The sequence below is a fragment of the Flavobacterium sp. IB48 genome (genome assembly GCF_016405855.1).
Classification (GTDB): Bacteria; Bacteroidota; Bacteroidia; order Flavobacteriales; family Flavobacteriaceae; genus Flavobacterium; species Flavobacterium ginsengisoli.
This window is the reverse complement of the sequence record NZ_JAEFCA010000004.1, coordinates 499774-615116: the sequence shown is the minus strand read 5'-3', so window position 1 is coordinate 615116 and position 115343 is coordinate 499774. Positions and strand designations below refer to the sequence as shown.

The window sequence follows — 115343 nt, the reverse complement described above, 5'->3', positions numbered from 1 at the left end:
TCTCTCTCATGATGATTGTAAATTTTAAACGCCAAAATTCAACAAATCAATATTAAAAAGCAACATTTTATCACAATAATTAAGATTTCTTTAAAAGCGGTTTAACTATTCCAAATTGCTTTTCAGATCAAAATATACAGCTACCTCCCATTTTTAAGGTCTTTTTGAGTTAAACACCAATCATTTGCATGGACTAAATCCCAAAAAAAAGCTATCCAAAATATATCAAAACATCAATTTAGCATATTCAATTTTAACAAATACTCAATATTGATTTATAGAGATTTGAATTATTAAAATATTCGTAAAAAAGCCTTTTAAGTTTTTAACTCATATAAAAAGCTGTACTTTTGAAAAATCAAAAATGAAAAGTAACAGCATAAAATATCAATCTACAATTATTACAGCTCAAACAGGAGTTGCAATTGCTGCTACCATTATTACTACTACAACAACTACTACCCCTTAGGGGTATACATTTTTACATATAATCCTAGGTTACCTATACTTTTTTCTTGAAAGAAGAGAGTTATTGGATACATAAAAAACATTTACAAAAAAAATAGTCGCAGTTTTCAGTTTCAGTTCACAGTCGATAATCTTTGAACCTTTGTCACTCAAAATCTTTGCACCTTATTAAAAAATATCACTAAAATGAAAGTATTAAAATTTGGCGGAACTTCGGTTGCCAATGCTCAAAATATAAAACTCGTTCTCGACATTGTAAACCAAAAAGCAAAACAGGATCAACTCGTTGTAGTAGTTTCTGCTCTTAGTAAAGTAACTGATTTACTGCAATTGGCGGCGGCAAAAGCAGCGGCAAACGATGAAAGCTTTAGAGAAGTTGTTGCTGAAATTGAGAAAAAGCACCTTGACACACTAAAAGAACTGATTCCGGTAAGCGAACAAAGTAGTCTTTTAAGCCATGTAAAAAGAATCATCAATCATTTAGAAACTTTACTAGACGGATGTTTCTTACTTGGCGAATTATCTCCTAGAACTGCCGATACTATTTTAAGTTTCGGTGAATTGCTTTCTTCATTTATCATCGCTAAAGCCTATGAGCAAATCAGTAAAGATGCGGTTTACAAAGACAGCCGAGAATTAATTAAAACAGATAATAACTTCGGAAAAGCAGCCGTTAACTTCGAAGTTTCAAATAAATTGATTCAGGAATATTTTGGTTCGAATGAAGCGAGAATCAATATCCTACCTGGATTTATTGCACAGACTCTTGACGGAATCACTTCGACTTTAGGACGTGGTGGATCTGATTATACTGCAGCCATTATCGCTGGAGCAATCAATGCGGAACAATTGGAAATCTGGACTGACGTAAACGGAATGTTTACTGCAAACCCGAAAATTGTAAAACAAGCACAGCCAATTGCCACTATCTCTTATCAAGAAGCAATGGAATTGTCGCACTTTGGTGCAAAAGTGTTGTATCCGCCAACAATTCAGCCAGTTTTAAGAAAAAACATTCCAATTTTAATCAAAAATACTTTTGAGCCTGAAGCTGAAGGAACTTTAATTTCAAATCAGATTTCATCAAAAGATACAGTTGTAAAAGGAATCAGCCATATCGATCATATTTCGCTTTTAACGCTTGAAGGCCCAGGAATGATTGGAGTTGCGGGTTCTTCTAGACGTTTGTTTGAAGTATTATCTCAAGAAAAAATCAACGTTATTTTTATTACACAGGCTTCTTCTGAGCATTCAATTTGTATCGGAATCTTAAATTCTGATGCTGATAATGCCGAAGCAGCGATTAACAGCGCTTTTGAAATCGAAATTTCTCAGAACAAAATCGATCCTTGTTATGTAGAAAAAGATCTTTGCATTATTGCTCTTGTGGGTGAAAACATGAAAAACCACCAAGGTTTAAGCGGTAGAATGTTCAGCACTTTAGGAAAAAACAACGTAAACATTCGTGCCATTGCGCAAGGTGCTTCTGAAAGAAATATCTCGACTGTAATTAACGAAAGAGATGTTAAAAAAGCACTGAATACTTTACACGAAAACTTCTTTGAAGAAAACACAAAACAGCTGAACTTATTTGTAATGGGAGTTGGAAATGTGGGCGAGAAATTCATCGAGCAAATTCACAACCAAAGAAAGTTCTTAAAAGATAATTTAAAGATCAACGTTCGCGTAATTGCTTTGTCAAACTCAAGAAAAATGGTATTTGACGAAGACGGAATTTCTTTAAAAAACTGGGATGCCACTTTAAACGAAGGCGAACCAGCAAGCATTGAAGAATTTATCAAAAAGGCAAAAGAGCTGAATTTACGCAATAGTATTTTTGTAGACATCACTGCAAACGCGACAGTTTCTGAAGCTTACGAGAAATTCTTAAAAGAAAGTATTGCGGTTGTAACTTGTAATAAAATTGCTTGTTCTTCTGCTTACGACAACTATAAAAAACTAAAAAGCTTATCTCGCCAATACAATGCTCCTTTCTTGTTTGAAACGAATGTTGGCGCGGGATTGCCAATTATCGATACAGTAAAAAATCTGATTGCATCTGGCGATAAAGTGCACAAAATACAAGCGGTTTTATCTGGAAGTTTGAACTTTATTTTCAACAATTTTGACGAAAACAATTCTTTCCACGATGTGGTAAAAGAAGCTGGAGTTCAAGGATTCACAGAACCAGATCCAAAAATTGACTTAAGCGGAATCGACGTAGCGCGTAAAATCCTAATCCTAATTCGCGAAAGCGGTTATGAAATGGATATAGACGCCATTGCAAACGAATCGTTCCTGCCAGCAGAATGTTTAGCAACAACGAACAACGAAGATTTCTTCGCATCGTTAATCAAACACGCTGCTCATTTTGAAGATATTTATAAAGAAGCTTTAGCCAAAGATTCAAGATTGAAATACGTGGCGCAATTCGAAAATGGAAAAGCAAGCGTAGGTCTACAATTCATTCCAAAAGATCATCCTTTCTACAATTTAGAAGGAAAAGACAATATCGTGCTTTTCTACACAGATCGTTACGTAGATCAGCCTTTATTGATCAAAGGAGCTGGAGCTGGAGCAGCAGTAACAGCATCAGGAATTTTTGCAGACGTTATTCGTATAGGAAATATTTAAAGGTGCTAAGGTTCTAAGATGCTAAGGTTCTGAGTTTTTTTTTTAAACTAATCTTAGCCTCTTAGAATCTCGAAACCTTAGAAACTAAAAATAAAAAGTTGCTACAGAAACCTTAGAATCTTAGCATCTTAGAACCTCAGAACCTTAAAAATGGAAATTAAACTATTTTGCCCAGCAACTATTGCCAACCTCTCATGCGGATTTGACGTACTTGGACTTTGCTTAGACAATGCGGGCGATGAAATGATTGTTCGAAAAGTCGATCAAAAAGGAGTTCGAATCACTAAAATTGTCGGTGCCGATTTGCCTTTGGAAACCGAGAAAAACGTTTCTGGAGTTGCGGCTTTGGCAATGTTAGAAACTTTGGACGAACTAGATTTTGGATTTGAAATCGAAATTTATAAAAACATAAAAGCTGGAAGCGGAATCGGAAGCAGTGCTGCAAGTTCTGCCGGAGCGGTTTTCGGAATTAATGAATTATTGGGAAGACCGTATTCTCGTAAAGATTTAGTTCAGTTTGCGATGCAGGGCGAGAAATTAGCCAGCGGAAACGCGCATGCCGACAACGTTGCTCCTGCTCTTTTAGGCGGATTTACTTTGGTAAGAAGCTACGCGCCGCTTGATATTATCAGAATTGATAGTCCAGAAGAATTATACGCAACTGTGGTTCACCCGCAAATTGAGTTGAAAACTTCTGATGCGCGTTCGGTTTTAAAACAAAACGTTTCCTTAAAAAGCGCCATTATGCAATGGGGAAATGTTGGCGGACTGGTTGCAGGTCTTTACACCAAAGATTACGAATTAATCGGACGTTCGCTTCATGACGAAATCGTTGAGCCTTTAAGAAGTGTTTTAATTCCAGGTTTCGATCAAATCAAACAAACGGCTTATGAAAACGGCGCTTTAGGTTCTGGAATTTCAGGTTCTGGCCCATCAATTTTCGCTTTAAGCAGAGGAAAAGAAACCGCTGACCAAATCGCAAAAGCCATGAGTGACGTTTACGAAAAAATGAATTTACCGTATGAAATTCACGTTTCAAAGATAAATCCTGATGGTGTCCGCATTTTGTAAAATGTGAGATGTATTAAGTAAGAAGAATTAAATATTAAAAGTTATACATAACGTTTGTCAGGCTGAGCGGAGTCGAAGCCCACACAAAGTATGGCACGCAAAGTATAACCGCACAGTTTGTCATTTCGACGGAGGAGACCCGAGCGTTAGCGAACAGGCGAAGCAAATCTTCAAGAGAAGCTCGACAAAGATTGGAATAACGTTGCGGAGTTACTTGCGAAGATTTCTCCTTACGTCGAAATGACAAAAATGCTTAAAAATAACTATTGAATAAAAAATATAACCACAAAGCTTTGCGAACTCTGCGTTTACAAAAGAAACCAATTCCTTGCGTGCTTTGCGGTTAAATAAAAAACAACCAATGAAATACTACAGTTTAAACCATAATGCCCCAAAAGTTTCTTTTCAAGAAGCTGTTATACAAGGATTAGCAACTGACAAAGGATTATATTTCCCAGAAAGCATCACACCGCTTGATCCTTCATTTTTTGATAAAATCGAAAGTTTAAGTCACGAAGAAATTGCGTATGAAGCAATTAAACAATTTGTTGGCGACGAAATCCCAGCTTCAACACTAAAAGAAATCATTGCCGAAACTTTAGTTTTTGATTTCCCAGTTGTGAAAGTCGAAAACGGAATCTATTCGTTAGAATTATTTCATGGGCCAACAATGGCTTTTAAAGACGTTGGAGCGCGTTTTATGTCACGTTGTTTGGGCTATTTCAATAAAGACAAAAAAGACGCTAAAAACACGGTTTTAGTAGCTACTTCTGGAGATACAGGTGGAGCCGTTGCAAGCGGATTTCTTGGCGTTGACGGCGTTGATGTTGTCATTTTATATCCGTCAGGAAAAGTGAGCGATATTCAGGAAAAACAATTGACTACTTTAGGGCAAAACATAAAAGCTCTGGAAGTTGACGGCGTTTTTGACGATTGTCAGGATATGGTGAAAAAAGCGTTTTTAGATGAAACTCTAGCGCATAAAAACCTGACTTCTGCAAACTCGATTAATATTGCGCGCTGGTTACCGCAAATGTTTTATTTCTTCTTTGCTTACAAAGCATTGAAAAGCCAAAACAAACCTTTGGTTTTCTCTTGCCCAAGCGGAAACTTCGGGAATATCTGCGCGGGAATTATGGCGAAGAAATTAGGTTTGCCAATTGAACATTTCGTTGCTTCGACAAACGTAAACGACACGGTGCCAAGATTCTTAGAAAACGGAAAATACGACCCAAAACCTTCTAAAGCAACAATTTCTAACGCAATGGACGTTGGAAACCCAAGCAACTTTATTAGAATTCAGGAATTGTACAACAATGACTTGAAAGCTTTCGAAAAAGACTTTTCTTCTTATAGTTATACTGACGAAGAAACGCTAGAAGCGCTAAAGAAAATCTACAAAACAGATGGTTATATCGCAGAACCGCACGGCGCTGTTGGTTATTTAGGTTTGAAAAAAGAGCTTGAAAAACACCCTAACGCTATTGGTATTTTCTTAGAAACAGCACATCCTATTAAATTCTTAGATGTTGTTGAACCTGCTTTAGGAATTACACTTCCTATTCCTGCTCAAATTGAGAGTGTTATTAATGAGGAGAAAGTTAGCGTGAAGATTAAGAGCTATGAGGAGTTGAAGGGGTTCTTGGGGTAAAAAAAATATATTTCACAAAATTATAGACCACAGATTACACTCATTTTATTAGTGAGATTTGTGGTTTTTTTATGGGAAATTTTAACTATTTTTAAATCAAAAACTCAACAAAATAATTTATTATAAATGGGAACATTTGATATTGCTCAAATTTGTCTAAACGGACACGTAATTACAGAGATGGCTGGTGGTCATCCAGAATACAGAAAAGAATTTTGTATCGATTGCGGTGAAAAAACTATAATGAGTTGTCAGAACTGCAATACAAATATTAGAGGTTATCATAATATACCTGGCGTAATTGGTTTTTTTGACTACCACAAGCCTAAGTATTGTGAAAAGTGTGGGCATCCTTTTCCTTGGACTTCTCTACAATTAGAATCCGCCAAAGAACTTATTGATCTGACTGAAAATTTAAATTTTGATGAAAAAATTGAATTGAAATCAAGTATTGACGATTTGATTAAAGATGGTCCCAAAACAGTTGTAGCCCAAGCAAAGTATAAAAAATACATTGGCAAAGCAGGTATTGAAATTGGTAAAGGAATTAAAGATATTTTAGTTGACGTTGTAAGCGAAACTGTTAAAAAAGCAATATGGGGTCAATAAAACCATAACAAATAGCTAAACAATGAATTAAAAAAATAGACTTAATGAAAAGTTCGTTTTGTATTTGGGATAATCTGAAAAACCTAAAAACATGTTTTGGTCTTATCCAAAACACAATATAGTACAAAACGTTATCTTAATTTCCTAGTAAAGTAAAGAAACTAAAGCAATTTTATAATCAAATCAAAAAAATGATATTTAGAAATGAATTTTTTATAGCGTTAAATAATTGGCAAAATGGTTGGGGAGAAAACCAAGAAACAAGGGAGCAACTTGCAATTTCTCTAAAAGCAGAATGCAATATTTTAGACAAAAAATATAAAATAGTTAAAACCAATTGTTATAGAAAGAGATTTCTACATAAAGGAGAATTAATAGACATCATTTATAATAATTCAAAAGAAGAAGGAGTTACAAGTTGGACCACAGATATACGATATGCTGAATTTTTCAAAGGTAAATATAGAATTAATGCAGTCACTGCCGCAATTTTCGAACACTTTCCAGAACAAAATGAAGTCATTTTAAATATTAATGAACTATGGCAATGTAATGATTTTGTTTCTCAATTAGAAGAATATAAAGTACATAGCCCCGAAAATTGTAACGCAATTTATAATTTTAAAGACATTCAAGGAGAAGTAATTTTAGAAGTGCCATTACGTGGAAGTGAGATATGTATATTAAGTGGAATCTCAAGTCCATTTGATGATATTTGTAATAGTATAAACATCCCTGAAGATGAAAGACCAAAAGTTTTTAAGGAACTTATTGATACGGGAGCTTTTATTGAGGAAGTGACTTTTATCAGAGATGAAGCCGCTAGAAATGCAATAAGAAATACTATTATTAAGTTTAATGAATTGTTACAAAGTGTAAGGTAAAAACAGGAACTACCGCTAAAAGTTACTACAACGGGTTTGAGCAATTAGCTTTTTGTGTGGGGTGATTTGCAAATCCAAAAAAGAGCTTAATTTAGTTTCAAATTCGCTTTAGTAGTGGATCATTTAGTACAAGGCTAAACGACGAGATTCATCAACAATTAATAGAAAAACAATGGAATGCACTACTGTAAATATAATTTTTCAAATAATAAGTGCTATTGGCTCACTAGCAACTTTTGGAGCATTTGTTTTTCTATTTCGTAGGGACAAGGACAAACAAGTACAAATAGATAAATTGGCTGGTATAGCAACTATTTTGGAAGCTCAAAACGAAACCATGAAAATTCAAAATGACTTAATTGCTCAACAAGTCGACATTTTCAGAAATACTGGTATATTAAAAGGAAATGACGAGGAAGCAATAGCACAACTAAGAGAAATTGAAGAAAAGAAATTGAAATTAAGCGTAAAACCAAATTTATGGTTAAACGGCGCAGGCTATTCGGGTCATGATGGTGAGCTTAAAATCGACTTAAATAATAAAGGAGAAGATGCAAAACTTTTAGAATTCAATCTTACTTCTGATGATATTATATTACATAGTTTATCATTACCTTGGGACTTAGAAAAGGGAAAAAGACGATATATCTTTGGCAGACAGAAAGGAGGCAAACATATTAAGGATTGTGAATATGAAGTAGATGTAATTTATCAAGACAAACTTGATAACAAATACTTAAGTAAAATAAAAGGAATTGGTGCAAATGCAAAAATTATTGAAACAAAAGAAATAGAATAAAAGCCCCCGCTAGCGTGAGCGTCTCCCTCGTGAACACAAAGAAATTCAAAAACCAATTGGAACGGACACGAGCGGGACGCTCGCGCTAGCAAGGGGTTATAATAAAAAAAGAAAAATCAGTAATTTCTAATATAATAATATCTAGCATAGGAAAATGAGTAAAAAGAAAACAAAAAAAATAAACCAAAAACAATTACTAAATTTATTATTAGCAGTATCATTCGTAATTATACTATTAAATGATTTTTTTTTAAGTGAAACCTCTGAAATTGTACCATTTGGTGATGAATTAGGTTCTGTTTTATCTAATTTGAGTCTCGCATATATTTCAAGTTTTATTTTTTATTGTGTTGTTGTTGTCTTAAAAGAGAAAAGGGATAAAAAAAATATCTACTTCACTGTTTACGAATGGACAAACCAACTTATTGGAAGAGCCTATAGTGTATATCATTATGTAATTATACCATCTGGCGTAAACCAAGCAGATTATGACAAGAAATTAATAACTAAAGAGCAATTTACAGCACTTTGCAATTTAGGAAATCCCAATGCAATTGCTGAGAATATTTTTTTAGGAACACATATAAATCCCCAACCAGCAACTTATGGCCAATTAATTTATAATAATTCAGTTTCTAATGTTGATGCGCTGACTAAAAAAATTTTTAATTATATGCCTTTTTTAGACACAGAGTTTGTTAAACTCATAAATAAACTTCACAGCTCCACATTTTTTTTAGTTGCTCCGACATTTCTTTACCAATCAAACAATACAGACTTCAGTGTTTATGCAGATAACATGTTTGAATTCTTAGAGTTTGTTAGAGAACTTGATAATTATAACTCTACAATAAATAAAAAATTAATAGACGATTAACTTCCCAACTAGACAAGTAAGGCAAGAATAAAAAAGAGACCTCATTCAAAGGTCTCTTTTCAATTTAATATATCTTCAAAAAACATTTATTTCCCGTTCAATAATTTCTCCAAATACTCCACTTTATCTTTTTCAGCTTGCACCAAACGTTCGTAAAGTTCAACAACTTTATCTAAAGGATTAAAAGTACAATTGCAATTGTAAACTGCACTTTGATCCTGAAAAGTATTTCCAATAATATTAAAAACTGCTTCTTCCGAAAAGTTTTTAATTGCTTCAACAGAAACGTCAAGAGCTTTTGCAACCTCAATTAATCTTTGCTCGTCAACCGTTTCGCTGTTTTCAATATTCGAAACCATTTGCTGACTTATGCCTAAAGCCAATGCCAGTGCATCCTGCTTCATATCTTTAAGCTCTCTTATACGGCTTATATTTCTGCCGATATGTTTTGGTTTTGTTGCTGTACTCATAATTCAAAGATATTTAAAATTCTTAAACAAAAATAAATTCGTGTAAAAAACAAAGTTGTTTTTGTAAGATACGCTTTTCAATTATATATTTGAACACAGATTAAACAGATTTGCTTTTTCAAAAACGCGGATTTACACGGTTTGCAATTTTAAAATCCGTATTAATCCGCGTCTTCGTGATAACGAATCCATTAAATCTGCGCTCTATTAAAGAGATTAGGCTAAAGCCATTTTTCTTATTTAATTTTGTTTCTCTAGGTAAAGCTAGAGCCAATTCAAATTTTCCTCTCGCTAGCGCGAGCATCCAACTTATTAACACAAAGAAATTCAAAAGCCAATCAAAATGAAAAAAAATGTTTATTATGTTTTAGTGCTATTTACAATAAGTTTTTCGAGTATTGCTCAACATTCTTTAAATAGAATTTGGATAACCGATAGTATTTTGCCCGTTCCTGAATCGGTATTATTAGATAAAACAGATCAGATTTTATATACCTCTTTAATGGATGGTTCACCAGCTGAGCGTGACGGAAAAGGAAGCATAGGAAAATTAACTGTCGATGGAAAAATCATTAATCTAAATTGGATATCAGGTTTAAATGCTCCAAAAGGAATGGCAAAGTTCAAGAATAAGTTATTTGTAGCCGACCTAACAGAAATTGTAATTATAGATATCAAACAACAAAAAATACTCAAAAAAATAACCGTTGATGGTTCCAAAATATTAAACGATGTAACTGTAGATAAAAAAGGAGTTGTTTATGTGTCTGACCCAAAAGTGGGTAAGATTTTCAAATTAGAAAATGAGATTGCAACTGTTTACTTAGAAAACCTAAACAAACCAAATGGCCTAAAAGCTATCGATACCGATTTGTATTTTTTAGACAGTGGATCATTATACAAAACGGATTCTAAAAAGAATAAACAGCTTTTGGCAGAAGGCATGGATGAAAATACAGATGGAATTGAGCCAATAACAGACAATTCGTTTATTGTGAGCTGCTGGACTGGAGTTATTTATTATGTAAATAAAGATGGCTCAAAAGAAATCCTTTCAGATACCAGAAAAGAAGAATATTACACAGCCGATATAGGACTCGACAAGGAGAAAAAAATAGTCTATGTCCCTTCTCTTTTCAAGAAAACCATAGCAGCATATTCGCTTAAATAAAACAATAATAAAAGGCTGTATTTCCTTTTTAAATTATCAATTTTAGAAGCCCAATGAATAATTGAACATGTTTATGACTAATAAACTTTAAAATATTACAAAAAAACTAAATTTTCAATTGCCTCTAGCTTTAGCTGGAGGTTTACTTTTTGAACAAGCTTCGGCTTTAGCCAAAAAACTCAAAAGATTAGGCTAAAGCCATTTTCTAATGTAATTTTGCTTCTCCAGCTAAAGCTGGAGGCAATTCAAATATTTTTCCATTTAAAACTGGAAACCATTTATATTCATAATACGATTAGCTTAACATGATTACAAAAGCAACAATAGAAGACATTCCAGCATTAACAACCTTAATCAACTCAGCATACAGAGGCGAAACTTCTAAAAAAGGCTGGACAACCGAAGCACATTTACTAGAAGGAAAAAGAACCGACGAACAGGAAATGACAGAAATCTTTCTGGATCCAAAAAATACGATTCTGAAATTTACAGAGAATAACAAAATTATCGGTTCGGTTTTATTGGTTGAAAAAGGACATCAATTGTATTTAGGAATGCTAACCGTTTCGCCAGAACTTCAAAACAGCGGAATCGGGAAAAAACTTTTGGCAGAAGCCGAAAATCATGCAAAATCTTTGGGATTATCGAGTATTATTATGACGGTTATTTCGGTTCGTGAAGAGCTTGTCGCGTGGTACAAACGTCATGGTTATGTAGATACAGGAAAACGTGAAGCTTTTCCTGAAAGCGAAATTCATACGACAGTTTCTGCTGAACCTTTGGAGTTTATTTATTTGGAGAAAAGTATTTAAGTTTTTTTGCCGCGAAGGCGCGAAGACACGAAGTTTTTTAATCTCGCAGAGCCGCAAAGTTTTTTCGATAAAGCTCTCCATACAGTTTGTCTTCCTGAGCGGAGTCGAAGGACCGCCAAGCTATTCAGCAAAGTTTTTCTTCTTTGTCGAGCTACTTATGATCCTTCGACTTCGCTCAGGAGGACAAAAAAAGAGAATAAAATTATTAAAATATTCAATAAATGCACATACAGCTTTTCTCTAAAAAAAACACGAAACCCTCTATTTGGAATGGCGGATTGACATATGAATATATGATCTATCCAAAAACCGCAATTTATGCCCATAGAGATTTCGCATTTAGAATAAGCAGTGCTACAATTGAAGAAGTACCTTCAGAGTTTACCAAATTTAAAGGCTATCATCGATACTTAGTTATGCTTGATAACGACTTAGATGTTGAGGTAAACAAAGAAAAAAAGGAATATGGGAAGTATGAAATCATGGAATTTAATTCGAATGATAAGGTAACTTCTTTCACCAAAGGCTCTGATTTTAATTGGATGGTTTCTGAGAAAATATCCCGCCATAAACTGGAAATAGCAAATCGCAATCAGAATTGTAATGCTGAAATAATTATTTTGTTTTCTTTAGAGATGACAGCTATTACAATTAATGAAAAGCCATATTATTTAGAAACCAATGATTTATTGGTCATTGAGAATCACGAAAAGGAAAATGTGATACTTCATTTTTCTAACGAATGCCTGTTTGGGATGTTGAATTTTTAATCAAGTTTTTTGCCACGAAAGCGCGAAGACTCGAAGTTTTTATATAAAGTTCCCATGCAGTTTGTCATTTCGACGAAGGAGAAATCTTCGCAAGTGGCTCCGCAAAGTATTTCGCCAATCTTTGTAGAGCTTCTCGCGAAGATTTCTCCTTCGTCGAAATGACAAAAATGAGATTAGTGCATTAATCTCTATAAAATCTGCGTGAAATAAAAACTTAGAATCTCAGAATCTTAGCACCTTAGCATCTCCTTTTTATCTTCGATAAAAACTCGTGCGAAACACCCAAATACGAAGATAAATTCTTATTGTTTATCGAACTCACTTTTTGTGGATAACGTTCTTTAAAATCCAAATAACGTTGTTTTGATGTTTTATGAAGAACATCCAGAAGTCTTTGCTGAATGGCAACATTGGCACGCTCAATCATGAGGACGTGAAACTTAATGAGTTTTGGAATAACGGCAAACAAATACGCTTTTTGCATTTTATTGATGACCACTACTTCGCTGTCTTCAATGGCTTTAATGTTGTACGTGGTCGGCTTTTGATGGTAAAAACTTTCCAGATCGCAAATCCATTCGTTTTCGAAAGAGAAGAAAATTACGGTTTCTGTTCCATTTTCATTTACAATGTAGGTTTTGAATGATCCTTTTAAAATAAATCCTTCGTAACTGCTGTTTGAATTCTGGATTTGCAGAAATTGATTCTTTTTGAGTTTGATAATCTCTGCTTTCGAAACAATTATGTCCCATTCTTCATCTGTGAGCGGAATTTTCCTTTCAATGTTTTTTCTTAGTAGGTTGTACATTTTTGTGGTTTTTGTTTAAGGAATAAGTTTGTTTATCGATTCATCATTAATTAGGGGCTTAACCAATGTAATCGATTACGTAAAAATAAGCTATTTATGCATTTTTGTAAATTTACAAGTGTTAAAAAAATACATTTCGTAGATTTTTTTGTAAAAGTTTGAACTTGTTCAACTTTTTTCCTACAAATAATATTGAGTTTTGCGTTGTCAAACTTTTATAAATAACCAAACTTAATTATGAACTTAAAATCAAAACTTTCAATGTTCGCAGCAGCATTGATTCTCGGATTTACGGCATGTAATTCTGAAGAAATCGCTTCAAACACAGAAGCAAGTATTCAACCAACAAACGAAACAGCGATTGATGCTTCAGCAACCAATACTACGGCTAAAGTTGGAAATTGCGCTGAGGTTCCAGGATGGGCTTCACAAAATGGTGGAACAACTGGTGGCGGGTCTTCTGCCGAAACTACAGTTACCACTTACGCTCAGCTGAAATCGGCGATTGAAAACACTTCTGTAAAAGTGATTAAAGTTTCTGGAACAATTACCATTACTACTAGATTGTCTTTTCAAGATCAAACCGGGAAAACAATTTATGGTGCTAGTGGTGCAAAATTGGTTTCAACGAATCAAACTAAAGACGGTTCTGGAATCATTAACATTAAAAGATGTAAAAACATCATTATTAGAAACTTGATTTTTGAAGGTCCAGGTGCTTACGATACAGATGGTTGGGATAATGCAATTTTAGATGACTGCCAAAACGTTTGGGTAGACCATTGCGAATTTAGAGACGGTGTTGACGGAAACTTCGACATCAAAAACAAATCAGATTATATTTCTGTTACATACACTAAATTCCACTATCTAAAAGCGCCAAAAGCCGGAGGTTCTGGCGGAACTGATGATCACCGTTTCTCTAACTTAATTGGTTCTAGCGATGGTGCAACTGCCGACCGCGGTAAATTAAGAATCACTTTTGCAAGATGCTGGTGGGCTCCTGGATGTAAAGAAAGAATGCCTAGAGTTCGTTTTGGACAAGTGCATATTGTAAACAGTTTCTTTAATAGCACTGTAAGCAATAAATGTATTGCAGCAGGATTTGAAGCAAATATTCGCGTAGAAAGCAATGTTTTTGAAGGGGTAAAAAATCCAATCGATTTAATGACGGGTTATACTGCTGTTACAGCTACTGATAACGTATTTACAAGTGTAACGGGAACTCAGGCTGGAAGCGGTACTGCTTTTACTCCGCCATACTCTATCGTAAAATTGGCTAAAACTGCGGTTAAAGCTGATATTTCTGCTAATGCAGGACCTACTTTAGGAGGTAATGTTTGCGGTTCTTTTTAATTGAATTAGAATAAATAGTAAGTTAGTTTTTAGTTAGAACCACGGATTGCAGTAAATGCAGTTCGTGGTTTTTTATTTTTTATTTTGCCACGAAGACGCAAAGGCGCAAAGTTTTTCATTTCATATAGTATACCCAAAATTGTCATTTCGACGAAGGAGAAATCTTCTTGAGAAGCTCGACAAAGATTGGCGATATACTTTGTGGAGTTACTTGTGAAGATTTCTCCTTCGTCGAAATGACAAAGTGTATGGAAACTTTATCAAAAAACTTTGCGCCTCTGCTCCCGATAGCTATCGGGGTTGCGAGATTTTTTTACGGAATATCAGACGCACTGCTATGTGCCTCAACAAAAAAACTTAGAATCTTAGCATCTTAGAACCTTAGCTACTTTTTAAAGCACCAACTCTTCAAACAATCTCTGAATCGTTTTCTCCAAATCCTGGCTAAAACCTGGATGAGGTCTCGAGGTTTGAATTGCTGAACTTCTAATGGCTGTTAACCATCTAAAACGTTCCGGAATTTCAAATTCGGCGATTGGACCGCCGTCTTTGGCTCCTTTGGCGATTTTTTCTAATGAAGTTAAATTACATTCTAACTGTTCGATGTCGAAATCGGCAGAAAGGGTTTGTATTTTTTCTTTATTTAAATGAAAAAGAACCTTTATAAATTTGGCTTTTTTGCAAAACAAAATGATTCCGATATTCAGGAATTCTTCGCGCTCTACCCTTGGCACAACACGAATCACAGCATATTCGTATAAGTGATTATCTTGCATTTTGCGCCTGATTTACAAATATTTCTGAATTCTCTAATCTTGTCTTTAAAAACTGCAAATAAACATTTCGCAATCCTTCTGGAGTTTCGTCTGCATCTTCCCACTGCAACCAGTCTAGCGGAATCGTATTGACAATTTCTTCTAAAATTTCTGGCGTAAGAATCGCTTTAAACTCAGTATCAACTTCTTTTAACATTGAAGCCTGAGGCAGTAAAACGTGATCTTTAATTAACGCAAACGGACTTTTAGCATGTTGTTCCCAATTGCTCCAAGAATGATGAAAGTACAAACACGCACCATGATCAATCAGCCATAATTCTTTATGCCAAATCAACATATTGGTGTTTCTGAAAGTTCTGTCGACATTGGTTATATAAGCATCTAGCCAAACAATTTGTGATGCTAATTTAGCATCGACAGTTGTTACAACTGGATCAAAAGTAATTGCGCCAGATAAAAAGTGAAGTGCTAAGTTTAAGCCCTGACTTCCTTGCAGTAAATCTTGGATTTCTTCGTCGCCTTCTGTTCTTCCGAAAGCTTCGTCGAGATTTGCGAATACTAATTCTGGCAATTGCAATTTTAAAGCTTTTGCGATTTGTCCGCCAACTAATTCAGCGATTAGAGCTTTTACGCCGTGTCCGGCTCCTCTAAATTTTAATACGTATTTAAAATCGTCATCGGCTTCTGCTAATGCGGGTAAAGAACCGCCTTCGCGCAGTGGCGTGATATAACGCATGACGTTTACTGTTCTAAGATCGAAGTTTTTCATGTTACAAACTTACAATTTTTGATTTTAGATTGTAGAGGGTGGATTTTAGATTTTTTATTGTGGTGAGATTTTTAACGCAGAGAACACAAAGTTTTTTCGCAAAGTTCACGAAAGTTTTTTTTTGAGTTTGCTTTGCTTTTTTTAAGTTCACAAAGCATTATTCTCATTTTTTTTGCACTCTTAACTGGATGTTATTTATTCTACAATAAAATCTTTTCGAGCTCAAAAAAAGCAAAGCATTCTTTAGAAACTCAGCGAACTTTGCGAAAAAACTTTGCGCTCTCTGCGTTAAAATTACTTTTCTAAACTCAAAAAAGCTTTCCCTAAATACTTAATAATTGTAGAAGCTGTAAAAGACTCATAACCTGTTTTTGGCAAAGCTAAATCGGCTGTTAATCCGTGGAGGTAAACACCCATTTTGGAAGCATATTTGGGTTCGTAACCTTGTGCTAAAAGACTTGTGAGAATTCCGGTTAAGACATCTCCGCTTCCTGCGGTTGCGAGTGCGGCGTTTCCGCTTGTGTTTTCGTATACTGAAGTTCTATTGATAATGTATGTTGGTGCGCCTTTCATGACCACAATGACTTTATATTTTTCTGAAAAAGCGATTGTTTTCTGGAATTTCTCGGCTTCTGAATTCCACTTTCCTATCAAACGTTCTAATTCTTTTGGATGAGGTGTTAGAATTGTGTCTTCTGGAACCAATTCTAGCCATGATAAGTTTTCTGAGATAATATTTAATGCATCTGCATCGATAACTAAAGGCGCTTTATTTATTCGCAGAAATTCAAATAAAGCTTTTTGTGTTCCCAGCTCCTTTCCTATTCCTGGACCTATTCCAACGGCTTGCGGAATTAGCAGTAAATGAATGTTGGTAATAAAATTGGTATTTTCGTCGGTTACGGTCATGACTTCTGGAATAGAGATTTGAAGGATTTGATAACCGCACTTTGGTATAAAAGTCGTTACGAGTCCGCAGCCAGATTTTAGACAAGATTTTGAAGCTAAAACTCCTGCTCCTATTTTGCCATAACTTCCGGCAATAATCACCGCATGACCTTGTGTTCCTTTATGAGTTTTAGGATTTATAGGTTTGTATAATTTTAGAATTTCTTCTTTTGTAATTAAATACGATGATTTCATCTAGACGATTTTATACAATAAAATTACATAAAAAATTGAAATCAAAACTCGTCTTTTGAAACTGATAGTCCTAGCCCTGATAGTAGCGGCATCCTTTTTGTTTTTTCTTTAAAAACAAAAAGATATAGCGGATAGCAGGAAATAGCTCCAAATTATTGCGAAATTTATAATTTAAGGTATTCGAAATCGATATTTTTTGAATAGATTTGCAAAACAATTTTATAAAACAACACAATGAAAAATACTGCGCTTACGCACATACATGAAGGTTTAGGAGCGAAAATGCTTCCTTTTGCTGGTTATAATATGCCTATTACTTATGAAGGGGTTAATGCTGAACACGAAACAGTTCGTAACGGCGTGGGAGTTTTTGACGTTTCGCACATGGGTGAATTTTTGTTAACGGGTCCAAATGCTTTGGCTCTGATTCAAAAAGTGACTTCAAATGATGCTTCTACTTTGACAATTGGAAGAGCGCAATATTCTTGTCTTCCAAATAACGAAGGCGGAATTGTTGACGATTTGATTATTTATAAAATGAAAGAAGAAGAGTATTTACTAGTTGTAAATGCTTCGAATATTGAAAAAGACTGGAACTGGATTTCATCTCACAATGATTTAGGAGTTGACATGAAGAATCTTTCTGATGAATATTCTTTACTAGCGATTCAAGGACCAAAAGCAGTTGAAGCTATGCAGTCTTTGACTTCTGTTGATTTGTCAGCGATTACATATTATCATTTTGAAGTAGCTGATTTTGCTGGATTTAGTGACGTAATTATTTCTGCTACTGGTTATACTGGTTCTGGCGGATTTGAAATCTACTGCAAAAATGCAGATGCTGAAGCAATCTGGAATAAAGTTTTTGAAGCAGGAGCTTCTTTTGGCATTAAGCCGATTGGTCTTGCTGCGCGCGATACTTTACGTTTAGAAATGGGATTCTGCCTTTACGGAAATGATATCAACGATACTACTTCTCCTCTTGAAGCTGGTTTAGGATGGATTACAAAATTTACTAAAGATTTTACGAATTCTGAAGCGCTTAAAAAGCAAAAAGAAGCTGGTGTTGCAAGAAAATTAGTTGCTTTTGAAATGCAGGAGCGTGCGGTACCAAGACACGATTATGAAATTGTTGATGGTTCTGGAGCGGTAATCGGAATTGTAACTTCTGGAACAATGTCTCCTTCTATGAATAAAGGAATTGGTTTAGGCTACGTTACAACTGCTAATAGCGCAGTTGACAGCGATATTTTTATTAGAATTAGAAAAAATGATGTTCCTGCTAAAGTGGTAAAATTGCCATTCTATAAGAAATAATTTTTATCGAAATAAATTAAAAAATGCGTTACCAATGTAACGCATTTTTTGTTTGTATAAAAGACTGTTTTAGCCAATGTTCTTCTACTGTTTGTTCGTTTAACGGTTAAATACTTTTAGTTGTCGATATTTCGAAAAAAATACTACAATTTGTAAAAAAATTAGTGTAACTTTAATGATGAACCATGAATTTCATTTATGAAAAAAATTTCACTACTCCTTTTTTTGCTAACATCAACTATATCCATTGGTCAGAACAGCGCAGAAACTTGTGAAATATTAAACAAAATAAATGCGCTCATTCAAGCGGAACATTTAAGACCTAAACCTGTTGATGACAGCCTCTCTGTGTTTGTTTTTGACAATCTTATTAACGAACTGGATCCTTCTCGCAATATTTTTTATAAGAGTGAATACGACGAATTGGCTCAAAAATATCGCTACAATCTTGACGATTTAATCTTAAAAAACGATTGCAGTTTTCTTACTGATATAAAAGCTACTTACATAAATGGTCTTATACGCACTAAGAAAGTTTTAGAAAAAATTCAGACCATGCCAATTGATTATTCTAAAAAAGATACGATACGTTTTTATAAAAAATCTTTTGCTTTTTATTTAAAGAAAGAAGACTTAGAAAAGGTTTGGATAAAAAAACTGCGTTATCAAATCTTAGACGATATTGCTGAAACAAGTGATAATCTGGATTCTTTAAGAACCAATTTCAAATCGATTGAACAAATTTCTAAAAATCAAATTCTTACAAATGAAATTTGCCGTTTTAGCACCCTAATAGAATCTAATACCAAACAGGAAGAAAAACTATATAATTTCTTCTGCACATACTTTGATCCGCATACGGCTTATTTTAGCGATGATTCTAAAACAAGTTTTGTTGCTTCCTTATCAAAAGAACATTTGTCGCTTGGAATGACAGTAAACCTCAACGAGAAAAACGAAATCATTATTGATGAGGTAGATCCAAACGGTCCTGCGTATCAAACTGGGCAGATAAAAAAAGGCGATCAGATTATTTCTATTTCCAACCAAAAAGAAACGCTTCAGGTTTCTTGTGCTTCATTAGAATCTATTTCTTCAATGATTTTATCAGAAAACAACAAACAGATTACGCTTACTTTAAAACGCAATTCTGGTAAAAGTTTTGATGTTTATATTGAAAAGAAAATGATGAAAGATGAAGAAAATTCTGTTTTTAGTTTCATCATTGGCAAAGACAGCAAAATTGGATATGTTAAAATTCCAAGCTTTTATGCTGACCTTGATGGCACTAGCAGAAAAGGATGTGCAGATGATGTTGCTCGCGAAGTTATAAAACTGCAAAGAGACGACATAAAAGGACTCGTTATTGATCTTATCGATAATGGCGGCGGTTCTATGGAGGAAGCCATAAAACTTGCTGGAATGTTTGTAGATTATGGTCCGCTTTCGATAGTCGTTGACAACAAAAAAGAGAAATCTGTAATTAATGATCCTTTTAAAGGTGTTATTTACAGAGGACCAATTGTAGTGCTGGTTAATAGTAACACGGCTTCAGCAAGCGAATTCTTTTCTTCTATTATGCAAGATTATAATCGAGCTCTTTTGTTAGGAAGCTCTACGCTCGGAAAGGCTACAATGCAGACTATTCTTCCGCTTGACGAGGAAAAAAATACCGATTTCTTAAAAATTACTATTAATAAGTTTTACAGAATTACAGGTAAAAGCCACCAATACATAGGCGTAAAACCAGATGTTGTGCTTCCTGAATTTTACGAAGACATCTACCAAAAAGAAAGTGATTTTCCGACCGCTATGAAAAACGATAGTATCGAGCCTTTCTTAAAATACAAAACTTACGTAAAGCGAAATCTAATAGATAAAATTGCAAAAAACAGCGCGCAGAGATTATCTGATAATTACTTTTTTAACAATATCAAAAAGATCAATATTAAAATAGATCAGCTTGTAAATGCTCCAAAATCTGAAATTCCGTTGACATTGGATGCGGTTTTTACACAAAAAAAGACATTAGGTGCACTTTGGACAGAGATCAATACTTTTAATGACGAAAATAATCCGCTTGATGTTTACAATTCTAGTGTTAATCAGTTTCTTTTAGGCGCTTATCCAAATGATAAAACGATTAATCAAGATCAAATGGATAACCTTAAAATAAATCCATACCTTAACGAAGCTGTAAATATCATTAACGAATTTAACGGAGGCATGAAATAGTTTTTTTTTTAGATTCTAAGATACTAAGCTGCTAAGGTTCTAAGTTTTTTTACTGCAATCCCGATTGCTATTGTTTATGCGGGATTCACAAAGTTTTTTATATAAAGCTTTGCGTTTTGCAAACCTCACTTTAAAAATAATGTCTTTGCGCATTTTGCGGTTACATTCTACTTAAGCCATTCAACTTGAAATCTGAAACTTGAATCTTAAAAAATCTCAAAAACATTCTATAAAAAAGAATTGTTTTGTTTTTGTAAAAATTTGGAAAACCTTATTTTTGCATCACAAAACTAAAAATTAGAAATGGGAAGAGCGTTCGAATTTAGAAAAGGAAGAAAAATGAAACGTTGGTCTGCAATGGCCAAAACATTTACCAGAATTGGTAAAGATATCGTAATGGCTGTTAAAGAAGGTGGACCAAACCCAGATGCCAATTCTAGATTAAGAGCCGTTATACAAAATGCGAAAGCTGCAAACATGCCTAAAGACAATGTTGAGCGCGCTATTAAAAATGCAAGTAATAAAGACACTGCTAACTATAAAGAAATTTTGTTTGAAGGATACGCTCCTCACGGAATTGCAATCTTAATTGAAACTGCTTCTGATAACAATAACAGAACTGTTGCTAACATTCGTAGTTATTTCAACAAATGCAACGGTACTATGGGAACTCAAGGTTCTGTTGAGTTTATGTTTGACCACACTTGCAACTTCAGAATTGCAAAAGAAGGTATCGATGCTGAAGAGTTAGAATTAGAATTAATTGATTTTGGTGCTGAGGAAGTTTTTGAAGACGAAGACGGAATCTTAATCTATGCTCCTTTTGGAAGTTTTGGTGCTTTACAAAAAGAATTAGAAAACAGAGGTCTTGAAATTTTATCTTCTGGTTTTGAGCGTATTCCGCAAATCACTAAAGAATTAACTGAAGCTCAAATCGCTGACGTTGAGAAATTAATCGAAAAAATAGAAGAAGATGATGACGTAATGAACGTTTATCATACAATGAAAGAAGAATAGTCTTTCTATAAAATATATTTTAAAGCTCTGGATTTTTCGGAGCTTTTTTTTTACCATAAACACAAATTCTAAGAAATAATGAATTCTTATTTTAGCAAATTTCAGAATGGAATATTCGCTGTCGTAAAATTAGATGGCAAACTATCTCTTTATTTTGGAGAAAACTCATGGTGGCTTTTAGACGATTGGGAAAATGACATTCTTAATGATAATTATTTTCAAGAAATAGAATCTTTAAAAATTGAATTTGAAACTATACATAATGCATTTAAAACTGAATATTCCGATTTAGACAAATGCACTTATCTTCCTAGTTTGTATATCGACTTTGATCATAAGGAACTTTATAATAACTTTTTTGACCAAGCTTTAGAAAATAGAATTATTGAAGGCTGGAAAGGTATTTTTATAGAAAATCAGAATCAATTTTTAGAAATGATTCCTGAAAATTGCAGGTACTGGAAAATATAAAAATTGGAGTTTTTAAAACTTTTTTGTTTCAATTTATTTTGGTTTTAGTTTCAAATAAAAAATTATATTTGCTAATATCAGATGTAAAACCATTTAAATCTTCATTATGCAATCATCAAAATTTATGAAATTTGCTGTAATAGCGCTTGTAATCTTATTTATTGTCATTAGTGTTATTAGCTAAAAAAATATAAGTCTTTTGGTTTTCAAAAGACTTTTTTATTTAAACAAATTCTCTAAATGAAACTAATAGAAAACTTCTATTGCATACAATCTGTAAATTTCGCCGACGATACTGAAGGAATAAGTTCAATCAAAACAGAGTTAGTAAGACCTTCTATAAAATTATTAGATGTAGAATATTCTGAAAAAAAGACCTCTACAAAAAATTTAGTTGCTAAATCATGTGGAGCTTCTGATGAAGATTTTACTTTAGATGAATTATTGTTTTTATCAAAAACATACGGATTCGAAATTGAAGAAGACGATAATTTAAAAGGATATTATAAAAGCGTTTTAAAAATTCATAAACTATATGACTGCCCTGGCTATATCACTTTAATGGAACTAGACGGAAAAGAATATTTAAAGATTGAATTCCTTCGTTGGCAATTTGACTGTCAACCTAGAGGCGCGGGAGAAGATATGCTGGGAGAAGATATCACCTACATTCTTGGCATTTGGGAATCGCCATTACTGACAGATGAAATAGTTTCTAAAATTAAAGCAAGTAACTAAAAATGATAAAAGTATTAGAAAAAGATTGGGAAATTTTACATAAAAACTTCAGAATAAGGAGAGAAGAATTGTTTCTCATTTTTCCTTACAGAGCAAATTTTGAAGAGATGAAACAGTTACTTCTGGAATCAAAAACAGATTCTGTATTCAATAATCGATTTAATGCAATATTATGGAGATTTCCAATTTCTATGTCTGATAATGAATTTATGAAATTATTGCAATTCTTTTTATTAGAGAATTGGCATCATGATCATGAATTCATAATTAGTTCTTTTCAGGATACTTTTTATGACGATAAAGAGAACATCAAAATTTTAATGCAAGCCTTTTCTTCGCTTCCTGAGTTTTATAAATATGACGAGGCTCTTAAATATCCCTACATCCGTAAAATCATATACGCTATTGGTGCACAACCTGAGCCATACAATATTGAAGCATTAGAAACTATTTCGCAATCTGAAGACGAAGAAATAAAAGCATTAGCATTGCATCAAATTGAAAAGAGAAAACGATTGGGCAGATGGGAAGCAGAAAATGATCAATAATTTTTCATTAGAATTTCAATTGACCTTTTTTAGAATTAAATCATGATACAGCTCAAAAAGATTACTAGTTTAAACGACTTCAAAATAGAAAACAAAAAAATTGAATTTGTTTATAAAGGCTGGGAAGAACCTAATAGAGGTCAGGAACTTGTCTATTATGCTTTACTGATTGATGGAATAGATAAAACCAAAGAGTTGTTTTCATCAGATACAATTCGATGTGTCTTCAATAAAAAAATTGAAACAGAACATCCTACAAAAAATTTTGCATTTATTCCAAACAACGATTTTCTTTTATTGAATACTTTGGACCTTACTAAAACTAACTTAAAAGTATATTTTAGAGAAAACAGAAACACATTTCAGGACAGTTTGGTCGGAAGTTTCTTTTACCCAGAAAATCATTTATTAATCAATAAAAGAAGTTTGGTTTTGACTGATCTTAGCACTTTAGAAAGTAAAAAAATAAAGTTTAAAGAAGATATAAGTATCGAATGGGCTTTTTTGATTAATGCTACTCAAATTCAAATCATTGAGGCTTTTTCAAACAACTGTTTTGTTTATGATTTAAAAGAAGAGAAAATTATTATGAAAAGAAATATTGTGAATGGATCTCTTTATCCTAATATCTTTAGATGGATTTACAGAGGACAAGAATACCAATCCAATCAATTACAAATGGAACTGATTCAAAAAAAAGAGGATAAATCTATTAGTACTTATTTCAAAAATGAATAATATATTAGACAAAATAACATTTCATTACTGAAAATAGATGAAGAATTATTAAAAAAGGACGGATTGTGGACGTCATTAATAGAAGATATTGAGTTTGGTATTGTTGGCTAAAAAATCAAATAATGGGAATATATGCGCATATAATTAAAGATTGGCAGAAACATGATCCTGAAAAAGTTTTTATGGACGCAGCAAAAGTGTGTTACACTATAAATGCAATGTTCAATTTTGGCAATGTAAAGATGTTTTTTCCTGATGGAAAACTAAAACACACCTCTGTAGGCATAATTGATGATAAAGTTTCAAGCTCGAAGGCCAATGAAAATCAATTTATATTTAATATTCAAGGTGTTAATGATGAAGATATCGAACTTGGATTAGACAAAGATCTCGATTATTTAGTGCCTAATAAAAGATTATGCAGTCTTGCTTATATTGAAAAAGTAAGAGACAGTAATACAGAATTGATTTTCCGTTTTGCTTATGAATATCTAAAATTAAATCAAGACGAATATTTTTGGTTCGAATGGGATTATGCTTTTAGTTGGAACGATATGATAAAGCTTAAAAAACTTCCTTTCAATAAAAATTGGTGCTTTATAAATCCTAATACTCTTTGATTTAAATTGTATCTTAACAAACACAGAATTATAATGGCACTAAATAATATTGAATTTGAACAATTTAAACAAACTCTGAAAAAAGCAAGTGAGGAGTTGGGAACAAAAGAAATAGTATATTTTTCTGAATGGGCTTATTTTCTTCCAAGTCACACGCTTAAAATGAACGAGGTATCTCTTCCTGAAAAATATGATATTCCAACTGCCTGGGACGGCTTTGGAATTGATGATCTTGATAAATTAGAAAAAATCGGATTTCTAGTAAAGACCTTTGAATGGGAAGAAGAGTCGTTTACGTTCGAAAAAATTATAAAATACCTCATCATAGCACAATGAATTTTAAAAACGAATTAGAAAACTTCAAGTATCTTTTTTTTGACGGTTTAAAATTGCATAAAGTAAACGATCAATATAATGATTGGTTAAGTTCTGATGATTATGCTATTTGGAGTAATTCGTATGTCGAATTAAATAATAAAAGAATTTATCTTATTCAGGAAAATGTGAAGGTATTATCTAGCTTAAGATTCTATACTAAGGAAGAGCTCGAATTATTATCTTCAAAATACAATTTTCAAATAAAAGAAAAAGATGGTGTTTATTATGCTTTCACAGAAACTCAAAATTTGAGGCAATTTGAAATTTCAGAAAACGATGATCTAATTGTTATTTACTGCACTCATGGAAGTTATGGCCCTGAAAGCATTTTTATTTATGGTGTTTACGAAAAATAGAAAACATCTTATGCATTTTATTTGAACTCATTTTAAACTAAACTTAAATAGCTTAAAAAATCACATTTCGATTATATTTGCAACACCTCAAATTTAAATTAAAACTAAAAATGCAAACATCAAAAATTACCCGAATTGCTGTCGTAGCACTCGTTCTTTTGTTCTTGGTATTGAGTGTAATTAGCTGCAGTACGCATACACATACTCAAACTACGCCTGCACCATCTGGAAAAAAAATACCACCAGGACAAGCCAAAAAAATGAATGGAGATAAAAGTGCTAAAGCTTATGCTCCAGGACAGCAGAAAAAGAGATAAAAACAGACCTTCTGAATTTCAGAAGGTTTTTTTTATATGAAAATAATTTTAACTTAGCATTAATGAGAAAACTGTTAGCCTACATTACATTAGTCTTTGCTATTGGTGGATTAATTTCTGAATTAACACATAATTTCAGCGATCTCAAATTAATATATTACAATTTGGATCCAGCCAAATATTATGAAAAAGATAAATTATACATTTATAAGATAGAGAATAATAATTCTTCCAATTCTAGCGGATCTAATTCTTGGTATTATGGTGTTTTAGAAAAGCAAAAAATAAATGAAAACATATACTATTCTACTTCTTATTTAATGGAAAATACCTTATTAGATAAAAAGGGACAATATTTAAAAGTGTGGTATTGTAAAAATGCAAACAAAACTATATTACGAGATACAAATAAACTACAACCTACAATTTATGTTAATGGCATAATTATTTACATACTGATTTTACTTATAATTCCATGTATGATCTCTGTGCTAAAAAAAAAGTAAAAATTAATTTTTTCACTCTTGCTTCTGTTTTTTCAATAGCGAAATTCTCAAAACGAAAATGAAGGTACTTCATTAACTATAACAAGATATTTATGCAAACGTGATGATTATTTTTTAGAACCATTTGTAACTTTAATCAAATACGTTCCTTCGGGTAAATCAGTGATATTTGAGCCGTTTGAATCCATTATTTTTCTTCCCTGAGAAAAAACCTCAATATTCTTCCCTCCTCTAGTGTCTATAGATGAAACAGCAACAGGAGACGTAGTTTTTGCAGAAGCACTACCAGTCTTTTTCACAGCACTCGAAACTGGCATTGTTTCAGTTACAGGAGCCGTCGCTGCAGAAGCTTTAGAACTATTATAGGCTTCCAAAACCTGTTCGTCTGTCATGGCTACACTATACAATCTTAAATCATCAATATCTGCATTAATGCTTGTTGAGGTATTTAATCTCCCAAGATTCAAAATATATCCTTTTGCCGAGCGTTGAATTCCTTCAACAGATTTTAATAGCTCACCATTTCGGTAAATTTTCGAAACATTTCCGTCATATGTAATACTATAAAAATACCAAGTTTCTTTTGCTAATGGCACCGAAACGACAACATTATTTGTATCTCCCCAACCAACCAGACTCACATCTGAATTACCAGAAACTACAGGTTGCTGTATTAACCCAAAATATTGTCCATTTGCCGCTGTACCATACCCAAAAATATAATTAGGAATATTTACTGCATTAAATTTTACCCAAACCGACATTGTTTTTGGTTTATTATCCTGAGGAAGATCTCCTACTACTGTTTGATAGGCTTTATTTGTAAGTCGTAAAGCGCTTTTAGGACTTCCCATTCTATCGTTTACAAAAAGCGGTGCTCCTAAGAATGAAATAGTATTATCGGTACTGTATAAATTTCCATTAAAATTAAACTCTTGCACCGGATTTTGTGCATTCGCAGTTAAAAAATTTACAAACATTAAAGTGAGTAATATTTTTTTCATAGTGGTAGCTTTTATCAGAATAGTTTTTAAGGCAAATAGTAAATACTTGTAAAATCTAAATGTTTTGATTTCACTAGTTTGAAACTTTAGTTTATTATTTTTACAAATTTTGTTAAAACTATAATTAAAATTCAGCATATCCAAACAATTCCTACATACAAATATATAATTCTCACAAAAACACTTTTAAATTTCAAACAGGATATGTTTTTAGAATATTTCATGTTTAAGCCAGTTCAAATTTTTCTGTAGATACCAAATATGACTTGTCATTGAACTTTTTTCATTGAACTGTCATTTGTTTAAAATTATGATAATAAGCAAAAAAAAGTAGCTTTTAAAGATGAGTATGTTTTCCATTAAAAAAAGCCTTCTGAACACAGAAAGCCTTTCTTACTATTCCAAAAACCCAATTGCTTGCGCAATAAAAAACTAACTAACATTTAAAAATAAAGTAAAAAACTATTTACTATTTTGAAGTAATTTTTTTTGACGGAGTACTGGTAATTTTTAATAAATAAGTTCCTTCTGGAAGATCGCTAATATTAGCTGCATTACTTCCTGCAATTTTTTGTCCTTGCGAGTATACTTCAACTGTCTTGATTGCCCCATTAATATCGCTTGAAGTAATAATCGTTTCATTACCAGCTTTTGTTTTTACGGCAGGTTTTATCGTTTTAACTTCTGTAGGTTTTACAACCAATAAATTAACCGCTTTTTCATTCTCATACAATTCTTTTACTTGATCTGGAGATAATGCTACATTATAAATCTTTAAATCGTCTATATCTGCATTGATGCCTATCATAGTATTAATTTCACCTAATCTGAAAATATTACCATTAGTAGATCTTGTCATGCCCTCTAGATACTTCAATAATTTACCATCGCGATACATCTTAGAAGTAGCTCCTTCATAAGTAATAGTGTAATTGTACCAAACGCTCTTTTCAAGAGGTGTAGATACTATAATATCATTAGAAGCGCCCCAAGCCGCCAAACTCAAATCTGAGTTAGAAGTTGTTGTACCTTGCTGTAATAAGCCACAATATTGTGCATTAAAAGCATTTCCGTAACCCCAAATATAATTTGCGTTTGAAATATCATTGAATTTTACCCAAATACTAATTGTTCTAGCACTTTTTCCTTGAGGAAGATTATCAATTACAGCTTCCAAAGCTTTATTATTTAATCGTTGAGCTCCTTTTATAACTCCTGCTCTATCAGTCACAAAATTATCTGAACCAATAAATGAAGTTGTATTTGCGGTATTGTTTAAAGTGCCATTAAAGTTAAATTCCTGAATCGGTGTTTGAGCATTCACATTCAAATAACTTACAAACAACACTGTTAGTAGTAATTTTTTCATAATAGTAGATTTTAGGGATTAAACAACTAGGTTATTTTAATACCGCTAAACTATATTATTACCATATGGAGCTAAAATATTTCCGACAACTTACCTAAATACTCGTTAAAATAACGTTTTTTATGCATTTTGTAGACGAAAAGCATTTTTTAAAATTCATAAATACTCCTAAAAAAATAAAATAAAATCATTACAACCACTAATTTCTTACGTATAAATACGGTATTTTTAATAAAATTAAAAAATTTAACTTTTAAAACAAAGCTCTTAAATACAATGAAAAAAAATGGATATAAAAAAAACTCCATTCGTAAATTTCGAATGGAGTTTCTATATTTTGAAAAGTATTATATTACTTTACGAATTCAATTTTTTGTGCTTCTTCTTCATTAACACTATCAAAGAAACCTTGCTCGTTCATCCAGTCATCGCTGAATACTTTACTCATGTAACGAGAACCATGATCTGGGAAAATAGCAATAATATTACTGTCTTTTGTAAATTCGCCTTCTTCTGCATATTGTTTAATAGCTTGCATTACTGCTCCAGAAGTATATCCAACAAATAAACCTTCTTTTCTAGTGATTTCTCTCGCTGAGTGAGCACTTTCTTCGTCGGTTACTTTCATGAATTTATCAATAATATCAAAATCTGTAGCAGAAGGGATTAAGTTTTTACCAAGACCTTCTATACGATAAGGATAAATTTCTTTGCTATCGAATTCTTTTGTCTCATGGTATTTTTTCAATACAGATCCAAAAGCATCAACTCCTAAGATTCTAATATTTGGATTTTTTTCTTTTAAGAATTTTGCAGTTCCAGAGATAGTTCCTCCTGTTCCGCTGCAAGCAACTAAGTGCGTAATTTGTCCTTTTGTTTGTTCCCAAATCTCTGGACCTGTAGTGTTGTAGTGAGCATCAATATTTAACTGGTTGAAATATTGATTAATGTAGACTGAGCCTTTTGTTTCTTCATGCAAACGTTTTGCTACATTATAATAAGATCTTTCATCATCTGCTGAAACGTGAGCCGGACACACATACACTTTGGCGCCTAAACTTCTCAACATGTCAATTTTATCTTTAGATGATTTTGAGCTCACAGCCAAAATACAATTGTAACCTTTAATAATGCTTACCATTGCTAAACTAAATCCTGTATTACCAGATGTTGTTTCGATAATGGTATCTCCTGGAGATAGAATTCCTTTTCTTTCGGCTTCTTCAATAATATATAGTGCTATTCTATCTTTTGAGGAATGACCTGGGTTGAAAGCTTCTACCTTTGCGTAGAAATTTCCTTCTAACTCTTCGGTAATTTTATTTAGCTTAATAAGAGGGGTGTTTCCTATTAATTCTAAAACATTATTATAAGCAGTTATTTCTTCTTTCATAAAAAAATAGTTAATCAAAGGTCTTTTTTAAATTAACCTTGATAGGTTGCAAATTTAACAAAAAATTTCTAATTAGCTTTTAATTTTTTCTAAATCTAATAAAAAACTAAATTCTTTTGCTAAGTCTTTTAAAGCTTCAAAACGTCCTGAAGCCCCGCCATGACCTGCATCCATGTTTGTATCTAAAAACAAAAGTTTATTATTTGTTTTTAAATCTCGCAATTTTGCTACCCATTTAGCTGGCTCCCAATATTGTACCTGCGAATCGTGCAGACCAGTAGATACATACATGTTTGGATATTCCTGTGCTTTTACGTTATCGTAAGGCGAATACGATAACATATAATCGTAATATTTTTTATTGTTTGGGTTCCCCCATTCGTCATACTCTCCAGTTGTAAGCGGAATGCTGTCATCCAACATCGTGGTAATTACGTCTACAAAAGGCACCTGAGCGATAACGCCATTATACAATTCAGGAGCTTCATTTACAATCACTCCCATTAAAAGTCCTCCAGCAGATCCTCCCTCCGCATAAAGATGCTCTGGAGAAGTATACTTTTGGTCAATTACAAATTTAGAGCAATCGATGAAATCTGTAAAGGTATTTTTCTTTTTTAACAGTTTTCCATCTTCATACCATTGTCTTCCTAGATCCTCTCCTCCTCTAATATGGGCGATTGCGTAAACAAATCCGCGATCTAAGAGCGATAATCTTGTCGAAGAAAAATAAGTGTCCATTGTAATTCCGTACGAACCATATGCGTATAATAACAAAGGATTTTTACCATTTTTCTCTAATCCCTTTTTATAAACCATAGAAATAGGCACTTTAACGCCATCTCTTGCTGTTGCCCAAACTCGTTCTTCTACATAATTGTTTTTATCAAACTTTCCGCCCAAAACCTCTTGCTCTTTTAATATTTCTTTGGTTTTAGTCTTCATATTAAAATCAATTACAGAAGAAGGTGTTGCCAATGATTGGTAACTGTAACGTAAAATATCGGTATCAAAATCAACATTTGTTGTTGTGTACGCATTATACGTTTCACTGCCAAAAGGAAGATAATAATCTGGCTCATCATTCCAAGGCATAATTCTAATATGATTTAATCCGTTTGAGCGTTCTTCAACAACTAAATAGTTTTTAAAAATCTCAATATCTTCCAACAAAACATCTTCTCTGTGCGGAATAAGATCTACCCAATTTTTCTTTCCTGTCTTGTCTTCTGGCGTTTTCATTAACTTAAAATTCGTCGCCTTGTCTTTATTGGTTAAAATATAAAATGAATCTTCATAATGAGAAATACTATATTCTAATCCGCGAACACGTGGCTGAAAAACAGCAAATTCTCCATCTGGATTATTAGAATTCAGAATTCTATATTCGGTAGTTAATGTACTTCCAGAACCAATAACAATATATTTTCTTGATTTTTCTTTACTGATCGATACATTAAAAGTGTCATCTGTTTCATCATAAACCAAAACATCATTTTCTGAACTGGTATTTAATTTATGTCTAAAAACTTTATCTGCTCTTAATGTCACTTCATCCTGTCTCACATAAAAAATAGTATTGTTATCGTTTGCCCAAACAGAAGCTCCCGTAACATTTTCTATTTTATCAGCTAAAATTTCTCCTGTTTCTAAGTTTTTAACCTGAATAGTGTAAATTCTTCTTCCTACAATATCTACTCCAAAACTGGCAAATTTATTATCTGGACTAATGCTTAAACCTCCTAATTTAAAATAAGCATGTCCTTTTGCCATTTCATTACAGTTAAAAAGGATTTCTTCTTCAGCAGAAAGACTTCCTTTTTTTCTTGCAAAAATTGGATAATCCTGACCCGTTTCAAAACGTGTAATATAAAAATAGCCATTGTAGAAATAAGGAACAGAAGAGTCATCTTCCTTAATTCTCCCTTTCATTTCTTCAAATAGACTATCTTTTAAATTTTGTGTATGAGAAGTCATGCTTTCGTAATAAGCATTCTCCTTATTTAAGTAATCGATAACCTCAGAATCTTCTCTGTTGTTAAGCCAGAAATAGTTGTCAATTCTGGTTTCTTTATGTTTTTTTAATGTCTTTGGTATTATTTTAGCCTTTGGGGCCGATATATCATTTTGCATTTATTAAGCATTAATTTTTAAATATGAAGACGCAAAAATAGCACAAACCCAACAGAAGAGAATTAATTTTTTCTTAAATTATTCTATTGAATTAACACAGCAATATACTAATTTTGTCTGAAATAATTTAAAAAATCAACAAAAATGGATTTAATGGGAATGATGGGCAAACTTAAAGAAACCCAGCAAAAAATTGAAGATACAAAAAAGCGTTTAGATACTGTTTTGATTGATGAACAAAGCGCTGACGGATTATTAAAAGTTACGATTACTGCAAGCAGAAAAATAAAATCACTTTCTATTGATGATTCTCTATTAGAAGACAAAGAACAATTAGAAGATTACTTAATTGTAACATTAAATAAAGCAATAGAAAAAGCCACAAGTGTAAACGAAAGAGAATTAGATGCCGTAGCTAGAATGGATATGCCTTCTATTCCTGGAATGGATAATTTGTTTAAATAAGATTCTAAGATACTAAGGTTCTAAGTTTCTGAGTTTTCTTCTATTGTGAAGGCTTAGAATCTTAGTTCCTTAGCAACTTTCTCTAAAACTTCGAAAGCGTCTCCAACACATAAGTATGCATCACTTCTTTATAATCTAGATGCGTTACAATTCTGAGCTTATTATGCCCTAAAGAGCTTATTAGTATATTTTTCTGTTTTAATTTCTCAATCAATAATTGATCGCTATAACCTTCTGCCAGCGAAAAAATTAAAATATTAGTTTCTACAGGTTCAATAGCCGCAATCCAAGGTTTTGTGCTTAAGATTTTTGCTATTTCCTTTGCGCGGCGATGATCTTCTGCTAATCTTTCGATATTATGAGCCAAAGCATACAATCCTGCAGCAGCCAAATAGCCAACTTGACGCATTCCTCCGCCTAATATCTTCCTGATTCTCAACGCTCTGCGAATATCAGCTTTACTTCCAAGCAGTACAGAACCAATTGGTGCGCCTAATCCTTTAGACAAACAAACCGAAATAGTATCGAAAATAGCCCCAAATTCTCTGGGATTCTGTCTTTTAGCGACTAATGCATTCCAAATTCGAGCGCCATCTAAATGGAACTTTAAATTATGAGCATCGCAAACTTTTTTTATTTCTCTTAAATCGTCCAATTCATAACAGGCTCCGCCACCTTTATTGGTTGTATTTTCAACACAAACTAAACTCGTTAAGGGGCTATGATAAAACTCTGGATCATTTATTGCACCTTTTACTTGCGCAGCAGTTATCATTCCGCGGTTTCCGTCTACTAAACAGCAAGAAACGCCACTATTAAAAGAAACTCCTCCTCCTTCATAATGATAAACGTGTGCATATTTATCAGCAATTAACTGTTCTCCAGGTTGCGTGTGCAGTTTAATTGCAGTCTGATTTGCCATAGTTCCAGACGGAAAGAAAAGACCAGCTTCCATACCAAAAAACTCTGCTGTCCTGTTTTCCAATTCAATCACCGTTGGGTCCTGTTTGTATACATCATCGCCAACATGGGCGTTAAACATATACTGCAGCATTTCATAAGTAGGCTTTGTTATGGTATCGCTGATTAAATTTATTTCCATATTCTAAAAACTATATCTTATTTTTGTATGCAAAATTACGTATTACTTATAGTTATTCTCAGCAAGTTTTGGTAAAATTTAACTCGCTGGTTTCTCTAGACCAAATTAACGTAATAATTCTAAAAAACATATAAAAACCTATTAATTAATTTATGACAACAGCCGAACAAGTAAAAGGTATTGTGGAGCGCCTTGGTGCGTTGAGGAGGTATCTTTGACGTCGATGCTAAACTAATCGAGATTGCAAACGAAGAAGAAAAAACATTCGCTCCAGACTTTTGGAACAATCCAAAAGAAGCAGAAAACATTGTAAAAAATCTTCGAAATAAGAAAAAATGGATTGAAGATTATGATAAAGCAGTAGCACTTACAGAAGAATTACAGCTTGCTTATGATTTTTACAAAGAAGGCGAACTTTCTGTAGATGAATTAGATGAACAATATGAAGCCGCACAAGCACATATTGAAAATATCGAATTCAAAAACATGCTTTCTGACGAAGGTGACAGTTTAAGTGCTGTGGTTCAGATTACAGCAGGTGCTGGAGGAACAGAAAGCTGTGACTGGGCAGGAATGTTAATGCGTATGTACATGATGTGGGGAGAAAGTTATGGTTACAAAATCAAAGAACTTAACTTTCAAGAAGGTGACGTTGCCGGAATTAAAACCGTAACTTTAGAGTTCGAAGGAGATTATTCGTTCGGATATTTAAAAGGAGAAAACGGAGTTCACCGCTTGGTTCGTATTTCACCTTTCGACAGTAACGCTAAACGTCATACTTCTTTCGTGTCAGTTTACGTTTATCCATTAGTTGATGATAGTATCGAAATCGACATTAATCCTGCCGATATCGAAATCACAACCTCTCGTTCTAGTGGGGCGGGTGGACAAAACGTAAATAAAGTGGAGACGAAAGTTCAGTTAGTTCACAAACCTACTGGCATTCAGATTCAATGTTCTGAAACTCGTTCTCAACAAGACAACAGACAGCGTGCCATGCAAATGCTTCGTTCTCAATTGTACGAAATCGAATTAAAGAAACAGCAAGCGCAGCGTGCTGATATTGAGGCTGGAAAAATGAAAATCGAATGGGGTTCGCAAATTCGTAATTATGTAATGCAACCTTATAAATTAGTAAAAGACGTTCGTACAGGTTACGAAACCAGCGATGTTGATGGTGTAATGAACGGAAATATCGATCCTTTCCTTAAAGCCTATCTAATGATGATGGGACAGAAAGAGGAAGAATAATATCAAGTCTCCAGTTTTTTTTTAGTGTCCAGTTTTCTTTCTCAGTCACAATAAACTTGAAACCTGATACTTTAAACTTTAAAACAAAAAAGTTATGATAAAATGGGCAGATGTAATTCATTTTACAAATAAAGGAAATCCAACTCCAGATAAAAGAGTGGAAAAAACGGAAGAAGAATGGAAACAAACTCTAACTCCGGAAGAATTTCAGGTAACACGTTTAAAAGGAACTGAAAGGTCTTTTAGCTCAGAAATGTGCAGTTTATTTGAACCAGGAATTTACGAATGTAAATGTTGTGGCACTTTGTTATTTGATGCCAGCGAAAAGTTCGAATCTGGAACAGGATGGCCATCTTTTACACAACCTGTAAAAGAAAATGCAGTCGGATACCACGCGGATAGATCTCACGGAATGATCCGTGTTGAAGTAACCTGCAATGTCTGCGATTCGCATTTAGGTCACATTTTTCCTGATGGCCCACCTCCTAGTGGGTTACGTTACTGCATTAACGCAGTTTCTTTATCAAAAATTAAAGAATAAAACATAAAAAAGCGGTTCATTAAAATGAATCGCTTTTTTTTTAAACCCTCACTATAAATGATTTAACAAAACAAATGTAAGCTATAACCTAACAATTAAATTATTTGTTTTCTCTACTTAATTTTCAATTATTACAGACAAAATACCCAAGCCATTATTACTCAATTTATTAAAAAACTATCATTAAATTAATACAGTGAGTGTTAATTTTGTAAAAATTAACACCTTATTTTAAATATTTATTAAGAAATGTAAAAAAATAATTAGGTAATTAAAATCTAATTCATTTTATTTGGCAAAAAATAACCTTTTAGTCGATTAAAATTTGTCAATGAGATCCTATTCAATTCAAGAAATTAGTGAAGTTATTAATGGCGTAATTTACGGCAGTACTTCACAAAGCGTAACTGCTACAGAACAATTAGAAAAAGCAACAACTTCGGAAATCTCATTTATCGGAAATAAAAAATACGAAAAATACTGGTCGACATCTAATGCTTCCATTGCAGTTGTAAACGAAGATATTTCAATAGAGCCTGGAGAGAATCGCGCTTTTATAAAAGTAAAAAATGCCGATTTGGCAATGTCACAAATCCTTGCCCTTTTTGCTCCCCCTGCCCCAATCTTTCATAACAATATTCATAAAACAGCCACTATAGACGAAACCGCTATAATTGGTGAAGGTGCTAAAATTGGTGCTGGCTGCTACATTGGCCCAAAAGTAGAAATTGGCGCTAATACCGTAGTTTATCCTAACGTAACCATTTTAGACGAATGCACAATTGGAAGAAACACGATTATCTGGTCTGGAACTGTTATTCGCGAACGTTGTCATATTGGAAGTGAATGCATCATTCATCCAAACGCCACAATTGGTGCAGATGGTTTTGGATTTCGTCCTTGTACAGAAAAAGGATTGGTAAAGATTCCGCAAATTGGAAATGTTATCATAGGAAATGGAGTTGAAATTGGCGCAAATTCTTGTGTTGACCGAGGAAAATTCAGCTCTACAATTCTGGGAGATGGTTGTAAAATTGACAATTTGGTCCAGATTGGACATAATAGCAAATTAGGTAAATTCTGTATTATGGCCGGAAACAGTGGTTTAGCAGGTTCTGTAACCCTAGGAAACGGAGTTATTATTGGCGGAAGCGCTTCTATAAAAGACCACACTACAATTGGAGATGGTGCAATAATTGGTGCCGGATCTGGCGTTACTGGAGATGTTCCTGCAGGAAAAACAATGCTTGGGTACCCTGCCGTTGAAGCTCGTGATGCTTTAAAACAATGGGCTTTGCTTAAACAAATGGTTTGTATTCCTAAAAAATAATTCAATTCTATTTATAAAAAAACATCCGCTTTTGCGGATGTTTTTTGTTTTATAAAGCTTCACATTCAAAGCCAATAACTTTCATCAGGAAAATTACTTTTTCGATAATACCATCTTTACATTCAAATCTGAGAATATTATCGCAATCTTCAAGATCAAAATTCCATTTTGAATCTGGAAACAAGCGATTCAGTTTTGGCGTAACTTTCTTCACTTTCGAAATGCTGTTAACATTTGTTTTGAATACAAAAATCATGATTTTACTAGTTTTTAATCTTACTTAAAATTTTAGAATCAATATAAAAAGTACCAAAGGGAATTATACAAGCTAAAAGCACTTTCCATGTTGTAGTTGCAAACTTCCAATTCTGCTCTACTCCAACGCTTATTGTATTAAATATAAAAAGTAGAAATAATGCTCCATGAATGGTTCCTATTGGCCTAGTCAGAAATGGCATTTCAAAAATATATTTCATGGGCATTGCTATAAAAAGCAAAATCAAAAGTGAAGTTCCTTCGAGAAATCCAATAATTCGTAAACGTCCAGTATTGGTCTGAAATAAATTTTTCATAATTATCTAAAATAAGGTCGGTTAGCAAGAGGTGAAAATGGCCACGGAATGGCAATAAAAATGATTATTAAAGCGATAGAAAACCAAATAAGCATGGTTTTAAACTTCTCTTTGTCAGAAAGTTTTCTTTTGGCTAGAGCAGATCCAATTGTTATAAAAATGATCGCTATAAGCATTAATGTAATATGAATAATCCCGAAGAAAGAAGCATCCATATTTTGAACAGCCTCTTTATAATTTCTCCAGAAATATTTCACAATCGGACTTTGCACATATACCAATATGCCGAAAAGAAGCTGGATATGAGCAATTGTGGCCGTCCAGTGCCTGAGGAGATTATCCTTTTTTGTAAAAGGAAGTTTCTGAGAATAGCCTTTGTAAGCAGTAAAAATAGAATACAACAAGCTTACTAATACAAGCCATCTCACAAATGAATGGCCTTCTAAAAGTGTTTGATACATTGTTTTTTGATTTAGACAATGCAAATATATTTAAAAACATACTAACTAGTATGTTTTTAAGAATTAATTTTCTTTCAACCCATTTAAATAACCTTTAAGTCCTTTTAAATAAACCATATATGGAGAACTATCGTTCTGAAGTTTTCCGAAATTTCGTATTCCCCAGTAACCAGATAAGATAAAAAATGCTACTTGTTCGCCAACAACATCTTTACGAATCAAACCTGATTCTTTTCCTTTTTCAATTGAATTGATGATGGTTGCCTTCCACAAATCAACCAATTCAGCTAAAGCCTCACTGAATTTAGTATTCCATGGTGTCATTTCCTGGGTAAGATTTCCGACAGGACAGCCATACTTTACTTGCAGAAAAGGATCTTCGAGCAACAAATACGAAATGATATTATAAAAATCTTCAATTGGATTTTGCGAAACTTCAGTTGGTTTTATAAAGTACTCCTGCATAGTTGGCTTCAGAATTTCTTCAATAATTGCAACTCCCATTTCGTCCTTGGTTTTAAAATGGTAGTAGAAAGCCCCTTTTGTTACTTGAGTTGTCGCAATAATTTCATCAATACTAGTGGTCTGATACCCTTTGGTATAAATCAATTCAAATGCTTTATGTAGAATTGTAAGTCGTGTATTTGTCGCTTTTGACATAAAAATACTAATTAGTATGAAATAGCAAATTAAAGAAAAATAATTGGTGTAAATTAATTTTACAACATAGAAACATAGGGTGGCAAGATTAAAAAAGGCGTTTAATTGTTTAAAACAAAAATAGTTAGGTCATGTGTGAGAAAGGAGTTCCTTTTTACTATTTTTTATTGTATATCATATCCCATATTTCTATTTATTTAAATAAAAAATCAGAATTATAAACTTTTTCTTAATTCACAAAGCAATCGGTTTATTTCAATTGATTTTGTAAATTAGCCAACACTATTTTATAAAATCAATACTATATCATGGATTTAAACTTCAATAAAAACGAAGATCACAATAAATTACTTCTTTCAGAACTAAAACAAAAATTTGCCAAAGTAAAATTAGGTGGAGGCGAAAAGAGAATCGAAAAACTGCATGCTGAAGGAAAAATGACAGCTCGCGAAAGAATTGCTTATTTATTGGATGAAAATTCAAAAAGTATTGAAATTGGAGGTTTTGCTGGCGAAGGAATGTATCCAGAACACGGCGGATGCCCTTCGGGAGGTGTTGTGGTAAAAATTGGTTACATCAAAGGAAAACAATGCATTGTTGTTGCTAATGATGCAACAGTAAAAGCTGGAGCATGGTTTCCTATAACAGGAAAGAAAAATCTTCGTGCGCAAGAAATTGCAATGGAAAACAGGCTTCCAATTATTTATCTTGTAGACAGCGCAGGAGTTTATCTGCCAATGCAAGATGAAATTTTTCCTGATAAAGAGCATTTCGGACGTATCTTTAGAAATAATGCTCAAATGAGCAGTATGGGAATTACCCAAATCGCGGCCGTTATGGGAAGCTGTGTTGCCGGCGGCGCTTATCTTCCCATTATGAGTGACGAAGCCTTAATCGTTGATAAAACAGGAAGTATTTTCCTTGCAGGAAGTTATCTGGTAAAGGCGGCAATTGGCGAAACTATAGACAATGAAACTTTAGGTGGTGCAACAACACATTGCGAAATTTCGGGCGTAACCGATTATAAAGCCAAAGATGACAAAGACGCTTTAGATAAAATAAAAAATATTGTAGATAAAATTGGTGATTTTGATAAAGCTGGTTACAGCCGAATCAAAGCAGAAAAACCTGCTTTAGAACCAAATGATATTTACGGAATCCTTCCAAAAGCGAGAAGCGAACAATACGATATGATGGAAATCATCAAACGTTTGGTTGATAATTCAGAATTTGAAGCTTATAAAGAAGGTTACGGACAATCTCTAATTACAGGTTATGCCAGAATTGATGGTTGGGCTGTCGGAATTATTGCCAACCAAAGGAAAGTTGTTAAAACCAAAAAGGGTGAAATGCAGTTTGGCGGTGTTATTTATTCTGATAGTGCAGATAAGGCAACTCGTTTTATTGCCAATTGCAACCAGAAAAAAATTCCGTTGGTATTTTTGCAGGATGTTACTGGTTTTATGGTAGGTTCAAAATCTGAACATGGCGGAATTATTAAAGACGGAGCTAAAATGGTAAATGCGGTAAGTAATTCAGTTGTTCCTAAATTTACTGTTATAGTCGGAAATTCATACGGAGCAGGAAATTATGCTATGTGTGGAAAAGCTTATGATCCTCGATTAATATTTGCTTGGCCAAGTGCAGAACTCGCTGTAATGGGCGGAACTCAAGCCGCAAAAGTCTTAGCTCAAATTGAAGCTTCTTCGCTTAAAGCGAAAGGAGAAAAAGTTGATGAAGCAAAAGAAACAGAATTATTCAATAAAATAAAAGCGCGTTATGATGAGCAGACTTCTCCTTATTATGCTGCTTCAAGATTATGGACAGATGCAATCATTGATCCATTAGAAACTCGTAATTGGATTTCGATGGGAATCGAAGCTGCAAACCACGCTCCTATTCAAAAACCATTTAATCTAGGAGTCATTCAGGTCTAACGATTTAAGAATTCTCAACAATACGTTAAATAAAAAGCAAAAAACTTATTTTCAAGGAGTTAAAAATAAATATCTGATTAAAAATTAGTAACTTAGTATATAATTTTTAATCACACAACATCATGGAAAATGTAAAAAGTTTGAATAAATGGGCAAATTCGCACACTTATTTACCAGTTGATTTAGTACGTATTGTTTTGGGTGGATTCTTATTTATGAAAGGTGTCTCTTTCGTCACCAATATTCAATACCTGCATGATTTGATTTCCCCTATTGATAAGTATGGCGGAGGTATGTTTATGCTACATTACATTGCTCCAGCCCATATGATTGGTGGTATAATGATTATTTTTGGACTTTTAACCAGATGGGCTATTGCAGCACAATTACCAATCTTATTTGGTGCAGTTCTCATTAACTTTATGGGAAAAATGCACTCTGAAAGTTTAGTTTTAGCATTAATCGTTTTATTTGTCTGCATCTTTTTCCTATTCTACGGAAGCGGTAAACACTCGGCAGATTACTATTTTAAAATGCAACAATAACGCCTTAAGTCCTCATTTTATTGAGGACTTTTTTTTGAGTGTTAATTAATTCTATAAAATTTCTTTAATTGCGTTTTATGACTTAAATTCGCCGACATGAATTGGATTCGTAAAACCATTGTTTTAATTACGCTTTTGTTAGCAGGATTGTTTGCCTATCAAGCAGACCAAGCTTCTACGCGTATAATTGAAACAGAAAAATCCGATACCAACTTCTGTAAAGACATTCCCGATTCGTCAGCATTTATTCAACCTCAGGGAAGTTACCAGTTTGCGGCAAATATCAAAACAAATCCTACCGGAATAATTAAATGTTTTGATACGCTTTTACCGCTAATACCGCAACATCAAACCGTTACTCATACTACAGCATACACTAAACTCTTTACTACTCAATGTAAAAAGGTTTCAGTCATACTCTATGCTTTCCATTTTTTCTGGTAAATAAATATTTGATTTCCCCTTAGAGAATTTATTCTTCAAGCACTTAAGTAACTGTTTTCAAACCGAAAACTGCTTTGAATATCATTTATTTATTTCATTAAAAACATTATGGAAACTACTACCACAATAATGGGTATTGTAATTTTAATTATTGTTGCAATCCCTGTATATTTTTCTGCACGTTCATCTGCGGCAAGTAAATCAAGAATTTTAAATATCAAGAAACGATTCAACCCAAATCATCCAGAAGATTTTGATTTGACAGAATCAATCAACAATAAGACTTTGACAATTGATCAAAAAAACAATAAGTTCATTTTAATGAATTTCAATCCAAATCAGCAAGAATCAACATATGTCGACTTAAATACAATTGCATCAAGCAAATTAATTCCGACAACAGACGCTGGTTCAGATACAATTATCAAAATTGATTTTGAATTTCAAGAAAAAGAAACATCCAAAAAAATATTAATTCCATTCTATGATTTTGATGATGACCGCATCAAACAAATTAGCGTCTATCAAGATCATCAGTTTGCGAAAAAATGGCTTAAAATCATCCAAGATTCTATATCACTTTAATTATTTAATTCAATAAAGAGGCTCAATTTTGAGTCTCTTTTTTTTTACAGTTTTTATGATATTTGTCATTTTATGTCTTCGCCTTAAGCTTTAATTTTGATATAAACTAAATCCGTTATTATGAAAATTTCTTTGACTCAAAAGTACAACGTCCCAGGTCCAAGATATACTAGTTATCCAACGGTTCCATATTGGAATGAATCTGATTTTACTTCAGAAAAATGGATTACTACTTTACAAAAATCATTCATAGAAAGCAATTCAAAGAACGGAATCAGTTTATATATCCACCTACCATTTTGCGAAAGCATGTGCACTTTCTGCGGATGCAACAAACGTATTACCAAAAATCATTCAGTAGAAGAAAAATACATTCAGGCAGTTCTTAAAGAATGGAAAATGTATTGTGATTTACTTCCTGAAAAACCTGTAATTAAAGAAATACATTTAGGCGGAGGAACGCCAACATTCTTCTCAAAAGAAAACCTGGAGAGCCTTATAAATGGGATTTTTAAGAATGCTGTAAAAGCAGCAAATCATGAATTTAGTTTTGAAGGGCATCCAAATAACACAACATACGAACAGCTTAAAAAATTATATGATTTAGGCTTCCGCCGAGTAAGTTTTGGAGTTCAAGATTACTCTGCCACTGTTCAAAAAGCTATAAATAGAATTCAGCCATTTCACAATGTTGCTAAAGTGACTTTTTGGGCAAAAGAAATTGGTTATACTTCAATCGGACATGATATTATCTTTGGACTTCCGTTTCAAACCATCGAAGATGTGATTGATACAGTAGAAAAAACAAATTCATTAAAACCTGATAGACTAGCATTTTACAGCTATGCACATGTGCCTTGGATAAAAGGAAACGGACAACGTGGTTTTAATGATGAAAATCTTCCAAAAGATTCTGAAAAGAGAAAATTATATGAAATAGGAAAAAAACTTCTAATTCAAAATGGTTATCATGAAATTGGCATGGATCATTTTGCATTAGAAGACGATAGTTTGTACAAAGCTGCTCATAATAGAAAACTTCATCGAAACTTTATGGGCTATAGCGCTTCTAAAACACAAGTTATGATTGGACTTGGCGTATCTTCTATAAGCGATAGCTGGTATAGTTTTGCACAAAATACTAAAAGCCTTGAAGAATATTATGAGATTATAGAATCTGATAGACTTCCTGTTGTAAAAGGTCATATTTTGAACAATGAAGACCTTATCATTAGAAAACATATTCTGAACTTAACCTGCGAATTGGAAACATCCTGGACTGCAGAATCTCTAAACTTTGCTGAAATTCCTGAGGTTTTAATTGCTTTAAAAGAAATCGAAAATGATAATTTAATTGTTATTGAAAACAACAAAATCAAAATTACAGAAGAAGGAAGACCTTTTGTACGTAATATTTGTATGGCTTTCGATTTGCATCTAAAAAGAAAGTCACCGGAAACAAATCTCTTTTCGATGACTGTATAAAATCTTTTAAATATATTTTTCTTAGTGGCAGTTTGGAGTCTGCTGCACAAATAAACTCATGTTTGAAGGAGAAATATACGGAATTCCTAATCCTAGTCCTCTAAGGATAAATAAAACTCCAATGATAACTGCAACATAAGGAATTGCCTTTTGAATTTTATTTCGAAATGGCAATTTCAATAATGTATTGACATAAACCACAATAGTCATTAACGGAATTGTTCCTATTCCAAACAAAAGCATGTAAAGAACGCCATAAGTGGCACTTTGCATAGCAATTGCCCCAAATAAAGCAACATAAACCATTCCGCATGGTAAAAATCCATTTAGAAGACCAATTGTAAAAAGAGATTTGTAGCTCTTATTTTTAAACTGACTTCCAAGATTGGCTTTAACTTTTGAAATGATTTTATAAACTGGTTTAGAAAAGTTGTATTGAGCAAATTTTTTCTCAGGAATACAAACTACAATAATCATTATTACACCAATAATAATTGACATTTTCTGCTGCAATCCTGCTAAGAAAAAGCCTCTTCCCAGTAATCCAAAAATCAATCCGATTGTGGCGTAAGCTGTTAATCGACCAAAATGATAGGTCATAATCTGCGTTACCTTTTTGGCTTCATTTTGCCTATCTACAGGAAGCATCATGGCAATTGGCCCACACATTCCAACACAATGCAGGCTACTGATCAAACCTAAAAAGAAAGCTGAGAATAACATTTTTGATTTAGTTTACGTAAATAACTTCTTTAGTGAGATATTTTTTGCCTTCATACTGCCATTCCATATTCACATCCCAGCGTCCTTTTATTAATTTTTTCTGCGGAATAATGATTTCTGAATTAGTTAAGGCAATTTGAGTATTAAAGTCGAATTTTTTGTTTGAAGGTCTATATAATTGAATATTTCCTTTCACTTTACTGCTTTCAAATCCTACTGGAAAAACAACAGCAACACCGTCTCCAGTATATTTTATTGATGGCTTATGCTGCAAATCATGCGCATTTTGAATTCTCGCCATTTCTTCCTGAAAGTGTGTATCATGTTTGTAATATTCTTCGACAACCAAATCATTATCGTATTTAGAATTTGACTGCACTTCAAACACAAAATATAAAATAAAGGTCATAAACAATGCGAATGCAATGACGATTCCAGTTCCCCAATTCAATTTCATAATAGTATATTTTTAATTAAAACTTCGTGGTCCTAAGAAATTTGTAGTTGTTGTTTCTAGGAGTTCAGAACCATTGTAAACCCCTATTTTTACTTTTGTTTTATCACTTTCTAATAAAACCTCATCAATTTCAATAAACAATGTTCCTTGAGAAATTCCTTCTTTTGCAACTTTAAAATGTCTTTTTCCAACATTCTTAATTTCTCCTTTTTGATCGATTAATTCGAAATGAATATCATTGTAATCTTTCATTGTTTTGTTTACAATTTTATACGTGTAAACATTACTGATTTTTTCTCCATTATGCTGGAATAACTGACCTGGTAAACGTAAAACTACCGCTTGTACATCTGTTCTTAAAAACAGCATTCCAACAAAAATACTCAATAAAATAAAGAGGACAGCTGTGTATCCTTTCATTCTTGAAGTAAATTTAAAAGGTTCTTTTTTGGCAATTTCATCTTCAGAAGCATAACGAATAAGACCTTTTGGCAATCCTACTGATTCCATAATATGGTCACATTCATCGATACAAGCTGTACAGTTGGTACATTCTAACTGTGTACCGTTTCGGATGTCAATTCCCATAGGACAAACGTGAACACATTGAAGACAATCTATACAATCTCCTTTTCCCGTTAATGCTCTATCTTCATTTTTTTTGAATTTTGCGCGTCCTTCTTCTTTTTCACCTCTAACAAAATCGTAGGCAACATTAATAGATTTATTGTCTAAAAGTACACCTTGCAATCTTCCATAAGGGCAAGCAATGATACAAACCTGTTCACGAAACCATACAAAAACGAAATAGAAAATACCCGTAAATATAAGCAACGCGATAAAATTGCTAGCTTGTACAACTGGTCCTTGCTCAATCATTAAGAATAAAGTATCACTACCTACTAGATAAGCCAAGAATATATTTGCTATAAGGAAAGAGATTAAAAAGAAAATAGTCCATTTGATTAGTCTTTTTCTAATTTTCTCACTATTCCATTCTTGCTTTGCTAAACGAGATTGTGCACCACGATCTCCATCAATCCAATATTCAATTCGACGGAAAACCATTTCAAGAAAAATAGTTTGCGGGCAGATCCAGCCACAAAATATTCTTCCGAAAACAACGGTAAATAAAATTATAAATACAACGCCGACAAGCATTGAGATTACGAAGAGATAAAAATCCTGTGGCCAAAAAGGAAATCCAAAAATATTAAAACGACGTTCCAAGATATTGAACATCATAAACTGGTTTCCATTTATTTTGATAAACGGATTTATGAATAAAATTGCCAATAAAACGTAGCTGACAATTTTTCTATAATCATAAAATTTACCAGACGGTTTTTTAGGAAATATAAATTTTCGTTTGCCACCTTCATCTATTGTTCCAATGGTATCTCTAAAAGCTTCGTCTGGTAAATTTGACATGATATTCTAATTATTTTTTAACTTCTGTGGTATCTTTTGTAGTTGCAGCTGCATCGGTTTTAGGAGCGCTATCGTCTACCCAAACTTCTCCTTCTGGTTCTTTTGGATCTTTAGGATTGCTTCCTTGCAAAGACAAGATATAACTTGCAACTTTTTGTATTTCTTTTGGTTTAAGGGTTCCTTTCCAGGCAATCATCCCTTTACCATCTCTACCTCCATTTGTAATGGTATGGAATAAGTTTTTAATTCCTCCTCCTAAAATCCATTTATCATCTGTAAGGTTTGGTCCAATCTGACCTCCTGCATCGGCACGGTGACAAGCGGCACAGTTTGTTGTAAAGATTTCTTTTCCTGCTGCTAAACTTGGTTCGTCAGTTAATAAAACAACTGTTTTTTCGTCCATCAAATCTGGAGCAGTTTTCATATATTCTTCAACATCAATTTTTGCCTGCGCCATTTCTTTTTTCAACTCCATTTCCTGATCATCCGCTCCTAAAACATCGTAACGAACTACATAAATAACTCCGAAAATGATGCAGATGTAGAATAAATACACCCACCATGGCGGTAAATTATTATCCAACTCTTTGATTCCGTCATAATCATGATCCATCAATAAGTCGGCTTCTTTTTCAATTGGTTCTGTTTTAGTCAATTTGTGCATTAGGTTTTTAAACCAAGTGCTTTCTTTGAAACTTAAACTTTCTTCAAGTTCTTTTTGCGCTTTTTCTTCTGGCGATAGCAATTGATACATCACTCTATTTACAGCACTAAGTGTAATTTCGATGGCAATCAGAATAAACAAAAAGACAAATAAAAAGAGCGAAACCATAGGGAATTTTACAAAAGCTGGCTTATCGCCTGAGTCTATAAAATATTCCATCAAAGCAAATACGATGAAGAAAATCAACGGTACTCTAACATATACTGGGAAAAACTTTTTCATTTTTATCTATCTTTTGTGATTACACTAAGTCCTTCATCTAAAGGTATATTACTCATTTCTTGAATTTTTTCTTTTCTATAAGAGAATACCCAAATACCTAATCCTACAAAAAAGAAGAAGAAAATCAAGAGGGAAATAATCGGGTATAATTCTACACCCGATATTGTTTCCATATTGTGTTTTATTTGTTCAAACATAATGCTGTTATTTAGTTTCTTTTACTTTAATATCAGTACCAAGTCTTTGAATATAAGCAATCAAAGCAACGATTTCTCTTTCATTCATCGGAATGAATTTCTCACCTTTTGCAGCAGCTTTTTTGCGGCTGTCTTCATAACTCTTAACAAAATCAGGATCGCTTTCTAAGCTTTTTTCTATCTTAACTGCCTGCTCTCTTAAAGTTTTTTGTGCATTAGCAACTTCTTCTGGAGAATATGGCACACCTAATGAAATCATTGCCTGCATTTTCTTTTGCGTCAATGAAATGTCCATTGGTTTATTATCAAATAACCACTTATATCCTGGCATAATTGATCCTGCAGATGTACTTTGCGGGTTCCACATGTGGTTAAAGTGCCAATTGTCATTATACTTACCACCTACTCTTAATAAATCTGGACCTGTACGTTTTGATCCCCATAAGAATGGATGGTCGTAAACAAACTCTCCTGCTTTTGATTGAACTCCGTAACGTTCAACCTCACTTCTAAATGGACGAACTGACTGTGAATGACATCCAACACAACCTTCTCTGATATATAAATCACGTCCTTCAAGCTCTAAAGGTGTGTATGGTTTTACACTTGAAATAGTTGGTATATTTGATTTTACCATTATTGTTGGCACAATCTGAATAATACCTCCAATTAAAATTGCAATAGTTGCTAAAATGGTTAACTGAATTGGTTTTCTTTCTAACCATGAGTGGAATTTCTCTCCACTTAATCTACTGCTTTTTATTGTTTGTAAAGCTGGAGCCTGAGCCAATTCATCTTCAATTGCATTACCCGCTTTTACTGTCATGATAATGTTGTAAACTAATGTCAACATACCTATTAAGTAAAGAGACCCTCCGATAGCTCTCATCCAATACATTGGCATAATCGCTGTAACTGTTTCTAGGAAGTTACCATAAGTTAAAGTTCCGTCTGGGTTAAATTGTTTCCACATAGACGCTTGTTGGAAACCAGCCACATATAATGGAATTGTATAAACGATAATACCTAAAGTTCCAATCCAGAAATGGAAGTTTGCCAATTTCTTAGAGAATAATTCTGATTTTGTCATTCTTGGAATTAACCAATAAATAATACCAAATGACATGAAACCATTCCAAGCTAAAGCTCCTACGTGTACGTGTGCTACGATCCAGTCGGTATAGTGCGCAATAGCGTTTACATTTTTTAAAGATAACATCGGACCTTCAAAAGTCGCCATACCGTAACCTGTAATCGCTACAACAAAGAATTTTAAAACTGGTTCTTCACGAACTTTATCCCAAGCTCCTCTTAATGTTAAAAGACCATTGATCATACCTCCCCAAGATGGAGCAATTAACATTACTGAGAATGCAACCCCAAGATTCTGAGCCCAGTTTGGCAATGCAGAATATAATAAGTGGTGTGGTCCTGCCCAGATATAGATAAAGATTAAAGACCAAAAGTGAATAATAGATAATCTATATGAGTAAACAGGTCTGTTTGCAATTTTTGGAACGAAATAGTACATTAATCCTAAGAATGGAGTTGTAAGGAAGAATGCTACCGCATTGTGTCCGTACCACCATTGCACAAGCGCATCCTGAACACCTGCATACACAGAGTAGCTTTTTAAAGCAGAAACCGGAATTTCGATGTTGTTAAAGATATGCAATACCGCTACCGTTACAAATGTTGCTAAATAAAACCAGATTGCAACATATAAGTGACGTTCTCTGCGACGCAGCATTGTACCAATCATATTGATACCCATTACAACCCAAATTAAAGCAATTGCAATATCAATTGGCCACTCTAGCTCTGCATATTCTTTAGAAGAAGTATAACCTAACGGAAGTGTAATTGCGGCTGCTACAATAATTAACTGCCATCCCCAGAAATGAAGGTTACTTAAAAAATCACTAAACATTCTGGCTTTTAGCAATCTTTGCAGCGAGTAGTACATACCGGCAAAGAATGCATTACCCACAAAGGCAAAAATAACTGCATTAGTGTGCAATGGTCTTAATCGGCCGTAACTCAGCCACGAAATCCCATCTGTCATGTTGGGAAAAAGGTACATTACCGCTAAGGTAAGTCCCACTAACATACCCACAACTCCAAAAAGTATTGTGGCGTAAATGAATTTTTTTACAATTTTGTTGTCGTAATAAAACTGTTCCATTTCCATAATTATACTTGTTTTTCTTCGATTGGTGAATTATTATTTTGGGAATTAATTTTGGTTTCGTCATCAAAAAGAATTCTGACTGAGGGGGTATAATCATCATCGTATTGCCCAGTTTTGACAGCCACGATAAAGGCAATAAAGAAACAGATTGCCACAAAAATACTTACTGAAATTAATAGATAAATAACACTCATACCTTAGATTTATATTAACAAAATTACTTCGTTAAGGGCGCATAAAATATGATAATTATCATAGAGAAAAAGAATATGTTAAATTTAATAAAATATATTCTTTAATAATTTATAATCATTCTAAATTTCTGTTACTGAAATAGTTAGACATAAAAGTAACAAAACTTACAATCGTAATCGTGCTCAATGGCATGATGATAGCAGCAACTAACGGAAGTAGGTTTCCTGTGACCGCAAATGCAAGTCCAACAACGTTGTACAGCAATGACAGGCCAAAACTCATCTTTATAATAGAAATTGCTTTATGTGAAAGCTTCAAAAAGTAATTGAGACGTGAAAACTCCGATGCATCAAGAATTGCATCACATGCAGGAGAAAAAACGTTCACATTTTCAGAAATAGAAATCCCGATGTTACTTTGCGCCAATGCTCCAGCATCATTGAGTCCATCACCAACCATCATTACATTTTGTCCTTTTTCTTGAAGTTTCTTTATGTATTCAAGTTTTTGCTCTGGTTTTTGATTGAATATTAACTCAGTACCTTTTGGCAGAATAGCTTCTAAGTTTCCTCTTTCGCCATCATTGTCACCAGAAAGTACTTTAATTTGATACTCTTTACTCAAGTTTGCAAAAAGTTTTTCTAGGCCTTCGCGATATTGATTCTGGAAAGTATATTTTCCAAAATAGATCTCTCCTATTTTAATATGTAATGCCGTTTTTTCAATTTCTGAACCATCTGCAACTATATCATTTACAAATTGTCCAGAACCAATTTTAATTTCTTTTCCTTCAATAGTTGCTAAAATCCCTTTACCTGTAATTTCCTGAAATTCTTCTAAAGCGATACGCTTGGCATCTGGCAGAAAATCGTAAAGCATTCGGCTTAATGGGTGGTTTGAACCGCGCAATACGCTCTTAATCAATACAACATCTGAATCTAAAATAGGCTTTCCTTCATATACTATATTCGATTTTTTGTTGGTAGTAATTGTTCCTGTTTTATCAAAAACAATCGTATCAACTTTTGCGAGCTGCTCGATCACAATGGCGTTTTTTAAATAAAATTTCTTTTTACCTAAAATTCGTAATATGTTTCCAAAAGTAAACGGAGCAGTAAGCGCCAACGCGCAAGGACAAGCTACGATTAGCACCGCTGTAAAAACATTAAAAGCTGTATTAGCATCTATAAAAATCCAATAACCAAAACCAGCAAATGCAATGAGCAATAATATGGGGGTAAAATATCGGCTTATTGCATCTGTTATGGTTTTGTGTTTCTGATCTACTTTTTTCTGAAAAATTTCGTTACTCCATAACTGCGTCAAATAACTCTGTGAAACTGAATGTAATACTTCCATTTCTATTACTTTCCCAATCTGTTTTCCTCCCGCAAATACTTTATCACCAGATTTTTTAGTAATTGGAACAGCTTCTCCTGTAACGAAACTATAATCTATTTCTGCACTTTCACTAATTAAAATTCCATCTACAGGAATAAGTTCTTGATTTCTAATCAACAATCGATCTCCTTTTAAAACATCATAAATAGCAACATTATCTTCAGATGCATCTTTATTAATTTTAGTAACGGCAATCGGGAAATAGGATTTAAAATCTCTTTCAAAGCTTAGGAAACTATAGGTTTTAGTTTGAAACATTTTACCAAGAAGCATAAAAAATACTAAACTCGCTAAACTGTCAAAAAAACCGGGACCGTGATCCATTAGCATATCATAAGTACTGCGAATAAACATCACGATAATACCTAATGCAATCGGAATATCAATGTTAAGCATTCTGGTTCTAATACTGTGGTAAGCAGAAATATAATATCCGCTTGCTGAATATAAGAAACTTGGCAATGCTAAAAGAAAAATCAGTAATCTGAAAAACGGTTTGTAACTATCCAACCAGAATTCTTTCATTTCGAAATATTCTGGAAATGAAAGCAACATAATATTTCCGAAACAAAAGAATGCAACGCCTAATTTATAGGTTAAACTTCGGTCTACTTTTACTTCTGCTGTTCCATAATTTTCTAAACTAATATAAGGCTCATAACCTATTGAGTTTAAAAGATATGCAATTTCTTTTAAAGAAACCACATCAGAATTGAAGGTAATTCTAACCTTTTTTTCGTGGAAATTAACTTGAGATATACTTATTCCAGGCTGAAGACGATTTAGATTTTCTAGAATCCAGATACAAGAACTGCAGTGAATATGTGGAATATTCAGCGAAACAATTGACGTGTTCCCTTCCTGAAATTCTAAAACCTTTGCGAGTATGGTTTCATTTTCTAAAAAATCATATTTTCCTTTGATGTCTTGCGGTGTGGCTCCCGGAGACTTTTCAAAATCATAATAAGATGTTAGGTCATTGATGCTGAAAATTTCGTAAACTGTTTTACAGCCTGTGCAACAAAACTTCTTATCATCAAAATCAATTTCTTCATTTTGTTCAATAGTTAAACCACAATGAAAACAACTTTGCTCCCTCATAAACTTGTTTTTATATGCCACAAATTTCCAATTAAAGCACAATTATTAAGATGATAATTGTCATGTAATCTTGAAATTGAATTCTAATTTAATAAAATAAAACAGTCTAAATTAAGCTCTACCGTAATTTATTATATTTTTACCATATAATAGTCAATTATACCCTTAAATATCCTTATTTTTGCTGCAAACAAATATTGTCATGAATAAATGTGATCAATGCATTGTACGCCAGCTAAGCTCATTAAAAGCCCTTAACAAAGAAGAAGTTATAAAATTAGCCAGCAGTAAAACCTCTTACAAGATTAAAAAAGGTGAAGCCATTTTTGAAGAAGGCGAAGTAACCAATGGTGTTTTTTGTATAAAAGATGGTGTTGGTAAACTTTCAAAATTGAGTGCAAACGGAAAAGATCAAATTGTAAAATTGGTAAAATCTGGAGAACTTCTTGGACAACGCTCTATGATTAGTAATGAGCCGGCAAACTTGACTGCAAAAGCAATTGCCGACATGGAAGTTTGTTTTATTCCTAAAACCGAAATCATCAATTTTTTTAATAATAACAATCAGTTTTCTTTAAATCTGATGCAATCTGTATGTGAAGATTTGAAAGAATCTGAGAATGAAAAAATTGCTTTAGTTCAAAAAACAGTTAAGCAGAGACTTGCTGAAACTTTATTGCAACTGCATGATGAATTTGGAGAAGATACCGACAAAACCCTTAAAGTTCAACTAACAAGAGAAGAACTTGCGGGCATCATTGGTACTGCAACAGAAAGCTGCATTCGTTTATTATCTGATTTTAATAAATTAGGATTAATAGAATTAGTCGGCAAAAAAATTATGCTTAAAGACGTTCGCGCTTTAAAAAAATTAGCCGATAACTAAAGTTTTTTAGCTTCATTCCAGAAAACATCCATTTCTGTAAGCGTCATATCCATTAATGGTTTGCCTAATTCGTTTGCTTTACTTTCTAAGTATTGAAAACGCTTTATAAACTTTTTATTGGTTCTTTCTAAAGCATCTTCTGGATTTACATTTAAGAATCTTGCATAATTAATCATAGAAAACAAAACGTCGCCAAACTCGTCTTCAATTTTATCTTGATTTCCAGTTTTTACTTCGTCTTGTAATTCTTGTAATTCCTCTTGCACTTTATCCCAAACTTGATGCGGTTCTTCCCAGTCAAAACCTACACCTTTTACTTTATCTTGAATTCTGCTTGCTTTAACCAGTGCAGGAAGGCTTCTTGGCACGCCCTCTAAAACTGATTTTTTTCCTTCTTTCAGTTTCAGTTTTTCCCAATTCTGTTTTACTTCTTCTTCATTTTCTACTTTCACATCTCCATAAATATGCGGATGACGATGAATTAGTTTCTCGCAGATTTCATTACAGACATCAGCAATATCAAAATCATTGGTTTCACTACCTATTTTAGCGTAAAAAACAATATGAAGCATCAAATCTCCCAATTCCTTTTTGACTTCATTTAAATCGTTGTCCAAAATAGCATCTCCCAACTCATACGTTTCTTCGATTGTTAGATGTCTTAATGTTTGCAGGGTTTGTTTTTTATCCCACGGACATTGTTCACGAAGTTCATCCATGATATTTAATAATCTTTCAAATGCTTTTAACTGATTTTCTCTGCTCATTTTGAAGTTTTCTATTGATTTAAACTCGATTTCTGTAAAATTAAAAAATCCTGTCAAGAAAACATCTTAACAGGATTATTTTATGATTAAAGAAAAACTACTATTCTTCTTTTTTAGCTTTTGCTTTTTTTGCTGCTGGAGCTTTTTTTGGTTTTTCTTCAGCAACTGGAGCTTCTTCTTTTGGTTCTTCAGCTGCAGGAGCCAAATCTGTAACCAAACCTTTAGCTTGAAGCGTGTTGTACCAGTTTAATACTTTTTTGATATCTGATGGATAAACTCTCTCTTCGTCATAATCTGGAAGAATTTGTTTGAAATAAGCAGACAAAGTAGCATTGTCTTCTTTATGAGAAATCGCTTGTCCTTTATTTTCTTTAACGGCAATCTGCTGCATTACTTCAGTTAACGGTTTTTCGCCTTCATAAGTATAAATCGAAATTTCAGACAATAAACTTACATTGCTTTTTAGATTTACAGTAATCTTCTTCCCATCAATTAATGATTCCGCCACAAAACCTGTACGAGTTTGTACTTTTAATTCGTATAAACCTGGTTTTCCTGAAATGGCTAAAATTTTCGTTAAATTCATTTTTATTAAAATTAGTATTAAGAATTTGATTTATTTTTTTGTTTCCAATTATTTAGAAAACTTATCTTGCTTTTTTAGCTGCAAAAAATTTCATTCTATATTCCTGAGACGTTTTTCCCTCAGTAATATTTTTCAATTTCTTTTGGATTAAACGTTTCTTTAGAGATGAGATTTTATCTGTAAACAATATTCCTTCAATATGGTCGTATTCGTGTTGAATAACTCTTGCGATTAATCCGTCGAATACTTCCGTTTTCATAACGAAATCTTCCTCACAATATTCGATTGTAACAGTTGGTTTTCTGTAAACGTCTTCACGCACATCAGGAATACTCAAACAACCTTCATTAAATCCCCACTCTTCTCCTTCTTCTTTAACGATTTTAGCGTTGATAAAAGTCTTTTTAAAACCTTTCAAATCTTTTTGTTCCTCTGAAGGAAGATCCTCATCATCACTAAAAGGCGTTGTGTCAATGACAAACAAACGAATTGGCAGTCCAACTTGCGGTGCTGCAAGTCCAACCCCATACGCATTGTACATGGTCTCGTACATATTTGCGATCGTTTCTTTTAGATTTGGATATTCTGGTGTAATATCCTGCCCTACTTTTCTTAAAACAGGATCACCGTATCCTACAATTGGTAAAATCATTTGTTTTTATTTATGTTTTTATGTGCTGCAAAAACAGAATTAAAGTTCTGATATTTCAGCTGGCAAAAATAGTAAAAAATAGTCAAGAATGATTCTAATAATCTATTATATCGTATTTTTTACAAGCTGTTAAAAATCTCATCCATAATTATGCCAAAATCACTACTACAATTCTTACCTTTGCTAGTAAACCTCTCTTTATGATTGATAAGATTTCGAAATTTACAAACAGCACTTCCTTTCTCAATGCCTCTAAAGTAACTATCGCTTCTGTTGTTCCTGTTTTGGTTTTAAATTTTCTAGGTCATTTTGAAATTGGTTTCACGATTGCATTAGGTGCTTTCTATACTTATCCCAGCGATATTCCGAGTTCACTTGGTCATAAAATAAAAGGGTTAATTGCTGCTTCTTTTATTGTTTCGGGCGTTAATCTACTGGTAAATCTCGTTTATCCGTATCCGCTTCTTTTTTATATATTTTTAGGCTTCCTGTTGTTTTTATGTTCTATGATTTCGGTTTATGGACAGCGAGCAACGTTAATTTCTTTCTCTGCCTTATTATCTATTTCTCTTTCTTTTGGGCATTTGCATGAAGGTTGGGCTGCTTTTGAATATTCTGGTTTTATTTTTATTGGAGGAATTTTATACCTTATAGTTTCTCTTGTTTTTCATTTTGTACAGCCATATAAATATGTCGAATTACAAATTGCAGAAGGAATAAAACTTACTGCTAAATATCTAAAATTAAGAGGTGATTTATGGAGCCCAGAAGCTAACAGGCAAGCAATTATTGAAAAACAGTTGGCAGTTCAAGTAGAACTAAATCTAATTCATGAAGATTTAAGAAAAATGCTAATCGGAAACCAGAATGCATCTGGAATAACGAGCCAGAACCGAAAAATGCTTTTGGTTTTTATTACTTTAGTCGAAATTCAAGAATTGGCGCTTTACACTTCTTTTGACCATAGTAAACTTCATCAGAAATTTGCCAAACATCCTGATGTTTTAAGAACCTATCAAAATGTCGCTTATAAACTGGCTTCAACCCTCAAAAAACTCTCCAAAAATGTCAATCATATCAGTGTTTATGTCGATAAGCATGATTTGAAAAATGAATTGGATGCACTTGAATTTGCCATTTTTGACTATGAAAAAACATTAGGAAAAGAAGAAGCTGCAGAGGGTGTTTTAATGCTAACCAATATGCTGAAATATGCTAAAAATCAGGTTGGAAAAATTAAAACTATTCAGCGTGCGCTTTCTTTGGCAATGCAATCTTATAAACTGAAAGATCAAGACAAAGAGCTAGAAAAATTCTTAACTCCGCAATATTATCCGTTACGAACTTTAATTGAGAATTTAAGTTATTCTTCTTCGATTTTCAGGCATTCAATAAGATTAACGATCACTATTTTGATTGGTTTTTTCCTCGGACAAGTTTTGCCTTTTCAAAACGTCTATTGGATTCTGCTGACCATTGTAGTAATCATGCGCCCTGGCTATGGTTTAACAAAAGAGCGATCGTACAACAGAATATTCGGAACTGTTTTAGGAGGAATTTTAGCTTTCGGAATTGTATCTGTTATTCAGAATCACGTTGCACTGAGCATTTTTTCAATTGTATGTATGCTTCTCGGAATTTCATTTACGCAAATCAACTATAAAATAAGCGCAACATTTGTTACAATGTATGTAGTTTTCATCTACGGAATTTTAACACCTGACATTAACGAAGTAATTCAATACAGAATATTAGATTCACTTGCGGGAGCAATTTTAGCTTTCATTGCCAATCAGTTTTTATGGCCAGCTTGGGAATTCATCAATACGCCAATTCATATTGAAAACACAATTCGGGCGAATAGAAATTATCTAAAAGAAATTGCTGATTTTTACAATAAAAAAGGAGAAGTTCCAACTTCGTATCGTTTAGCACGAAAAAATGCCTTTGTTGAAATAGGAAATTTAATGACTTCTTTTCAACGTATGATGCAGGAACCTAAATCAAAACAAAAAACAATGCCTTTGGTAAATAAACTGGTGGTTTTAAATCATTCTTTATTATCTGCTTTAGCGTCATTGTCAACTTATATTCAATCGCATCAAACGACTTCTGCTTCTGACTCTTTTAATTATATCATCAAGACTATTCTAGCCAATTTAGATCACTCGATTTCTATTTTACGAAATGAAGTTATAATACAAGATACTTTTTTTGAAAAAGAAGATGTGACATTACAGTTTGAGGAATTAAAACGAAAACATTTTACACGCTTAGCTGAAGATGATGATTTGGATAAAGAAACGCGTCAAGCAAAAATGCAAGAAGCCCAAATGGTAATCGAGCAACTGATTTGGATGAGCAATCTAGCAGAAAAAATTCTAAAAAACACAACCGACCTAAAAGCAACAAATCCAGATTAATTCATCTGGATTTGTTTTTTATATTTCAATAATGAGAAGCTTTAATTTAATTTTAAAACTTCTGCAGTTTGTTTTCTAAGCTGTTCTAAAAGTTCTGGCTTATCATTTAAAGTCTGACCGTAAGAAGGAATCATTGTTTTTAATTTTGCTTGCCATTCTGGTGTTTTAATTTGATGCGTAAAACATCTGCTAACCAAATCAACCATAATTGCTACAGCAGTAGAAGCTCCTGGAGAAGCACCTAATAAAACTGCCAAACTTCCGTCGTGCGTATTAATTACTTCAGTACCAAATTCTAAAACCCCACCTTCTTTTTCATCTTTTTTGATAACCTGAACACGTTGTCCCGCTTTTTCCAATTTCCAATCTTTAGAACGTGCTGTTGGCAGATATTCGCGTAAAGCTTTCATTCTGTCTTTTGGAGACTGACGAACTTGCTCAATCAAATATTTCGTTAATGGAATATTATGATATCCCGCGGCCAACATCGGGATTAAATTGTTAGACTTAATAGATAACGGCAAATCTAAATAAGAACCATTTTTCAAGAAACGAGTCGAGAATCCTGCAAATGGTCCAAAAAGAAGTGCTTTCTCTCCGTCAATTACACGAGTATCGATATGAGGAACAGACATTGGAGGAGCTCCAACACTTGCTTTTCCATAAACTTTTGCTTGATGTTTAGCAATTACCTCAGGATTTGTACATTTTAACCATTGTCCGCTTACAGGAAAACCCCCATATCCGTTTCCTTCTGGCACATTTGCTTTTTCTAATAAAGGAAGAGAACCTCCTCCTGCACCGATAAATACAAATTTAGTATAAGCTTTACGAGTGTTTCCGGTAGACAAATCTTTAATTTTAATTCTCCAAGATTTATCTTCACGCTGTCTTAGTTTTTTAACTTCATGATTGAAATACAAAGAAACACCGTCTAATTTTTCTAAGTAATTGAACATACTTCTTGTTAAAGCACCAAAGTTAACATCGGTACCAATTTCCATATGTGTTGCTGCCAATTTTTCATCAGCATTTCTGCCTTCCATTACCAATGGCATCCATTTTTGAAGTTGTTCAAAATCGGTGCTAAAAGTCATATCGGCAAAGATTGGGTTGCTTTGAAGCGCTTCGAATCTCTTTTTTAAATAATCTACGTTTTTATCTCCCCACACAAAACTCATATGAGGTACGCTTTTAATAAAATTATCCGGAGACGGCACTTTATTTTGCTGCACTAGGTAAGACCAAAACTGGCGAGAAATCTCAAACGATTCTGCAATGCTTATTGCTTTTTTAGGATCTATGCTTCCGTCTGCCTTTTCTGGAGTATAATTTAATTCGCAAAAGGCAGAGTGTCCTGTTCCAGCATTATTCCAAGCATCAGAGCTTTCAGCAGCAGCAACATCTAATCTTTCGTAAATTTCAATTTTTATATCTGGTTGTAATTCTTTCAAAATTACCCCAAGAGTGGCACTCATTATTCCAGCGCCAATGAGTACTACATCACTATTTGAACGTATGGTTTCGTCAGGCATAACAGTATTTTTATTTAAAGTGCAAAGGTACTTTTTTAATTGCAAAAAAAAACTAATTTTTAGATGATAAAAGTTAGGATTTTCTAAAAACCTTTAAATTATAAATAAAAAATACGACGAACAGCGTTATTTTTTTGCGGAAAGATAATCTTGAAGCATAATTGTAGCAGAAATTTCGTCTATTAATCCTTTATTCTGACGTTGCTTTTTACTTAAACCACTGTCGATCATGGTTTGAAATGCCATTTTTGAAGTAAAACGTTCATCGACACGAATCACTTTCATCTCTGGAAAAATATTCGAAAAATGGGTTGCAAAACCATTAATCACAGAAGCACTCTCAGAAGGCATTCCGTTCATTTGTTTTGGTTCGCCAATTAAAACCGCTTCGACTTTTTCTTTCGCAAAATAATCTTTCAGAAAGTCGATCAAAGTATGTGTTGGAATCGTTGTTAAACCCGAAGCAATAATTTGCATTTCGTCTGTAACAGCAATCCCTGTACGCTTTTGTCCGTAATCTATTGAAAGAATTCTTGGCATGTTTTATTTTTTCAGCAAAGGTAAATATTTTTCCTATCCTTTCCCACAATAACCAGAAAATGCAATTTATATTTTTTTTTGTCAGAAAAAAACTTTTATTTTCATTAAAAAAAAATACTTTTGCGCAAAAAAAATTTTACTAAAAAACAAGGCTTTTATTCTATCAGTACAAATGAGTAATTACAAAACGAATTTAATTTTATTTATAAATAGATTTATCCTAATTGTTGCAGTTTATCAAATCTGCAGAATTCTTTTTTACTGCGTCAATCTCGAATTATTTAATAACTTAAGCATAAGAGTTTTTTCTGGCGGTTTGCTTTTTGATCTAGCTGCGGTTGCTTATATCAACATACCTTTTTTAATTGCACATCTTTTTCCTGGTAATTTTAAATACAGTCCGAAATACCAAAAGATTTTGCTTGTATCATTTTACGCAGTTAATCTTGCTTTTATTGCAACCAATTTTATTGATATTATTTACTATCGTTTTACTGGCCGAAGAAGCACCTACGCAATGATTACCGCAGACGGAATGGAGCATGATGTAATCCGATTAATTCCTTCTTTTTTAAAAGAGTTTTGGTATATCGCGATTCTCTTTATAATTACAGGTTTTGTTTTATGGAAACTACTTCCTAAAGCAAAAAGCCCTATTACGCCTAAAGAATTGAATAGACGAGATTATGTACAAAAAGCCATTTATACTGTTATTTCAATTTTTGTAGTTCTATTAATGATACGCGGAGGTGTACAAAAAAAACCTATTAAGATTGTTGACGGAATGCGATATGGAAATTTAAATACCTCTGCTTTGGTTTTAAATACTCCTTTCACTATTCTAAAAACCGCTTTTAAGAAAAAAGAACTTGAAAAAGTTCATTATTATAGCGATTCTGAATTAAAATCAATCTATAATCCTGTTCTTTCTATAAACCCTAAACTTCCTGCTGATAAAAAAAATGTAGTTGTAATTATTCTAGAAAGTTTTGGAAACGAAAACATTCATTGTGGTCAAACTCCTTTTTTAGATTCGTTAATTACAAAAGCTCATTATTTTAAAAACGGATTTGCTAACGGAAAAGTGTCTATCGATGCGGTTCCATCAACTATATCAAGCATTCCTAGTTTAATGAATAATTCTTTTATAACCTCAGGTTATGCTTTAAACAAAACAAAAAGTCTTCCGCAAATCTTGAAAAAGGAAGGTTATAATACTTCTTTTTTTCACGGCGCTTTTAACGGAAGTCAAAATTTTGATCAATATTGTAAAGTGGCAGGTTTTGATGAATATTATGGTAAAGACCAATATGTAGGAAGTCCAGCATTTGATGGAAAATGGGGGATTTTTGATGAAGAGTTTTTACAATTTTTCGCTGCAAAACTTACTTCTTTCAAACAGCCTTTCTTTAGTTCTATATTCACGATTTCATCACACAATCCTTACATAATTCCTGAAAAGTATAAAGGTAAATTCCCAAAAGGAAATACAGAAATCCAAGAAAGTATTGCCTATACAGATTTTGCGCTTCGAAAATTTTTCAAAAGTGCCAAAAAAGAAAAGTGGTACAACAATACTCTTTTTGTAATAACAGCCGACCATACATCTTCTAGCGGAACTTCAGAAGCAGATAAGACAAATGTTGGTAAATTTAGAATTCCAATATTGTTCTTTGATCCTTCAAATCCAAGTTTCAATGTTGCTGATGAGAAGAACTTTCAACAAATCGATATTATGCCTAGCATACTTGATTACTTAAATATAAAAGCAGAAATAATATCTTTTGGAAAAAGCTTCAAATCTCAACAAAATTTTGCGGTTTATTACCTTCAAGACACTTACCACTGCATTGTCGATGACTATTATCTTGCTTTTGCAAACAATCGTACTATCGGTTTATACAATTGGAAAAAAGATACTTTATTGAAACATAATTTAATTGAAACGAATAAACCAAAAGCAAACGAGCTTGAACGTTTTTTAAAAGGTTACATTCAATCTTTCAACAATCGAGTAATAGACAATCAACTAAGTTTTGATTAATAATTAATAATTGATAAATAAAAAATCCGCCTTGAAAATATTTCAAGACGGATTTTTATCCAAATATTCAAACCTAAAAAATAACTCAATTTATCTTCCGAACAATCGGCCGAAAAAACCTCTGTGTTCTTCCTCTTCTCCTGCATCCTCTTCTTCTGAGTAATTAGCAAACTTAGATTGCGATTTTTCATGTTCGTAAATCAACTCCTTAATATATTCAACGTAAGTTCTCTTTTTCTCTTCTAAGAAACCAATTAAGTACTTTTCGCTAAATTCTACTCCACTTGCTGCTTCAATCTGCAACAACTTTTTGTACAAAGGCTCAATATGCATCGCAATTACTTCTTGCGGTACAGCCTGTCTTCTTCCGAAATAATTTACAATAACATCGTTTTCGTCGCGGGCAATTTCAAAATCTGTAATTACCCAATAGTATCTTCCAGACTTTGCAAGGTTTTTTACAATAGCATGAAAGTTTTTCCCGTTTTTAAGATTCTCCCAAAGCACTTTAAAAATAACTTTTGGCATATCCGGGTGGCGTATGATATTATGAGGCTGGCCCATTAATTCATAATCTTCGTAACCACAAACGTCTACAAATACTTCGTTGGCGTATTCTATAATTCCGTATGCGTTTGTTTTACTCATAATAACCTGAGTTTTATCCCAGCTTACTTCTTTGTCAATGATTACTCTGTTTTGAAGGTGATTTTCTTGATTCATATTTTACTGCTTATATGATTATTTATGGAATGGAATGTTGATCAACACTGCGAAATTAAAGCGAAGAAAAAGTACAAATCCTGACTTTTGTCATATTTTGATATAAAAAAAACTTTTAGCGGTAACGGTATTAATTAAAAACATATACAGCTTTTCTGATTTTACAAATAAGAAACAAAAAGTTAAATATGTAACATTTTCAAACCGTTTTGCTTTTTTGCATTTCTACAAATACTGTATCTTTGCCAAAAAATTAAACGTATGAATTCTTTACAGACTATAATTGAACAAGCTTGGGAAAACAGAGCTTTATTGCAAGAAACTACAACTACTGACGCCATTAGAGAAGTAATCGAATTGGTAGACGCAGGGAAATTACGTGTTGCTGAACCAGTTGGTGACAAATGGCAGGTAAACGAATGGGTTAAAAAAGCAGTTGTAATGTATTTCCCGATTCAAAAAATGGAAACATGGGAATCTGGTATTTTTGAATACCACGATAAAATGTTGCTAAAGAGAAATTATGCTGAAAAAGGAATTCGTGTAGTACCAAACGCTGTAGCTCGTTACGGTGCTTACATTTCAAGCGGTGTAATCTTAATGCCAAGTTACGTAAACATTGGAGCTTATGTAGACGAAGGAACAATGGTTGATACTTGGGCAACTGTAGGAAGCTGTGCTCAAATTGGTAAAAACGTACACTTAAGTGGTGGTGTTGGTATTGGTGGTGTTCTTGAGCCATTGCAAGCTGCTCCAGTTATTATCGAAGATGGCGCTTTTATTGGTTCTCGTTGTATCGTTGTTGAAGGTGTTCATGTTGGAAAAGAAGCAGTTCTTGGAGCTAACGTATGCTTAACAGCATCTACAAAAATTATCGATGTTACAGGTGATGAGCCAGTTGAAATGAAAGGTTATGTACCAGCTCGTTCTGTGGTTATTCCTGGAAGCTACACTAAGAAATTTGCTGCTGGCGAATTTCAAGTTCCTTGTGCCTTAATTATCGGAACTCGTAAACCATCTACAGATTTAAAAACTTCTTTAAACAATGCACTTCGCGAATACGATGTTGCGGTATAGGTTTTAAAAGATCTTAATATTAAAAATCCAAATTCCATTTTATTATTGGAATTTGGATTTTTTTTGTCACTTCCTTTTTTGAAGTTTTATAAGCTTAGCATATTTCATATAAGAAAAAAAGGCCTGAATCATTGCAATTGTCAATCCATCAAGACCGTTAAAAATTCCTTTTTTAAAGAAATAGCAACGGATAAAGGCTACTGTTCCGTTCAAAACAGGCTTAAACGCATTTATTCTTTTTCCTTGATCAAATAATTGTTGGGCATGCCATCCTGAATATTGGTTCTTTTTTGCAATAATCTGATCAAAAGAATCCCATCCATAATGTAAAATATGCACTGCAACCTTTTTCTCATTTTGAGCAACAATTTTCTGATGTACTTTAGAATCTGAAGGATGAGCTGTTTGTTTATTAAAGAAACGAACTTTATGATCTGGATACCATCCAGAAAAATCTATTAATTTATCTGCCAGAAAGTTTTTTACTCTAAAACTTAAAGCATCATAGTTTCCTTCTAGATATTTTTTCTCCAGAATAAATTCCTCTGCATCCTTATCTAAAAATTCGTCTGCATCCAGATTTAAAATCCAGTCATTTTTACAAAAAGGCAATCCGTGCGTACGCTGCGGTCCATCTCCTAAAAATACTTGCTGAATAACCTGTGCTCCTTTTTCTTTAGCTATTTCTACTGTACGATCTTTACTAAAAGAGTCTACAATAATAACTTCATCACAAACTTTAAATAAGGCATCTATACATTTTCCAATGTTTTTCTCTTCATTGAAAGTAATAACCAAACCGCTAATTCCCATTGTCAATTTTAATTTGTTGAGCACAAAAATATGACTTTTTAATTTAGTTTAATCTTATTACCGCCATCACTTGTTCACTTCACAAAATAGTTTGTACTTTAGCTTTCAAATTGAACATAAAAACCAAATGAGAATATTAGTTATTCAGCAAAAAAGAATCGGAGACGTCTTAACAAGCACAATTATCTGCAACAACTTAAAAGCCAAGTTCCCAGATTCTACAATTGCCTATATGTGTTATCCTAATTCGATTGATGTTCTTACAGAAAATCCGAATATTGATAACATTATTCCAGTAACTAATAAAATCAGAAAATCTACTTTTGGCTTCATTAAATTCATTTTTGAAATTCGAAGAAAAAAATATGATGCGGTAATCGATGTATACAGCAAATTGGGAACGAATTTGATTACGTTTTTTTCTGGAGCAAAATTTAAAGTTTCCTATCATAAATGGTATTCTAACATTTTTTACAACTACAGTTATGAGCGTTTTGATGCCATAAAATCAGAATATGGTTTAGCAATCGAAAACAGATTATTGCTTCTTAAGCCTTTTTTCACAGAAAAGATAACCAATGTAAAACCAAAGATTTATTTAAAAGAATCTGAAATTGCAGAAGCAAAAAATATTTTAAACAGCTACAATATAGATCCTGAAAAACCGCTAATTATGTTTGGAATTTTAGGAAGCGAGCACTACAAAACATATCCGCTAGACGGAATGGCAAAAATTATCGATTTTACAGTAGCCAAAACAAACGCTACTATTCTTTTTAATTATATTCCGAACCAGAAAGAGCAAGCTTTGGAGGTTTATAATCATTGTTCTGACGAAACAAAAAAGCATATTATCTTCGATTTGTACGCTACAGATTTACGTCAGTTTTTGGCAATACTTTCTCAATGCGAAATGCTTATTGGAAACGAAGGCGGCGCTGTAAATATGGCAAAAGCACTTGAAATTCCAACTTTCTCGATCTTTACTCCTTCTGTTAGAAAAGAAACTTGGCAGCTGTTTGAGAATGAAGCAAAAAATGTATCTGTTCATTTAAAAGACTTAAAACCTGAAATCTACGAGAAACATACAGAGCAATATATAAAAGAACATACTTTTGAATATTATGCTGAGTATCCATTAGAACTTATGCTGAAAAAATTAGAGACTTATTTTCAAGAATATAAAAATTGAAAAGTAAAGGATCAGCATGAATAGTGAAGGGCAAAAATTATCAGTATTGATTATTACGCTTAATGAAGAACAGCACATAAAATCGCTTCTTGAAGATATTGATTTTGCTGATGAAATAATTGTTGTTGATTCTTTTAGCACTGATAAAACAGTAAGCATTGTTGAGTCTTTTAACAATGTAAAATTAATTCAGAATGCATTTATTGATTATACTTCTCAGCGAAATTTTGCGTTGGATCAAGCTCGAAACTCATGGGTTTTATTTATTGATGCCGACGAAAGATTAACACCCGAATTAAAATCTGAAATCGTTACTGAAATTAATTCCCAAAATGCTGCAAGCGCTTATTTTATCTATCGCATTTTTATGTTTAAAAACAATAGATTAAATTTCAGTGGCTGGCAGACTGATAAGATTTTCAGGCTTTTTGATAAATCGAAATGTCGATACGATTCAGAAAGAACTGTTCACGAAAAGTTAATTGTAAACGGATCAATTTCTACTTTAAAACACAAACTCATACATTTTTCGTACTCTTCTTATGAAGATTACAAATCGAAAATGTACAATTACGGAATTCTTAAAGCCAACGAAAAATTTGTAAAAGGGATAAAACCATATTTATTAATGCAGTTGTTCCATCCTTTATACACTTTTTTATACCAACTTATTATCCGTTTTGGTTTTCTGGACGGACAAAAAGGCTTTACAATATGTTATTTGAATGCTTACAGCGTTTATATTCGCTACAAAGAATTAAGAAAGCTTATTTCTTCCAGAATTTAAGCTTCTTTTTCAGGCGTTTTTTTCTATAGAACTTCTCTTGAAAATCTGAAGTATCTTTCCATAGAGTTTCGAAAATCTTCTCTTCAGGCTGTTTAAGATAAAATTTAGCATATTCGTTACTCATCGTCGCCACCATTTCTTTTAACGGAGTTAAGCGGCATAAGTTTTTCATACGCATTTCAAAAGTCATTTCATTATGAAATTCCATTCTGTTCAAATCCACCAGAAAGAAATCATAATTTCCGCTTGCGTTCTTTTTTATTAAAGTATTTCCTGGCGAATGATCTAAAAATTCAATGCCTTTTTCGTGAAGATCGAAGCTAAATTTAGTAAACTGTCTCAAAATATTGTCGCGGTCTGGAAAATCAGGAATTTCTACCAATTCTCTATAGGTAAGATCACATTCAAGCTGTTCGCTTACATAAAAGCTTTTTTCTAAACCTATTATTGAAGAAAATTCAGCAAACGCAATAGGTTTTGGAGTTCCAACACCCAATTCCAACAATTTATTTGCAAACTCAAAAGAACGTTTAGCTTTTGATTTTCTGAAGTATTTGTAGGCGATTTTATTAATAAAGTGCGGAACTTTAAACGATTTTATGTTTATTTTTTTATCGTCTAAATCAAAAAGCTTTATCTGATTGCGCTGGCCAATTACAAAGTCTTCTCCTTTTGTATTAAAAAAACGAATATATTCAAGAAGAATATTTTCAAATTTTTCATATCCGCGATTTAATCTTAAAATCATAAAAATTGTTTCCGCAAATTTAGCTAGTTTTACCAACTAATAAAAACTATTTCGAAGATAATGTATATCACTCTTATAAGTTTAGACAACTGGGGACTTAACAAACATATAGCCGTAGACTTAGAAAAACAAGGACACACAGTTCGCCATATCGACTTCAATGCTTTTAAATACAAATACCCTTCTGTATTTCATAAAGTGTACAATGTTATATTAAAAGCATTTTTCAAAACGAATTTGAAGCATCAGCATTACGGAAAAGAAATTATCAATGAATTAAAAAAGAATAGCCAAACTCAAGATGTTATTTTGACCATAAAAGGTGACTTTATAACTCCTGAAAGTATTTTAGAATTTAAAAAATACACGAAAAAATCTATCGGATTCTTTAATGACAATACATATCGCTGTCCCAAAATCAAACGAGTTCTTCATTGCTTTGATGATGTTTTTTCTTTTGAAAAAGAAGATTGTGCAAATTTCAATTTAAAATTTGCCTCAAATTGGATTTACAATTCAGAAAACGCAACAAATGAAAATCAATTTGAATATGACGTTTTCAATATCAGCTCAATTGACAAAAGGCTTCCAATATTAAAAAGAATTGCTGCCAATTTAGCTTCTCAGAATTCAAAATTTAAATTTATCATTTACGATAAAAAACAAAAAGACAATGACGAAAATATTACTTATATAAAAAGTCACATGCCTTTAAGTGAAGTAAATGATTATATTAATCGTTCGAAAGTACTTTTGGACATTAATCGAATTGGCCAAAGCGGACTTACTTTTAGAGTTTTTGAAAGTTTGGGTCTAGAAAAAAAACTTATAACCACAAATGTCGATATTAAAAATTACGATTTTTATAATCCTAACAATATTTTAATAATTGACGAAAAGAATCCAATTATACCAATGGAATTTTTCGAAAATGAGTATGAAAAAATACCAGATTCAATTCTAGAAAAGTACACTCTAAAAGGTTGGACAAATCATGTAATTCTAAAAGACAACACATTATAACTTTTTGATTTTAAAAGTCAAACGTGTAGGATTCAATTTATTTAAGATAATTTTAACCGTAAAATTTTTGCATTCAAAACTCGTTTAGTATGTTTGCAAAAGTTTAAAAAATTAATTAAAAACACCACAACAAAAAATTGTTTCCTCAAAAAATGATATTAACTTTTAGTATTTATTCAATCCTCATAACGTTTGCTTTAATTTTTTCTGTACTGCTAACAAATAAATTAGTAAAAATAGAGGTACTTGATGTTCGCTATCCAGAAATAGATGGCTTAAGAGGTTATCTAGCATTTTTTGTTTTCCTGCATCATAGTTATATCTGGAGATTTTTTCTTCAAAGTGGCGAATGGAATGAACCTATTTCAAATCTATTTAACCATTTTGGACAAACAACAGTTGCTTTTTTCTTTGTAATTACTGCTTTTCTTTTTACTCTAAAATTAATAAATAGCAAAAACAAAGAAATTAACTGGTCCGCATATATCAGTGCTCGTTTATACAGACTTTTCCCGATGTATCTTTTTTCTGTTGGCATTATATTTTTTATTGCTGGTTATCTAACGAATTTTAAGTCAAAAGTTCCATTCTCAGAAAATATTGTGACCATACTGTCATGGATATTTTTCAATGTAAAAAAAGGATTAAATATCAACGGACTAGAAGATAGTTTTTTGTTAAATGCCGGCATCACTTGGACGCTGCCGTACGAATGGGTTTTCTACTTTTTATTGCCTCTTATTGCATTATTTTTCAAGATTAAAGTAAACTATAAAATCATTTTATCTTTTACTGTAGTAGCGGCTCTAATAATGATTATTAATGGTTCTTCTTTAAGACATTTCTTTCCATTTCTTGGAGGTATTATTGCGGCTTTGGTAATCAAAAAAAATATTTTTGGAACTGTTTTAAAGCAAAAAAAATATACTTTTCTTGCTATTTCTTTACTTGTGTGCTCGGTTTATTTTTTCGATAGCGGAAGAAGACCAATCCCAATCATTATCACTTCAATTGTATTTATAATAATTGCTTCCGGAAATAGCTTTTTTGGAATTTTATCAAGTGCCTTTTCAAGAAAATTTGGACAAATAACCTATAGCATTTACTTATTGCATGGCATTTTGTTATTTGTCATTTTCTATTTTGTTATCGGATTTGAAGAAGCAAAAAAAATGACTGATAATGAATTTTGGTCTGTTATTGCCTTATCCGTTTTTCCGTTAATTTTTATTAGCCAATTGACATTTAAGTACATCGAACATCCATTGATGGAATTAGCGAAAGTAAAATTAAAATCTTCTTCTGTAAAATCATAAACATCTAGCTTTTACAAAACGACTTCAAAACACAATAGATTTTCTATTTACAAATACTATAAAAAACAATTACAAGTAAAATTTATAACTTTGTAATCTTAAAATATAATTTGTAAAATGAACGAGGAAATCATCAACGCATACGAAGTAATTAAAAACGGTGGCATAATCTTATATCCGACAGATACTGTTTGGGGAATTGGCTGTGATGCTACAAATGCTGAAGCTGTTGCTAAAATATATAAATTAAAACAGCGCGCAGAAACACAAAGCATGATTGTTTTAATGAATGGCGAAAAGATGATGTATAACGTATTTAAAAACATTCCCGAAGTTGCTTGGCAAATCTGGGAGCTATCAGACAAACCAACTACTTTAATTCTTGATGACGCCAGAAACGTTGCTTCAAATATTATTGCTGCCGACAAATCTCTTGGGGTAAGACTGGTAAAAGAGCCTTTTTGCTATAAATTGATGGAAAGAATGAAAAAACCATTGGTTTCGACCTCTGCAAATATTTCAGGACAACCTACGCCAATTGCTTTTAAGGATATTAGCCCAGAGATTATTAATGGCGTTGATTACGTAGTAAAATTAAATCAAGACAAAATAAACGGAAAATCTTCTACAATAATCAAATTAACAAACGATTCTCAAGTAAAAGTTATCCGCAAATAGCTTTTATTGAGAATCTAAATAGAGTATAAAAAAGTTCGCAAAGCTTTATCAAAATAAACTTTGCGAACTTTTTCATTTTAATGGTTTTAAAAGAATCTTAACGGATTTTGCGCAATTACTTAGCGCACTCCGCGTTTAAAAACTTAGAATCTCAGAACCTTAGTAGCTTAGACCGTTTTCAAACTCTCAACCAGCCAATCGATATCTTCTTTTGTATTATAATGACTAAATGAAATTCGGAGATTTGGCAATTTTAAATCAGTCTCCGAAAGCATTTCGTTTAATACATGAGAAGGTTTTATACTTCCAGACTGGCAAGCGCTTCCTCTAGAAACTGCAATCCCTTTCATATCCAAACTAAAAAGCAACATCGAAGTTTTATCTGATGAAAAAGGTAAAATGACATTGATGAGATTATAGAAATCGTCTTTTTTTCCGTTGATTCTAAAATTAGGAAAATGAATTTCAAATTGCTCTATCAGATAATTTTTCAAACCTAAAATATAAGCTCTCTCTTCTTCTAGTTTTGCATACGAAATAGATAAAGCTTTTGCCATACCAGCAATTTGATGCACGGCCTCAGTTCCTGCGCGAAGACCTTTTTCTTGTTCTCCACCAAAAAACAACGGTTGTAGACCAGAATTTTTTCGAATAAAAGCAAATCCGATACCTTTTGGCCCATGAAACTTATGCGCACTAGCCAAAATAAAATCAATAGGAGTCTTTTGCAAATCGATTTCAGTTTTCCCTATCGACTGAACTGTGTCTGAATGAAACAGAGCATTATATTGTTTGCAAATCAAACTTACGCGATCTAGATCTAAAATAGTTCCAGTTTCGTTATTTACATGCATTAAACTCACCAAAGTCTTTTTTTCTTCGGCCAATAAATTGGATAAATGCGTTAAATCCAAACTTCCGTCTGCATTTACATTAACGTAGTCAACCTGAATATTATATTCTTCTTGAAGCGCCCAAACAGTATGCAAAACAGCATGGTGTTCAATTTTTGAAGTAATAATTCTCTCTACCTTCAAATCTTCAACAGAAGAGCGCAGAATCCAGTTGTTGGCTTCAGTACCTCCAGATGTAAAAATTATTTCTTGAGCAGTACAGTTTAAATGTTTTGCAATACTCTTTCTCGAAAGCTCTAATATTGTTTTAGCATTTCGCCCAAAACTGTGTGTAGACGACGGATTTCCGTAATCTTCAAGCATTATTTTAGTCATTTCCTGAATTACTTCAGGACGCATTGCAGTTGTTGAGGCATTATCTAGGTATACTTTTTTCATTACTGCAAAGTTAAGAAATATCAATTGTCAAATCTTAAATATCATTTGGCAATTTTTTCACTATTTTTGACACAAATAAATTTTACGATGAAAAAATATGCTGCCCTCCTATTATTTGCACTTTTCTTGAATGGATGTGATGATGGAGATTTAACTGTAGACAAAATAGACTTTTCGGATATTGAGGAATCTCAAGCCTGCGACCCTACTACTAATACCTTGATTTACAAGCTAAAAAATCAGGAAGCGCTTTTATTGCAAATGCCAAATGGAGCAATTGTTAATGATTCTTCAACTTACACTTATACTATCAATAGCAGTACTTATCGTGTTGTCTATAGAGCTTATGATGGAGCAGTAACAAAAGATAATATTTGCGGTTTAATACCGCCAAGCACACCAAAAGTAACTGAAGAATGGCTTGGTGTAGACGGTACAATTGAAATTTCAACTACTCAAAACGAAAAACCAAATACCACTGACGATGGTTCAAGAGTTACAGGATATACCCACAGCATTATTTTTAAAAATATATCATTTCAAAAACCTGCAGGAAAGCAAACAGAACCTACGTTTGAGTTTGGATTATATACAACAACTGTAACACCAGCCAATTTAACTTTTAAAACAAATCCAAATGGTTTAGCTTATGAGTGTGATGAAGCTAGCAGAGTCTATAATTATAACAATTCGTTCTATTTGTCAATTGATGATATCGATCCAACATTGCTTGTTAATGACCCTACGCCTAGCGGGAAGCCAAGAACAAGTTTGATAACTGCTACTCAAAATAAAATCTTTTACAGAACTGCAAAAGCAGAAACGGGATCTATCACTCCAGCTTTTGTTTGCGCTAAAGTACAGCCAGCTTCTCCTGTAATCGACGAAACATGGACAGGTAAACTTGGTGTAGCAAATCAGAGCGGAATTATTGAAGTAACCACTACTTTAACCGGACAAGTTTATGAGCACACAATTGTACTTAAAAATGTAATTCTACAAAAAGGAAATAGCCACTTTAAACTTGGAAGCAGTTTCCTTCTTGGAAAAATTGAACGAGCTGAAACCAACTAAAGACATAGATTTCTAGATAGAATGTCGCTCGAATAATTCTTACAAAAAAAACGTCTGTTTTTTGAAATGATTTTAAAACTAAATCAGGACAAAAAACAGACGTTTTTTTATGCTTTACAATTATGCTTTTTTACTTCAAAAAAAGCTTTCTTATTTATTGTTTTGTCTTATATAAACTTCAGTAGCTCCTAGACCATATTTTTGATAATTGGCATCCTGAAAGTCAATTCCGTCATAACGGCCAAGTAAAAAGTCAAGCTCAGCTTTCAAAATTCCTTCACCCACACCATGAATAAAAACAATTTTCGGAATGCGATTTCTAATCGCAAATTCGATATGTCTTTTTGCAGTTTCCGTTTGTAAAGTTAAAATATCATAGTTCGACATTCCGCGTTTATTTGGAACCAATTTTTCGATGTGCAAATCAAATTCTGGAACGCCCACATCACGTTTATCTTTCTTTTCTTTGACAAAACTTCGTGGTTTTGGCTCTGTTTTTTCTTTTGAAACTTCATCTAAATCTATTCTTTTAATAGAATTCATTAAATTACTGGTATCTTGAATCTTAAGCAATTCGTTGACTAAAAATGTCATCACAAATCCATCGTCAGTTTCAATCAAAACTTCGTTATTTTTAACCGAAACTACCGTTCCGTTTATGGCTTCGTCCAGTACAGAAACCTTATCTCCTTTTGCAAGCATCCTACTCCTCTTTATCGTTATTTTTACTTGGCGTTTTTGCGCTCAATTGCATCATTCCAAACATAAAAACCACAATTGCAGCAATCATGATATAGATGTTTTTTTCTTCTGAAACCTGCTCGTAAAACGCAACCGAAATAGCAAGAATCATTATTATAATTTTAAAAGTTTTCATCCTTTCTACATTTTAAGATTTCAAAAATAGGAAACTTTCAAGTACTACTCCTATACTGCTCGAAACGTTTGTCATATTTTTTTAGTAAAATTGCAAAAAGATCTGCCATGAGTTTAGAGAAATATATGATCCCTTGCCTGTTCAAAACTGTCTTTGGTTATGACTGTTTAGGATGTGGATTTCAGCGCTCTTTATTCTTACTTTTTCAAGGCGAATTTTTGGCCGCTTTTAAAATGTATCCAGCCATTTTTACCTGCCTTTTATTATTCGTTTTTGCAGCATTTCATTTCTTGGATAAATCCAGAAATTACAAAAAAATCATTTGGAACGTTGCTATCGTAAATTTCATTTTTATGCTCGGCGGATATTATTTCAAACACTTTTATTTCTGAGCTTTTTGCTTTCTTATTTCTTAATCTGATTCAAAATATCATTCATCATCTCGATTTGAACTTTCTGAATTTCGATTAATTCTTGCTGCTGATGCATAATCAAATGATCAATTTTATCATGAATTAATCTAATCTCCAATTCCGATTTCAGATTGATCATATAATCTTTTTTAGCACGATTGCGATCTTTCTCTTCTTGACGATTTTGACTCATCATAATAACAGGTGCCTGCAAAGCGGCAACACAGGAAAGAATTAAGTTTAAGAGAATAAACGGATACGGATCAAAGCCTTTATTCAAGAAAATATAAACATTTGCGCCAATCCATAGCGTAATAAAAACCACAAAAGAAATGATAAAAGTCCAGCTTCCTCCAAAATCGGCTACTTTATCGGCTACTTTTTGTCCTAAACTTCTAATTTCTTCTTCGTCTTCAACAATACTAACAATCGATTTATCTTCTTTTAATGAAGAAATAACATTTTTCTCCATCGCAGAAAGCGCTCCGATTTCAGTAGAAAGGTAATTTGAAATATATTTTTGACGGTAAAGATTTAGTTCATTTACAGAAATGCAGTCTTCTGTACTGAAATCTGGGTATTCCTTTTTTATTAACCCCAAAATAGGATCGTGTATATCTTTACCCCAAATTTTCTCTTTCTCCTCAAAAGAAAGCCCCGAAACTGCACTTTTAAATGTTTGTTTGTTTTCCATTTTAATATATTTTGAAAGCTAATTTACGTAATTAACTTCTTAAGAATTGCATAAAAAAGAACAGCTTGCAATCTGCCTTTTATCACAAATCTAACTTTGTGAAGTAAATTTCTTTAGTTAAATCGTGATTTTATTTCCAAAAAACGCCTTACTTTTAACGTTCCAAAATTATTCATTCATTTTTACCATTGTGACAAAAGAAAATATCATACAAAATATAAGAGCTTTAAAAAGCCATTCACACATAAATTACGGCATTAAAACCAAAACAGAAGACTTTACAGAAAAGCTTTTTTATACTCTTTTTGATTCTAATGCAGCGCTAGACGAAAGCATTGACGAATTGGAATTTCGTTTTAAAGAAATTGCTGTTTTGGCCTGCAAAAAGCCCCAAAATTTATGTGAATCTATTTGGGATCGCTTTTTAGAAAAACTTCCGGGAGTTTTAGAAAAACTAAATCAGGATGCCGAATATATCCTTGAAAATGATCCCGCTTCAAACAGCATCGACGAAGTATACTTAGGCTATCCTGGATTTTATGCCATTGCAATTTACAGACTAAGCCACGAGTTATATCATCTTGATTTATTGCTTTTTTCTCGATTGATGAGCGAATACGCACATAGAATTACGGGTACAGATATTCATGCAGGGGCCGATATTGCATCGCCATTTTTCATCGATCACGCAACAGGTATCGTAATTGGTGAAACTACTGTAATCAAGAAACATGTAAAAATTTATCAGGGCGTTACGCTTGGTGCATTAAGTGTAAGCAAAGAGATGAAAAATGCAAAAAGACACCCAACTGTCGAGGCAAATGTTTGCATTTACGCCAATGCTACAATTCTTGGCGGAGAAACTATAATTGGAAAAAACAGTGTTGTTGGAGGAAATGCGTGGGTTACGAAATCAATTCCTGAAGATTCTATCGTTTTAAACACCACTACTACTGAAGTTAAAATAAAAGAAAAAAAATAACATGAATTCACATAAATTATTAAACCTAATTGGCAACACTCCACTTATGGAGACTGTCAATCTAGTTAAAAATAAAAATGTAAAACTTTTACTGAAACTGGAAGGAAATAATCCAGGAGGAAGTGTAAAAGATAGAGCAGCATACAACATGATCGCTGCAGCGTTGGAAAGAGGCGATATCAAAAAAGGAGATAAATTAATTGAGGCAACCAGCGGAAACACTGGAATTGCCCTTGCTATGATTGCTCAATTATTTGGTATCGAAATTGAATTGGTTTTACCAGAAGATTCTACAAAAGAACGCACTCAGACTATGCGTGCTTATGGTGCGACAGTTATTCTTACTCCTGCGAGCGAAGGAATTATTGGTTCTAGAGATTATGCTGATAAAAAAGTAGCACAAGGCGGTTATTTGATGCTAAACCAGTTTGCCAATGACGATAACTGGAAAGCACACTATAAAACAACTGGGCCTGAAATTTGGAACGATACTGACGGAACGGTTACTCATTTCGTATCGGCTATGGGAACAACAGGAACGATTATAGGAACTTCAACTTATTTGAAAGAAAAAAATCCGAACGTTCAGATTGTTGGCGCACAACCAAGCGATGGATCTCAGATTCCTGGTATCCGTAAATGGCCACAAGAATATCTTCCTAAAATATTTGATGCTTCTAAAGTTGATACGGTTATCGATGTGAGCGAAGAAGAAGCACGCGCAATGACCAAAAGACTAGCTCTAGAAGAAGGCGTTTTTGCAGGAATGAGCAGCGGGGGTTCTGTTGCTGTTGCCTTAAAAATTGCCGAACAATTAGAATCTGGAGTTGTGGTTGCCGTTATCTGCGATAGAGGAGATCGTTATTTATCTTCGGATTTATTTGATTAAAAAAGATACTAAGTTGCTAAGTTTTCAATAGCAAAAAAACTTTATATCTTAGAATATCAGCAACTTTAAAAAAACTTAGAATCTTAGCAACTCACAACCTTAGAATCTCAAAAAAAATGAACTACAGAAAACTAGGAAAAACAAACTTTAATATATCTGAAATTTCACTTGGCACTTGGCAAGTTGGCGGAAAATGGGGATCGGGTTTTGATGACAAAATAGCCGATGAACTTTTGAATACTGCTATTGATAATGGCGTAAACTTTATCGATACTGCCGATGTTTATGAAAACGGATTAAGCGAAACTGCCGTTGGAAGAGTGGTTCGCTCTCGTTCTGAACGTATTTTTGTTGCTACAAAATGCGGACGCCAAATAAATCCGCATGTAAATGAAGGATATACGCCAAAAGTGCTTCAGAAATTTGTTGAAGACAGTTTAAAAAGAACGGGATTAGAAACACTTGATTTGATTCAGTTGCATTGTCCGCCAACTGAAGTTTACTATCGCCCAGAAATATTTGAACTTTTTGACAGACTAAAAGAACAAGGAAAAATTCTTAATCTTGGCGTAAGTGTTGAAAAAGTAGAAGAAGCTCTAAAAGCAATCGAATATTCTAATGTAACAACGGTTCAGATTATTTTCAATTTGTTTCGTCAGCGTCCTTCTGAGTTATTTTTCTCAGAAGCCAAAAGGAAAGATATCGGAATTATTGCTCGAGTTCCTTTAGCAAGTGGACTTTTAACAGGTAAATTTGATTCGAAAACAACTTTTAAACCTCAGGATCACCGAAATTTTAATCGTAACGGAGAAGCATTTGATAAAGGCGAAACTTTTTCTGGAATTGACTATGAATTAGGTTTAAAAGCAGTTGAACAATTAAAAGACTTATTTCCAGAGTCAAAAAATCTCGCTGCAATTGCCCTTCAATGGATTTTAAGTTTCGATGAAATAAGCTGTATTATTCCTGGAGCATCAAAAACAGAACACGTTTTATCGAATTTATCTGTTTATGATACTCCAAAATTAACTTCAGAGCAGATTGCTGCAATGAATAAAATTTACAATAATCTTATCAAACCTTCTGTTCATCAGCTTTGGTAAATCATATATAAAACAAATTAAGATGCTGAAATTATAAAAGATTTCAGCATCTTAAAAAACCACAAAAACTTCTGAGAGAAAATTCCCTACAACTCTCACGCAACCTTTTCTTTATTAGCGCATCTAATAATAAAACTAATCATAAAACCATACTATGAAAAAACTAAGTTTTATATTATTTGCAGCTTCGCTTATATGCTTTTCCTGCAGTAATGATGACAGTACAACACAAGAAGAAGACACTGCAAAGCTTGAAAGTTTGTATAACGACGTCATCACATACTCAAAAGTCAATACTGAATCTTGTTCTAATCCTGCAGAATGGGGTTTTGTAAAAATGACCGACAGTCCCTGTTCAGCAACTGGAGGATATATTTTATATTCGAAAAAAGCAACTTTATCTGTTCTAGAAAAGAAAATTGAACAGTATAATGCACACAAAGCATATATCAATAAAAAATGGGGATTCCTTGCAGATACGCCACCTTGCACACAGCACAACATCCCGTCAGGAGTAAAATGTGTTGATAACAAACCACAATTATCTTTTGAGAATGTTTTACATTAAAAATATAAAAGGCTGCCAAGAATTAAAATCTTAGCAGCCTTTTTTTTAAATTTAGGCATCAAATTCAATTCTAAATTCTGCGCCTTTATTTTTTCCTTCACTCGAAGCAGTTAATCGCCCTTTGTTTCTTTCAATTATTTTTTTGCACAAATACAATCCGATCCCTGTAGAACCTTCGTTTGCAGTTCCTAGTCGGCTCATTTTTGTGAACTTTTTAAACAATTCTTCTATCTGGTATTTATCAAAGCCCATCCCGTTGTCTTTTACAGTAACAATCAGTTTGGCATTTTCAGAAAAGATTCTAACTTTAATTTCGCTGTCAAAGTAAGAAAACTTAACCGCGTTGCTAATTAGATTTACTAAAACTTGAATTAAAAGCCCCTCGTCTATTTTCAAATTTGCTTTCTCGCAATCTAAGACTAAATCTAACCTTACATTTTTATCCAACAAACGTTGCTCTACTTGTTCGTTAATAAAAGGAACGATATTAGAGAACAAAACCGTTTTAGCTTCTTGGCTTACTTTTACAATTTCGTCTTGTTCTTTTAGCAATTTGATAAAATTTTCGATGTATCGAAATTGTAATTCAGTCGATTCACAAATCAACTCAGCCAAATTTTTAACCGATTCCGATGGATTTTCACTAATAATTAGCTTGGCTAAACCTTGCGGATTTCCTGCAAAATTCTTCAAATCATGAGAAAGCATGTAGACCAAATCCTGCTTTTCGTTTATAAAAGTTTCCGCTTCATTAATAGATTCCTGTATATTACACAAAAGCAGTCCTGCTTCGTCTGTATATTCTGTTGGTAAAGCAGGCATTTTTCTTGAACCTCTATAATCATCTAATGCTTTTGAGGCTGTTGCAATTGGTTTTATCAGCTTATTTAGAACCCAAAGTGTTGCTGCTGTTGCGAGTAACGTCATAATTAAAGAAAAAATGAGAACCGAAGTTGGCGACACCTTATGTTCGAAAAATAAAATAAAAAACAAGATTCCGATTAGAGGAATATGAATACCGATAAAAGCAACGAACAAAAATTTGAAAGCATAACTTTTTTTAAGAAAGCTGATTTGTGAGAGTTTGCGATACAACTTCATAAAAAGATATAGATAGTAGGTTAATATGTAATTTTATTGGGCTTATTACAAAAACAAAATTAACTTTTATACCCAATTAAACTAATATTTTGAAGAATTTCTAAATTTTTTCTAAAATTAAATTTGTAAAAGTTTTCAAAGGCTTATTTTTGCGCTATGGGAAGAAAAAATACAGACAAAATTGTCTTTCATCAAATTCAAGTTCTTGATGCTGGTGCAAAAGGAGTTTCAGTAGCTAAAGCACCTGACGGAAAAGTAATCTTTATTCCGAATGTCGTGCCTGGAGATGTTGTAGACGTGCAGACATTAAAAAAAAGAAAGGCTTATTACGAAGGTAAAGCTGTAAAATTTCACGAATTATCTGAATATAGAGTAGAGCCAATCTGCGAACATTTTGGAGTATGTGGAGGTTGTAAATGGCAGAATATGAAATACAGCCAGCAGCTTGCATTTAAACAAAATGAAGTTAAAAATCACTTACAAAGAATAGGAAAAATCGAACTTCCAGAATTTGAAGATATCTTAGGTTCTGAGAAACAGTTTTTCTATAGAAATAAAATGGAATTTTCTTTTTCTAACAGCAGATGGCTTACAGAGAAAGAAATTGGAAGCACTGAAGATTTAGGCAACCGAAATGCTTTAGGATTCCATATTCCTAAAATGTGGGATAAAATTCTTGACATCAACAAATGTCATTTACAAGAAGATCCTTCAAATGCCATTCGTAACGAAATCCGAGCTTTTGCAAATGAGCATAATTTAGCTTTTTTCAATCCGAGAGAACATTCTGGATTATTAAGAACAGTTATGATTCGTACGGTTTCAACTGGCGAAATCATGGTTTTAATTCAGTTTTTTGAAGAAGACAAAGAAAATCGAGAATTAATTCTTGACCATTTATACGAGAAATTTCCAGAAATCACTTCACTTCAGTATGTAGTAAATGGAAAACCAAACGATACAATTTACGATCAGGACGTTATTCTTTATAAAGGAAGAAATTACATTTTGGAAGAAATGGAAGGTTTAAAATTCAGTATTAATGCTAAATCTTTCTACCAAACCAATTCTGATCAAGCATATGAATTATATAAGATAACACGTGATTTTGCTGGCCTTACAGGAAATGAAGTAGTTTATGACTTATATACAGGAACTGGAACAATTGCACAATTCGTTTCTAAAAAAGCAAAAAAAGTAATTGGAGTAGAAAGTGTTCCTGAAGCGATTATTGATGCGAAAGCCAATGCTGAACGCAATAATATTACAAATTGCGAGTTTTTTGTTGGTGACATGAAAGTAGTATTTAATGAAGCTTTTATTGCACAACACGGAAAACCAGATGTTATTATTACAGATCCGCCTCGCGACGGAATGCATAAGGATGTAGTAGAACAAATCTTAAAAATTGCTCCAAAAAGAGTAGTTTACGTAAGCTGTAATTCTGCGACACAAGCACGTGATTTGGCTTTAATGGACGAAAAATACAAAGTAACACGTGTGCGACCTGTAGACATGTTTCCGCAGACACATCACGTTGAAAATGTTGTACTTTTAGAACTTCGATAAAAAATACATGAAAAAATTAATCTCTCTTTTACTGCTCTTTACTTTCGGCTTATCTAGCTGCGAGAAAGATGATATCTGTGATTCTAACACACCAACTACACCAAGATTGGTTATGACATTTTATGATATATCTAATCCGACAAAAACGAAAAATGTTACCAATCTAAAAGTTATTGGTGAAAATATGAAAGAGGGAATTGTTTTTAATGAAAGTCTTGCGGAAGATGATTCATTGAGATATGTGACCAGTGGAAGTTCAGTATCAATTCCTTTGAAGGTTAATGATACGACATCAACTTTCAAATTTATTTATAGTTCATTAAGCACAACAGCTATTAATACAGATATTATTAAATTTAGATACACTACAAAAAATGTGTATGTTTCAAGAGCTTGTGGTTTTAAAACCATTTTTGAATTAAAGAGCAGACCACCATTTATACAAACCGATCCAGACTCTGTTCTATGGATGACCGAAGTTGATCTAGTAAACCCTAACATTGAATCTGAAAATGAAACACACATTAACGTTTATTTCTAGTATTTCATTATTATTTTCAGTGTTTTTAGGTTATGCTCAGGACGTTCCTGAGATTTCTAAAAATATGGACACAATAGTGACTAAAAAGCCAAAAACAGAAACTGTAAAAGCGACAAAACCACAAATTCAGGAAACTCAAGCTCCAATAGATAGCGTTGTAAAAACAGATCGCTACGGACTTCGCGTTGGTGTTGATTTATACAAGCTTACTCGCGGGATTTATGACAAAAATTATAAAGGAGTAGAATTTGTTGGAGACTGGCGATTAACAAAAAAATATTACTTAGCCGCAGAATTAGGTTACGAAGATAAAACTACCGAAGACGACCGTTTAACTTCGTCGGCTACTGGAACGTATATAAAGGCAGGTTTTGACTATAACTTTTACCAAAACTGGCTTGACATGGAAAACCTTATCACGATAGGATTACGTGGCGGTTTTAGTAGTTTTAACCAAGAATTATATAGTTACAAAATCTATAATCCAAATCCATATTGGGGAGAGTTACCTGCAATATCGACTAACGAAAAATATAGCGGACTTACAGCCACTTGGATTGAAGTTGCTTTAGGATTAAAAGCGCAAGTTGTTAAAAACGTTTTTGTTGGATTTGGTGTTCAGCTTAAACTTCTTACTACTAATAAAGAACCGAATAATTTCGAAAACCTTTATATTCCAGGATTTAACCGAACTTATGACGGAAGTTTCGGAATTGGTTTCAATTATACCGTTTCTTATTTTATTCCGATTTACAAGAAAAAAACAATGGCTTCTGAAGTTGCAAAAAAAGTAGAGCCTAAGAAGAAGAAATAGTTTTTTTCAAAAGTTCTAAGATGCTAAGACTCTAAGATACTAAGTTTTAAAAAAGCGGTAAATTCAACTTGAATTTACCGCTTTTTTTTATGCTTTTAAGTTAACTTAGAACCTTAGTATCTTAGAACCTCAGCACCTAAACTAAATTACCTGAAAATTAATTGCGGCTTGTGTATGTATTAAAGTGGTATCAAAAATTGGAACGTTTAAGTCGCCTTCTTTTATTACCAACGGAATTTCAGTACAGCCTAGAATAATTCCTTCGGCTCCATTTTTAATCAATTCATTTGCAATTTCTAGATAACGCTTTTTCGTTTCTTCGGTTGCAATTCCTCTTCCAAGTTCTTCAAAAATGGTATAATGAATAAAATCTTTATCAGCTTCTGAATTTGGAATTATAGTTTCAATTCCTTTTTTAGCAAGTTTGTCTTTAAAGAAATCTAATTCCATAGTGAACTTTGTCCCTAACAAACCTACCTTTTTTATTTCTTTCTTTTGAATTTCAATTGCTGTTTCTTCTGCAATATGAATAAGAGGAATATCAATAGCTTGCTGTAATCTATCTGCAATTAAATGCATCGTATTAGCACATAAAAGAATCGCTTCTGCCCCACCCGATATTAAAACTTCTGCAGCTTTTAAAAGCATATTAAAAGTTGAATCCCAGTCGTTGGCATCGTTATTCTTTTTAATATCGGCATAATTAAAAGAGTAAATTAGACATTCAGAGAAATTCAGTCCGCCGAGTCTTTCATTAATACCTTTATTAATTAAAGTATAATAATCAGAAGTAGAAACCCAGCTGATTCCACCAATAAGCCCAATTTTCCTCATATAAGTTTTTTTATATTATTGAATTTCTTTGATTCCTTTTACAAAAAGCCATTTCATAAAAAGCTTTTCACCATCTTTGGTTCTCACAGCTTGAAATTTAGGTCCAATAATAGTTCCAATTACAAACGCAGTCATCGGAATCCAAATTCCAGTTAATCCTGTGTAAGCTGCAATCAAATATCTAAATGCAAGAAAAAGGATTGCAAAAGCTGCTAATTGATATAAAAAAGCTCGTAGTTGTAGTTTTGACATTTTTTTTATAGTTGCTAAGGTTCTGAGATGCTAAGATGCTAAGTTTTTCTCCTTGCAACTTATATTCTACTAAACTTAATATTTATTTTAAATTATTCTTTTCCCATTTTACTAAAATTCTTAGCATCTTAGTATCTTAGAGACTTAGACCTGAAATTTTGTTCTTTTACTTCCTTCGTACATTTCGTATTTTACCAAACGAGCTTCAAGACTTGCGTTAAAAAGTTTGATTTTTCTTGAAGGTTTTAATCCGACAAATTTTAACGCTTCTAGATTGGCTGTAATAAACCAAGCGTCTGTACCTGGATAATTTTTCTTTAAAGTGTCTCCAATACTAGCATAGAATCTTTCCATGTGAATATCTAAACGCTCATCATAAGGCGGATTAAAAACGATATGAAGTTTACCTTCTGTTTCTTTTTCCGTGTCAAAGAAGTTCTCTTCAAAAACAGTTACATAATCCTCTAAATTGGCATTTCTGATATTGTCTTTGGCTTTGCTAACCGCACTTGGCGCTTTATCAAAACCTTTAATTGTATAATGAAACTCTCTTGTTTTTTTCATTAAACTATCGACAATTGTATCAAATAGATCATTATCCCAATCTTTCCATTTTTCAAAAGCAAATTCTTTTCTGTTGATGTTTGCTGGAATATTACAAGCAATCATAGCTGCCTCTGCCAAAAAAGTTCCAGAACCACACATTGGATCAAGGAAATGACTTTGTCCATCCCAACCCGATAATAAAAGAATTCCAGCGGCTAACACCTCATTAATAGGCGCAATATTGGTAGCAGTTCTATAGCCACGTTGATGAAGCGATGCTCCAGAAGTATCTAAAGCTACAGAAACCTGATCTCTATCAATATGAATATTAATACGCAAATCTGGATGCTGTTTATCAATACTTGGACGTTGCCCAGTTCTCTCTCTAAACTGATCTACAATCGCATCTTTACATTTCTGAGAAACAAATTCAGAATGATTGAAATAAGTAGAATGCACTGTAGTATCGATCACAAAAGTTTGATTCGCATTTAAATATTTAGACCAGTTTAAGCCAGAAATTCCTTTGTACAAAGCCTGCTCATTATTAGCTCTAAAAAAATAAATTGGCTTTAAAACTTTAAGAGCTGTACGCAAAGACAAATTGGCTTTATACATAAAACCTTTATCACCTTTAAAGCTCACCATTCTCACACCTTTTTCAACATCCTGAGCGCCAAGTGTGCGTAATTCTTTTTCTAATATTTCTTCAAAGCCAAAAAAACATTTGGCAATCATTTTAAAATTTTCTTCCATTTCTTTTTTAATTAAAAAAAGCCAATCGCTATAACATTTTATTATACTGGTATAAACACGTATCGAAGCGAAATAGTTATTTTTCGGCAAAAATACACTAAATTTGCCGGACTTTTGAATTAATTGAAATAGAATAAATGTCTGAAAAACATAACGCACCAATCCAGAATCAAGAAGACGACAATCAAAACTGGTATTCTTCGTGGTTTGACACGCCATATTATCACATTCTTTATAAGGATCGTAATTATCGTGAAGCTCAGGTTTTCATGGACAATTTAACGCATTATCTTAATTTGCCTGAGAAAGCAAAAGTATTGGATTTAGCATGCGGAAAAGGCCGTCATTCTATTTATTTAAATCAATTGGGCTACGATGTTTTGGGAGCAGATTTGTCTGAAAACAGCATTGCCGAAGCTAGCAAAAACAGCAACGAAACACTTCATTTTAAAGTGCACGATATGCGCCAACCTTTTGAAGAAAAATTTGATGCTATTTTTAATCTTTTCACCAGTTTCGGTTACTTCGAAAGCGACGACGACAACCTAACAACTTTAAAAGCAATTAAAGAAAGTTTATCTGAATACGGCTTTGCAGTCATTGACTTTATGAACGTGCCAAACGTTATTGAAAATCTTGTTCCTGAAGAAGTAAAAACGGTTGATGAAATAGATTTTCACATCAAAAGATATCTTGAAGATGGCCATATTTTTAAAGAAATTGATTTTGAAGACCAAGGCAGAAAATATCATTTTACAGAAAAAGTAAAAGCACTAACTTTGAAAGACTTTCAAGATTTAATGGACGAAGCTGGAATTTTCCTTCTAGACATTTTTGGAGACTATAAACTCAAAAAATTCCATAAAACCGAAAGCGAAAGATTAATCATGATTTTTAAGTAAATTGGTTAATCGTTTAATTGTTTAACCGTTTAATCGCTAAACAAAAAAACAATTAACCGATTAAACGAATCAACGATTAAACAAAATAAAAATGAACTATTTATTACCCTTATTTTCTGTACTTTTAGGATATGGCATAGCTTTATTCATAAAACCAGAAAACAAAAATAATTTAAAATTACTACTCGCATTTAGCGGTTCTTTTTTATTGTCGTTAACCGTAATGCATCTTCTACCAGATGTTTACGAATCGCACAATCATAATATCGGAATCTTTATAATGGTCGGGATTTTATTTCAGATCGTACTCGAATTTTTCTCAAAAGGTGCCGAACACGGACACGTTCACGGACATGCAAAAATGTCTCAAATTCCGTGGCTTTTGTTTATCAGTCTTTGCATTCATGCCTTTTTAGAAGGTTTTCCGGTTAGTCACCATCATGGTTTAGCAGTCGGAATTGCCATTCATCATTTGCCAATTGCGGTTATTTTAACGACATTTTTCATTAATGCCGATTTAAATAAAAAAGCCATTTTTGTCTTCATGCTGACTTTTGCACTCATGACACCATTAGGAACTGTAGCTTCAGAATATTTGCCTTTTTTAAGTAAATATTACACCGAAATAACAGCAATCGTAATCGGAATTTTATTCCATATTTCATCAACAATCATTTTTGAAAGTAGCGAAGGACATAAATTCAATGTTGCAAAAGTTTCTATGATTGTTCTAGGAATTTTATTGGCATTCTTTTTAAAATAAATTGATTAGGCAATGAGTCAATTAGATACTAGAATAATTTTCTAATTGACTCATTATCTAATTTAGTTAGCTCTCTTTCTCTCCTCTTGATTTCCAAAATTACGCTCCTTCACGTTAATTTTTTTATTTCCGAAATTGTAAATCACAGACAAACGCACAAAACGATTGCTTTCATTTTGACTATAAACCTGTTTCACGCCATTTACAACCGAAGTGAAATCTTTTAAATAAGAAGTATTAAAAATATCATTAGCCAAGAATGCAATTTGAAGTGTTTTATTCAACAAATCTTGTTTGAAACCAATATCAAAACTTGAAACATAACCAACCTCATACAAACCACTTTTAAAAGGCGAACTATAATTAAAATCAACTTGGAGTTTCGTGTTTTTTCCTAAAACGAAAGTATTATTCGTTGTAAAATCAATTTGTAAACTGTTTGATGGCGTTGCATTAATATCTTTTATAAACTTTGTTTCTGAACCTAAAAAGTATAAGGTATTTTCACTTTGCCACCAATCTGCCAAAGTTGCCGAATAAGTTTCGCCTAAACCATAATTTAAGCCTTTATAATAGTTTTCGCGAGTTACAATCTGCGTATTCGTTTCTGGATTTGAAGTAAAAACAACCCCATATCCGTTTGTAATAGCGTTTACAAAAATACTTGTTCTTAAAACCTCTTTATAAGAATGAGCCAATTCAAAATTATCACTAAATGAAGGCTTTAAAAACGGATTTCCTTCAGAATAACTATTGCTATTAATATAAACTCTAAACGGATTCAGCAAATCAAAACGCGGTCTATTGATTCTCTTTCCATAATTCAAACTAAAAGTATTGTTGTCATTCTTTTTGTACGAAGCATAAAAAGTTGGAAATAGCTTTAAATAATCATTTACATTTTCCTGATTCATCGTTTCAGAAAATCCGTTAGTCTGCGTATTTTCAAGTCTTAAACCCATTTGCAAACTCCACTTTTCATTTATTTTTTTATCTCCGTTAATATAAACAGCCTGATTATTCTCAGTGTATTTAAATCGATTTGACTGACTAAGATCTAATTCTGGTATTCCTGTAATTGTATTATAAAAAACCACATCGCTTATACTATTTGTAAAGCTCATTTTTGCTCCATAAGACAAATTAAAAGCTTGAAACGGATGTTCCATATCTGCCTTAAAACTCCAGTTATCAATATCTTGATTCGAAATATTTCGTCCTGCCTGATTGATATCGATAAATTCCATATCTGAATTATAATTGTTCGCTATAAAATCTCTATCGAATTTTGAATTATAATTGAAATAATCCACATCAAAAGATAATTTTCTATTTAAAGAATCTAATTTGGTAATCAAATGCGCATTATACGTTTGATTTTTAGAACCTTTATCTGTAAAACTTTTATTTAATGTTACATTCTGCAATTCGTTTTCTATATTATATTTTTCGATTCTAATATCCGATCCAAAATCAGGATTATTTCTGTCATTCATAAACTGAAAACCAATTGTTGTGCGTTTAGACAAATCGTAATCTAAAGCTAATTTTCCTGAAAAACTCTCGTTTTTAACTTTTGTATCGGCATCCATTTTTGAAAGACCGTCAGGAAAATACATATCTAGGTTTTCTATAGAATTTTTATATCCTGTTCTGCCATTCACACTTGCTGAAAATCTAAACTTATTTTTGCTGTAGAAGAAATTATCTCTCAAAGTATAAATTCCGTATTTATTCTGGTCGTAAGAAACTGTAGTCGAATTTTTCCATGAATCGCGAACTCCTTTTTTCATAATAATATTAATCAAACCTCCTGTTCCATCGGCTTCATATTTTGCAGGCGGATTGCTTATCACTTCAATATTTTTAATGTCAGCAGCCGAAATAGATTTCAAGAAATTATTCAATTCTTCACCAGTCAATTCAATCAAACGTCCGTCGATCATAACACGCGAAGTTCCTTTTCCTAAAATGGTTATTACATCATTTTTAACTACAACTCCAGGCGCTGTATTAATGGCACTTAACGCATCTCCGCCAGTTGTTGTTACATTATTTTCTAGGTTGTAAACCAAACGATCTGTTTTCTGTTCAATAGTCTTCTTTTTAGACTGAACCACAACTTCGACCAATTTGGTTTCGTTCTCTTTGAGAACAATAGTTCCTAAATCTGTATTTTTTTCTAAAGAAATTTCTTTTTCATAAGCAGTAAAACCTAAAAGGCTAATTTCAATTTTATAAAATCCATTTTTAAGATTTACTTCAAAAGAGCCATCTTCTTTAGTTGTAGTTCCATCAATAATTTTTCCTTCCATATTTACTATCGAAATTTCGGCCCATTCTAAAGATTTGGTTTCGCTAGCTACTTTTCCTTTTAATGTTGATTGCGCTAAACAAAATAAAGGCAATAGTAATAAGATTAGGAGATTTAATTTTTTCATGATTTCTAATTTTAACTTGTTCGATTAATTTGAAGCAAAGTTGCCTTAGAAAATCTCCTTACGCGACCGACAAAAAAAAGTCGAACCATTTTCTCCCGTAGAAATTGGTTCGACTTTATGCGATAAGGCGTTCGACTTTTTACAAAGCCTTTATTTTCAACCTTTCCTGTACGCTGTCGGAGTTAAATTGGTATATTTTTTAAATGAAGTATTAAAAGAAGATTTGGAGTTAAAACCAACTTCGTACAATATTTCTAGAACCGTAAGCTGACTTTTGGTTTGATCTTTTAAAATATGCATCGCTTTTTGAATGCGATATTCATTCACAAAATCAAAAAAATGCTGATCGATATGATGATTAATTAAAATAGATAAATCGCGAACTGGAATATTTATTTGATTAGCCAATTCTTGAATGGTAAGCGACGGATCAAGAAAGGGTTCTTTCTCTGTCATATATTGTTTTAATGTAGCTATTTGAGTGCCGATCAAATCATTTTGTTTATTGACTGTTTCTGGCTTTTCTTCAATTTCTGGAAGAATATCTTTCGTTAATACTAATTTAGAATTTACACCTCTAAAAAGTTCTGGATGTTTCAATGCTTTCATTATAAACCAGCAAGTTATAAATAGCGCTATTGTTCCAACCAATACGTTTGCCCATAGAAAAATTTCTCTAAAACCGCTGTATCGCAGTACATTTTTTAAAGCTACAATAGAATGTGCGATTAGAAATACGCACGTCATTTGAAAAAGAAATTTATAAGCCGAAATACTTGGATTGGCGTAATTTTCCAGATAGATTTCTTTATATTTTTTTAGAATTAAAAATACACTTACAATATAAAAGACATATTGAAATTCGATTAAAATCTGAATAAAATAAATCTCAGACATTGAATTTAGTGGCCCAATAAAACTTCCTTCGTTTATACTTGAATATATTCTGGGTATAAAAATTAAATTAACAATTACAAAAGGAAGCACATGAACCAAATGTTTCCATTTTAGGCGAAAATCAGAATAACAAACCGCCAATACATACAAGTAGAACGATGGCATTCCTAATAAACAGAATGTCGATCTGAAAATCTCCAGATTTCGATGATCTTCTGTATACAAATACATAAAAAATCCGCTGAGATCAATGGCTGAAAAAATAAAAAAGAAAGCAAATAAACGATTGGCTAATTTATTTTCAGTTTTTACCGTCAGCAAAAAAAATGCCATCAGCAAAGAAACAAAAACACAAATTCGGGCAATTCCCTCTAGCAAAACTAATTTATCCATCCATCTTTTAATATTAAACAAATATAATATTTTCGTTTTTGTAACAAAGCCTAATTAAAACCGTCTTTAAAGGGAAAAAATAGAAGAAAAAAAATGATTTTAAATCTCTGAGACTTTGCAAGATTGAGATAAATTATATTAATTTTGACGAGTCTAAATAACGATAAAATGACATTTACGAAAACCACTGAACAAGCCTCAAAATATGAACATTTAGAGAAGATGTCTGTTCATGAATTGTTATCTAATATAAATCAAGAAGACAAAACTGTGCCTTATGCAGTCGAAAAAGCTTTGCCCCAAATAGAAGCTTTGATTCCGCAAATAGTAGCAAAATTAAAGCTAGGCGGCAGATTGTTTTATATTGGAGCAGGAACTTCTGGCCGACTTGGTGTTGTTGATGCTTCAGAATGTCCGCCAACTTTTGGCGTTCCTTTTGATTTAGTAAATGGCATTATTGCAGGTGGCGACACAGCCATTAGACGTGCAGTAGAAAACGCTGAAGACAGTACAACAAATGCTTGGATCGATCTTCAAAATCATAATATCAATTCAAACGATGTGGTTATCGGAATTGCTGCTTCTGGTACAACTCCATATGTTATTAGCGGTTTAGAAACTTGTAATGAGAATAATATTGTTACAGGATGTATTACTTGTAATGCTGGAAGTCCGTTGGCTTTGACAGCTCAATTTCCTATTGAAGTTGTAGTTGGACCAGAATTTGTAACTGGAAGTTCAAGAATGAAAGCTGGTACTGCACAAAAATTGGTTTTAAATATGATTTCGACTGCAGCAATGATTCAGCTAGGAAAAGTAAGAGGCAATAAAATGGTCGACATGCAGTTAAGCAATGTGAAATTGGTTGACCGAGGCGTAAAAATGATTATGGACGAAATTCCAGTTTCGTACGACGAAGCTTCTGAATTATTGAAAAAATATGGCAGCGTAAGAAATGCTGTTGATAATTATAAAAAATAAAAGGTTTTCTGTGTGGTCATTTAACCGAACAGTACACTAAGATTTATGCAAGGTTCGCAAGGTTTTTGTCCAAAACTTTGCGAACTTTGCCGTTATAAAAGCCTCGCATATAAAAAACTTGGCGTACTTTGCGGTAAAATACAAGCCAACAACTTGAAACCTGAAACTTGAAACAAAAAACATGGCAACAAACAAACAATTATTAGGAAAAGGAATTAAATATTTGACAGGTGCATTGCCTTTGATGTTTCTTGGGCCATCGTTGATTTACAATGCTTTTCAAAATCAAGGCAACAATTGGCATTATCTGGTTTTAGGAATTGGAATTGCAGCCTGTTTGGGTTCTATGGTTTTGATCTTTTTGGGATTGAAAATCATAATGAAAGGGATTTTTAATGACTAAATAATAAAACTAATTCAAACCTAACAGGTTTTAAAAACCTATTAGATTTAATATTTATAAAAAAATGGAAGGCATAATTCACATTCAGAAAACATTTGAGAAAATTGTTTATATCGATAAAAAAATAAACAATCGTGAGTTTGAAGATTGTGTCTTTAAAAACTGTGACTTTTCTAACAGTAATTTCAATTCTAACACTTTCCTAGACTGCGAATTTATTGATTGTAATCTCTCAATGACTAGTTTGGCTGGAACAAGTTTAAAAAACGTCACTTTTAAAAACTGCAAACTTTTAGGAATTGCATTTAATGAATGCGATGATTTTTTATTTCAAGTTTATTTTGATGAATGCGTTTTGGATTACGCGTTATTTTCTAATAAAAAAATGCCGAAAACCAAATTCATTAATTCTTCTGTTCGTGAAGTTACTTTCATCGGAACTAATTTAACAAGCTCTGTTTTTGACAACTGCAACCTTGACGGTGCAATATTCAACGAAACACAATTAGCATCGGTCAATTTTAAAACGGCATACAATTACAAAATTGATCCTGAATTTAATCCGATGAAAAAAGCACAATTTTCTACCGAAGGAATTGTCGGGTTATTAGATAAATACGATATTAAAATTGTGTAGCAAATTATTTTTCTATTGTTCGGAGCGCTTTTTTTATAATGTACAGCGTTTCTTTTACAGGGCTTTCGCGTTTCCATCTTTCACATAAATTCTTTACAAAATCTGGTCTTGTTTTACTGGCATCATTCAACCAGTTTCCAACACTATTCTGCACATATTTTGAAGAATCAGATTTTAGGGAATCTAAAATTTTCAAAGCTAATTCTGGTCTTTTCTTAAGTTCTTCAATATGTTCGCACCAAACGCCTCTTGGTCTTGTTGCTTCGGTTGCAAAGCGTCGAATATTTTCGTCTTCACTAGAAGTCCATTCAGATAAGATTTCAAGGCTTTTTTCTAAATTATTCAGAATATTGGAACGAATTGCCAACCAAGAAATTTCCCTTACACCAAAATGTTTGTCTGCCGCCAAAAACTGAATTTGTTCTAACACTTCTTCTATGGTTAATTCAGATTTTTTTCCAATTGTATAAGCAGACCAACATCGCACCAAATCAGATTTATGGCTCGAAATAGTTGAAATTATATTAGAATCATTATTAAGAATTGATTCTGTCAATATTCCTGTGCCAATTGTCTCATTTATAGTATTGACAGTTTGCTTTTTCAAATTTCTAATATCCATTAAAATAGGTTCCAGATATTCCATCCGATTAGACTCTCTTAAAACATTTTCTAAAAGCTTAGTTTGATTTACTGCTAGCCATTCTACAAGATTAGCAGTTTCAATTTCACCTTTATTAAGCTGTTCTAAAACTAAAACAGGAATATCTTTTATCGATCTTGCTCCTTTACGTTTTACTTCATTCATAGTTTTTAATTTGACTAGCGCAATGTTCTATCATGCTTTAAAAATTTGATTATTTTTGTAAATATCGGAAAGCTTGATAACACTGGCAATACCGCATATTTTTATCCCATAGAGATATAAAAGTCAATTTTATGCAAACAAAGGAACGAAGTACTGAAAATAAAATTTGTCCATTAGAAATTGCTGTAAATACCATCAGCGGAAAATGGAAAATCCCAATTGTATGGCAGATTAATGATGGCAAAAAAAGACCTAGTGAATTTTTACGTGGCATTGCAAAAGTAGATCGGCGTGTTTTAAATCAGCAATTGAATGAAATGGTCGAAGACGGGATATTGGTAAAACAATCTTTTAATGAACTTCCTCCCCGAGTTGAATATTCTTTGACCGAAACGGGAAAACAACTAGTAGAAATTCTCTGGAAATTAAATGATTGGGGGAAAATACTTATTCGGGAAAACAAAATTGAACTTCAATCTTAAAATAGCGAACCATGAAAGCTGATGAATCTTATTTAGAAAGCGTTAAAAAACAATTTTTGTATTATAAAATACTTGGCGAAAAAGCAATCGATCAACTCGAACCAACACAGCTTTTTGTTTCGTTTAACGACGACACCAATAGCATTGCTACTATTGTAAAACATATTTCAGGAAATATGCTTTCACGCTGGACAGATTTTCTAACTTCTGACGGAGAAAAAGAATGGCGAAAACGTGATGCCGAATTTGAAAATGATTTACAATCGAAAGAAGAAGTTCTTGAACTTTGGAATAAAGGCTGGAATTGTTTAGAAAATGCTTTACAAAGTTTAAAACCAGAACAACTTTCAGACATTATTTACATCCGAAATGAGGGTCATACAGTTATAGAAGCCATAAATCGTCAATTGGCACATTATCCTTATCATGTTGGACAGATTGTTTTTTATGCCAAACAATTGAAAAACAGTTCATGGAATAGTTTGTCGATTCCGAAAAATAAATCAGGAAATTATAACGCTGAAAAGTTTGCCAAGGAAAAAGAAATCAAGAACTTTACAGACGAAGAATTAAAAAGATTGAAATGATAGAATATTATGCAAATTTTGGCGGGACATGTTGGTGGATCTTAATTAAATTCTGTAAAACAAACTTAACCGAAGAGCAGAGTTCTAAAAATAAAAAACGGAATTTACTTTTTTTGACTTTTATAACTCTTGTAATTTTCTTTTTATTCTTTAATTAAAAAAGAACTTCTAAAAACCTAAGCCATAGCCCTGATGGAAGCGACATCCTTTTGTGGTGGGGTTCACCACAAAAGATACAGCGTACAGCAGGATTAGCTCCTAAAAAACAACTTATTCAAAATGAAAAAAATTATATTCTTATTTCCTTTTCTTGCTTTAGTATCTTGCTATAATGCAGAGCATAATTGCAAAGATTTTAAAACTGGAAAATTCAAATTTGAAACGGAAGTCAATGGCGAAAAAAAAACTACTTTTTTTGAACGTAAAGACGACATCGAAATTGAAACTTTTGAAGGAAAAACTGATACCGCAACCATTCGTTGGGTAAGCGATTGCGAATATGTTCTCCAGAAAAAACATCCAAAAAATATGGCTGAGGAAAAAGCAATCAGCATGAAAATTTTAACGACTTCTAAAGATTCTTATACTTTTGAATTTGGCTTGGTTGGTTCTGAAGAAAAACAGCGAGGCACCGTTTACAAAGTTGATTAAATAATTAAGCTTTTTTTGCTACAAAGGCACAAAGACGCCAAGGACTTATTTCTTTGCGACTTTGTGCCTTTGTGGCAAATTATTATAATGTGTTTCTTTTACATTTCTATTTTAAATAGTACATTAGAACTTTAATCTAACCAAATGAAAAATACCATTTCGCAAAGGGTTGCTGATTTTTTAAAGAATTATCCGCCGTTTAATTTTCTTCATCAGAAAGACTTAGAAAAGCTATCTGAACAAATTTCTATTATTTATAAAGAAAAAGATGCTGTGCTTTTTGCTGAAAATGACAAAACGCATGATTCTTTTTATGTGGTTCATAAAGGTGCCGTTGCTCTTAAAAAAAGTACTAAAAATACAGTTTTAGACATGTGTGACGAAGGTGATATTTTTGGATTACGTCCGCTCTTAGCACAAGAAAACTATATTATGGAGGCTGTCGCACATGAAGAAAGCATTTTATATGCCATTCCGATTGCGGTTTTTAAACCTTATGCTCTAGAAAATAGAAATGTTGGTAATTTCTTGATCGAAAGTTATGCCTCGAACACACGAAATCCATATTCTGACATTCATAAAGATAAATTATATGGTGATGATGATCAGCTTCACGAAAATCTTCATTCCAGCAATCATTCTTTTGACTTAGCGCCTATAAAATATTCTAAAAAAATTGTGACCTGCAGTCCATCAACTACAGTAAAAGATGTTGCAAAAATCATGAATAAAAAGAAAGTCGGTGCGATTTTAATTGTTGATGAAATGCTGCCAATTGGTATTTTGACTGATAAAGATCTTCGAAACAAAATCGTTACTGGAGATTTTCCTATTACAACAACCGCCGAAACGATAATGACAAAACCTGTTATTACATATCCAAAAAAAATGACAGTTACTGAGGCGCAAATGGCAATGATGAAAAGTAATATCAGCCATTTGTGTTTGACGAAAGATGGAACTGTAAACACCAAAGCAGTTGGAATTTTATCCAAACATGACGTAATGGTTGCACTCGGGAATAATCCTGCGGTTTTGATAAAGGCTTTGAAACGCACTAAAAAAATCAAAGAAATAAAGCCAATTCGCAACCGAATTATGCAATTACTTCAAGGTTATCTAGACCAAAATATTCCGATGACTTTGATTACGAAAATCATCACAGAACTTAATGAAGCTTGCACAAATCGCATTATTGAGATTTGTCTAGAAAAAATGAGCAGTCCGCCACCGGTAAAATTTTCGTGGCTTGCGCTTGGAAGCCAAGGACGCGGAGAACAAATGTTGCATACTGATCAAGATAATGCAATTGTATATGAAAATGTAAATGAAGTTTTTAGAGATGAAACTAAAGTATATTTTCACAAATTTGCGGGACTTGTAAACAAAGGTCTTTTTGAAATTGGCTACGATTACTGTCCTGCCGAAATGATGGCTTCAAACCCAAAATGGTGTATGAGTTTAGACGAATGGAAAAGCCATGTACATCATTGGATTACAAATCCAGGTAAAAATGAGGTTTTATTGTCGTTTATTTTCTTTGATTACAGTTTAACTTATGGTGATACCGAAGTAGCAAACCAATTGTCTGATTATATTTTCGAAGATTTAAAAGCAAATCCTATTTTTTACATGCACTTGGTGAGTGGTGCTCTGCAAAGCCCATCTCCTACTGGTTTCTTTAGACAATTTTTGGTTGAACAAGATGGTGCAAACAAAGATAATTTTGATATCAAACGAAGAGCTTTAATGCCTTTAACAGATGCCGCTCGTGTTTTAATTTTATCTCATTCGGTTAAAGGAATCAGCAATACGGCAGAACGTTTTGAAAAATTAGCTGAATTAGAACCTAATAATAGAGAATTGTATTTATCGTGCTCTTATTCATTTAAAGCTTTATTAAAATTTAGAACTAAACAAGGTCTTCTACATCATGATTCTGGTCAGTTTATCGAATTGGAATCTCTAACCAAAATGGAAAAAATTAAGCTGAAACGTACTTTTAAAACTATTAAAGAACTTCAGGAACTTATTTCGGTTCGTTTTAATATCTCAAATCTGGTATAATAATGAGTTTATTCAATTTTTGGAAAAAGGAAGAAATTAATTTATTCGATGAAAATATTACGATCGAAGAAACTCGTTTTGTGGTTTTAGATACCGAAACTACTGGATTTGATTATGAAAATGACCGTATTTTATGTATCGGCGCATTGGTTCTTCAAAACGGAATTATTAATGTTCAGGAAAGTTTTGAAGTTTATCTGGAACAAGATCATTATGATAAAACTACGGCACAAATTCATGGTATTTTAAAAGATCTGCTTGTTAAACGTCCGAGTGAGCTTGAAGCTTTACAACAGTTTTTAGAATTTCTAGGCGATTCGATAATCATTGCACATCATACTATTTTTGATATCACAATGATCAATAAAGCTTTAGAAAGAAACGATCTTCCTCCGTTAACAAATAAAACCTTAGACACCGCTTATTTGTATAAAAAGACTTTAATTCAGTCGCATCTGTTTGAAAGAAAAGATCATTATACTCTGGACGATTTGGCCGATAAGTTTGATATTTCAAAAAAAGATCGCCATACTGCTTTGGGCGATGCCTATATTACAGCCATAGCATTTCTTAAGATTGTAAAGAAATTAAAAGAGAAAAAAGCAATTAATTTAAACCAATTATTTAAATAGAAAAGGCTTGAATTGAAATTCAAGCCTTTTAAAATTTTATTCATCAATAAAAATTCGATACGGAAACACATTTGAAGACCTGCTTTTCAGATTCTTCATAAAGCTATCGCATAAATACTCCCACTCCGAATCAGACAAATGCTGTTTCTCTTCAAGATTTGTCTTGATATATATATCTACGGTTCGGCTAAAACCAGCTTTTACAGAGATTTCTTTTCGTGTGCCTTTTTCTATTTTAATCTCTAGAATTGAATTTTTAAAATGATTAAATCCAAAGGCTTTAATATCTGCAAAAGTTACAATTCTACCGCGTGTGAGCAGCGCATTTCTATAAGCCAGAATTCTGTCTTTGTTGCTTTGTTTGTTTAAGCCTCCGGCTGTATTTGTCATTAAAGTTATACTATTGCTTACAAAAGTTAAATCTGAAGATTCTAAGACTGTCCCTGTTTTAACATCATTTCCTTCTTCTGCACAGGTTGACCAATAGTTAATTTGGAACGAATTTTCCATGTTTTTTTCAATCTTAGGCTTGATCATTAAATAGGGATCATTATTCTTCAAAAAGCTACTTTCTTTAGCCTGTTGTTCAACAGATGCTAAAAGCTGGCTGATTTGTGACAAGGAGCTGGTCATGAAATCTTTTCCTAAGCCTGAAAATGAAGATGTTTCATCTTTAAGCAGATCAAGCAAATTTTGAAGCAGTTCCGACGCAGTTCTCGAATCAAATCTAGAAACGCCACCTATTCTCAAAACAGCATTTCCTTCTTCTACAACTCCTCCTTTAAATTCTTTTATTTCGTAATGATTATTAAGAGGGTCTATTACCGATTCGATATCGTGGGTCACCTCCAGGATACGTGGGATACGAGGCGGGAGGAGTATTAATAAACAAGATTAGACAAAAACCTTACTCGATTGTTTTATTCGATGAAATTGAAAAAGCACACCCTTCTGTTTTTGATATATTTCTTCAAATCATGGATGAAGGCAAACTACATGACCGTTTAGGAAAAGAAGGAGATTTCTCTAATGCAATTATTTTGTTTACATCAAACATTGGAGCAGATCATATTGCAAGCACTTTTAATGAAGGTAAAATTCCAGCATCAAGTACTTTAATGGAAATTATGGGGCAATATTTCAGACCAGAATTTTTAGGTCGCCTAACTGAAATTGTACCTTTTGCTCCTATCAGTAAAGAAAATGCATTGAAAATCTTCGAGATTCATCTTAAAAAAGAATTTACCGATTTATTGAAAAACATCAATATTTCGGTCAATATTCCTATAGAAGCTAAACTTTATCTTGCCGAAAATGGCTATAATACCAAATTAGGTGCAAGGCCAATTAAAAATATTATAACAACTCATTTAAGAAGACCTTTAGCCAAAAAAATAATATCTGGGGAAGTACAAAACGGAGATACTATTTCTGTCTATATCGAAAACAATGAAGTAAAATGGATTAAACAAGAGGTAGTCATTTCTGAGAATTAAATCAATTATTAAAACACAAAAAAACGCTAAGAAATTAAATTCTTAGCGTTTTGTTTTTTATTCTAAAACCAAACCTATTTGGCCGTCATCATCTAATTCTGTTTCTACAGGATCATCTTCTGAAATTTCAGGTTTTTCAGGAATTTCTTCGACTGGTTCTTCGTAAGGAAGCGGGTCTAATAAATTCACTTGTTTTAATTTATCTGTTGTTAATTGATTTCCTAAAGCTTTGAAACCTTTTACGGCTATAAAGTCTTCAACATCTATATGAAGATCTTCTTTTTGAACTCCTTTTACTTTTGCAAAAACCAATTGTGCTACAGGACGATAATCTGTAGAAACGATTTCTAACTGTGAATTTGGATGATCGGTAATAAAGCTTTCTTCTTTTCCTTCATTTTCTACAAGGAAACGTTTCAAGAAATAACGTTCTTTTTCTCCATCGTAATAAATAGCAGAAATTGGTTTTTTAGGTTTCCATTTTTCCAAAACAATCATATCTTCCTCAAAGTGAGTTGATAATTCCGGAATAATAACTTTTAATTTACCTGACTGACTGATAACTAAAATTTTATCGCTTGGTTTAAATTCGCCCAACAACTCTCCTCTCGCATCAACATTTAAACGTTTTACGGTATCATCAAACCAAACTTTTCTTGGTAATAAAGTCGAAATTCCTTTTTCTTTTAATTCGATTTTCTTGATTGGATATTTTGTAACCAAATTTCCTTTCGAACCACGTCCTTTAATCGCTAAATTAGCAAAATCAATATCGAATTTCAGCTTCTTAATCGTTCCAACCTGACGCAATAAGATAGTCACAACTTCAGCTTCTCCGTTTGGATTATGCGAAAAATAAACTACCTGAGAACCATTTGTTCCATTTGTTAAATCGTAGGCTTTATCACGTGTTACTCCAGTAACATTAAAACGCTTTATGTATGATGGACCTGATTTACCATCACGATACATCATGTTATAAATAGTTCGTTTATCATTTTTATCAAAAACGGCCGCGTGAATAATATCTTTTCCTATAAAAGTCTTAGAATCTACTTTTGTAATCATCAATGTTCCATCGCGTAAAAACACGATAACATCATCAATATCAGAACAATCACCTACGTATTCATCTTTCTTTAAACTTGTTCCCACAAAACCTTCTTCGCGGTTTACGTATAATTTTGTGTTACGTAAAACTACTTTTGTAGCCTCTACATTATCAAAAACTCGAAGCTCGGTTTTACGTTCACGTCCTTTTCCATATTTCTCTTTCAATTTGGTAAAATACCCAATCGCAAAATCTGTAAGATGCTCTAGATTGTATTCTACCTCTTTCATTTCTTCTTCCAATCTCGAAATCAATTCGTCTGCTTTATCAGAATCGAAACGCGTAATACGAATCATTGGAATTTGAGTCAAACGTTGTAAATCTTCATCATTGATTTCTCTTACGAATGATTTCTTGAAAGGCTCAAATCTATCATACAAGTATTTATATAATGATTCTCTGTCTCCATATAACTTGAAGTCAATGTACATTTCTTCGCGAATGAAGATTTTCTCCAAAGTAGAGAAATGCCATTTATTCTTTAATTCTTCTAATTGTATTTCAAGCTCTTGCTTAAGCAGCTCAACCGTTCTTTCTGTCGAAATCCTCAACATTTGGGAAACACCAATAAACAGAGGCTTATTATCTTCAATAACGCATCCTAAAGGCGCTACAGAGGTTTCACAAGCTGTAAATGCAAATAATGCATCAATAGTTTTATCTGGTGAAACTCCTGGGAAAAGATGAATTAAAATCTCAACATCGGCTGCAGTATTGTCTTCAATTTTCTTGATTTTGATTTTGCCTTTTTCATTGGCTTTCAAAATACTGTCAATTAAACTCGAGGTATTGGTAGAAAACGGAATCTGAGTAATCACCAATGTATTTTTGTCTAACTGCGAAATTTTAGCACGTACGCGTACACGTCCGCCACGCATTCCGTCGTTATAATTCGAAACGTCGGCAATACCCTGCGTCATAAAATCAGGATAAAGCGTAAACGGTTTTCCTTTTAAGATTTTAATCGAAGCATCAATTAATTCATTAAAATTATGAGGTAAAACCTTTGTTGACAAACCTACTGCAATACCTTCTGCTCCTTGCGCTAAAAGCAATGGAAATTTTACAGGAAGATTAATTGGTTCGGCTTTTCTACCATCATATGATAATCCCCAGTCTGTAATTTTTGGAGAATATAAAACCTCCAAAGCAAATTTAGATAAACGTGCTTCAATATAACGCGAAGCTGCTGCTCCGTCACCTGTTAAGATATTTCCCCAGTTTCCTTGGCAGTCTATCAATAAATCTTTTTGTCCAATTTGCACCATTGCATCACCAATACTTGCATCTCCGTGTGGGTGATACTGCATGGTGTGCCCTACTACATTGGCAACTTTATTATAACGGCCGTCATCTAGCTCTTTTAAAGAGTGCATAATACGACGTTGAACAGGTTTAAATCCGTCTTCGATAGCGGGAACTGCACGTTCCAGAATTACATACGAAGCGTAATCCAAGAACCAATCTTTGTACATTCCGGTTACTTTCGTAATAACGTCTTCGCCTTCTTCTTCCTGGTTTTCGTAAAAATGCTGTCCTTCAAATTGTCTAGCATCTACGTCGATAATCTCATCGTCATCTCCATTTTGATTGTCATCAAACTGGTTTTCATCTTGATTATTCTCGTCGTCGTTTGGAATTATGTTATCGTCTTCTTCGTCTTTCATATATTTTGTTCAGTATAACTACTAAAAAATTCTTCTACTTTAATTTTAAGCTTCCTCAAGCTCATCAATTTCAACCTTCAGATTCTTGATAATAAACTCTTGCCTATCTGGGGTGTTTTTTCCCATATAGAAAGACAACAATTGCTCAATTGAAGTATGTTTGTCCATCATAACGGGATCAAGACGGATGGTATCTCCAATAAAGTTTTTAAACTCGTCTGGAGAAATCTCTCCTAAACCTTTAAATCGGGTGATTTCTGGTTTTGGTTTTAGTTTTTCAATCGCGTCTTTTCTTTCTTCTTCAGAATAACAATAAATCGTTTCTTTTTTATTACGAACTCTGAAAAGTGGTGTTTGTAAAATATACAAATGCCCTTCTTTTATTAATTCTGGGAAAAACTGTAAAAAGAACGTAATCAAAAGCAAACGAATGTGCATTCCGTCGACATCGGCATCGGTTGCGATTACGATATTGTTGTAACGTAATTTTTCTAATCCGTCTTCAATATCAAGTGCTGCTTGCAATAAATTGAATTCCTCATTTTCATACACGATTTTCTTAGTCATCCCGTATGAATTCAAAGGCTTACCACGTAAACTGAAAACGGCTTGTGTGTTTACATCACGCGATTTTGTAATCGATCCAGAAGCCGAATCTCCCTCGGTAATAAAAAGCGTGCTTTCTAAGTTTCTTGGGTTTTTGGTATCAGGAAGATGCGCACGGCAATCTCTTAATTTTTTATTATGTAGATTGGCTTTTTTAGCACGATCTGTCGCTAATTTTCTAATTCCTGATAATTCTTTACGCTCACGTTCTGCCTGAAGAATTTTACGCAATAAAGCATCTGCAGTTGTTGGATTTTTATGCAGGTAGTTATCTAATTTCGTTTTGATGAAATCGTTAACGAAAGTACGAACAGAAACTGCTGGTGTTCCATCATCAGAGCCCATATCGGTAGAACCTAATTTTGTTTTGGTCTGAGACTCAAAAACCGGTTCCATTACTTTAATACTAATAGCACTTACAATCGATTTACGAACATCTGATGCTTCGAAATTTTTATTATAAAATTCACGAATGGTTTTTACAACTGCCTCACGATAAGCCGCTAAGTGCGTTCCTCCCTGAGTTGTGTTCTGACCATTTACGAAAGAGTGATATTCTTCACTATATTGCGTTTTACTATGTGTCAGCGCAACCTCTATATCATGCTCTTTTAAGTGAATAATCGGGTATTCTAAATCTTCTTCATTAATTGTTTCTTCTAATAAATCGCGAAGTCCATTCTCTGAATAATATTTTTCCCCATTGAAAATAATAGTCAAGCCATTGTTCAAATAACAATAGTTTTTGACCATTTTAATTACATATTCTAAACGAAACTTATAGTTTTTAAAGATTGTTTCGTCTGGGGTAAAAATTACTTTTGTTCCCTTACGTTTCGTCGTATCGATTACATCTTCTTCCTGAACCAGATTTCCAGCTGAAAATTCTGCAGATTTTTGTTTATCATCACGAACAGATTCTACACGGAAATAATTAGATAAAGCATTAACCGCTTTCGTTCCGACACCATTCAAACCAACTGATTTCTGGAAAGCTTTAGAATCGTATTTTCCTCCGGTATTCATTTTCGAAACTACATCGACCACTTTACCCAACGGAATTCCACGTCCATAATCACGAACAGAAACTGTTTTGTCTTTAATACTTACCTCGATAGTTTTTCCGGCACCCATAACGAACTCATCGATACAGTTGTCTAAAACTTCTTTTAAAAGAATATAAATACCATCATCTGGTGATGATCCGTCCCCTAATTTCCCGATGTACATACCCGGACGCATACGAATATGTTCCTTCCAATCGAGTGAACGAATATTATCTTCGTTGTATTGATTTTGCTCTAGCATAAATGAATTTAGGATTTTTGGCTAATTTACCATTTATCAACAAAAAATGAAAGCGTATTTCTTTTTTGTTATGAATAATAACAGTTCAAAATCTATTTAAATTGATTTTAAAATAAAATGGACATTAAAATTATAAAAAACTGCTTTTTCAGCAAAAAAAATACTATTTGATTCCGAGTACTTCTTTTGCCAATGTAATCATTTCGGGCGTTCCTGTATTTTTGTTCTTTTCGTCTGAAAGTTTGACCACTCCTTGCCAATGTACATTATCGGGCTTTGTATCGGTTAGTTTTATAACCATATTCATAGCCGGAAGTCCAACATCGTTAGTGAAATTTGTTCCGATTCCGAAAGACATTTTTATTTTGTCCTGACAGAAATCGACAATCTTTTTTACCTTATCGTAATTTAAAGAATCTGAAAAAACAATAACTTTTGATTTTGGGTCGATTCCCATTTTATTATAGTGGGCAATCACTTTTTGAGCAAACTCAATTGGATCGCCACTGTCATGTCTAACACCGTCAAAAAGTTTAGAATATTTTTTATCAAATTGATTGAAGAATATTTCTGTCGTATAAGTATCTGTTAAAGCGATTCCGAGATCACCGCCATAAACTTTTGTCCAGTTTTCGAGACTTATAAAATTTGCCACCTGAAAACCATATTGCGCCGCATGAAACATAAACCACTCGTGAGCATGCGTTCCCAAAGGTCTTCTGTTGTTAACCATTGCAAAATGCACATTACTGGTTCCAATAAAGCTGTTTCCTCCGTAGGTTCTTAAAGTTTCGTTTACCAAATCATGAACTTCGTAAGAGTGGCGTCTTCTTGTTCCAAATTCTAAAATTGAAACTCCTAATTTATTATAATTGTCAATTTTTTCTTTCGTCAGTTCTTTTATGGCTTCATCATTTAAACGAATTAAATGATTTGATTTATAAAAAAGCTCTGAAATAAGTGCCATTAACGGAACTTCCCACAAAATAGTTCTATACCAATAACCTTCTACTGTTACTGCAATTTCTGAACCTTCTTGACTAATCTGAACCTCAGACGGATCAAAACTATATCCTTGCAGAAAATCTAAATAAGTTGGATCTAGATAAGGACAATAATGAGCTAAATAGTTCTTCTCTTCTTTTGTTAAACGAAGCTCAGATAATGCATCAACAGATTTTCGAAGTAAATCTGCAAATCCTTCTGGGAAGACATGTTTACCTCGATTTATAAATCCATAACGAACTTTTGCTTTTGGAAAAAGTTTAATTACAGCATGCTGCATTGTAAATTTATAGAAATCATTGTCTAAAATTGATTTCAAAAAAGTATTTTCCATAGCACTCAAGTTCTTTTCATTCCTTGCTAAGATACGCTAATTTCAGAAAACACAAAAATTGTAGATTTCTTAATTTCTACTAAACAATTTTAAAAGAAACAATGCTTTCTGTGTCTATAAAAATCGTGATGTAATCTCCGATATTTTTATCAATTAGAATTTGAAATTCTAAACTTCCGCGCTTTTCTTTCGGATTAAGAACTTTAACTGGCTGATTCTTTCTGTTTAAATAAAAAACCTGGCTTGATTTGGAAACATTTTTAATCTCGACCGTGATTTTATCGCCATTCTTAGCTTCGATTATTCCCAAATTTGGAGTTTTTATTTTATAATCGTTTTCTATGGTTTTATTATAAATTAAAGGTCCATCTAAGAAATCACTTTTACTGATTCTGTCTCCAAGAAAAGTTCCCGAATCTGGATAATGCTTTGCAAAGAAATACTCGGGATTAGTATCAAAATATACGGGATTAAAATCGTTAACCATCCTTCCTTTACTGGTATCATAATATCCTTGTCCCCAAGTAACATCTACAAGACGCCATTTTTTATCAATTAAAACAACATTCCAGGCGTGGTTTGATGAAGTCGCTTTACGGCCAATATCTCTCAAATTTGTTTTTGAATCGCCTCGAATTATTTCGCATTTCAAGTTTACAAGCTCTGCTAAATGCTGATACAAAGCTGTAAAACCTTCACAAACTGCTTTTTTAGATTTAAAAGCTTTCTGAATTAGATTATCATTCAGTTGTTTTATTTTTCGCTGTTTTTCGGCTTCTGAAGAATAACTGAAACCTTGCACTCTTGGAGGATTCAAATACGCATTGTAATCATATCTTATATTGAAAGCAATCCAGCTGTAAATAGCACGCGCACGATCATAATCCGAATCAAAATCTTTTTCGATTTTGTCAGCTAATTTCTCTGTGCTATCAAAGCTTTTTGGGTATTTTGCAACTATTTTATCAACTTCGCTAATCTTCTGAGAAAAAGCAAAATTGATAAAAATACTATTTAATAAAAGGAAAATAAGGGCAATCTTTTTTTGTGGCATTTAAAAATTTGATTTAATAATATCTTTCAATTCCTGATCCAATTCTGGATTAGAGATTTTATTTTCTTGTAAATCAAAATTCGAGCCAAATGCTGGCAATGAGAAACTTCCTTTAATTTCTGCTCCATAACGAGGAAAGAGATTCTGTGCAATTCCTAAAACAGATGCGCCTCCTCTACCGCCTGGAGAAGTTGCCAATAATAACATTGGTTTATGCTGAAAAACATCTTTTTCGATTCTTGAACTCCAATCGAAAACATTTTTGAAAGCAACAGAATAATTTCCGTTATTTTCTGCCATTGAAACTACTAAAATATCAGCTTCTTTCAATTTGTTTAAGAATGCTTGTGCAACTTTATGCTGACCAACTTCTTTTTCAAGATCAACACTAAAAACTGGCATTGCAAAATCATTCAAATCTAAAACTTCAACGTCTGCATTTTCAAATAAACTTGATGCATAAGTAGCTAAACGTTTATTGATTGAGTGCTTACTGTTACTTCCTCCAAAGGCTATTATTTTCATATTTGTGGTATTTGTTTTTTTCAACCACATAAGTAATATAAGTTCATTTAAAAAACTTTGTCTTTTAATTTAAAGAAGCCAAACTTAAATTTTCTTATATTACTTATATGGTCTAATATTAATTTTCTATTTCAAAAATCTCTTTTTGTATTTCTACAGAATAATCATTTGGCGAAATACTTCCACCGAAAGCTTTGGCATAAACTTTTGTAAATTCTGCTCCAAAATATAAAATAATAGCCGAATAATATACCCAAACCAAAATTATAATTACAGAACCCGCTGCGCCGTAAACACTTGCAACTGTTGAGTTTCCTAAGTAAACTCCTATGGCAAATTTACCTATCATGAACAAAATTGCAGTGCAAGAGGCCCCTATAAAAGCATCTTTCCACTTAATCACTCCATCTGGTAAAGTTCGGAATATAATTGCAAAAAGCAATGTAATACTGGCAAAAACAATCACTAGATTCACAACATAAAAAAGATATATTGTTGTGTCTGGAAAATAAAGTTTTAAACGGGCATTTAAAACGTCGAGTGTAGCATTGAGCATTAAACTGACCAACATTAAAAATCCAACAGAAACGATCATCGAAAATGACATCAATCTGTTTTGTATAAATTTTTTCAAGCCTTTATTTGGTTTTGCACGAAGCCCCCAAATGTAGTTGATCGAACTCTGAATTTCAGCAAAGACTCCTGATGCACCAACTAATAGCATCACAACTCCAAATACGGTTACAAAGACATTACTGTCTGATAATTGAACATTTTTGATTGCCTCCTGAATCTGTACAGCAGCATTATTCCCGACCAATCGATTTATCTGACCATATAATTGTCCTGTGACTGCCTCTTCCCCAAAAAAGAAGCCACAAATGGTAATTATAATAATCAACAAAGGAGGCAAAGCAAAAATGGTATAATAAGATAACGCTGCGCTTAACTTTATCGCATTGTCATCGTTAAATTCTAAAAATGTTGTTTTTAATAAATACCAAGTTTTCGAAAAGATATTATGATTTTTCATTTGCTGATTTTTTGATATTCACTCAAATTTAAGCAATAATGAAAATTCCTTACTTCTTGGATTTTCGTTGAGTTTTACATTTTTCCCACTACCTACGAAATATTCATAACGGAATATTTTTTTATCTATTATTTATAATGACAAAAAATCCCTTTATCATAAACAGTCCATAAACTCGCTTTTTGATTGGCTGCTTTTAGGGCATTATTGGCCCAAGTATTGCAAGTATAAAAAAGGCTGTAACTTCCTTTGGCTTCATAGAAAGCATCTTTTCTTCCGTAACTATGCCCTTCAATCCATTGTGGATGAACTGAATCACTAAAACTGTTTGAAATATAATTGACTAATTTTTGATAATTTTCTTTTGAAATCAAAATGCGTTTGCAGTCATCTCCTTCTCTTAATTGCTTGAAAAATGTAGCATGTACAGCAGATGAACTAATCCCGAAAGCGGCTTTAAAGGCTGTGCTTGCTTTTAAATCTGACCATTCTGGTGTTTCAAGATAAAATCCTTTGTCTCCCCAACCAAAAGCAATATAATTCATTAACGAATCTTTTGATTGGGTTTGATTGAATTGAATTTCGTTTCGCCAGTCTTTGATTTCATTTTTTATAGGAACAACAATATCAGTATGAACTCCATTAGAAAGAATGTAAATGGGAACGGCATCTTGCTCTTCGACTTTTGCAATATCTGAATTGACTGTAATTTTTGAAATAATTAAAACAGAAGAAATGTACAAAGCAAGAAAACTAAAGATTCCGAAAAGTGTCCAGCCTAGAATTTTGAATGTTTTTTTTAGCATTTTGATTGGTTGATTTTAGATTAGTAATTGGTTATTTTTTCTGTAACCAATTTTTGAGCCAAAAATTTTTCAGTTGCTAAAATGGGACGCGGATTTTACAGATTCGCTTTCGCGAAAGCGCGGATTTAAACGGATTTAATTTTCATTTTAAACATAAAAAAACTGCTGAATTTCTCCAGCAGTTTAGTCTATTCTCTTTGTTCTTTGTTCTTTCTTTTTTCCTCTAAAAAAGACTAAACGTTAAAACGGAAATGCATTACATCACCATCTTTCACGATATATTCTTTTCCTTCAACTCTGAATTTTCCAGCTTCTTTTGCTTTTGCCTCAGAACCATAATGAACGTAATCGTCATATGAAATTACTTCTGCACGAATAAATCCTTTTTCAAAATCTGTATGAATAACTCCTGCTGCTTGTGGCGCAGTTGCTCCAATGTTGATTGTCCAAGCGCGAACTTCTTTCACACCAGCTGTAAAATAAGTTTGCTGTTTTAACAATTTGTAAGCCGCACGAATTAAAACTGATGCTCCTGGCTCTTCTAATCCCATATCTTCTAAGAAAACCTGACGCTCTTCGTAGCTTTCTAATTCTGTGATATCTGCCTCTGCACCTACAGAAAGTACAATAACTTCAGCTTCTTCGTCTTTTACTAATTCACGAACTTGATCAACATATTTGTTTCCGTTTACTGCTGAACTTTCGTCAACGTTACAAACATATAAAACTGGTTTTGCTGTAATTAATTGAAAAGCTTCCATCAAAACTTCTTCATCATTGTTTTGAGGAATAATTGTTCTTGCAGATTTTGCCTGTAAAAGAGCTTCTCTAATTCTGTTTAATAAAGCTTCTTCTGCCTGAGCTTCTTTATTTCCGGTTTTTGCAGCACGTTTTACTTTTTCTAAACGTTTTTCAACAGTTTCTAAGTCTTTTAACTGCAATTCGATGTCGATAGTTTCTTTGTCACGAATTGGATTTACGTTTCCGTCAACGTGCACAATATTATCATTATCAAAACAACGTAAAACGTGAATAATAGCATTACACTCTCTAATGTTTCCTAAAAACTGGTTTCCAAGACCTTCACCTTTACTTGCTCCTTTTACCAAACCTGCAATATCTACGATATCTACCGTTGCCATTTGAACGCGCTCTGGTTTAACCAATTCTTCCAATTTATTAATTCTTGGATCTGGAACGTTTACAACACCAATATTAGGTTCGATTGTACAAAACGGAAAGTTAGCACTTTGCGCTTTTGCATTAGATAAACAATTAAATAATGTTGATTTTCCAACATTTGGCAATCCTACAATTCCTGCTTTCATCTGTTTGTTTCTATATTATTTTAATCGGTCTTTAATTTCTTAGACCTGTTATGCTTTTTAAAAAATTGATAAAATGCTCTTTTTGGGCATTAAAATTTTGCAAATATAAGATTTAATAACTCTTTCGCGAATTAAATATTTGTATTAATAAAATTTAAGAAACAGTTCTTTTTACTTCTCAGGTTTATTATTCTACTTTTCTTTTAAAATTTTTCTTTTTTCAATAAAAAAATCCTGAACAATAAAGCCCAGGATTTCTTCTTTCTATTTATTAATTACAATTTAAACTCTAACGATGCAATAATTGCCTTTTCTTGATCTGTTGCCGTAAATCCCGAAATATCCCAATAATTAGTCAAGATTTTATTTTTCTTATTAAAGAGCGATTTTTCCTTGAAAACATCACTTTCATTATAGGTGAAATTTTGTTTATTGAAACCTGTTGTGATAAAACTATTTCTTACTTGCACATTTTTAGTTTTATCTTTTAGAACAACATTATAGCCAATTTCTTCATTAGAACTCAATAAATAATAATCATTTCCGTCCCATCTGTAGTTTACTTTAACAAACGATTTTGTAATGTTCTTATCACCCTCTTTTGTCTTTTCAACCACTTTATCGAGACTTGTAGGCGTAACCGAAATGGTAAATTCTACTATAATTTTTTTCTCAGGATCGTAAATAATTTCAAAATTATCAATCGCTTCTTTGGCTTTATCCAAAGGAACAACTGACATTACGTAGTAATCTTTGTTTTTTGAATGTCCTTTGGTTGTAAAATCATATTCCTTTTTGGCTTTTGGATCTAATAATGGCTCTAAGTATTTGAAATTTGAGTAATTCTCCATTATATTATTCAAATTATACCCTTTCAAATCAGCACTTACATCTTCTTCTAGTAATCCGTACGAACGATTTTGTTCAACCAATAAAGTAGTTGCATTATTATTTTTATCAAATTGAAAATTTACCAATCCATCATTATAATACGTATACTGATTGTCGAGCATAAAAAACTCTCTTACATATACTTTCTGTCTATGGGATATACTAATTTTCTTTGTAGAATTGTCAACCAATTTCTGCAGTATTTTTTCTGGAGATTCTTTAGATAAAACTACTTCATCTAATTTATTGTTTTTACTCTTTAAATAAACAACAAATTTTTGATCTCCATTTAAAGAAGTCCAGCGTACGGTCAAATCTTCGTAATTAGTTTCAGAAACCTGAACATTAGATCCACCAGTCAGCATAAAAGTAACTTTTCCTTCTTCATTGCTCAATAAAATCTGCTGGGTTTTCATTATTTTAACTGTAGCATTTTGTATTGGCTCAATAGTCTCTATATCCTTAACAATAATAGAATACTCTTCGTTTTGCGCCAAAACACTTACATAGTTAAATAAAACAACAAATAAAAGTAGCATTTTCTTCATAGGCATTGTTATTTTTTCAACTAAAGTATTAATTTTTTAACAATAAATCAACACTCAAAAATTTAAAACATTAACTATCAAAAAACTAACTTTTAAAAATACCTGAAATCAGGATAAAAAAAATCCTGAGTTTTTCAACTCAGGATTCTATAATTTATCAAACAATTATTCTTACTCGTTATGTAAGAAAGCTTGTCTTTCTAATAGAGTTTCTTCGTCCTCAACGTGATTGTCATCAGGTACACAACAGTCAACAGGACAAACAGCAGCACACTGCGGTTCATCATGAAAACCTTTACATTCTGTACATTTTCCAGGTACAATATAATAGATTTCATCAGAAATTGGAGTTTGCGCATCATCAGCGTCTACTTCAGTTCCGTCAGGTAAAACAATTTTTCCAGAAAGACTAGTTCCGTCTTTATATCTCCAATCATCTGCTCCTTCATATATTGCTGTATTTGGGCACTCTGGTTCGCAAGCCCCGCAATTGATGCATTCGTCAGTTATAATAATTGCCATCTTTTTATTTTTCTTAAAGTTAAAAGTCGTATAGTCTCATCGTCCGAAAAAAGTACACAAAAGACATTCTTTGCTTTTGACTTGATGACTTTTGACTTTCGACTTAATTATGCTTATTTTTGTGCAAAATTACAATCAAAACAATTCATAAACAAACATTATGACATTAGAAACAAAAAAAAGTGTTTTTGTTGAATTAGGAAAATTTTTAAGTCAGTTTTCTGAAGGCGCTTCTGCGCAAAAATCTGACGTCTTATATAATGATCTCTTTTTTGATGATTTCAATAACCTGATTCATTTATCGCAATCTCATAATGGATGGTATACTCCTGAACAGGTTTATTTCTCTATACAATCTTGGGCTGAAGCTTTGACAAAAGAAAATATTGACAAATGGCTTTCTGTTTATAAAATTGAAGAAAATAATGAGAATCCAAAAACTATTGCTTTGATTTTAGCAGGAAATATTCCCTTAGTAGGTTTTCATGATTTCTTATCGGTTTTAATTACAGGCAACACAGCTTTAATCAAAACTTCTTCAAACGACCAGCATTTATTACCATTTTTAGCTAAATATTTAATTGCTGTTGATGAAAATTTCAAAAACAAAATCACTTTCGTAGAAGGAAAACTAGAAAACTTCGACGCTGTAATCGCTACAGGAAGCAACAATACTTCTCGTTATTTTGAATATTATTTTAAAGACAAACCTTCAATCATTCGTAAAAACAGAAATTCGGCAGCGATTTTAACTGGAAAAGAAACTAACGAAGATTTAGAAGCATTGGGCGAAGATATTTTTAGATATTTTGGTTTAGGATGTCGAAATGTATCCAAGCTTTTTATTCCAAAAGGCTATACTTTTGATGCTTTTTTCCAAGCTATGTTCAAATATCAAGATGTTATTCACTATGAAAAATACGCTAATAATTATGATTATAACAAAGCTGTATTTTTAATGAGTAATTTCAAATTACTAGACAACGGATTCTTGACTTTAAAAGAAGATTCAAGCTACGCTTCGCCTATTTCTAGTGTTTTTTATGAATACTACGAAAACCTTGAAGATCTAGAAAAACGCCTTCAGGAAGACACAGATCAAATTCAATGCATTGTTAGCAGTAATTTAACTACAAATAGTATTGCATTTGGCGAAACGCAAAAACCGCAATTGTGGGATTACGCAGATAATGTCGATACTATAACGTTTTTGTTAACAACAAAGTAATAAATTGTTTAATTATTTCGAATATTTTAACGCTTTTTCGGCTCTTATTACCGAAATTTGCGTCTTTAAAATTTTCGACTATTAACAACAACCATGAAAAAACACAACTACAGCGCAGGACCAAGTATTTTACCTCAGGAAGTTTTTGAGAAGGCATCAAAAGCAATTTTAAATTTTAATGATTCAGGGTTATCTATTCTTGAAATCTCGCACCGAAGCAAAGATTTCGTTGCAGTTATGGAGGAGGCTCGTTCCCTTGCTTTAGAATTATTAGGACTTCAAGGAAAAGGTTATCAGGCTTTATTTTTACAAGGTGGTGCCAGCACAGCATTCTTAATGGCTCCATACAACTTAATGAAAGAAAACGGAAAAGCAGCTTATTTAGATTCGGGAACGTGGGCAACTGCAGCAATCAAAGAAGCAAAACTTTTCGGTGATACTGTTGTCGTAGCTTCTTCAAAAGAAGACAATTATACTTATGTTCCAAAAGGTTACGAAATTCCAGCTGATGCTGATTATTTCCACTGCACAAGCAACAATACTATCTTTGGAACTCAAATGAAAGATTTTCCAGCAACAAACGTACCTGTTGTTTGCGATATGAGTTCTGATATTTTTTCACGTGAATTAGATTTTTCTAAATTCGACTTAATCTATGCTGGAGCTCAAAAAAATATGGGACCTGCTGGAACTACATTGGTAGTAGTTAAAGAAGAAATCTTAGGCAAAAACGGAAGAACAATTCCTAGTATGCTAGATTACGCTAAACACATTAAAGGAGAAAGTATGTACAATACTCCACCTGTATTTGCTGTTTACGTTTCTTTATTAACATTACAGTGGATTAAAGAAAAAGGCGGAATCGCTGCTGTAGAAAAATTAAACAACGCTAAAGCAGAATTACTTTACGCTGAAATCGACAGAAACCCGTTATTCAAAGGTGCTGCTGCAGTAGAAGATCGTTCAAATATGAACGTAACTTTCTTATTGAACAATCCTGAACACACGGAAACTTTTGATGCTTTATGGAAAGCTGCAAACATTTCTGGATTGCCAGGACACCGTTCTGTAGGTGGTTACAGAGCTTCTATCTACAACGCTATGCCAATTGAAAGCGTTCAGGTTTTAGTTGATGTAATGAAAGCTTTGGAAGCTAAAGTTTAATTTTTTTTCGGTTAATCGTTAATTTGTTTAACTGTTTAATCGTAAAAACATTTCCTTTAGAAAAATATCAAAAAAGAAAAAATTAAAAATTGGTTTATCGATTAAACAAATTAACGGTTCACCAAATAAACAATAAACACACAATGAAAGTATTAGCAAATGACGGAATTTCTAAAAGCGGAATTCTAGCCTTAGAAAAAGGTGGATTTGAAGTTATAACTACAAAAGTAGCTCAAGAACAAGTAGCTAACTATATCAATGAAAATAATGTTGACGTAATTTTAGTTCGTAGTGCAACTAAAGTTCGTAAAGATATAATCGACGCTTGTCCTGGTATCAAAATCATCGGTCGTGGTGGTGTTGGTATGGATAATATCGATGTGGATTATGCTAAAAGCAAAGGAATTCATGTAATTAATACTCCTGCTTCATCTTCAGAATCTGTTGCTGAATTAGTTTTCGGTCACTTATTCAATGGTGTACGTTTTTTACATGATTCTAACAGAAATATGCCTCTAGAAGGAGATTCAAACTTTGACGGTTTGAAAAAAGCATATGCTAACGGAACTGAATTAAGAGGAAAAACTTTAGGTATTGTTGGTATTGGTCGTATCGGACAAGCTACTGCAAAAATGGCTCTTGGTTTAGGAATGAAAGTTATTGCAGCTGATAGTTTTATTCCTCAAGTTGATGTAAAAGTTGAATTTTTCGACGGACAATCAATTACAACTACAATCGTTTCTCAATCTTTAGAGTCTTTATTTAAAGAAGCTGATTTCATTACATTGCACGTTCCTGCTCAAAATGGTTATATCATTGGAGAAAAAGAACTTGAAATCATGAAAGATGGTGTTGGAATCGTGAATTGTGCTCGTGGTGGTGTTATTGATGAAGTAGCTTTGGTAAAAGCTTTAGATTCAGGAAAAGTTGCTTTTGCTGGTTTAGATGTTTTCGAAAACGAACCAAAACCAGAAATGGCAATCTTAATGCACTCTAAAATTTCATTAACTCCACACATTGGAGCTGCGACTGGAGAAGCACAAGACAGAATTGGTACTGAATTAGCATCACAAATTATTACTTTGTTAAGCTAATCACTTATAATTAAATTACTTGCAAAGGGATTTATTAACATTGTTTAATAAATCCCTTTCTTTTTTTGTTTAAATTTGAGTTCTAATCTAAATCCTAAAAATCATGTTTGAACAATTAACTCAATTAGTGCAACAATATGGAGGTGATGCAGTTGTAAACAATAACGCCATCCCAAATGAACATAACGAAGCTGTTATTAGCGAAACCAGCAATTCTATTTTTGAAGGATTAAAAAAGATTGTTTCTGAAGGCGGAACTGATCAAATTGCTGGATTATTCAATGGAAGTTCAGCCATTGACAGCTCAAATCCGGTAGTGCAACAAATTCAGCAACAACTAAGTGGAAATCTTGGCGAAAAATTCGGTTTAAGCAGTGCCGATTCAAATGGAGTTGCTTCCAATTTAATTCCACAGATTTTAGGTTCTCTAGTGAATAAAGCAAAAGATCCGAACGATAGCAGTTTTCAAATTTCAGATATTATAAATTCAATTTCAGGAAACAGCGGACAAGCTTCGGGAATAATGGACACCATTTCTAAATACGGAATGCAATTTGGCCTTGACCAAAATAACGACGGAAAAGTTGACGTTGCAGATGTTCTTGTAGTGACCAAAAGTAAAGGAGGAATCGCAGGTTTTATTGGAAAACTATTTG

The 115343-nt window shown here is 32.8% G+C and carries 118 protein-coding genes and 1 pseudogene (2 of these 119 only partly in view); 66 read left to right on the top strand and 53 right to left on the bottom strand.

Annotation, left to right across the window (positions count from 1 at the left end):
- Positions 1 to 10: the 5' portion of a histidine ammonia-lyase gene (gene hutH, locus JC605_RS16250; RefSeq protein WP_198857194.1), read on the bottom strand. Its footprint begins 1505 nt before the window's first position; only the first 10 of its 1515 coding nucleotides appear in the window; it begins with the start codon at positions 8 to 10; the stop codon falls past the left edge of the window.
- A gap of 644 nt (positions 11 to 654) precedes the next feature.
- On the opposite strand from hutH, the gene thrA reads away from it, so the two are divergent.
- From thrA to JC605_RS16215, 7 genes are all read left to right on the top strand, one after another.
- Positions 655 to 3102, top strand: a complete 2448-nt coding sequence (gene thrA, locus JC605_RS16245) for a bifunctional aspartate kinase/homoserine dehydrogenase I (protein WP_198857193.1) — start codon at positions 655 to 657, stop codon at positions 3100 to 3102.
- 150 nt (positions 3103 to 3252) lie between these two features.
- Positions 3253 to 4173: a homoserine kinase gene (locus JC605_RS16240; protein ID WP_198857192.1), complete on the top strand. Its 921-nt coding sequence runs from the start codon at positions 3253 to 3255 to the stop codon at positions 4171 to 4173.
- Positions 4174 to 4534: 361 nt separating this feature from the next.
- Positions 4535 to 5824: a threonine synthase gene (gene thrC, locus JC605_RS16235; protein WP_198857191.1), complete on the top strand. Its 1290-nt coding sequence runs from the start codon at positions 4535 to 4537 to the stop codon at positions 5822 to 5824.
- A gap of 126 nt (positions 5825 to 5950) precedes the next feature.
- On the top strand, positions 5951 to 6433 hold the full coding sequence (locus JC605_RS16230; RefSeq protein ID WP_198857190.1) for a DUF2321 domain-containing protein: 483 nt from the start codon (positions 5951 to 5953) through the stop codon (positions 6431 to 6433).
- 191 nt (positions 6434 to 6624) lie between these two features.
- Complete coding sequence (locus JC605_RS16225; RefSeq protein WP_198857189.1) at positions 6625 to 7317, top strand: hypothetical protein; 693 nt, start codon at positions 6625 to 6627, stop codon at positions 7315 to 7317.
- A 172-nt stretch (positions 7318 to 7489) separates the two neighbouring features.
- Positions 7490 to 8116 carry a hypothetical protein gene (locus JC605_RS16220; protein WP_198857188.1) on the top strand — a complete coding sequence of 209 codons (627 nt, stop codon included), beginning with the start codon at positions 7490 to 7492 and terminating at the stop codon, positions 8114 to 8116.
- 154 nt (positions 8117 to 8270) lie between these two features.
- A complete protein-coding gene (locus JC605_RS16215) occupies positions 8271 to 8993 on the top strand; it encodes a hypothetical protein (protein ID WP_198857187.1) in 723 nt (240 codons plus the stop codon).
- A gap of 86 nt (positions 8994 to 9079) precedes the next feature.
- Here the strand turns inward: JC605_RS16215 and JC605_RS16210 are convergent, their stop codons facing one another.
- A complete protein-coding gene (locus JC605_RS16210) occupies positions 9080 to 9463 on the bottom strand; it encodes a helix-turn-helix domain-containing protein (RefSeq protein ID WP_198857186.1) in 384 nt (127 codons plus the stop codon).
- Between the two features lie 343 nt (positions 9464 to 9806).
- Here JC605_RS16210 and JC605_RS16205 point away from each other — a divergent pair, with 343 nt between their 5' ends.
- The 3 genes from JC605_RS16205 to JC605_RS16195 all read left to right on the top strand — a co-directional run bounded on the left by JC605_RS16205 (position 9807) and on the right by JC605_RS16195 (position 12216).
- A complete protein-coding gene (locus tag JC605_RS16205) occupies positions 9807 to 10634 on the top strand; it encodes a hypothetical protein (protein WP_198857185.1) in 828 nt (275 codons plus the stop codon).
- A gap of 305 nt (positions 10635 to 10939) precedes the next feature.
- Positions 10940 to 11446, top strand: coding sequence for a GNAT family N-acetyltransferase (locus JC605_RS16200; RefSeq protein ID WP_198857184.1), 507 nt, complete (start codon positions 10940 to 10942; stop codon positions 11444 to 11446).
- 221 nt (positions 11447 to 11667) lie between these two features.
- On the top strand, positions 11668 to 12216 hold the full coding sequence (locus JC605_RS16195; protein WP_198857183.1) for a HutD family protein: 549 nt from the start codon (positions 11668 to 11670) through the stop codon (positions 12214 to 12216).
- A 238-nt stretch (positions 12217 to 12454) separates the two neighbouring features.
- On the opposite strand, the gene JC605_RS16190 is transcribed toward JC605_RS16195, so the two are convergent.
- Complete coding sequence (locus JC605_RS16190; protein WP_198857182.1) at positions 12455 to 13024, bottom strand: Crp/Fnr family transcriptional regulator; 570 nt, start codon at positions 13022 to 13024, stop codon at positions 12455 to 12457.
- Positions 13025 to 13261: 237 nt separating this feature from the next.
- Here JC605_RS16190 and JC605_RS16185 point away from each other — a divergent pair, with 237 nt between their 5' ends.
- Positions 13262 to 14380: a polysaccharide lyase family 1 protein gene (locus tag JC605_RS16185; protein ID WP_198857181.1), complete on the top strand. Its 1119-nt coding sequence runs from the start codon at positions 13262 to 13264 to the stop codon at positions 14378 to 14380.
- 392 nt (positions 14381 to 14772) lie between these two features.
- Here the strand turns inward: JC605_RS16185 and JC605_RS16180 are convergent, their stop codons facing one another.
- From JC605_RS16180 to JC605_RS16170, 3 genes are all read right to left on the bottom strand, one after another.
- Positions 14773 to 15156, bottom strand: coding sequence for a DUF3037 domain-containing protein (locus JC605_RS16180; RefSeq protein WP_198857180.1), 384 nt, complete (start codon positions 15154 to 15156; stop codon positions 14773 to 14775).
- Entirely contained in the window at positions 15146 to 15925 is a 780-nt protein-coding gene (locus JC605_RS16175; protein ID WP_198857179.1) for a HipA family kinase, read from the bottom strand. Before JC605_RS16175 ends, JC605_RS16180 begins: the two co-directional genes overlap by 11 nt.
- Before the next feature lie 294 nt (positions 15926 to 16219).
- Positions 16220 to 17068, bottom strand: coding sequence for an NAD(P)H-hydrate dehydratase (locus JC605_RS16170; RefSeq protein ID WP_198857178.1), 849 nt, complete (start codon positions 17066 to 17068; stop codon positions 16220 to 16222).
- Between the two features lie 234 nt (positions 17069 to 17302).
- On the opposite strand from JC605_RS16170, the gene gcvT reads away from it, so the two are divergent.
- From gcvT to JC605_RS16110, 12 genes are all read left to right on the top strand, one after another.
- Complete coding sequence (gene gcvT, locus JC605_RS16165) at positions 17303 to 18385, top strand: glycine cleavage system aminomethyltransferase GcvT (RefSeq protein ID WP_198857177.1); 1083 nt, start codon at positions 17303 to 17305, stop codon at positions 18383 to 18385.
- Positions 18386 to 18583: 198 nt separating this feature from the next.
- Positions 18584 to 20620: a carboxy terminal-processing peptidase gene (locus tag JC605_RS16160; RefSeq protein WP_198857176.1), complete on the top strand. Its 2037-nt coding sequence runs from the start codon at positions 18584 to 18586 to the stop codon at positions 20618 to 20620.
- Positions 20621 to 20923: 303 nt separating this feature from the next.
- Positions 20924 to 21637 (top strand): YebC/PmpR family DNA-binding transcriptional regulator, encoded by a 714-nt coding sequence (locus JC605_RS16155; protein ID WP_135220250.1) that lies wholly within the window; start codon positions 20924 to 20926, stop codon positions 21635 to 21637.
- A gap of 78 nt (positions 21638 to 21715) precedes the next feature.
- Complete coding sequence (locus JC605_RS16150; RefSeq protein ID WP_198857175.1) at positions 21716 to 22108, top strand: hypothetical protein; 393 nt, start codon at positions 21716 to 21718, stop codon at positions 22106 to 22108.
- A gap of 240 nt (positions 22109 to 22348) precedes the next feature.
- Positions 22349 to 22846, top strand: coding sequence for a hypothetical protein (locus tag JC605_RS16145; RefSeq protein WP_198857174.1), 498 nt, complete (start codon positions 22349 to 22351; stop codon positions 22844 to 22846).
- Positions 22847 to 22848: 2 nt separating this feature from the next.
- Positions 22849 to 23394 (top strand): hypothetical protein, encoded by a 546-nt coding sequence (locus tag JC605_RS16140; RefSeq protein ID WP_198857173.1) that lies wholly within the window; start codon positions 22849 to 22851, stop codon positions 23392 to 23394.
- 42 nt (positions 23395 to 23436) lie between these two features.
- Positions 23437 to 24132: a hypothetical protein gene (locus JC605_RS16135; RefSeq protein ID WP_198857172.1), complete on the top strand. Its 696-nt coding sequence runs from the start codon at positions 23437 to 23439 to the stop codon at positions 24130 to 24132.
- A 122-nt stretch (positions 24133 to 24254) separates the two neighbouring features.
- Positions 24255 to 24752, top strand: coding sequence for a hypothetical protein (locus JC605_RS16130; RefSeq protein ID WP_198857171.1), 498 nt, complete (start codon positions 24255 to 24257; stop codon positions 24750 to 24752).
- Positions 24753 to 24785: 33 nt separating this feature from the next.
- Positions 24786 to 25088, top strand: a complete 303-nt coding sequence (locus JC605_RS16125; RefSeq protein WP_198857170.1) for a hypothetical protein — start codon at positions 24786 to 24788, stop codon at positions 25086 to 25088.
- Entirely contained in the window at positions 25085 to 25486 is a 402-nt protein-coding gene (locus JC605_RS16120; protein ID WP_198857169.1) for a hypothetical protein, read from the top strand. Before JC605_RS16125 ends, JC605_RS16120 begins: the two co-directional genes overlap by 4 nt.
- 110 nt (positions 25487 to 25596) lie before the next feature.
- Positions 25597 to 25803 carry a hypothetical protein gene (locus JC605_RS16115; RefSeq protein ID WP_198857168.1) on the top strand — a complete coding sequence of 69 codons (207 nt, stop codon included), beginning with the start codon at positions 25597 to 25599 and terminating at the stop codon, positions 25801 to 25803.
- A 62-nt stretch (positions 25804 to 25865) separates the two neighbouring features.
- Positions 25866 to 26309, top strand: coding sequence for a hypothetical protein (locus tag JC605_RS16110; protein ID WP_198857167.1), 444 nt, complete (start codon positions 25866 to 25868; stop codon positions 26307 to 26309).
- Between the two features lie 107 nt (positions 26310 to 26416).
- Here JC605_RS16110 and JC605_RS16105 read toward each other — a convergent pair whose 3' ends face one another.
- From JC605_RS16105 to JC605_RS16090, 4 genes are all read right to left on the bottom strand, one after another.
- Positions 26417 to 27313 carry a LamG domain-containing protein gene (locus JC605_RS16105; RefSeq protein WP_198857166.1) on the bottom strand — a complete coding sequence of 299 codons (897 nt, stop codon included), beginning with the start codon at positions 27311 to 27313 and terminating at the stop codon, positions 26417 to 26419.
- A 469-nt stretch (positions 27314 to 27782) separates the two neighbouring features.
- On the bottom strand, positions 27783 to 28682 hold the full coding sequence (locus tag JC605_RS16100; protein ID WP_198857165.1) for a LamG domain-containing protein: 900 nt from the start codon (positions 28680 to 28682) through the stop codon (positions 27783 to 27785).
- 352 nt (positions 28683 to 29034) lie between these two features.
- Positions 29035 to 30075 (bottom strand): PLP-dependent cysteine synthase family protein, encoded by a 1041-nt coding sequence (locus tag JC605_RS16095; protein ID WP_008462690.1) that lies wholly within the window; start codon positions 30073 to 30075, stop codon positions 29035 to 29037.
- A 72-nt stretch (positions 30076 to 30147) separates the two neighbouring features.
- The gene (locus JC605_RS16090) at positions 30148 to 32208 is read right to left on the bottom strand and encodes a S9 family peptidase (protein ID WP_198857164.1); all 2061 of its coding nucleotides are present in this window, start codon (positions 32206 to 32208) and stop codon (positions 30148 to 30150) included.
- Between the two features lie 144 nt (positions 32209 to 32352).
- Between JC605_RS16090 and JC605_RS16085 the strand changes: the two genes are divergently transcribed.
- Positions 32353 to 32673, top strand: a complete 321-nt coding sequence (locus tag JC605_RS16085; protein WP_008462685.1) for a YbaB/EbfC family nucleoid-associated protein — start codon at positions 32353 to 32355, stop codon at positions 32671 to 32673.
- Positions 32674 to 32755: 82 nt separating this feature from the next.
- On the opposite strand, the gene JC605_RS16080 is transcribed toward JC605_RS16085, so the two are convergent.
- Positions 32756 to 33775, bottom strand: coding sequence for a low specificity L-threonine aldolase (locus JC605_RS16080; RefSeq protein ID WP_198857163.1), 1020 nt, complete (start codon positions 33773 to 33775; stop codon positions 32756 to 32758).
- A 152-nt stretch (positions 33776 to 33927) separates the two neighbouring features.
- Here JC605_RS16080 and prfB point away from each other — a divergent pair.
- The 3 genes from prfB (at position 33928) to lpxD (ending at position 36897) form a co-directional block, all read left to right on the top strand.
- A protein-coding gene (gene prfB / locus JC605_RS16075; protein WP_198857162.1) for a peptide chain release factor 2 occupies positions 33928 to 35026 on the top strand; the annotation gives its coding sequence in 2 pieces (ribosomal slippage) (positions 33928 to 33990 and positions 33992 to 35026; 1098 coding nt in all).
- Between the two features lie 94 nt (positions 35027 to 35120).
- Complete coding sequence (gene msrB, locus JC605_RS16070) at positions 35121 to 35567, top strand: peptide-methionine (R)-S-oxide reductase MsrB (RefSeq protein ID WP_198857161.1); 447 nt, start codon at positions 35121 to 35123, stop codon at positions 35565 to 35567.
- Positions 35568 to 35898: 331 nt separating this feature from the next.
- Complete coding sequence (gene lpxD / locus JC605_RS16065) at positions 35899 to 36897, top strand: UDP-3-O-(3-hydroxymyristoyl)glucosamine N-acyltransferase (RefSeq protein ID WP_198857160.1); 999 nt, start codon at positions 35899 to 35901, stop codon at positions 36895 to 36897.
- A 49-nt stretch (positions 36898 to 36946) separates the two neighbouring features.
- Here the strand turns inward: lpxD and JC605_RS16060 are convergent, their stop codons facing one another.
- The 4 genes from JC605_RS16060 to JC605_RS16045 all read right to left on the bottom strand — a co-directional run bounded on the left by JC605_RS16060 (position 36947) and on the right by JC605_RS16045 (position 38590).
- Entirely contained in the window at positions 36947 to 37153 is a 207-nt protein-coding gene (locus tag JC605_RS16060) for a hypothetical protein (RefSeq protein WP_198857159.1), read from the bottom strand.
- A gap of 7 nt (positions 37154 to 37160) precedes the next feature.
- Positions 37161 to 37469 carry a DUF3817 domain-containing protein gene (locus JC605_RS16055; RefSeq protein ID WP_198857158.1) on the bottom strand — a complete coding sequence of 103 codons (309 nt, stop codon included), beginning with the start codon at positions 37467 to 37469 and terminating at the stop codon, positions 37161 to 37163.
- Positions 37470 to 37471: 2 nt separating this feature from the next.
- Positions 37472 to 37930 (bottom strand): hypothetical protein, encoded by a 459-nt coding sequence (locus tag JC605_RS16050; RefSeq protein WP_198857157.1) that lies wholly within the window; start codon positions 37928 to 37930, stop codon positions 37472 to 37474.
- A 63-nt stretch (positions 37931 to 37993) separates the two neighbouring features.
- Positions 37994 to 38590: a TetR/AcrR family transcriptional regulator gene (locus tag JC605_RS16045; RefSeq protein ID WP_198857156.1), complete on the bottom strand. Its 597-nt coding sequence runs from the start codon at positions 38588 to 38590 to the stop codon at positions 37994 to 37996.
- A 308-nt stretch (positions 38591 to 38898) separates the two neighbouring features.
- Between JC605_RS16045 and JC605_RS16040 the strand changes: the two genes are divergently transcribed.
- The 5 genes from JC605_RS16040 to hemN all read left to right on the top strand — a co-directional run bounded on the left by JC605_RS16040 (position 38899) and on the right by hemN (position 43586).
- Positions 38899 to 40527: an acyl-CoA carboxylase subunit beta gene (locus JC605_RS16040; protein WP_198857155.1), complete on the top strand. Its 1629-nt coding sequence runs from the start codon at positions 38899 to 38901 to the stop codon at positions 40525 to 40527.
- A gap of 122 nt (positions 40528 to 40649) precedes the next feature.
- The gene (locus tag JC605_RS16035; protein ID WP_198857154.1) at positions 40650 to 41072 is read left to right on the top strand and encodes a DoxX family protein; all 423 of its coding nucleotides are present in this window, start codon (positions 40650 to 40652) and stop codon (positions 41070 to 41072) included.
- 96 nt (positions 41073 to 41168) lie between these two features.
- A complete protein-coding gene (locus JC605_RS16030) occupies positions 41169 to 41516 on the top strand; it encodes a hypothetical protein (RefSeq protein ID WP_198857153.1) in 348 nt (115 codons plus the stop codon).
- Between the two features lie 108 nt (positions 41517 to 41624).
- Complete coding sequence (locus JC605_RS16025; protein ID WP_198857152.1) at positions 41625 to 42101, top strand: hypothetical protein; 477 nt, start codon at positions 41625 to 41627, stop codon at positions 42099 to 42101.
- 120 nt (positions 42102 to 42221) lie between these two features.
- Positions 42222 to 43586 (top strand): oxygen-independent coproporphyrinogen III oxidase, encoded by a 1365-nt coding sequence (hemN, locus tag JC605_RS16020; RefSeq protein WP_198857151.1) that lies wholly within the window; start codon positions 42222 to 42224, stop codon positions 43584 to 43586.
- A 21-nt stretch (positions 43587 to 43607) separates the two neighbouring features.
- Here hemN and JC605_RS16015 read toward each other — a convergent pair whose 3' ends face one another.
- The 8 genes from JC605_RS16015 to JC605_RS15980 form a co-directional block, all read right to left on the bottom strand.
- Positions 43608 to 44309: a sulfite exporter TauE/SafE family protein gene (locus JC605_RS16015; RefSeq protein ID WP_198857150.1), complete on the bottom strand. Its 702-nt coding sequence runs from the start codon at positions 44307 to 44309 to the stop codon at positions 43608 to 43610.
- A 7-nt stretch (positions 44310 to 44316) separates the two neighbouring features.
- Complete coding sequence (locus JC605_RS16010; RefSeq protein ID WP_198857149.1) at positions 44317 to 44766, bottom strand: FixH family protein; 450 nt, start codon at positions 44764 to 44766, stop codon at positions 44317 to 44319.
- A gap of 12 nt (positions 44767 to 44778) precedes the next feature.
- The gene (gene ccoG / locus JC605_RS16005) at positions 44779 to 46197 is read right to left on the bottom strand and encodes a cytochrome c oxidase accessory protein CcoG (protein ID WP_198857148.1); all 1419 of its coding nucleotides are present in this window, start codon (positions 46195 to 46197) and stop codon (positions 44779 to 44781) included.
- 10 nt (positions 46198 to 46207) lie between these two features.
- Positions 46208 to 47143: a cbb3-type cytochrome c oxidase N-terminal domain-containing protein gene (locus JC605_RS16000; protein ID WP_198857147.1), complete on the bottom strand. Its 936-nt coding sequence runs from the start codon at positions 47141 to 47143 to the stop codon at positions 46208 to 46210.
- 2 nt (positions 47144 to 47145) lie between these two features.
- Positions 47146 to 47340 (bottom strand): CcoQ/FixQ family Cbb3-type cytochrome c oxidase assembly chaperone, encoded by a 195-nt coding sequence (locus JC605_RS15995; RefSeq protein WP_111378528.1) that lies wholly within the window; start codon positions 47338 to 47340, stop codon positions 47146 to 47148.
- Positions 47341 to 47347: 7 nt separating this feature from the next.
- Positions 47348 to 49531 (bottom strand): cytochrome-c oxidase, cbb3-type subunit I, encoded by a 2184-nt coding sequence (ccoN, locus tag JC605_RS15990; RefSeq protein ID WP_198857146.1) that lies wholly within the window; start codon positions 49529 to 49531, stop codon positions 47348 to 47350.
- A 2-nt stretch (positions 49532 to 49533) separates the two neighbouring features.
- Complete coding sequence (ccoS, locus tag JC605_RS15985) at positions 49534 to 49725, bottom strand: cbb3-type cytochrome oxidase assembly protein CcoS (protein ID WP_198857145.1); 192 nt, start codon at positions 49723 to 49725, stop codon at positions 49534 to 49536.
- Between the two features lie 115 nt (positions 49726 to 49840).
- On the bottom strand, positions 49841 to 52228 hold the full coding sequence (locus JC605_RS15980; protein ID WP_198857144.1) for a heavy metal translocating P-type ATPase metal-binding domain-containing protein: 2388 nt from the start codon (positions 52226 to 52228) through the stop codon (positions 49841 to 49843).
- Positions 52229 to 52430: 202 nt separating this feature from the next.
- On the opposite strand from JC605_RS15980, the gene JC605_RS15975 reads away from it, so the two are divergent.
- Entirely contained in the window at positions 52431 to 53114 is a 684-nt protein-coding gene (locus JC605_RS15975; RefSeq protein ID WP_198857143.1) for a Crp/Fnr family transcriptional regulator, read from the top strand.
- On the opposite strand, the gene mazG is transcribed toward JC605_RS15975, so the two are convergent.
- The 3 genes from mazG to def all read right to left on the bottom strand — a co-directional run bounded on the left by mazG (position 53111) and on the right by def (position 55119).
- A complete protein-coding gene (gene mazG / locus JC605_RS15970) occupies positions 53111 to 53881 on the bottom strand; it encodes a nucleoside triphosphate pyrophosphohydrolase (RefSeq protein ID WP_198857142.1) in 771 nt (256 codons plus the stop codon). The genes JC605_RS15975 and mazG overlap by 4 nt on opposite strands.
- A gap of 100 nt (positions 53882 to 53981) precedes the next feature.
- On the bottom strand, positions 53982 to 54467 hold the full coding sequence (locus tag JC605_RS15965; RefSeq protein ID WP_095930921.1) for a DUF5606 domain-containing protein: 486 nt from the start codon (positions 54465 to 54467) through the stop codon (positions 53982 to 53984).
- A gap of 61 nt (positions 54468 to 54528) precedes the next feature.
- Positions 54529 to 55119 (bottom strand): peptide deformylase, encoded by a 591-nt coding sequence (gene def, locus JC605_RS15960; protein ID WP_008462650.1) that lies wholly within the window; start codon positions 55117 to 55119, stop codon positions 54529 to 54531.
- 200 nt (positions 55120 to 55319) lie between these two features.
- Between def and JC605_RS15955 the strand changes: the two genes are divergently transcribed.
- Positions 55320 to 57542: an FUSC family membrane protein gene (locus tag JC605_RS15955; RefSeq protein WP_198857141.1), complete on the top strand. Its 2223-nt coding sequence runs from the start codon at positions 55320 to 55322 to the stop codon at positions 57540 to 57542.
- Between the two features lie 41 nt (positions 57543 to 57583).
- Here the strand turns inward: JC605_RS15955 and JC605_RS15950 are convergent, their stop codons facing one another.
- Positions 57584 to 59077 carry a malate:quinone oxidoreductase gene (locus tag JC605_RS15950; RefSeq protein ID WP_198857140.1) on the bottom strand — a complete coding sequence of 498 codons (1494 nt, stop codon included), beginning with the start codon at positions 59075 to 59077 and terminating at the stop codon, positions 57584 to 57586.
- A 126-nt stretch (positions 59078 to 59203) separates the two neighbouring features.
- Positions 59204 to 59617, bottom strand: a complete 414-nt coding sequence (ruvX, locus tag JC605_RS15945; RefSeq protein ID WP_198857139.1) for a Holliday junction resolvase RuvX — start codon at positions 59615 to 59617, stop codon at positions 59204 to 59206.
- Positions 59618 to 59789: 172 nt separating this feature from the next.
- On the opposite strand from ruvX, the gene JC605_RS15940 reads away from it, so the two are divergent.
- Complete coding sequence (locus JC605_RS15940; RefSeq protein WP_198857138.1) at positions 59790 to 61661, top strand: LTA synthase family protein; 1872 nt, start codon at positions 59790 to 59792, stop codon at positions 61659 to 61661.
- Positions 61662 to 61751: 90 nt separating this feature from the next.
- Here JC605_RS15940 and JC605_RS15935 read toward each other — a convergent pair whose 3' ends face one another.
- Entirely contained in the window at positions 61752 to 62384 is a 633-nt protein-coding gene (locus JC605_RS15935) for a PAS domain-containing protein (protein WP_198857137.1), read from the bottom strand.
- 261 nt (positions 62385 to 62645) lie between these two features.
- Here JC605_RS15935 and JC605_RS15930 point away from each other — a divergent pair, with 261 nt between their 5' ends.
- Positions 62646 to 63461 (top strand): 2,3,4,5-tetrahydropyridine-2,6-dicarboxylate N-succinyltransferase, encoded by an 816-nt coding sequence (locus JC605_RS15930; RefSeq protein WP_177210156.1) that lies wholly within the window; start codon positions 62646 to 62648, stop codon positions 63459 to 63461.
- Positions 63462 to 63527: 66 nt separating this feature from the next.
- On the opposite strand, the gene JC605_RS15925 is transcribed toward JC605_RS15930, so the two are convergent.
- Positions 63528 to 64274, bottom strand: a complete 747-nt coding sequence (locus tag JC605_RS15925; protein WP_198857235.1) for a glycosyltransferase family 2 protein — start codon at positions 64272 to 64274, stop codon at positions 63528 to 63530.
- Between the two features lie 127 nt (positions 64275 to 64401).
- Between JC605_RS15925 and JC605_RS15920 the strand changes: the two genes are divergently transcribed.
- Both JC605_RS15920 and JC605_RS15915 read left to right on the top strand, forming a co-directional pair.
- Complete coding sequence (locus tag JC605_RS15920) at positions 64402 to 65466, top strand: glycosyltransferase family 9 protein (protein WP_198857136.1); 1065 nt, start codon at positions 64402 to 64404, stop codon at positions 65464 to 65466.
- Positions 65467 to 65482: 16 nt separating this feature from the next.
- Complete coding sequence (locus tag JC605_RS15915; protein WP_198857135.1) at positions 65483 to 66253, top strand: glycosyltransferase family 2 protein; 771 nt, start codon at positions 65483 to 65485, stop codon at positions 66251 to 66253.
- Here JC605_RS15915 and JC605_RS15910 read toward each other — a convergent pair.
- A complete protein-coding gene (locus tag JC605_RS15910; protein WP_198857134.1) occupies positions 66234 to 67001 on the bottom strand; it encodes a lipopolysaccharide kinase InaA family protein in 768 nt (255 codons plus the stop codon). The genes JC605_RS15915 and JC605_RS15910 overlap by 20 nt on opposite strands.
- A 60-nt stretch (positions 67002 to 67061) precedes the next feature.
- On the opposite strand from JC605_RS15910, the gene JC605_RS15905 reads away from it, so the two are divergent.
- The 3 genes from JC605_RS15905 to JC605_RS15895 all read left to right on the top strand — a co-directional run bounded on the left by JC605_RS15905 (position 67062) and on the right by JC605_RS15895 (position 70018).
- Entirely contained in the window at positions 67062 to 68024 is a 963-nt protein-coding gene (locus JC605_RS15905; protein ID WP_198857133.1) for a hypothetical protein, read from the top strand.
- 152 nt (positions 68025 to 68176) lie between these two features.
- Entirely contained in the window at positions 68177 to 69340 is a 1164-nt protein-coding gene (locus JC605_RS15900) for an acyltransferase (RefSeq protein ID WP_198857132.1), read from the top strand.
- Positions 69341 to 69457: 117 nt separating this feature from the next.
- Positions 69458 to 70018: an L-threonylcarbamoyladenylate synthase gene (locus JC605_RS15895; RefSeq protein WP_198857131.1), complete on the top strand. Its 561-nt coding sequence runs from the start codon at positions 69458 to 69460 to the stop codon at positions 70016 to 70018.
- A gap of 167 nt (positions 70019 to 70185) precedes the next feature.
- Here the strand turns inward: JC605_RS15895 and JC605_RS15890 are convergent, their stop codons facing one another.
- Positions 70186 to 71310, bottom strand: coding sequence for a cysteine desulfurase family protein (locus JC605_RS15890; RefSeq protein ID WP_198857130.1), 1125 nt, complete (start codon positions 71308 to 71310; stop codon positions 70186 to 70188).
- Between the two features lie 87 nt (positions 71311 to 71397).
- On the opposite strand from JC605_RS15890, the gene JC605_RS15885 reads away from it, so the two are divergent.
- The gene (locus JC605_RS15885) at positions 71398 to 72384 is read left to right on the top strand and encodes a hypothetical protein (protein WP_198857129.1); all 987 of its coding nucleotides are present in this window, start codon (positions 71398 to 71400) and stop codon (positions 72382 to 72384) included.
- Between the two features lie 150 nt (positions 72385 to 72534).
- Here JC605_RS15885 and JC605_RS15880 read toward each other — a convergent pair whose 3' ends face one another.
- Together JC605_RS15880 and JC605_RS15875 are read right to left on the bottom strand one after the other, a co-directional pair.
- Entirely contained in the window at positions 72535 to 73086 is a 552-nt protein-coding gene (locus JC605_RS15880) for a Smr/MutS family protein (RefSeq protein ID WP_198857128.1), read from the bottom strand.
- A 1-nt stretch (position 73087) separates the two neighbouring features.
- The gene (locus tag JC605_RS15875; RefSeq protein WP_198857127.1) at positions 73088 to 73261 is read right to left on the bottom strand and encodes a hypothetical protein; all 174 of its coding nucleotides are present in this window, start codon (positions 73259 to 73261) and stop codon (positions 73088 to 73090) included.
- Between the two features lie 107 nt (positions 73262 to 73368).
- On the opposite strand from JC605_RS15875, the gene JC605_RS15870 reads away from it, so the two are divergent.
- A complete protein-coding gene (locus JC605_RS15870) occupies positions 73369 to 73653 on the top strand; it encodes a DUF2752 domain-containing protein (protein ID WP_198857126.1) in 285 nt (94 codons plus the stop codon).
- Positions 73654 to 73666: 13 nt separating this feature from the next.
- Here the strand turns inward: JC605_RS15870 and JC605_RS15865 are convergent, their stop codons facing one another.
- Positions 73667 to 74368: a DUF1003 domain-containing protein gene (locus JC605_RS15865; RefSeq protein WP_198857125.1), complete on the bottom strand. Its 702-nt coding sequence runs from the start codon at positions 74366 to 74368 to the stop codon at positions 73667 to 73669.
- A gap of 190 nt (positions 74369 to 74558) precedes the next feature.
- Here JC605_RS15865 and epsC point away from each other — a divergent pair, with 190 nt between their 5' ends.
- From epsC to JC605_RS15845, 4 genes are all read left to right on the top strand, one after another.
- Positions 74559 to 75350 (top strand): serine O-acetyltransferase EpsC, encoded by a 792-nt coding sequence (gene epsC, locus JC605_RS15860; protein WP_198857234.1) that lies wholly within the window; start codon positions 74559 to 74561, stop codon positions 75348 to 75350.
- A 1-nt stretch (position 75351) separates the two neighbouring features.
- Complete coding sequence (cysM, locus tag JC605_RS15855; protein WP_198857124.1) at positions 75352 to 76239, top strand: cysteine synthase CysM; 888 nt, start codon at positions 75352 to 75354, stop codon at positions 76237 to 76239.
- A gap of 116 nt (positions 76240 to 76355) precedes the next feature.
- Positions 76356 to 77342 carry an aldo/keto reductase gene (locus tag JC605_RS15850; protein WP_198857123.1) on the top strand — a complete coding sequence of 329 codons (987 nt, stop codon included), beginning with the start codon at positions 76356 to 76358 and terminating at the stop codon, positions 77340 to 77342.
- Between the two features lie 154 nt (positions 77343 to 77496).
- Positions 77497 to 77910, top strand: a complete 414-nt coding sequence (locus JC605_RS15845; protein ID WP_198857122.1) for a hypothetical protein — start codon at positions 77497 to 77499, stop codon at positions 77908 to 77910.
- Positions 77911 to 77961: 51 nt separating this feature from the next.
- Here the strand turns inward: JC605_RS15845 and JC605_RS15840 are convergent, their stop codons facing one another.
- Complete coding sequence (locus tag JC605_RS15840) at positions 77962 to 78837, bottom strand: sensor histidine kinase KdpD (protein WP_233074131.1); 876 nt, start codon at positions 78835 to 78837, stop codon at positions 77962 to 77964.
- A gap of 330 nt (positions 78838 to 79167) precedes the next feature.
- Here JC605_RS15840 and rlmD point away from each other — a divergent pair, with 330 nt between their 5' ends.
- Genes rlmD through JC605_RS15825 form a run of 3 tightly spaced genes read left to right on the top strand, consistent with a single transcriptional unit; the run spans position 79168 to position 81935 of the window.
- Complete coding sequence (gene rlmD / locus JC605_RS15835) at positions 79168 to 80580, top strand: 23S rRNA (uracil(1939)-C(5))-methyltransferase RlmD (RefSeq protein ID WP_198857120.1); 1413 nt, start codon at positions 79168 to 79170, stop codon at positions 80578 to 80580.
- A 7-nt stretch (positions 80581 to 80587) separates the two neighbouring features.
- On the top strand, positions 80588 to 81121 hold the full coding sequence (locus JC605_RS15830; protein ID WP_198857119.1) for a DUF6452 family protein: 534 nt from the start codon (positions 80588 to 80590) through the stop codon (positions 81119 to 81121).
- Positions 81093 to 81935 (top strand): DUF6048 family protein, encoded by an 843-nt coding sequence (locus JC605_RS15825; RefSeq protein WP_198857118.1) that lies wholly within the window; start codon positions 81093 to 81095, stop codon positions 81933 to 81935. The genes JC605_RS15830 and JC605_RS15825 overlap by 29 nt, the downstream gene beginning before the upstream one ends.
- Positions 81936 to 82076: 141 nt before the next feature.
- Here the strand turns inward: JC605_RS15825 and JC605_RS15820 are convergent, their stop codons facing one another.
- The 3 genes from JC605_RS15820 to JC605_RS15810 all read right to left on the bottom strand — a co-directional run bounded on the left by JC605_RS15820 (position 82077) and on the right by JC605_RS15810 (position 84323).
- Positions 82077 to 82769, bottom strand: a complete 693-nt coding sequence (locus tag JC605_RS15820; RefSeq protein WP_198857117.1) for an aspartate/glutamate racemase family protein — start codon at positions 82767 to 82769, stop codon at positions 82077 to 82079.
- A 15-nt stretch (positions 82770 to 82784) separates the two neighbouring features.
- Complete coding sequence (locus tag JC605_RS15815; RefSeq protein ID WP_198857116.1) at positions 82785 to 83021, bottom strand: hypothetical protein; 237 nt, start codon at positions 83019 to 83021, stop codon at positions 82785 to 82787.
- Between the two features lie 144 nt (positions 83022 to 83165).
- The gene (locus JC605_RS15810) at positions 83166 to 84323 is read right to left on the bottom strand and encodes a class I SAM-dependent RNA methyltransferase (protein WP_198857115.1); all 1158 of its coding nucleotides are present in this window, start codon (positions 84321 to 84323) and stop codon (positions 83166 to 83168) included.
- Positions 84324 to 84460: 137 nt separating this feature from the next.
- Here JC605_RS15810 and JC605_RS15805 point away from each other — a divergent pair, with 137 nt between their 5' ends.
- Together JC605_RS15805 and JC605_RS15800 are read left to right on the top strand one after the other, a co-directional pair.
- Positions 84461 to 85225 (top strand): bifunctional 2-polyprenyl-6-hydroxyphenol methylase/3-demethylubiquinol 3-O-methyltransferase UbiG, encoded by a 765-nt coding sequence (locus tag JC605_RS15805; protein ID WP_198857114.1) that lies wholly within the window; start codon positions 84461 to 84463, stop codon positions 85223 to 85225.
- A 91-nt stretch (positions 85226 to 85316) separates the two neighbouring features.
- Positions 85317 to 85988, top strand: coding sequence for a ZIP family metal transporter (locus JC605_RS15800; RefSeq protein ID WP_198857113.1), 672 nt, complete (start codon positions 85317 to 85319; stop codon positions 85986 to 85988).
- A 62-nt stretch (positions 85989 to 86050) separates the two neighbouring features.
- Here the strand turns inward: JC605_RS15800 and JC605_RS15795 are convergent, their stop codons facing one another.
- Both JC605_RS15795 and JC605_RS15790 read right to left on the bottom strand, forming a co-directional pair.
- Positions 86051 to 88429, bottom strand: coding sequence for a TonB-dependent receptor domain-containing protein (locus JC605_RS15795; RefSeq protein WP_198857112.1), 2379 nt, complete (start codon positions 88427 to 88429; stop codon positions 86051 to 86053).
- A gap of 156 nt (positions 88430 to 88585) precedes the next feature.
- Positions 88586 to 89557, bottom strand: coding sequence for an AraC family transcriptional regulator (locus JC605_RS15790; RefSeq protein ID WP_233074130.1), 972 nt, complete (start codon positions 89555 to 89557; stop codon positions 88586 to 88588).
- A gap of 19 nt (positions 89558 to 89576) precedes the next feature.
- On the opposite strand from JC605_RS15790, the gene JC605_RS23760 reads away from it, so the two are divergent.
- From JC605_RS23760 to JC605_RS15775, 4 genes are all read left to right on the top strand, one after another.
- Positions 89577 to 89777 (top strand): hypothetical protein, encoded by a 201-nt coding sequence (locus JC605_RS23760; protein WP_233074129.1) that lies wholly within the window; start codon positions 89577 to 89579, stop codon positions 89775 to 89777.
- 110 nt (positions 89778 to 89887) lie between these two features.
- The gene (gene murQ / locus JC605_RS15785; RefSeq protein WP_198857110.1) at positions 89888 to 90700 is read left to right on the top strand and encodes an N-acetylmuramic acid 6-phosphate etherase; all 813 of its coding nucleotides are present in this window, start codon (positions 89888 to 89890) and stop codon (positions 90698 to 90700) included.
- A gap of 181 nt (positions 90701 to 90881) precedes the next feature.
- Positions 90882 to 91103, top strand: coding sequence for a DUF6095 family protein (locus tag JC605_RS15780; RefSeq protein WP_198857109.1), 222 nt, complete (start codon positions 90882 to 90884; stop codon positions 91101 to 91103).
- A 64-nt stretch (positions 91104 to 91167) separates the two neighbouring features.
- A complete protein-coding gene (locus JC605_RS15775; protein ID WP_198857108.1) occupies positions 91168 to 91740 on the top strand; it encodes a pentapeptide repeat-containing protein in 573 nt (190 codons plus the stop codon).
- A 4-nt stretch (positions 91741 to 91744) separates the two neighbouring features.
- On the opposite strand, the gene JC605_RS15770 is transcribed toward JC605_RS15775, so the two are convergent.
- Positions 91745 to 92548 (bottom strand): DNA alkylation repair protein, encoded by an 804-nt coding sequence (locus JC605_RS15770; RefSeq protein WP_198857107.1) that lies wholly within the window; start codon positions 92546 to 92548, stop codon positions 91745 to 91747.
- 131 nt (positions 92549 to 92679) lie between these two features.
- Between JC605_RS15770 and JC605_RS15765 the strand changes: the two genes are divergently transcribed.
- From JC605_RS15765 to JC605_RS15745, 5 genes are all read left to right on the top strand, one after another.
- The gene (locus JC605_RS15765) at positions 92680 to 93030 is read left to right on the top strand and encodes a helix-turn-helix domain-containing protein (RefSeq protein ID WP_198857106.1); all 351 of its coding nucleotides are present in this window, start codon (positions 92680 to 92682) and stop codon (positions 93028 to 93030) included.
- Between the two features lie 11 nt (positions 93031 to 93041).
- On the top strand, positions 93042 to 93617 hold the full coding sequence (locus tag JC605_RS15760) for a DUF1572 family protein (protein WP_198857105.1): 576 nt from the start codon (positions 93042 to 93044) through the stop codon (positions 93615 to 93617).
- A 279-nt stretch (positions 93618 to 93896) separates the two neighbouring features.
- Positions 93897 to 94268: a DNA topoisomerase IV gene (locus tag JC605_RS15755; protein ID WP_198857104.1), complete on the top strand. Its 372-nt coding sequence runs from the start codon at positions 93897 to 93899 to the stop codon at positions 94266 to 94268.
- A 144-nt stretch (positions 94269 to 94412) separates the two neighbouring features.
- Positions 94413 to 96335, top strand: coding sequence for a DUF294 nucleotidyltransferase-like domain-containing protein (locus tag JC605_RS15750; RefSeq protein ID WP_198857103.1), 1923 nt, complete (start codon positions 94413 to 94415; stop codon positions 96333 to 96335).
- Between the two features lie 2 nt (positions 96336 to 96337).
- On the top strand, positions 96338 to 96967 hold the full coding sequence (locus JC605_RS15745; RefSeq protein ID WP_198857102.1) for a PolC-type DNA polymerase III: 630 nt from the start codon (positions 96338 to 96340) through the stop codon (positions 96965 to 96967).
- A gap of 36 nt (positions 96968 to 97003) precedes the next feature.
- On the opposite strand, the gene JC605_RS15740 is transcribed toward JC605_RS15745, so the two are convergent.
- Entirely contained in the window at positions 97004 to 97813 is an 810-nt protein-coding gene (locus JC605_RS15740) for a hypothetical protein (RefSeq protein WP_233074128.1), read from the bottom strand.
- On the opposite strand from JC605_RS15740, the pseudogene JC605_RS15735 reads away from it, so the two are divergent.
- Positions 97807 to 98463 (top strand): annotated as a pseudogene (locus tag JC605_RS15735) (AAA family ATPase); the annotation flags it as partial. The gene JC605_RS15740 and the pseudogene JC605_RS15735 overlap by 7 nt on opposite strands.
- A gap of 57 nt (positions 98464 to 98520) precedes the next feature.
- On the opposite strand, the gene JC605_RS15730 reads toward JC605_RS15735, so the two are convergent.
- The 10 genes from JC605_RS15730 to JC605_RS15685 all read right to left on the bottom strand — a co-directional run bounded on the left by JC605_RS15730 (position 98521) and on the right by JC605_RS15685 (position 111201).
- Positions 98521 to 101241: a DNA gyrase/topoisomerase IV subunit A gene (locus JC605_RS15730; protein WP_198857101.1), complete on the bottom strand. Its 2721-nt coding sequence runs from the start codon at positions 101239 to 101241 to the stop codon at positions 98521 to 98523.
- 45 nt (positions 101242 to 101286) lie between these two features.
- Positions 101287 to 103155 (bottom strand): DNA topoisomerase IV subunit B, encoded by a 1869-nt coding sequence (locus JC605_RS15725; protein ID WP_198857100.1) that lies wholly within the window; start codon positions 103153 to 103155, stop codon positions 101287 to 101289.
- A 163-nt stretch (positions 103156 to 103318) separates the two neighbouring features.
- Positions 103319 to 104494, bottom strand: coding sequence for a nicotinate phosphoribosyltransferase (gene pncB / locus JC605_RS15720; RefSeq protein WP_198857099.1), 1176 nt, complete (start codon positions 104492 to 104494; stop codon positions 103319 to 103321).
- A 79-nt stretch (positions 104495 to 104573) separates the two neighbouring features.
- Positions 104574 to 105548 carry a transglutaminase domain-containing protein gene (locus JC605_RS15715; protein WP_198857098.1) on the bottom strand — a complete coding sequence of 325 codons (975 nt, stop codon included), beginning with the start codon at positions 105546 to 105548 and terminating at the stop codon, positions 104574 to 104576.
- The gene (locus JC605_RS15710; RefSeq protein ID WP_198857097.1) at positions 105549 to 106073 is read right to left on the bottom strand and encodes an NADPH-dependent FMN reductase; all 525 of its coding nucleotides are present in this window, start codon (positions 106071 to 106073) and stop codon (positions 105549 to 105551) included.
- A 118-nt stretch (positions 106074 to 106191) separates the two neighbouring features.
- Entirely contained in the window at positions 106192 to 107106 is a 915-nt protein-coding gene (locus tag JC605_RS15705) for a YihY/virulence factor BrkB family protein (RefSeq protein WP_198857096.1), read from the bottom strand.
- Between the two features lie 128 nt (positions 107107 to 107234).
- The gene (locus JC605_RS15700) at positions 107235 to 107912 is read right to left on the bottom strand and encodes a TIGR02117 family protein (protein ID WP_198857095.1); all 678 of its coding nucleotides are present in this window, start codon (positions 107910 to 107912) and stop codon (positions 107235 to 107237) included.
- Between the two features lie 233 nt (positions 107913 to 108145).
- Positions 108146 to 109240, bottom strand: coding sequence for a redox-regulated ATPase YchF (ychF, locus tag JC605_RS15695; RefSeq protein WP_198857094.1), 1095 nt, complete (start codon positions 109238 to 109240; stop codon positions 108146 to 108148).
- 275 nt (positions 109241 to 109515) lie between these two features.
- A complete protein-coding gene (locus JC605_RS15690; protein ID WP_198857093.1) occupies positions 109516 to 110679 on the bottom strand; it encodes a hypothetical protein in 1164 nt (387 codons plus the stop codon).
- 171 nt (positions 110680 to 110850) lie between these two features.
- Entirely contained in the window at positions 110851 to 111201 is a 351-nt protein-coding gene (locus tag JC605_RS15685) for a 4Fe-4S dicluster domain-containing protein (RefSeq protein ID WP_111366760.1), read from the bottom strand.
- 160 nt (positions 111202 to 111361) lie between these two features.
- Here JC605_RS15685 and JC605_RS15680 point away from each other — a divergent pair, with 160 nt between their 5' ends.
- The 4 genes from JC605_RS15680 to JC605_RS15665 all read left to right on the top strand — a co-directional run.
- A complete protein-coding gene (locus JC605_RS15680) occupies positions 111362 to 112429 on the top strand; it encodes an acyl-CoA reductase (protein ID WP_198857092.1) in 1068 nt (355 codons plus the stop codon).
- A gap of 93 nt (positions 112430 to 112522) precedes the next feature.
- Positions 112523 to 113593 (top strand): 3-phosphoserine/phosphohydroxythreonine transaminase, encoded by a 1071-nt coding sequence (gene serC, locus JC605_RS15675; RefSeq protein WP_198857091.1) that lies wholly within the window; start codon positions 112523 to 112525, stop codon positions 113591 to 113593.
- A gap of 143 nt (positions 113594 to 113736) precedes the next feature.
- Positions 113737 to 114687, top strand: a complete 951-nt coding sequence (locus JC605_RS15670) for a D-2-hydroxyacid dehydrogenase (protein ID WP_198857090.1) — start codon at positions 113737 to 113739, stop codon at positions 114685 to 114687.
- Positions 114688 to 114790: 103 nt separating this feature from the next.
- Positions 114791 to 115343 carry the 5' portion of a hypothetical protein gene (locus JC605_RS15665; RefSeq protein WP_198857089.1) on the top strand. Its footprint extends 11 nt past the window's final position, so the window shows 553 of its 564 coding nt (coding positions 1-553); the start codon lies at positions 114791 to 114793; its stop codon lies off the right edge, out of view.

What these genes read in the sequence shown, in the direction of transcription:
- thrA (WP_198857193.1), top strand. Translation starts at nt 655, where the DNA reads ATGAAAGTATTAAAATTTGGCGGAACTTCGGTTGCCAATGCTCAAAAT.
- JC605_RS16240 (WP_198857192.1), top strand. Translation starts at nt 3,253, where the DNA reads ATGGAAATTAAACTATTTTGCCCAGCAACTATTGCCAACCTCTCATGC.
- thrC (WP_198857191.1), top strand. Translation starts at nt 4,535, where the DNA reads ATGAAATACTACAGTTTAAACCATAATGCCCCAAAAGTTTCTTTTCAA.
- JC605_RS16230 (WP_198857190.1), top strand. Translation starts at nt 5,951, where the DNA reads ATGGGAACATTTGATATTGCTCAAATTTGTCTAAACGGACACGTAATT.
- JC605_RS16225 (WP_198857189.1), top strand. Translation starts at nt 6,625, where the DNA reads ATGATATTTAGAAATGAATTTTTTATAGCGTTAAATAATTGGCAAAAT.
- JC605_RS16220 (WP_198857188.1), top strand. Translation starts at nt 7,490, where the DNA reads ATGGAATGCACTACTGTAAATATAATTTTTCAAATAATAAGTGCTATT.
- JC605_RS16215 (WP_198857187.1), top strand. Translation starts at nt 8,271, where the DNA reads ATGAGTAAAAAGAAAACAAAAAAAATAAACCAAAAACAATTACTAAAT.
- JC605_RS16210 (WP_198857186.1), bottom strand. Translation starts at nt 9,463, where the DNA reads ATGAGTACAGCAACAAAACCAAAACATATCGGCAGAAATATAAGCCGT.
- JC605_RS16205 (WP_198857185.1), top strand. Translation starts at nt 9,807, where the DNA reads ATGAAAAAAAATGTTTATTATGTTTTAGTGCTATTTACAATAAGTTTT.
- JC605_RS16200 (WP_198857184.1), top strand. Translation starts at nt 10,940, where the DNA reads ATGATTACAAAAGCAACAATAGAAGACATTCCAGCATTAACAACCTTA.
- JC605_RS16195 (WP_198857183.1), top strand. Translation starts at nt 11,668, where the DNA reads ATGCACATACAGCTTTTCTCTAAAAAAAACACGAAACCCTCTATTTGG.
- JC605_RS16190 (WP_198857182.1), bottom strand. Translation starts at nt 13,024, where the DNA reads ATGTACAACCTACTAAGAAAAAACATTGAAAGGAAAATTCCGCTCACA.
- JC605_RS16185 (WP_198857181.1), top strand. Translation starts at nt 13,262, where the DNA reads ATGAACTTAAAATCAAAACTTTCAATGTTCGCAGCAGCATTGATTCTC.
- JC605_RS16180 (WP_198857180.1), bottom strand. Translation starts at nt 15,156, where the DNA reads ATGCAAGATAATCACTTATACGAATATGCTGTGATTCGTGTTGTGCCA.
- JC605_RS16175 (WP_198857179.1), bottom strand. Translation starts at nt 15,925, where the DNA reads ATGAAAAACTTCGATCTTAGAACAGTAAACGTCATGCGTTATATCACG.
- JC605_RS16170 (WP_198857178.1), bottom strand. Translation starts at nt 17,068, where the DNA reads ATGAAATCATCGTATTTAATTACAAAAGAAGAAATTCTAAAATTATAC.
- gcvT (WP_198857177.1), top strand. Translation starts at nt 17,303, where the DNA reads ATGAAAAATACTGCGCTTACGCACATACATGAAGGTTTAGGAGCGAAA.
- JC605_RS16160 (WP_198857176.1), top strand. Translation starts at nt 18,584, where the DNA reads ATGAAAAAAATTTCACTACTCCTTTTTTTGCTAACATCAACTATATCC.
- JC605_RS16155 (WP_135220250.1), top strand. Translation starts at nt 20,924, where the DNA reads ATGGGAAGAGCGTTCGAATTTAGAAAAGGAAGAAAAATGAAACGTTGG.
- JC605_RS16150 (WP_198857175.1), top strand. Translation starts at nt 21,716, where the DNA reads ATGAATTCTTATTTTAGCAAATTTCAGAATGGAATATTCGCTGTCGTA.
- JC605_RS16145 (WP_198857174.1), top strand. Translation starts at nt 22,349, where the DNA reads ATGAAACTAATAGAAAACTTCTATTGCATACAATCTGTAAATTTCGCC.
- JC605_RS16140 (WP_198857173.1), top strand. Translation starts at nt 22,849, where the DNA reads ATGATAAAAGTATTAGAAAAAGATTGGGAAATTTTACATAAAAACTTC.
- JC605_RS16135 (WP_198857172.1), top strand. Translation starts at nt 23,437, where the DNA reads ATGATACAGCTCAAAAAGATTACTAGTTTAAACGACTTCAAAATAGAA.
- JC605_RS16130 (WP_198857171.1), top strand. Translation starts at nt 24,255, where the DNA reads ATGGGAATATATGCGCATATAATTAAAGATTGGCAGAAACATGATCCT.
- JC605_RS16125 (WP_198857170.1), top strand. Translation starts at nt 24,786, where the DNA reads ATGGCACTAAATAATATTGAATTTGAACAATTTAAACAAACTCTGAAA.
- JC605_RS16120 (WP_198857169.1), top strand. Translation starts at nt 25,085, where the DNA reads ATGAATTTTAAAAACGAATTAGAAAACTTCAAGTATCTTTTTTTTGAC.
- JC605_RS16115 (WP_198857168.1), top strand. Translation starts at nt 25,597, where the DNA reads ATGCAAACATCAAAAATTACCCGAATTGCTGTCGTAGCACTCGTTCTT.
- JC605_RS16110 (WP_198857167.1), top strand. Translation starts at nt 25,866, where the DNA reads ATGAGAAAACTGTTAGCCTACATTACATTAGTCTTTGCTATTGGTGGA.
- JC605_RS16105 (WP_198857166.1), bottom strand. Translation starts at nt 27,313, where the DNA reads ATGAAAAAAATATTACTCACTTTAATGTTTGTAAATTTTTTAACTGCG.
- JC605_RS16100 (WP_198857165.1), bottom strand. Translation starts at nt 28,682, where the DNA reads ATGAAAAAATTACTACTAACAGTGTTGTTTGTAAGTTATTTGAATGTG.
- JC605_RS16095 (WP_008462690.1), bottom strand. Translation starts at nt 30,075, where the DNA reads ATGAAAGAAGAAATAACTGCTTATAATAATGTTTTAGAATTAATAGGA.
- JC605_RS16090 (WP_198857164.1), bottom strand. Translation starts at nt 32,208, where the DNA reads ATGCAAAATGATATATCGGCCCCAAAGGCTAAAATAATACCAAAGACA.
- JC605_RS16085 (WP_008462685.1), top strand. Translation starts at nt 32,353, where the DNA reads ATGGATTTAATGGGAATGATGGGCAAACTTAAAGAAACCCAGCAAAAA.
- JC605_RS16080 (WP_198857163.1), bottom strand. Translation starts at nt 33,775, where the DNA reads ATGGAAATAAATTTAATCAGCGATACCATAACAAAGCCTACTTATGAA.
- msrB (WP_198857161.1), top strand. Translation starts at nt 35,121, where the DNA reads ATGATAAAATGGGCAGATGTAATTCATTTTACAAATAAAGGAAATCCA.
- lpxD (WP_198857160.1), top strand. Translation starts at nt 35,899, where the DNA reads ATGAGATCCTATTCAATTCAAGAAATTAGTGAAGTTATTAATGGCGTA.
- JC605_RS16060 (WP_198857159.1), bottom strand. Translation starts at nt 37,153, where the DNA reads ATGATTTTTGTATTCAAAACAAATGTTAACAGCATTTCGAAAGTGAAG.
- JC605_RS16055 (WP_198857158.1), bottom strand. Translation starts at nt 37,469, where the DNA reads ATGAAAAATTTATTTCAGACCAATACTGGACGTTTACGAATTATTGGA.
- JC605_RS16050 (WP_198857157.1), bottom strand. Translation starts at nt 37,930, where the DNA reads ATGTATCAAACACTTTTAGAAGGCCATTCATTTGTGAGATGGCTTGTA.
- JC605_RS16045 (WP_198857156.1), bottom strand. Translation starts at nt 38,590, where the DNA reads ATGTCAAAAGCGACAAATACACGACTTACAATTCTACATAAAGCATTT.
- JC605_RS16040 (WP_198857155.1), top strand. Translation starts at nt 38,899, where the DNA reads ATGGATTTAAACTTCAATAAAAACGAAGATCACAATAAATTACTTCTT.
- JC605_RS16035 (WP_198857154.1), top strand. Translation starts at nt 40,650, where the DNA reads ATGGAAAATGTAAAAAGTTTGAATAAATGGGCAAATTCGCACACTTAT.
- JC605_RS16030 (WP_198857153.1), top strand. Translation starts at nt 41,169, where the DNA reads ATGAATTGGATTCGTAAAACCATTGTTTTAATTACGCTTTTGTTAGCA.
- JC605_RS16025 (WP_198857152.1), top strand. Translation starts at nt 41,625, where the DNA reads ATGGAAACTACTACCACAATAATGGGTATTGTAATTTTAATTATTGTT.
- hemN (WP_198857151.1), top strand. Translation starts at nt 42,222, where the DNA reads ATGAAAATTTCTTTGACTCAAAAGTACAACGTCCCAGGTCCAAGATAT.
- JC605_RS16015 (WP_198857150.1), bottom strand. Translation starts at nt 44,309, where the DNA reads ATGTTATTCTCAGCTTTCTTTTTAGGTTTGATCAGTAGCCTGCATTGT.
- JC605_RS16010 (WP_198857149.1), bottom strand. Translation starts at nt 44,766, where the DNA reads ATGAAATTGAATTGGGGAACTGGAATCGTCATTGCATTCGCATTGTTT.
- ccoG (WP_198857148.1), bottom strand. Translation starts at nt 46,197, where the DNA reads ATGTCAAATTTACCAGACGAAGCTTTTAGAGATACCATTGGAACAATA.
- JC605_RS16000 (WP_198857147.1), bottom strand. Translation starts at nt 47,143, where the DNA reads ATGAAAAAGTTTTTCCCAGTATATGTTAGAGTACCGTTGATTTTCTTC.
- JC605_RS15995 (WP_111378528.1), bottom strand. Translation starts at nt 47,340, where the DNA reads ATGTTTGAACAAATAAAACACAATATGGAAACAATATCGGGTGTAGAA.
- ccoN (WP_198857146.1), bottom strand. Translation starts at nt 49,531, where the DNA reads ATGGAAATGGAACAGTTTTATTACGACAACAAAATTGTAAAAAAATTC.
- ccoS (WP_198857145.1), bottom strand. Translation starts at nt 49,725, where the DNA reads ATGAGTGTTATTTATCTATTAATTTCAGTAAGTATTTTTGTGGCAATC.
- JC605_RS15980 (WP_198857144.1), bottom strand. Translation starts at nt 52,228, where the DNA reads ATGAGGGAGCAAAGTTGTTTTCATTGTGGTTTAACTATTGAACAAAAT.
- JC605_RS15975 (WP_198857143.1), top strand. Translation starts at nt 52,431, where the DNA reads ATGAATAAATGTGATCAATGCATTGTACGCCAGCTAAGCTCATTAAAA.
- mazG (WP_198857142.1), bottom strand. Translation starts at nt 53,881, where the DNA reads ATGAGCAGAGAAAATCAGTTAAAAGCATTTGAAAGATTATTAAATATC.
- JC605_RS15965 (WP_095930921.1), bottom strand. Translation starts at nt 54,467, where the DNA reads ATGAATTTAACGAAAATTTTAGCCATTTCAGGAAAACCAGGTTTATAC.
- def (WP_008462650.1), bottom strand. Translation starts at nt 55,119, where the DNA reads ATGATTTTACCAATTGTAGGATACGGTGATCCTGTTTTAAGAAAAGTA.
- JC605_RS15955 (WP_198857141.1), top strand. Translation starts at nt 55,320, where the DNA reads ATGATTGATAAGATTTCGAAATTTACAAACAGCACTTCCTTTCTCAAT.
- JC605_RS15950 (WP_198857140.1), bottom strand. Translation starts at nt 59,077, where the DNA reads ATGCCTGACGAAACCATACGTTCAAATAGTGATGTAGTACTCATTGGC.
- ruvX (WP_198857139.1), bottom strand. Translation starts at nt 59,617, where the DNA reads ATGCCAAGAATTCTTTCAATAGATTACGGACAAAAGCGTACAGGGATT.
- JC605_RS15940 (WP_198857138.1), top strand. Translation starts at nt 59,790, where the DNA reads ATGAGTAATTACAAAACGAATTTAATTTTATTTATAAATAGATTTATC.
- JC605_RS15935 (WP_198857137.1), bottom strand. Translation starts at nt 62,384, where the DNA reads ATGAATCAAGAAAATCACCTTCAAAACAGAGTAATCATTGACAAAGAA.
- JC605_RS15930 (WP_177210156.1), top strand. Translation starts at nt 62,646, where the DNA reads ATGAATTCTTTACAGACTATAATTGAACAAGCTTGGGAAAACAGAGCT.
- JC605_RS15925 (WP_198857235.1), bottom strand. Translation starts at nt 64,274, where the DNA reads ATGGGAATTAGCGGTTTGGTTATTACTTTCAATGAAGAGAAAAACATT.
- JC605_RS15920 (WP_198857136.1), top strand. Translation starts at nt 64,402, where the DNA reads ATGAGAATATTAGTTATTCAGCAAAAAAGAATCGGAGACGTCTTAACA.
- JC605_RS15915 (WP_198857135.1), top strand. Translation starts at nt 65,483, where the DNA reads ATGAATAGTGAAGGGCAAAAATTATCAGTATTGATTATTACGCTTAAT.
- JC605_RS15910 (WP_198857134.1), bottom strand. Translation starts at nt 67,001, where the DNA reads ATGATTTTAAGATTAAATCGCGGATATGAAAAATTTGAAAATATTCTT.
- JC605_RS15905 (WP_198857133.1), top strand. Translation starts at nt 67,062, where the DNA reads ATGTATATCACTCTTATAAGTTTAGACAACTGGGGACTTAACAAACAT.
- JC605_RS15900 (WP_198857132.1), top strand. Translation starts at nt 68,177, where the DNA reads ATGATATTAACTTTTAGTATTTATTCAATCCTCATAACGTTTGCTTTA.
- JC605_RS15895 (WP_198857131.1), top strand. Translation starts at nt 69,458, where the DNA reads ATGAACGAGGAAATCATCAACGCATACGAAGTAATTAAAAACGGTGGC.
- JC605_RS15890 (WP_198857130.1), bottom strand. Translation starts at nt 71,310, where the DNA reads ATGAAAAAAGTATACCTAGATAATGCCTCAACAACTGCAATGCGTCCT.
- JC605_RS15885 (WP_198857129.1), top strand. Translation starts at nt 71,398, where the DNA reads ATGAAAAAATATGCTGCCCTCCTATTATTTGCACTTTTCTTGAATGGA.
- JC605_RS15880 (WP_198857128.1), bottom strand. Translation starts at nt 73,086, where the DNA reads ATGCTTGCAAAAGGAGATAAGGTTTCTGTACTGGACGAAGCCATAAAC.
- JC605_RS15875 (WP_198857127.1), bottom strand. Translation starts at nt 73,261, where the DNA reads ATGAAAACTTTTAAAATTATAATAATGATTCTTGCTATTTCGGTTGCG.
- JC605_RS15870 (WP_198857126.1), top strand. Translation starts at nt 73,369, where the DNA reads ATGAGTTTAGAGAAATATATGATCCCTTGCCTGTTCAAAACTGTCTTT.
- JC605_RS15865 (WP_198857125.1), bottom strand. Translation starts at nt 74,368, where the DNA reads ATGGAAAACAAACAAACATTTAAAAGTGCAGTTTCGGGGCTTTCTTTT.
- cysM (WP_198857124.1), top strand. Translation starts at nt 75,352, where the DNA reads ATGAATTCACATAAATTATTAAACCTAATTGGCAACACTCCACTTATG.
- JC605_RS15850 (WP_198857123.1), top strand. Translation starts at nt 76,356, where the DNA reads ATGAACTACAGAAAACTAGGAAAAACAAACTTTAATATATCTGAAATT.
- JC605_RS15845 (WP_198857122.1), top strand. Translation starts at nt 77,497, where the DNA reads ATGAAAAAACTAAGTTTTATATTATTTGCAGCTTCGCTTATATGCTTT.
- JC605_RS15840 (WP_233074131.1), bottom strand. Translation starts at nt 78,837, where the DNA reads ATGACGTTACTCGCAACAGCAGCAACACTTTGGGTTCTAAATAAGCTG.
- rlmD (WP_198857120.1), top strand. Translation starts at nt 79,168, where the DNA reads ATGGGAAGAAAAAATACAGACAAAATTGTCTTTCATCAAATTCAAGTT.
- JC605_RS15830 (WP_198857119.1), top strand. Translation starts at nt 80,588, where the DNA reads ATGAAAAAATTAATCTCTCTTTTACTGCTCTTTACTTTCGGCTTATCT.
- JC605_RS15825 (WP_198857118.1), top strand. Translation starts at nt 81,093, where the DNA reads ATGAAACACACATTAACGTTTATTTCTAGTATTTCATTATTATTTTCA.
- JC605_RS15820 (WP_198857117.1), bottom strand. Translation starts at nt 82,769, where the DNA reads ATGAGGAAAATTGGGCTTATTGGTGGAATCAGCTGGGTTTCTACTTCT.
- JC605_RS15815 (WP_198857116.1), bottom strand. Translation starts at nt 83,021, where the DNA reads ATGTCAAAACTACAACTACGAGCTTTTTTATATCAATTAGCAGCTTTT.
- JC605_RS15810 (WP_198857115.1), bottom strand. Translation starts at nt 84,323, where the DNA reads ATGGAAGAAAATTTTAAAATGATTGCCAAATGTTTTTTTGGCTTTGAA.
- JC605_RS15805 (WP_198857114.1), top strand. Translation starts at nt 84,461, where the DNA reads ATGTCTGAAAAACATAACGCACCAATCCAGAATCAAGAAGACGACAAT.
- JC605_RS15800 (WP_198857113.1), top strand. Translation starts at nt 85,317, where the DNA reads ATGAACTATTTATTACCCTTATTTTCTGTACTTTTAGGATATGGCATA.
- JC605_RS15795 (WP_198857112.1), bottom strand. Translation starts at nt 88,429, where the DNA reads ATGAAAAAATTAAATCTCCTAATCTTATTACTATTGCCTTTATTTTGT.
- JC605_RS15790 (WP_233074130.1), bottom strand. Translation starts at nt 89,557, where the DNA reads ATGTATTTGTATACAGAAGATCATCGAAATCTGGAGATTTTCAGATCG.
- JC605_RS23760 (WP_233074129.1), top strand. Translation starts at nt 89,577, where the DNA reads ATGGCTGAAAAAATAAAAAAGAAAGCAAATAAACGATTGGCTAATTTA.
- murQ (WP_198857110.1), top strand. Translation starts at nt 89,888, where the DNA reads ATGACATTTACGAAAACCACTGAACAAGCCTCAAAATATGAACATTTA.
- JC605_RS15780 (WP_198857109.1), top strand. Translation starts at nt 90,882, where the DNA reads ATGGCAACAAACAAACAATTATTAGGAAAAGGAATTAAATATTTGACA.
- JC605_RS15775 (WP_198857108.1), top strand. Translation starts at nt 91,168, where the DNA reads ATGGAAGGCATAATTCACATTCAGAAAACATTTGAGAAAATTGTTTAT.
- JC605_RS15770 (WP_198857107.1), bottom strand. Translation starts at nt 92,548, where the DNA reads ATGAATGAAGTAAAACGTAAAGGAGCAAGATCGATAAAAGATATTCCT.
- JC605_RS15765 (WP_198857106.1), top strand. Translation starts at nt 92,680, where the DNA reads ATGCAAACAAAGGAACGAAGTACTGAAAATAAAATTTGTCCATTAGAA.
- JC605_RS15760 (WP_198857105.1), top strand. Translation starts at nt 93,042, where the DNA reads ATGAAAGCTGATGAATCTTATTTAGAAAGCGTTAAAAAACAATTTTTG.
- JC605_RS15755 (WP_198857104.1), top strand. Translation starts at nt 93,897, where the DNA reads ATGAAAAAAATTATATTCTTATTTCCTTTTCTTGCTTTAGTATCTTGC.
- JC605_RS15750 (WP_198857103.1), top strand. Translation starts at nt 94,413, where the DNA reads ATGAAAAATACCATTTCGCAAAGGGTTGCTGATTTTTTAAAGAATTAT.
- JC605_RS15745 (WP_198857102.1), top strand. Translation starts at nt 96,338, where the DNA reads ATGAGTTTATTCAATTTTTGGAAAAAGGAAGAAATTAATTTATTCGAT.
- JC605_RS15730 (WP_198857101.1), bottom strand. Translation starts at nt 101,241, where the DNA reads ATGAAAGACGAAGAAGACGATAACATAATTCCAAACGACGACGAGAAT.
- JC605_RS15725 (WP_198857100.1), bottom strand. Translation starts at nt 103,155, where the DNA reads ATGCTAGAGCAAAATCAATACAACGAAGATAATATTCGTTCACTCGAT.
- pncB (WP_198857099.1), bottom strand. Translation starts at nt 104,494, where the DNA reads ATGGAAAATACTTTTTTGAAATCAATTTTAGACAATGATTTCTATAAA.
- JC605_RS15715 (WP_198857098.1), bottom strand. Translation starts at nt 105,548, where the DNA reads ATGCCACAAAAAAAGATTGCCCTTATTTTCCTTTTATTAAATAGTATT.
- JC605_RS15710 (WP_198857097.1), bottom strand. Translation starts at nt 106,073, where the DNA reads ATGAAAATAATAGCCTTTGGAGGAAGTAACAGTAAGCACTCAATCAAT.
- JC605_RS15705 (WP_198857096.1), bottom strand. Translation starts at nt 107,106, where the DNA reads ATGAAAAATCATAATATCTTTTCGAAAACTTGGTATTTATTAAAAACA.
- JC605_RS15700 (WP_198857095.1), bottom strand. Translation starts at nt 107,912, where the DNA reads ATGCTAAAAAAAACATTCAAAATTCTAGGCTGGACACTTTTCGGAATC.
- ychF (WP_198857094.1), bottom strand. Translation starts at nt 109,240, where the DNA reads ATGAAAGCAGGAATTGTAGGATTGCCAAATGTTGGAAAATCAACATTA.
- JC605_RS15690 (WP_198857093.1), bottom strand. Translation starts at nt 110,679, where the DNA reads ATGAAGAAAATGCTACTTTTATTTGTTGTTTTATTTAACTATGTAAGT.
- JC605_RS15685 (WP_111366760.1), bottom strand. Translation starts at nt 111,201, where the DNA reads ATGGCAATTATTATAACTGACGAATGCATCAATTGCGGGGCTTGCGAA.
- JC605_RS15680 (WP_198857092.1), top strand. Translation starts at nt 111,362, where the DNA reads ATGACATTAGAAACAAAAAAAAGTGTTTTTGTTGAATTAGGAAAATTT.
- serC (WP_198857091.1), top strand. Translation starts at nt 112,523, where the DNA reads ATGAAAAAACACAACTACAGCGCAGGACCAAGTATTTTACCTCAGGAA.
- JC605_RS15670 (WP_198857090.1), top strand. Translation starts at nt 113,737, where the DNA reads ATGAAAGTATTAGCAAATGACGGAATTTCTAAAAGCGGAATTCTAGCC.